Annotated in this window: 102 protein-coding genes, 3 pseudogenes and 1 riboswitch (2 of these 106 only partly in view); of the genes and pseudogenes, 53 read left to right on the top strand and 52 right to left on the bottom strand. The window is 63.5% G+C overall.

Annotated elements, in window-relative coordinates:
• From RGQ15_RS20660 to RGQ15_RS20690, 7 genes are all read right to left on the bottom strand, one after another.
• Positions 1 to 740, bottom strand: partial view of an alpha/beta fold hydrolase gene (locus tag RGQ15_RS20660; RefSeq protein ID WP_311162748.1) — the 5' portion only. The gene continues 430 nt to the left of window position 1, outside the view; 740 of the gene's 1170 nt are visible here — the first part of the coding sequence; its start codon is at positions 738 to 740; its stop codon lies beyond the left edge, outside the window.
• 102 nt (positions 741 to 842) lie between these two features.
• On the bottom strand, positions 843 to 968 hold the full coding sequence (locus RGQ15_RS20665; protein WP_311162749.1) for a hypothetical protein: 126 nt from the start codon (positions 966 to 968) through the stop codon (positions 843 to 845).
• 108 nt (positions 969 to 1076) lie between these two features.
• Complete coding sequence (locus tag RGQ15_RS20670; RefSeq protein WP_311162750.1) at positions 1077 to 2504, bottom strand: SAF domain-containing protein; 1428 nt, start codon at positions 2502 to 2504, stop codon at positions 1077 to 1079.
• The gene (locus tag RGQ15_RS20675) at positions 2504 to 4018 is read right to left on the bottom strand and encodes a tripartite tricarboxylate transporter permease (protein ID WP_311162752.1); all 1515 of its coding nucleotides are present in this window, start codon (positions 4016 to 4018) and stop codon (positions 2504 to 2506) included. Before RGQ15_RS20675 ends, RGQ15_RS20670 begins: the two co-directional genes overlap by 1 nt.
• A 12-nt stretch (positions 4019 to 4030) precedes the next feature.
• Entirely contained in the window at positions 4031 to 4543 is a 513-nt protein-coding gene (locus RGQ15_RS20680; RefSeq protein WP_311162753.1) for a tripartite tricarboxylate transporter TctB family protein, read from the bottom strand.
• 71 nt (positions 4544 to 4614) lie between these two features.
• Positions 4615 to 5607: a Bug family tripartite tricarboxylate transporter substrate binding protein gene (locus tag RGQ15_RS20685; RefSeq protein WP_311162754.1), complete on the bottom strand. Its 993-nt coding sequence runs from the start codon at positions 5605 to 5607 to the stop codon at positions 4615 to 4617.
• Between the two features lie 70 nt (positions 5608 to 5677).
• On the bottom strand, positions 5678 to 6721 hold the full coding sequence (locus RGQ15_RS20690) for a 4-hydroxythreonine-4-phosphate dehydrogenase PdxA (protein WP_311162756.1): 1044 nt from the start codon (positions 6719 to 6721) through the stop codon (positions 5678 to 5680).
• 105 nt (positions 6722 to 6826) lie between these two features.
• Between RGQ15_RS20690 and RGQ15_RS20695 the strand changes: the two genes are divergently transcribed.
• Positions 6827 to 7501, top strand: coding sequence for a GntR family transcriptional regulator (locus RGQ15_RS20695; protein WP_311162757.1), 675 nt, complete (start codon positions 6827 to 6829; stop codon positions 7499 to 7501).
• Positions 7502 to 7550: 49 nt separating this feature from the next.
• Positions 7551 to 7919 (top strand): potassium channel family protein, encoded by a 369-nt coding sequence (locus RGQ15_RS20700; RefSeq protein ID WP_311162759.1) that lies wholly within the window; start codon positions 7551 to 7553, stop codon positions 7917 to 7919.
• Positions 7920 to 7930: 11 nt separating this feature from the next.
• On the opposite strand, the gene RGQ15_RS20705 is transcribed toward RGQ15_RS20700, so the two are convergent.
• Positions 7931 to 9118, bottom strand: a complete 1188-nt coding sequence (locus tag RGQ15_RS20705) for a replication initiation protein (protein WP_311162760.1) — start codon at positions 9116 to 9118, stop codon at positions 7931 to 7933.
• A 519-nt stretch (positions 9119 to 9637) separates the two neighbouring features.
• Between RGQ15_RS20705 and RGQ15_RS20710 the strand changes: the two genes are divergently transcribed.
• Both RGQ15_RS20710 and RGQ15_RS20715 read left to right on the top strand, forming a co-directional pair.
• The gene (locus RGQ15_RS20710) at positions 9638 to 11035 is read left to right on the top strand and encodes an AAA family ATPase (protein WP_311162761.1); all 1398 of its coding nucleotides are present in this window, start codon (positions 9638 to 9640) and stop codon (positions 11033 to 11035) included.
• Positions 11028 to 12134: a ParB N-terminal domain-containing protein gene (locus RGQ15_RS20715; RefSeq protein ID WP_311162762.1), complete on the top strand. Its 1107-nt coding sequence runs from the start codon at positions 11028 to 11030 to the stop codon at positions 12132 to 12134. The genes RGQ15_RS20710 and RGQ15_RS20715 overlap by 8 nt, the downstream gene beginning before the upstream one ends.
• Before the next feature lie 528 nt (positions 12135 to 12662).
• Here the strand turns inward: RGQ15_RS20715 and RGQ15_RS20720 are convergent.
• The 3 genes from RGQ15_RS20720 to RGQ15_RS20730 all read right to left on the bottom strand — a co-directional run bounded on the left by RGQ15_RS20720 (position 12663) and on the right by RGQ15_RS20730 (position 14292).
• Positions 12663 to 12923 carry a hypothetical protein gene (locus tag RGQ15_RS20720; protein WP_311162763.1) on the bottom strand — a complete coding sequence of 87 codons (261 nt, stop codon included), beginning with the start codon at positions 12921 to 12923 and terminating at the stop codon, positions 12663 to 12665.
• 143 nt (positions 12924 to 13066) lie between these two features.
• Complete coding sequence (locus RGQ15_RS20725) at positions 13067 to 13738, bottom strand: hypothetical protein (RefSeq protein ID WP_311162764.1); 672 nt, start codon at positions 13736 to 13738, stop codon at positions 13067 to 13069.
• Positions 13735 to 14292, bottom strand: a complete 558-nt coding sequence (locus RGQ15_RS20730) for a GTPase Era family protein (protein WP_311162765.1) — start codon at positions 14290 to 14292, stop codon at positions 13735 to 13737. The genes RGQ15_RS20725 and RGQ15_RS20730 overlap by 4 nt, the downstream gene beginning before the upstream one ends.
• 566 nt (positions 14293 to 14858) lie before the next feature.
• Here RGQ15_RS20730 and RGQ15_RS20735 point away from each other — a divergent pair.
• The 4 genes from RGQ15_RS20735 (at position 14859) to arsJ (ending at position 18319) form a co-directional block, all read left to right on the top strand.
• Entirely contained in the window at positions 14859 to 15011 is a 153-nt protein-coding gene (locus RGQ15_RS20735; RefSeq protein WP_311162766.1) for a hypothetical protein, read from the top strand.
• 217 nt (positions 15012 to 15228) lie between these two features.
• Positions 15229 to 16062 (top strand): arsenate reductase/protein-tyrosine-phosphatase family protein, encoded by an 834-nt coding sequence (locus RGQ15_RS20740; RefSeq protein ID WP_311162767.1) that lies wholly within the window; start codon positions 15229 to 15231, stop codon positions 16060 to 16062.
• Positions 16059 to 17057: an ArsJ-associated glyceraldehyde-3-phosphate dehydrogenase gene (locus tag RGQ15_RS20745; protein WP_311162768.1), complete on the top strand. Its 999-nt coding sequence runs from the start codon at positions 16059 to 16061 to the stop codon at positions 17055 to 17057. Before RGQ15_RS20740 ends, RGQ15_RS20745 begins: the two co-directional genes overlap by 4 nt.
• On the top strand, positions 17054 to 18319 hold the full coding sequence (gene arsJ / locus RGQ15_RS20750) for an organoarsenical effux MFS transporter ArsJ (RefSeq protein WP_311162769.1): 1266 nt from the start codon (positions 17054 to 17056) through the stop codon (positions 18317 to 18319). Before RGQ15_RS20745 ends, arsJ begins: the two co-directional genes overlap by 4 nt.
• 43 nt (positions 18320 to 18362) lie before the next feature.
• On the opposite strand, the gene RGQ15_RS20755 is transcribed toward arsJ, so the two are convergent.
• The 3 genes from RGQ15_RS20755 to RGQ15_RS20765 form a co-directional block, all read right to left on the bottom strand.
• Entirely contained in the window at positions 18363 to 18866 is a 504-nt protein-coding gene (locus RGQ15_RS20755) for a cell wall hydrolase (RefSeq protein WP_311162770.1), read from the bottom strand.
• Between the two features lie 185 nt (positions 18867 to 19051).
• The gene (locus RGQ15_RS20760) at positions 19052 to 19483 is read right to left on the bottom strand and encodes a glyoxalase superfamily protein (protein ID WP_311162771.1); all 432 of its coding nucleotides are present in this window, start codon (positions 19481 to 19483) and stop codon (positions 19052 to 19054) included.
• Between the two features lie 309 nt (positions 19484 to 19792).
• Positions 19793 to 20785 carry a L,D-transpeptidase gene (locus RGQ15_RS20765; RefSeq protein WP_311162772.1) on the bottom strand — a complete coding sequence of 331 codons (993 nt, stop codon included), beginning with the start codon at positions 20783 to 20785 and terminating at the stop codon, positions 19793 to 19795.
• Between the two features lie 586 nt (positions 20786 to 21371).
• Between RGQ15_RS20765 and RGQ15_RS20770 the strand changes: the two genes are divergently transcribed.
• Positions 21372 to 22037 (top strand): Crp/Fnr family transcriptional regulator, encoded by a 666-nt coding sequence (locus RGQ15_RS20770; protein WP_311162773.1) that lies wholly within the window; start codon positions 21372 to 21374, stop codon positions 22035 to 22037.
• On the opposite strand, the gene RGQ15_RS20775 is transcribed toward RGQ15_RS20770, so the two are convergent.
• Both RGQ15_RS20775 and RGQ15_RS20780 read right to left on the bottom strand, forming a co-directional pair.
• The gene (locus RGQ15_RS20775) at positions 21991 to 22950 is read right to left on the bottom strand and encodes a DMT family transporter (protein ID WP_311162774.1); all 960 of its coding nucleotides are present in this window, start codon (positions 22948 to 22950) and stop codon (positions 21991 to 21993) included. The genes RGQ15_RS20770 and RGQ15_RS20775 overlap by 47 nt on opposite strands.
• A gap of 73 nt (positions 22951 to 23023) precedes the next feature.
• Positions 23024 to 23848, bottom strand: a complete 825-nt coding sequence (locus tag RGQ15_RS20780; protein ID WP_311162775.1) for an AraC family transcriptional regulator — start codon at positions 23846 to 23848, stop codon at positions 23024 to 23026.
• 270 nt (positions 23849 to 24118) lie between these two features.
• Between RGQ15_RS20780 and RGQ15_RS20785 the strand changes: the two genes are divergently transcribed.
• Complete coding sequence (locus RGQ15_RS20785; protein WP_311162776.1) at positions 24119 to 25222, top strand: alpha/beta hydrolase; 1104 nt, start codon at positions 24119 to 24121, stop codon at positions 25220 to 25222.
• Between the two features lie 48 nt (positions 25223 to 25270).
• Here RGQ15_RS20785 and RGQ15_RS20790 read toward each other — a convergent pair whose 3' ends face one another.
• The 7 genes from RGQ15_RS20790 to RGQ15_RS20820 all read right to left on the bottom strand — a co-directional run bounded on the left by RGQ15_RS20790 (position 25271) and on the right by RGQ15_RS20820 (position 32181).
• Positions 25271 to 26176 carry a DUF2950 family protein gene (locus tag RGQ15_RS20790; protein WP_311162777.1) on the bottom strand — a complete coding sequence of 302 codons (906 nt, stop codon included), beginning with the start codon at positions 26174 to 26176 and terminating at the stop codon, positions 25271 to 25273.
• Positions 26173 to 27729, bottom strand: coding sequence for a DUF3300 domain-containing protein (locus tag RGQ15_RS20795; RefSeq protein ID WP_311162778.1), 1557 nt, complete (start codon positions 27727 to 27729; stop codon positions 26173 to 26175). The genes RGQ15_RS20790 and RGQ15_RS20795 overlap by 4 nt, the downstream gene beginning before the upstream one ends.
• A gap of 180 nt (positions 27730 to 27909) precedes the next feature.
• Positions 27910 to 28695, bottom strand: a complete 786-nt coding sequence (fabI, locus tag RGQ15_RS20800; RefSeq protein ID WP_311162779.1) for an enoyl-ACP reductase FabI — start codon at positions 28693 to 28695, stop codon at positions 27910 to 27912.
• Positions 28692 to 29897, bottom strand: a complete 1206-nt coding sequence (locus RGQ15_RS20805; RefSeq protein WP_311162780.1) for an acetate/propionate family kinase — start codon at positions 29895 to 29897, stop codon at positions 28692 to 28694. The genes fabI and RGQ15_RS20805 overlap by 4 nt, the downstream gene beginning before the upstream one ends.
• A complete protein-coding gene (locus RGQ15_RS20810; RefSeq protein WP_311162781.1) occupies positions 29894 to 30850 on the bottom strand; it encodes a phosphate acetyltransferase in 957 nt (318 codons plus the stop codon). Before RGQ15_RS20810 ends, RGQ15_RS20805 begins: the two co-directional genes overlap by 4 nt.
• 24 nt (positions 30851 to 30874) lie before the next feature.
• Positions 30875 to 31528: a 3-oxoacid CoA-transferase subunit B gene (locus RGQ15_RS20815; RefSeq protein ID WP_311162782.1), complete on the bottom strand. Its 654-nt coding sequence runs from the start codon at positions 31526 to 31528 to the stop codon at positions 30875 to 30877.
• Complete coding sequence (locus RGQ15_RS20820) at positions 31528 to 32181, bottom strand: CoA transferase subunit A (RefSeq protein ID WP_311162783.1); 654 nt, start codon at positions 32179 to 32181, stop codon at positions 31528 to 31530. Before RGQ15_RS20820 ends, RGQ15_RS20815 begins: the two co-directional genes overlap by 1 nt.
• Positions 32182 to 32613: 432 nt before the next feature.
• Here RGQ15_RS20820 and RGQ15_RS20825 point away from each other — a divergent pair, with 432 nt between their 5' ends.
• The gene (locus RGQ15_RS20825) at positions 32614 to 33606 is read left to right on the top strand and encodes an SH3 domain-containing protein (protein ID WP_311162784.1); all 993 of its coding nucleotides are present in this window, start codon (positions 32614 to 32616) and stop codon (positions 33604 to 33606) included.
• A 60-nt stretch (positions 33607 to 33666) separates the two neighbouring features.
• A complete protein-coding gene (locus RGQ15_RS20830; RefSeq protein ID WP_311162785.1) occupies positions 33667 to 35739 on the top strand; it encodes a M13 family metallopeptidase in 2073 nt (690 codons plus the stop codon).
• A 27-nt stretch (positions 35740 to 35766) separates the two neighbouring features.
• Here RGQ15_RS20830 and RGQ15_RS20835 read toward each other — a convergent pair whose 3' ends face one another.
• From RGQ15_RS20835 to RGQ15_RS20870, 8 genes are all read right to left on the bottom strand, one after another.
• Positions 35767 to 36606, bottom strand: a complete 840-nt coding sequence (locus tag RGQ15_RS20835) for a metal ABC transporter permease (protein WP_311162786.1) — start codon at positions 36604 to 36606, stop codon at positions 35767 to 35769.
• Positions 36603 to 37469, bottom strand: a complete 867-nt coding sequence (locus RGQ15_RS20840) for a metal ABC transporter permease (RefSeq protein WP_311162787.1) — start codon at positions 37467 to 37469, stop codon at positions 36603 to 36605. Before RGQ15_RS20840 ends, RGQ15_RS20835 begins: the two co-directional genes overlap by 4 nt.
• Positions 37466 to 38386 carry a manganese/iron ABC transporter ATP-binding protein gene (locus RGQ15_RS20845; RefSeq protein ID WP_409201366.1) on the bottom strand — a complete coding sequence of 307 codons (921 nt, stop codon included), beginning with the start codon at positions 38384 to 38386 and terminating at the stop codon, positions 37466 to 37468. The genes RGQ15_RS20840 and RGQ15_RS20845 overlap by 4 nt, the downstream gene beginning before the upstream one ends.
• A gap of 96 nt (positions 38387 to 38482) precedes the next feature.
• Positions 38483 to 39373, bottom strand: a complete 891-nt coding sequence (locus RGQ15_RS20850) for a metal ABC transporter substrate-binding protein (RefSeq protein WP_409201367.1) — start codon at positions 39371 to 39373, stop codon at positions 38483 to 38485.
• A gap of 225 nt (positions 39374 to 39598) precedes the next feature.
• Positions 39599 to 40024 (bottom strand): pseudoazurin, encoded by a 426-nt coding sequence (locus RGQ15_RS20855; protein ID WP_311162789.1) that lies wholly within the window; start codon positions 40022 to 40024, stop codon positions 39599 to 39601.
• Positions 40021 to 40794 (bottom strand): ABC transporter ATP-binding protein, encoded by a 774-nt coding sequence (locus RGQ15_RS20860; protein ID WP_311162790.1) that lies wholly within the window; start codon positions 40792 to 40794, stop codon positions 40021 to 40023. The genes RGQ15_RS20855 and RGQ15_RS20860 overlap by 4 nt, the downstream gene beginning before the upstream one ends.
• The gene (locus RGQ15_RS20865) at positions 40791 to 41831 is read right to left on the bottom strand and encodes a FecCD family ABC transporter permease (RefSeq protein WP_311162791.1); all 1041 of its coding nucleotides are present in this window, start codon (positions 41829 to 41831) and stop codon (positions 40791 to 40793) included. Before RGQ15_RS20865 ends, RGQ15_RS20860 begins: the two co-directional genes overlap by 4 nt.
• Positions 41828 to 42838, bottom strand: coding sequence for an ABC transporter substrate-binding protein (locus RGQ15_RS20870; protein ID WP_311162792.1), 1011 nt, complete (start codon positions 42836 to 42838; stop codon positions 41828 to 41830). The genes RGQ15_RS20865 and RGQ15_RS20870 overlap by 4 nt, the downstream gene beginning before the upstream one ends.
• Positions 42839 to 42989: 151 nt before the next feature.
• Positions 42990 to 43191: riboswitch (cobalamin riboswitch) on the bottom strand.
• Positions 43192 to 43282: 91 nt separating this feature from the next.
• Here RGQ15_RS20870 and RGQ15_RS20875 point away from each other — a divergent pair.
• From RGQ15_RS20875 to RGQ15_RS20885, 3 genes are all read left to right on the top strand, one after another.
• On the top strand, positions 43283 to 43726 hold the full coding sequence (locus RGQ15_RS20875) for a hypothetical protein (RefSeq protein ID WP_311162794.1): 444 nt from the start codon (positions 43283 to 43285) through the stop codon (positions 43724 to 43726).
• A 79-nt stretch (positions 43727 to 43805) separates the two neighbouring features.
• A complete protein-coding gene (locus tag RGQ15_RS20880) occupies positions 43806 to 44330 on the top strand; it encodes a copper chaperone PCu(A)C (RefSeq protein WP_311162796.1) in 525 nt (174 codons plus the stop codon).
• Between the two features lie 88 nt (positions 44331 to 44418).
• Positions 44419 to 45789 carry a PepSY-associated TM helix domain-containing protein gene (locus RGQ15_RS20885; RefSeq protein ID WP_311162798.1) on the top strand — a complete coding sequence of 457 codons (1371 nt, stop codon included), beginning with the start codon at positions 44419 to 44421 and terminating at the stop codon, positions 45787 to 45789.
• A gap of 65 nt (positions 45790 to 45854) precedes the next feature.
• Here RGQ15_RS20885 and RGQ15_RS20890 read toward each other — a convergent pair whose 3' ends face one another.
• Genes RGQ15_RS20890 through dsbD form a run of 3 tightly spaced genes read right to left on the bottom strand, consistent with a single transcriptional unit; the run spans position 45855 to position 49179 of the window.
• Positions 45855 to 46475 (bottom strand): DsbA family protein, encoded by a 621-nt coding sequence (locus RGQ15_RS20890; RefSeq protein ID WP_311162799.1) that lies wholly within the window; start codon positions 46473 to 46475, stop codon positions 45855 to 45857.
• Positions 46472 to 47428, bottom strand: coding sequence for a L,D-transpeptidase (locus RGQ15_RS20895; protein WP_311162801.1), 957 nt, complete (start codon positions 47426 to 47428; stop codon positions 46472 to 46474). The genes RGQ15_RS20890 and RGQ15_RS20895 overlap by 4 nt, the downstream gene beginning before the upstream one ends.
• Positions 47428 to 49179, bottom strand: coding sequence for a protein-disulfide reductase DsbD (dsbD, locus tag RGQ15_RS20900; RefSeq protein ID WP_311162802.1), 1752 nt, complete (start codon positions 49177 to 49179; stop codon positions 47428 to 47430). The genes RGQ15_RS20895 and dsbD overlap by 1 nt, the downstream gene beginning before the upstream one ends.
• A 112-nt stretch (positions 49180 to 49291) precedes the next feature.
• On the opposite strand from dsbD, the gene RGQ15_RS20905 reads away from it, so the two are divergent.
• From RGQ15_RS20905 to RGQ15_RS20920, 4 genes are all read left to right on the top strand, one after another.
• A complete protein-coding gene (locus RGQ15_RS20905; protein WP_311162803.1) occupies positions 49292 to 49954 on the top strand; it encodes a response regulator in 663 nt (220 codons plus the stop codon).
• The gene (locus RGQ15_RS20910; RefSeq protein ID WP_311162804.1) at positions 49951 to 51309 is read left to right on the top strand and encodes an ATP-binding protein; all 1359 of its coding nucleotides are present in this window, start codon (positions 49951 to 49953) and stop codon (positions 51307 to 51309) included. Before RGQ15_RS20905 ends, RGQ15_RS20910 begins: the two co-directional genes overlap by 4 nt.
• Before the next feature lie 269 nt (positions 51310 to 51578).
• Positions 51579 to 52163 carry a hypothetical protein gene (locus tag RGQ15_RS20915; protein ID WP_311162805.1) on the top strand — a complete coding sequence of 195 codons (585 nt, stop codon included), beginning with the start codon at positions 51579 to 51581 and terminating at the stop codon, positions 52161 to 52163.
• Positions 52164 to 52171: 8 nt separating this feature from the next.
• Entirely contained in the window at positions 52172 to 53266 is a 1095-nt protein-coding gene (locus RGQ15_RS20920) for a cache domain-containing protein (protein WP_311162806.1), read from the top strand.
• On the opposite strand, the gene RGQ15_RS20925 is transcribed toward RGQ15_RS20920, so the two are convergent.
• The 4 genes from RGQ15_RS20925 to RGQ15_RS20940 form a co-directional block, all read right to left on the bottom strand.
• A complete protein-coding gene (locus RGQ15_RS20925) occupies positions 53259 to 55226 on the bottom strand; it encodes a glycosyltransferase family 2 protein (RefSeq protein WP_311162807.1) in 1968 nt (655 codons plus the stop codon). The two genes, RGQ15_RS20920 and RGQ15_RS20925, sit on opposite strands and share 8 nt — an antisense overlap.
• 16 nt (positions 55227 to 55242) lie before the next feature.
• Entirely contained in the window at positions 55243 to 56412 is a 1170-nt protein-coding gene (locus RGQ15_RS20930) for an HlyD family secretion protein (RefSeq protein ID WP_311162809.1), read from the bottom strand.
• Positions 56413 to 56514: 102 nt separating this feature from the next.
• On the bottom strand, positions 56515 to 57624 hold the full coding sequence (locus RGQ15_RS20935; RefSeq protein ID WP_311162810.1) for a glycosyl hydrolase family 8: 1110 nt from the start codon (positions 57622 to 57624) through the stop codon (positions 56515 to 56517).
• A gap of 210 nt (positions 57625 to 57834) precedes the next feature.
• A complete protein-coding gene (locus RGQ15_RS20940) occupies positions 57835 to 58899 on the bottom strand; it encodes a LacI family DNA-binding transcriptional regulator (protein WP_311162811.1) in 1065 nt (354 codons plus the stop codon).
• Between the two features lie 184 nt (positions 58900 to 59083).
• Between RGQ15_RS20940 and RGQ15_RS20945 the strand changes: the two genes are divergently transcribed.
• From RGQ15_RS20945 to RGQ15_RS20980, 8 genes are all read left to right on the top strand, one after another.
• Positions 59084 to 60400 (top strand): ABC transporter substrate-binding protein, encoded by a 1317-nt coding sequence (locus tag RGQ15_RS20945; RefSeq protein ID WP_311162812.1) that lies wholly within the window; start codon positions 59084 to 59086, stop codon positions 60398 to 60400.
• 106 nt (positions 60401 to 60506) lie between these two features.
• Complete coding sequence (locus tag RGQ15_RS20950) at positions 60507 to 61454, top strand: carbohydrate ABC transporter permease (protein WP_311162813.1); 948 nt, start codon at positions 60507 to 60509, stop codon at positions 61452 to 61454.
• Positions 61451 to 62386: a carbohydrate ABC transporter permease gene (locus RGQ15_RS20955; RefSeq protein ID WP_311162815.1), complete on the top strand. Its 936-nt coding sequence runs from the start codon at positions 61451 to 61453 to the stop codon at positions 62384 to 62386. Before RGQ15_RS20950 ends, RGQ15_RS20955 begins: the two co-directional genes overlap by 4 nt.
• On the top strand, positions 62383 to 62571 hold the full coding sequence (locus RGQ15_RS20960; protein ID WP_311162817.1) for a hypothetical protein: 189 nt from the start codon (positions 62383 to 62385) through the stop codon (positions 62569 to 62571). The genes RGQ15_RS20955 and RGQ15_RS20960 overlap by 4 nt, the downstream gene beginning before the upstream one ends.
• A gap of 3 nt (positions 62572 to 62574) precedes the next feature.
• On the top strand, positions 62575 to 63672 hold the full coding sequence (locus tag RGQ15_RS20965; protein WP_311162819.1) for an ABC transporter ATP-binding protein: 1098 nt from the start codon (positions 62575 to 62577) through the stop codon (positions 63670 to 63672).
• Positions 63665 to 64660 carry an ABC transporter ATP-binding protein gene (locus RGQ15_RS20970; protein WP_311162821.1) on the top strand — a complete coding sequence of 332 codons (996 nt, stop codon included), beginning with the start codon at positions 63665 to 63667 and terminating at the stop codon, positions 64658 to 64660. The genes RGQ15_RS20965 and RGQ15_RS20970 overlap by 8 nt, the downstream gene beginning before the upstream one ends.
• 9 nt (positions 64661 to 64669) lie before the next feature.
• Positions 64670 to 66295, top strand: coding sequence for a dihydroxyacetone kinase subunit DhaK (locus RGQ15_RS20975; protein WP_311162823.1), 1626 nt, complete (start codon positions 64670 to 64672; stop codon positions 66293 to 66295).
• Between the two features lie 123 nt (positions 66296 to 66418).
• The gene (locus tag RGQ15_RS20980) at positions 66419 to 67867 is read left to right on the top strand and encodes an alkaline phosphatase D family protein (protein WP_311162824.1); all 1449 of its coding nucleotides are present in this window, start codon (positions 66419 to 66421) and stop codon (positions 67865 to 67867) included.
• A gap of 42 nt (positions 67868 to 67909) precedes the next feature.
• Here the strand turns inward: RGQ15_RS20980 and RGQ15_RS20985 are convergent, their stop codons facing one another.
• Positions 67910 to 68569, bottom strand: a complete 660-nt coding sequence (locus RGQ15_RS20985; RefSeq protein WP_311162825.1) for a GntR family transcriptional regulator — start codon at positions 68567 to 68569, stop codon at positions 67910 to 67912.
• Positions 68570 to 68659: 90 nt separating this feature from the next.
• Here RGQ15_RS20985 and RGQ15_RS20990 point away from each other — a divergent pair, with 90 nt between their 5' ends.
• The 8 genes from RGQ15_RS20990 to RGQ15_RS21025 all read left to right on the top strand — a co-directional run bounded on the left by RGQ15_RS20990 (position 68660) and on the right by RGQ15_RS21025 (position 77663).
• Positions 68660 to 69991 (top strand): glutamine synthetase family protein, encoded by a 1332-nt coding sequence (locus RGQ15_RS20990; protein WP_311162826.1) that lies wholly within the window; start codon positions 68660 to 68662, stop codon positions 69989 to 69991.
• A 5-nt stretch (positions 69992 to 69996) separates the two neighbouring features.
• A complete protein-coding gene (locus RGQ15_RS20995) occupies positions 69997 to 71286 on the top strand; it encodes an NAD(P)/FAD-dependent oxidoreductase (protein ID WP_311162827.1) in 1290 nt (429 codons plus the stop codon).
• A 105-nt stretch (positions 71287 to 71391) separates the two neighbouring features.
• Positions 71392 to 72942, top strand: coding sequence for an ABC transporter substrate-binding protein (locus RGQ15_RS21000; protein ID WP_311162828.1), 1551 nt, complete (start codon positions 71392 to 71394; stop codon positions 72940 to 72942).
• A gap of 4 nt (positions 72943 to 72946) precedes the next feature.
• Positions 72947 to 73894 carry an ABC transporter permease gene (locus RGQ15_RS21005; RefSeq protein WP_311162830.1) on the top strand — a complete coding sequence of 316 codons (948 nt, stop codon included), beginning with the start codon at positions 72947 to 72949 and terminating at the stop codon, positions 73892 to 73894.
• The gene (locus tag RGQ15_RS21010; protein ID WP_311162831.1) at positions 73891 to 74730 is read left to right on the top strand and encodes an ABC transporter permease; all 840 of its coding nucleotides are present in this window, start codon (positions 73891 to 73893) and stop codon (positions 74728 to 74730) included. Before RGQ15_RS21005 ends, RGQ15_RS21010 begins: the two co-directional genes overlap by 4 nt.
• Complete coding sequence (locus RGQ15_RS21015; protein ID WP_311162832.1) at positions 74730 to 76340, top strand: ABC transporter ATP-binding protein; 1611 nt, start codon at positions 74730 to 74732, stop codon at positions 76338 to 76340. The genes RGQ15_RS21010 and RGQ15_RS21015 overlap by 1 nt, the downstream gene beginning before the upstream one ends.
• Before the next feature lie 14 nt (positions 76341 to 76354).
• A complete protein-coding gene (locus RGQ15_RS21020) occupies positions 76355 to 77299 on the top strand; it encodes a 2-hydroxyacid dehydrogenase (protein WP_311162833.1) in 945 nt (314 codons plus the stop codon).
• A 10-nt stretch (positions 77300 to 77309) separates the two neighbouring features.
• Complete coding sequence (locus RGQ15_RS21025; protein WP_311162834.1) at positions 77310 to 77663, top strand: cupin domain-containing protein; 354 nt, start codon at positions 77310 to 77312, stop codon at positions 77661 to 77663.
• Positions 77664 to 77714: 51 nt separating this feature from the next.
• Here RGQ15_RS21025 and RGQ15_RS21030 read toward each other — a convergent pair whose 3' ends face one another.
• Positions 77715 to 78827 (bottom strand): YihY/virulence factor BrkB family protein, encoded by a 1113-nt coding sequence (locus RGQ15_RS21030; protein ID WP_311162835.1) that lies wholly within the window; start codon positions 78825 to 78827, stop codon positions 77715 to 77717.
• 257 nt (positions 78828 to 79084) lie between these two features.
• Here RGQ15_RS21030 and RGQ15_RS21035 point away from each other — a divergent pair, with 257 nt between their 5' ends.
• The 3 genes from RGQ15_RS21035 to RGQ15_RS21045 are packed head-to-tail and all read left to right on the top strand — an operon-like array spanning position 79085 to position 83149.
• Entirely contained in the window at positions 79085 to 79231 is a 147-nt protein-coding gene (locus RGQ15_RS21035) for a hypothetical protein (protein WP_311162836.1), read from the top strand.
• 13 nt (positions 79232 to 79244) lie between these two features.
• On the top strand, positions 79245 to 81773 hold the full coding sequence (locus RGQ15_RS21040; protein WP_311162837.1) for a DUF3141 domain-containing protein: 2529 nt from the start codon (positions 79245 to 79247) through the stop codon (positions 81771 to 81773).
• Positions 81764 to 83149, top strand: coding sequence for a bifunctional enoyl-CoA hydratase/phosphate acetyltransferase (locus RGQ15_RS21045; protein WP_311162838.1), 1386 nt, complete (start codon positions 81764 to 81766; stop codon positions 83147 to 83149). Before RGQ15_RS21040 ends, RGQ15_RS21045 begins: the two co-directional genes overlap by 10 nt.
• Positions 83150 to 83260: 111 nt before the next feature.
• Here RGQ15_RS21045 and RGQ15_RS21050 read toward each other — a convergent pair whose 3' ends face one another.
• From RGQ15_RS21050 to RGQ15_RS21075, 6 genes are all read right to left on the bottom strand, one after another.
• A complete protein-coding gene (locus tag RGQ15_RS21050; RefSeq protein ID WP_311162839.1) occupies positions 83261 to 83707 on the bottom strand; it encodes a phosphatase domain-containing protein in 447 nt (148 codons plus the stop codon).
• Complete coding sequence (locus RGQ15_RS21055) at positions 83704 to 84264, bottom strand: histidine phosphatase family protein (RefSeq protein ID WP_311162840.1); 561 nt, start codon at positions 84262 to 84264, stop codon at positions 83704 to 83706. The genes RGQ15_RS21050 and RGQ15_RS21055 overlap by 4 nt, the downstream gene beginning before the upstream one ends.
• Positions 84261 to 85277 carry an MBL fold metallo-hydrolase gene (locus RGQ15_RS21060; RefSeq protein WP_409201368.1) on the bottom strand — a complete coding sequence of 339 codons (1017 nt, stop codon included), beginning with the start codon at positions 85275 to 85277 and terminating at the stop codon, positions 84261 to 84263. Before RGQ15_RS21060 ends, RGQ15_RS21055 begins: the two co-directional genes overlap by 4 nt.
• A 103-nt stretch (positions 85278 to 85380) precedes the next feature.
• On the bottom strand, positions 85381 to 86457 hold the full coding sequence (locus RGQ15_RS21065) for an ABC transporter ATP-binding protein (protein ID WP_311162841.1): 1077 nt from the start codon (positions 86455 to 86457) through the stop codon (positions 85381 to 85383).
• A complete protein-coding gene (locus RGQ15_RS21070; RefSeq protein WP_311162842.1) occupies positions 86445 to 88151 on the bottom strand; it encodes an ABC transporter permease in 1707 nt (568 codons plus the stop codon). The genes RGQ15_RS21065 and RGQ15_RS21070 overlap by 13 nt, the downstream gene beginning before the upstream one ends.
• Positions 88148 to 89119: an ABC transporter substrate-binding protein gene (locus RGQ15_RS21075; RefSeq protein WP_311162844.1), complete on the bottom strand. Its 972-nt coding sequence runs from the start codon at positions 89117 to 89119 to the stop codon at positions 88148 to 88150. Before RGQ15_RS21075 ends, RGQ15_RS21070 begins: the two co-directional genes overlap by 4 nt.
• A 171-nt stretch (positions 89120 to 89290) precedes the next feature.
• On the opposite strand from RGQ15_RS21075, the pseudogene RGQ15_RS21080 reads away from it, so the two are divergent.
• A pseudogene (locus RGQ15_RS21080) lies at positions 89291 to 89926 on the top strand (DeoR/GlpR family DNA-binding transcription regulator); the annotation flags it as partial.
• 484 nt (positions 89927 to 90410) lie between these two features.
• Positions 90411 to 91790, top strand: a complete 1380-nt coding sequence (brnQ, locus tag RGQ15_RS21085) for a branched-chain amino acid transport system II carrier protein (protein ID WP_311162846.1) — start codon at positions 90411 to 90413, stop codon at positions 91788 to 91790.
• Positions 91791 to 91860: 70 nt separating this feature from the next.
• On the opposite strand, the gene RGQ15_RS21090 is transcribed toward brnQ, so the two are convergent.
• On the bottom strand, positions 91861 to 92343 hold the full coding sequence (locus tag RGQ15_RS21090) for a CYTH domain-containing protein (RefSeq protein WP_311162847.1): 483 nt from the start codon (positions 92341 to 92343) through the stop codon (positions 91861 to 91863).
• 572 nt (positions 92344 to 92915) lie between these two features.
• Here RGQ15_RS21090 and galE point away from each other — a divergent pair.
• From galE to RGQ15_RS21105, 3 genes are read left to right on the top strand one after another with little or no spacing between them, the layout of a single operon-like run.
• Positions 92916 to 93926: a UDP-glucose 4-epimerase GalE gene (gene galE, locus RGQ15_RS21095; RefSeq protein WP_311162990.1), complete on the top strand. Its 1011-nt coding sequence runs from the start codon at positions 92916 to 92918 to the stop codon at positions 93924 to 93926.
• The gene (locus RGQ15_RS21100; protein WP_311162848.1) at positions 93923 to 95044 is read left to right on the top strand and encodes a glycosyltransferase; all 1122 of its coding nucleotides are present in this window, start codon (positions 93923 to 93925) and stop codon (positions 95042 to 95044) included. The genes galE and RGQ15_RS21100 overlap by 4 nt, the downstream gene beginning before the upstream one ends.
• Positions 95041 to 96798, top strand: a complete 1758-nt coding sequence (locus tag RGQ15_RS21105) for an ABC transporter ATP-binding protein (protein ID WP_311162850.1) — start codon at positions 95041 to 95043, stop codon at positions 96796 to 96798. The genes RGQ15_RS21100 and RGQ15_RS21105 overlap by 4 nt, the downstream gene beginning before the upstream one ends.
• On the opposite strand, the gene RGQ15_RS21110 is transcribed toward RGQ15_RS21105, so the two are convergent.
• A complete protein-coding gene (locus RGQ15_RS21110) occupies positions 96777 to 97892 on the bottom strand; it encodes a glycosyltransferase family 2 protein (RefSeq protein ID WP_311162852.1) in 1116 nt (371 codons plus the stop codon). The two genes, RGQ15_RS21105 and RGQ15_RS21110, sit on opposite strands and share 22 nt — an antisense overlap.
• Positions 97889 to 98266, bottom strand: a complete 378-nt coding sequence (locus RGQ15_RS21115) for a hypothetical protein (protein ID WP_311162854.1) — start codon at positions 98264 to 98266, stop codon at positions 97889 to 97891. The genes RGQ15_RS21110 and RGQ15_RS21115 overlap by 4 nt, the downstream gene beginning before the upstream one ends.
• A 37-nt stretch (positions 98267 to 98303) precedes the next feature.
• On the opposite strand from RGQ15_RS21115, the gene RGQ15_RS21120 reads away from it, so the two are divergent.
• Genes RGQ15_RS21120 through RGQ15_RS21130 form a run of 3 tightly spaced genes read left to right on the top strand, consistent with a single transcriptional unit; the run spans position 98304 to position 101530 of the window.
• Entirely contained in the window at positions 98304 to 98951 is a 648-nt protein-coding gene (locus tag RGQ15_RS21120; RefSeq protein ID WP_311162855.1) for a class I SAM-dependent methyltransferase, read from the top strand.
• A complete protein-coding gene (locus tag RGQ15_RS21125) occupies positions 98948 to 99994 on the top strand; it encodes a polysaccharide deacetylase family protein (RefSeq protein WP_311162856.1) in 1047 nt (348 codons plus the stop codon). Before RGQ15_RS21120 ends, RGQ15_RS21125 begins: the two co-directional genes overlap by 4 nt.
• Before the next feature lie 42 nt (positions 99995 to 100036).
• Complete coding sequence (locus tag RGQ15_RS21130; protein WP_311162858.1) at positions 100037 to 101530, top strand: hypothetical protein; 1494 nt, start codon at positions 100037 to 100039, stop codon at positions 101528 to 101530.
• On the opposite strand, the gene RGQ15_RS21135 is transcribed toward RGQ15_RS21130, so the two are convergent.
• From RGQ15_RS21135 to RGQ15_RS21145, 3 genes are all read right to left on the bottom strand, one after another.
• Positions 101427 to 103001, bottom strand: coding sequence for an NAD(P)/FAD-dependent oxidoreductase (locus RGQ15_RS21135; protein ID WP_311162859.1), 1575 nt, complete (start codon positions 102999 to 103001; stop codon positions 101427 to 101429). The genes RGQ15_RS21130 and RGQ15_RS21135 overlap by 104 nt on opposite strands.
• On the bottom strand, positions 102998 to 104188 hold the full coding sequence (locus RGQ15_RS21140) for a glycosyltransferase family 2 protein (protein ID WP_311162860.1): 1191 nt from the start codon (positions 104186 to 104188) through the stop codon (positions 102998 to 103000). Before RGQ15_RS21140 ends, RGQ15_RS21135 begins: the two co-directional genes overlap by 4 nt.
• A 623-nt stretch (positions 104189 to 104811) precedes the next feature.
• The gene (locus RGQ15_RS21145) at positions 104812 to 106530 is read right to left on the bottom strand and encodes a glycosyltransferase family 61 protein (protein ID WP_311162861.1); all 1719 of its coding nucleotides are present in this window, start codon (positions 106528 to 106530) and stop codon (positions 104812 to 104814) included.
• 422 nt (positions 106531 to 106952) lie between these two features.
• Between RGQ15_RS21145 and RGQ15_RS21150 the strand changes: the two are divergent.
• The 7 genes and pseudogenes from RGQ15_RS21150 to cydX form a co-directional block, all read left to right on the top strand.
• Positions 106953 to 107958 (top strand): annotated as a pseudogene (locus RGQ15_RS21150) (IS30 family transposase).
• Positions 107959 to 108275: 317 nt separating this feature from the next.
• Positions 108276 to 108392 (top strand): annotated as a pseudogene (locus RGQ15_RS22460) (IS30 family transposase); the annotation flags it as partial.
• Positions 108393 to 108977: 585 nt separating this feature from the next.
• The gene (locus RGQ15_RS21160) at positions 108978 to 110648 is read left to right on the top strand and encodes an ABC transporter ATP-binding protein/permease (RefSeq protein WP_311162863.1); all 1671 of its coding nucleotides are present in this window, start codon (positions 108978 to 108980) and stop codon (positions 110646 to 110648) included.
• A complete protein-coding gene (locus RGQ15_RS21165; RefSeq protein WP_311162864.1) occupies positions 110645 to 112252 on the top strand; it encodes an amino acid ABC transporter ATP-binding/permease protein in 1608 nt (535 codons plus the stop codon). The genes RGQ15_RS21160 and RGQ15_RS21165 overlap by 4 nt, the downstream gene beginning before the upstream one ends.
• Positions 112253 to 112364: 112 nt before the next feature.
• Positions 112365 to 113978 (top strand): cytochrome ubiquinol oxidase subunit I, encoded by a 1614-nt coding sequence (locus RGQ15_RS21170; protein WP_311162865.1) that lies wholly within the window; start codon positions 112365 to 112367, stop codon positions 113976 to 113978.
• A 5-nt stretch (positions 113979 to 113983) separates the two neighbouring features.
• Positions 113984 to 115147 (top strand): cytochrome d ubiquinol oxidase subunit II, encoded by a 1164-nt coding sequence (gene cydB, locus RGQ15_RS21175; RefSeq protein WP_311162866.1) that lies wholly within the window; start codon positions 113984 to 113986, stop codon positions 115145 to 115147.
• Between the two features lie 59 nt (positions 115148 to 115206).
• Positions 115207 to 115343, top strand: the 5' portion of a protein-coding gene (gene cydX, locus RGQ15_RS21180; protein ID WP_311162867.1) for a cytochrome bd-I oxidase subunit CydX. Its footprint extends 13 nt past the window's final position; 137 of the gene's 150 nt are visible here — the first part of the coding sequence; its start codon is at positions 115207 to 115209; the stop codon falls past the right edge of the window.

Consider the following 115343-nt stretch of genomic DNA (forward strand, 5'->3'; position numbering starts at 1 on the left):
AGCGATTCCCACCCCGCCAGCATGAAGGGGCCGGGCATCAGCCCGCCGCCCAGCATCACCATCTGCTCATAGGTCGCAAAGGGGATGGAATTGGCAAGCCTGCTGATCGCGCCGTTCCCGGCGCCGGCATCGACCGGCGAGCCGGCCAGCACCATCGAGACGACCTTTCCCGGATTCCGCGCGGCGATCATGGCCGACATCCACCCGCCCTGGCAAAGCCCCACCAGATGCACCTTGCCACCCAGCTCGTCGATCGCCGCATCAATTTCAAGCAGATAGCTCTCGATCGTGAAATCGCGCATCTCGCGCCGAGCCGGCTTCCAATCCGTGACCATGATCGCGGGAATTCCGGCCGAAAGCAGCGCCGCGACGATGCTCTGGCCCTGCGCGAAATCCGCGATCGTCGCACTATGCCCGGCATGGGGTGCAACGATCAGGACAGGCAGCACGCCGCGCGCGGGCTGGCCGAAAACCCGCAATCTCATGCCTTCCTGATCCAGCAGCACGCGGTTCGGGGTGAACCACGGATAATCCTCTGCCCGCTTGCCCGTAAAGCACAGGACCGGCCATGCCTGCGTCACGGGCCAGGGCCAGGGCCAGAAGACCGGCCAGCCATCCTCTCCCTCTCCGTCGGAATGAAAATATCCGCCCAACTCGGCCGTCTCCCCCGGTCGCATCGGGTCCAGAATAACACGGAGCAGGCGAAACCCGTCCGGCAAGAGGCCTCGCGGACGGGCCAAACGCGAATTCCCAGGAACAATTGCCCATTATCGCATCGCAGAACTTATCCCCTTGCGACGGGCGGATCAGCCATGAAGAAGCCGATGAGTTGATCGCCTGCCTCAAGCGCAACGATCGAGCGCGTCAAGCGACTGGCGCACGGCCTCGTCCGGCCGGACCTGGTGCAATGTCAGCGCCGCCATCCCCGCTTCGATCTCCCGAGGCAGGCCCTTGCGGCAGTTCGGCATGTGGGGCGATTCCCAGCCCGCCCTGCCCTGGCAGGCCCCGCGCCGGTGAAATCATCGGCGAAGATACCAATCCGCTTCGCATCGTTGTTCTTGCGACATGCCGTCCGTTCAGGCCGAAACGGTCTCTGTCCCGGACCGGACCGGCCCATCCTCGGCCATCCAGCGATCCTGCAGACGGCGCAGCGCCATAAGCGACGACCCCTCGTCCAGCGCGACATCGCTGCAAAGGATCGGCCGGCCTGCCGCGACATTGCGCGTCAGGGGCCGCCCGGCGGCAAGGTAATAGGGGATCGGCACATCGTCCCCCAGCGCCGCCGCCGGGGTCATCCGCCCCGATACACCCTCGATGCTGTGATGATGCCCCTTGGCGTGCAGCACGGTCCCGGCGGCAAGATCGCGATCGGCATGGGCGGTCAGGTCGATCACCTGGCGTGGCGCGACGCCGCCTGATGAACAGCCCAGCAACGCGGCCTCGAACACGGTCGTCGCGGCTTCCAGCCCCAGAAGATGGCGCGGCAGGCCCAGCATCGCCGTCCGGCCATTGCGCGCGACGACATGGCCCTTGTCCCGCAGCATCGCCCAGCTTTCGTCATCTTCGCAGCGGACGGTGACGAAGACGCCCCCCGCAAAGCTCGGCTCGCCCGGCAGGCGCAGGCAGTGGAACACGTCAAGCTGCCCCCTGCCCTGCAAGAGCCCGCCATCGCCTTCGCCACAGATCAGGTCGGCGATCTCGGTGATCCGGGCGATCGGGGCATGGAGATCGGACCGGTCCGGCGCAAGCCCCAGCGCATTGGCGACCAGCGTCATTTCGCACAGGTCGGGCACGGCGCGTTGCGGCAGTTCGGCTGCGATGCGGGCGCGGGCCGCCGCGACCTCGGGCCAGGGCCGACCATCCGCCGAAAGCCAGTCGGCGAAGCCCACTGCCGGGATCACCCGGCCGTTGCTCGCGATGGTGCCTTGGGCGGGGTCGAAGACGAAATCGTATTCGCTGGATTTTCCCGCGCCGATCACCGTCAGCCCGACCACTTCAGCCCAGGTCGCAAGGCCGATCAGCAGGCTCGGCTGGTCGCCGTCGACCGGCGTGACCACGCGGCCGCGCTCTGCCGCCATCCGGGCCAGGACGGGGCCGACGACGCTGTCGGTTTCCTTCGTGACCATGACCACGTGGCGCGCAGCCTCGACGGCCATCCGGGCATGGCGCGCGCCTGCCTCGGGATTGCCGGTCGCCTCCAGCAGCACCTCGAAGGGCAGGTCGATGACCAGCGCCAGATCGGCGACGGCGACGGCCTTTCCCGCGCGCCAGGCGGCCAGTGCCGCGCCCCGGTCGGCACATTGCGCGATCCGGTCCGGTTCGATCCCGACCGAGACAAGGGCCCGGGCCGCCACTGCCGCGTCGCGATCCACCGCGATGCGGCAGGACAGCCCCCGGACATGGCGCGCCTGCGCCAGGAAACTGCGCCCGAACCCGCCCGTCCCGACGATCGCGCATTCGACCAGACGGTCTTCGCGGCCCGCGAAATATCTCAGGTAATTCATCAGGCTTCCTGTTTGGCAAGGCCGCGGCGGAGCAGGCGCGCGGCGAAATGCAGCAGTTTCGGCACGATCAGCAGGGCCAGGGCAATGCCCATGATGCTGCTGCTCAGCGCATTCGCGAAGAAGATCGAAAGCGAGCCGTCCGACAGCACCATCGACTGGTAAAAGGCATTCTCGGCCTTGTGGCCCAGCACCATCGCCAGCACGAGCGGCGCCAGCGGATATTCCAGCCGCGAGAAGACATAGCCGACCAGCCCGAAGACCAGCACCAGCCACAGATCGAAGGTCGCGCTGGACACGGTATAGGCCCCGACGAAGCAGATCGCGACGATCATCGGACCGATGATCGAAAACGGCACGCGCAGCAGCGCCGCGAACATCGGCACGGTCAGCAGCACGAGTATCACGCCGACGATGTTCGACACATACATGCTGGCGATCAGGCCCCAGACGAAATCGGGCTTGGTCGCGAACAGCATCGGCCCGGGCGTCAGGCCCCAGATCATCAGCCCGCCCATCATCACCGCGGCCGTGGCCGATGACGGCACGCCAAGCGCCAGCATCGGCAGCATGGCGCAGGTGCCCGCGCTGTGGTCTGCGGTCTCGGGCGCGACGATGCCCTCGGGACGACCCGACCCGAAGGCCGCGCCCTTGCGCGATGCCTGGCGCGCGATGCCGTAGCTCATGAACGAGGCAGCGGTCGGGCCACCGGGCGTGATGCCCATCCAGATCCCGATCAGGCCCGAACGCAGCGTGGTCGCCCAGTAACGCGGCAGTTCGGCGATGGTGCACAGCATGTCGCGCAGGTCGATGCGCGAAGATACGCCGCGGAACCGCAACCCTTCCTGCACCGTGGACAGAAGCTCGCCGATCCCGAACAGGCCGATCACCACCACAAGGAAGCTGATCCCGCCCAGAAGATCCGAATAGCCGAAGGTCAGGCGAACCTCGCCGGTCACGTTGTCCATGCCGACCGAAGCCAGCAGCAGCCCCGTCGCCAGCGAAACGATCGTCTTGACCGGCGCGGCGCTGCCCATCCCGACAAAGGCCGAGAAGGCCAGGAAATAGACCGCGAAATATTCCGGCGCGCCGAAGCGCAGCGCAAAGCGCGAGGCCCAGCCCGCCAGCAGCGTGATGACGATGACCCCGATCAGCGCGCCGATGCCCGCCGACATGAAGGCCAGCGTCAATGCCCGCGTCGATTGCCCTGACCGCGCCATCGGATAGCCGTCGAAGGTGGTCGCGACCGAGCTTGGCTCGCCGGGGATGTTGAAAAGGATCGAGGTGGTCGAGCCGCCGAACAGCGCCCCCCAATACATCGAGGACAGAAGGATGATGGCCGAAGTCGGGTCCAGCGTGAAGGTCAGCGGGATCAGCAGGGACACACCATTCGGTGCGCCAAGCCCGGGCAGCACGCCCACGATCAGCCCAAGCAGGACCCCCGCGACCATCAGCATCAGGTGCAGCGGCGTGATGGCGATGCCGAAGCCATGCATCAGAAGATCAAGATTTTCCATGGCGCCTGTTCCTCAGTAGATGCCCAGAAGCGGTTCGATCGGGCCCTTCAACAGGGGCACGAGGAAGGCGACCTCGAAAATCAGGTAGAGCGCGACCGAAAAGCCCAGCCCGATGGCCAGCGACAGCGGCAGGCGATAGCCCCCCGAACGCCATGCGGTCCAGGTGATGTAGGCGGCCGATCCGACATAGATCCCCATGGCCAGTGTCAGCACGACAAAGGCGAGCATGACCCCGATGAACCGGCCAAGCCGTCCCAGCCGCTCCCTGTCAAGGAAAGGCTCCTCGATATCCCCGCCGCGCAGCACCCGGACCTGTTCGGAGCGATGCGCGAGCACGGCCGAAACCAGGTTCCAAAGGCTCGCCCCGATCAGGATCAACCCGACCCAGAAGGGGAAATAGCCCGATTGTGGGCCGGATTCGGTCCAGCCATGGCCCAGTTCACTTGCGCCGATGATGGCCGCCGCCCCCAATGCGGCCGTGGCGACGGCCGTCGCCACTTCGGCGTGAAATCGTCTGACGGTCATCGCATCCCCCCTGTCGCCGTCGCTTTGCGCAAGGGCCCGCGACCTTCCGGTCGCGGGCCCCTTCCTGCGGATCACTCGGTGGACCAGCCCTGAGCCTTGAACACTTCGACGGTCTTTTCCTCGCTGCTGGCGATGAAGTCCTTCAACTCGTCGCCGGTCAGCAGCTTGCCGCTTTGCGAGGTCTTGGTCAGGTATTCCTGCCATTCGCTCGACTCGAACACCGCCTTCAGCGCGTCTTCGTAGAAGGCGACGGCCTCGGGCGGCGCATCGGCCGGCAGCCAGACCGTGCGCGGCATCTGGTAGCTTTCGATATCAAGCCCCTGTTCCTTGCAGGTGGGGATGTCGTGCCAGCCCATATTGTCATGGATCGGCTCGCTCTTGGCCATGCGCTCGGGGGCGAAGACGCAAAGCGGACGCACAGCGCCAGCCTGCCATTGGCCGATATTCTCGTTGGGGTTGTTGACGTTCGCCGCGACATGGCCGCCGGCCAATTGCACGCCGACCTCGCCGCCGCCATTGAAGGGCACATATTTGAAATCGGCCCCGGTCTGCTGTTCGATAAGCGCGACCAGCGTCTCGTCCGTATCCTTGGACTGGCTGCCACCAAAGGGGATCTTGCCCGGCTCGGCCTTGGCCGCCTCGATCAGGTCGGTCACGGTCTTGTAGGGCGCATCCGCCTTGACCCAGACCAGGAACTCGTCCATCGCCAGCGCCGCGACCGGCTGCAGATCCTCGACCGAATAGGCGAGCTTGGCGACATGCGGCAGAAGATAGACGTTGTTCGTCCCGAAGATCACCTTGTTCGGATCGGCCTTGTTCTGCTTGCCGTAAAGAAAGGCCTCGGCCCCCGAGCCGCCGCCCTTGTTCAGCACGACGATGGGCTGGTCGATCAGATCGTTTCGGGTGATGACCGACTGGATCGTCCGCGCGAAATTGTCGGTGCCGCCACCCGCCCCCGAGGCGACCACGAATTCAAGGGGCCGTTCCGGGCTCCAATCCGCCCAGGCCGGGACGGACAGCAGCATGAGCGACGCGACACCCGCGCCGATTGCCTTCTTCGTCATCTGTTTTCCTCCACTGTTTCGGCCACGCCTCCACGCGGCCGCTTTCTCCGGGCCTCCTCGCCCGGAAATCCTAGCTCCCCACCAGGGCGGTCGCCCAATCCGGGGCAAGCGTGACGGCGCCGTTGCGCCGGGGGTTCAACCTGGCCAGATCGACGCCCAGCCGGGCGGCGGCGCGCGTCGCGCCCAGATCCGCCCTGCCCTGCCCGGCAATGTCATAGGCCGTGCCATGGGCCGGGGTCACGATCGGAAAGTCGTAGCCCGCGATCAGCGTCACGCCGCGATCGAAGCCCAGAAGCTTGATCGCGATCTGGCCCTGGTCGTGATACATCGTCAGCACCGCGTCGAACTCTCCGCGGATCGCGCGGACGAAGACCGTGTCGGACGGGATCGGGCCCTTGACGTCGAACCCTTCGGCCGCGCCCTGCGCGACGGCGGGGGCAATGATATCCTCGTCCTCGTCCCCGAAATTGCGGCCGTCCCCGGCATGGGGGTTCAGCGCCGCCACCCCGATCCGGGCGCCGGGCTTGCCGGCCGCCGCCATCACCTCGGCGGTCAGCCGGATGCTCGACAGGATGCGCTCGACGCTCAGCCGGTCGGCAACGGCGCGCAGCGGCACATGCGAGGTGACGCGGGCGTTCCAGACCTCTTCCAGCACGTTGAACTCGCGCCCGCTGCGCTCGGCTTCCAGCACGGCGTCGATAAAGCCGATCTCATCGACATATTCGGGCCGGGCGAGCCGCATCGAGTGCTTGTTGAAGGGTGTGAACATCACCGCATCGACCAGGCCCGCCTTGCCCAGCCGCAGCGCGGCCGCGAAATTCTGCAGCGAGGCCCTGCCCGCCGCCGGGTTCGACTGCCCAAGCGTGATCTCGTCACGGGCGCAATTGGCCAGATCGACCAGCACATGCCGTGCCCCCTCGACCCGGCCGATCTCGTCCTGCGAGATGACCTTCAGATCCAGCTCGACACCCCCGTGTTCCATGCCCATGCGCAGCACGTTCTCGGCGCCGATCGCGATCACCTCGTGATCGACGAGATCAGGATGGGCCATCAGCTTCGCGGCCAGTTCAGGCCCCACGCCACCTGCATCTCCCAGCGCCAGTGCAATCCGCATCTTCGAATCTCCCCCTCGTCCCATACTGAATTTTGTATACAGTATTTGGTATCGCGTCTACTTGGATTTTGCGCTAAAGATGAATGGCCGCTTGGAGACACGGAAATGGATCTATCGAATGAAACGGTGGGCGCGCTGCGCGTCGACAAGGCCACGCTGCACGATCAGGTGGTTGCACGGATTCGCGACCTGATCGTCGAAGGGGCCCTGACGCCCGGCTCGCGGATCGACGAAGCGGCTCTGATCGAACAGCTGGGCGTCTCGCGCACCCCCTTCCGCGAGGCGCTGCGCACATTGGCGGCCGAGGGCCTGGTCGAGATCCGCCCGACCCGTGGCAGCCTCGTGCGCAAGCTCACCCCGGACGAGGTCTTCTCGATGCTCGAGGTTCTGGCCCGGCTGGAACAGCTCGCCGCCGAACTGGCCTGCAAGCGCGCGACCGACGCGCAGATCGACCGGATGATGGCGATCCATGCGCAGATGCTCGACTATTACGAAAAGCGCGAGCGGATGCCCTATTTCAAGCTCAACCAGGAATTCCACCGCGGCATCGTCAGCCTTTCGGACAATCCGGTGCTGGTCGAAATCCACGGCAATCTGCATGCGCGGCTGAAGCGGATTCGCTTCGTCGGCAACCGGGGCCCCGATTTCTGGGCCGACGCGGTCTCCGAGCACGAGGAAATGGCCGATGCGCTCCGCGCGCGGGACGGGGCCAGGCTGGGTGAAATCGCGGCGCGGCACCTTCTGAACACCTGGACCAGGGTCAAGGACGCCGTCACCTGACACCTCGCGCGGCTTGCGTGGCACGCAGCCCGCGGGCAGGATGTGCGGCATGCGGATATTGCTTTCCTACCTGCTGCTCTTCCGGGCGATCATCCAGGCCTGCCGGACCCCACGGGTTCAGGCGCTCGGCCTGATCTGCATGCTGATTGCCCTGCTTCAGGCGCTCGTCTTCAGCCTGATCGAGGGATGGGGCCTCGTGGACGCCTTCTACTTCGCTGTCGTCAGCATGGCGACCGTCGGTTACGGCGATCTTGCGCCGGAAACCCGCCTTGGCAAGCTCCTCGCCATCGGCTTCCTGATGATCGGCATCGGGGTTTTCGTGCTGACCGTCTCGTCGATCGCGCAGGTCATCCTGAAACATCTCGAAGAGGGCGAGGCGCGGAACGACCTGATCCGCCGCCGTTCCGGCCGAAAATGACCCGCGCGCGCTCAGCCCTCGTCCAGCCCGGCAAGCAGGCCGGGCGACATTTCCTCCCAGAAGACGGCGATGCGGGCACTGGCCAGGGGCGACATCCAGCCATGCTTCTCGAAATCCTCGCGCAGCCGCGGGTCTGACAGCTGCGCCAGGAACAGCCGCTTGTCGGCATCGCGCTGCGTCGGCGTGCGCGCCTTGACGACCTCGAGGATGCGTCGCAACCGCTCGGCCCTGCCATTGGGCAGAATCGCTGGCGGGGCCGTCTCCTCGGGCGCGCCGAAATTCCCCTCCAGCGCCGCCGTCAGGTATCCGACCTTGCTTTTGACATTGGCCCGCGTCTCGACATAGTCGAGCTTCTCCTGCACCTGCTCCTCGCCATGGGCCGAAAGCCATTGGCGCGCCAGCCGGTCGCTCACCCCCAGTTCGCGCAGGCGGGCATAGACCGCGCCATGCCGCGCGCCCTCGCCATCATCCATGTCGAGAATGGCAAGCTGCGGGTTTTCCTTGATGCGGAACCGGATATCCGTGACCCCCCTGCCCTGCTTGCGGGTTTCGGGCGTGACGATGATATTGCTCGTGCGGTTCACCTCGTCGACCGCGGGCTTGATGACCTTGGCGTTGAGATGCTTGAAGCTTTCGTAATAGGCCGAGCCCTCGACCCCCATCAGCCGGCGGAACAGGTCGAGCGGCCACCACCCGGTCGATCCGGTGCGGATGAAGCGATAGCAATTCTCGTAAAGCGCCAGCGCATGCCCCGAGGTGAAGCGGCGCTGGATGTTCAGATTGATCAGCGCAAAGACCTTGGGGTCATGCAGCTTTTCCGCCAAGGCCGGGGAATAGGCATATTCGCAGATCCCGCCCTTGAGCTTGGCATAGCTCAGAAGGCTCGACACGCCCCATTCCTGCTGGCCCTTCTCATCGAGCATGTCCCATTCGGCGACCGTCTCGGCCAGGCCGCGCAGGGATTGCTTCAGCGTCTCCATGTCATTGCTGTTATAGCCGATCATCAGGCACAGGGTGCGCGCGTCGATCTGGTGGCGCGAGCGGCTGATCAGCGTGTCATAGGCATTCAGCAGCAGCACGTTCGACAGCTTGCGCTGCAAAAGCGTGAGCTTGCCCGAGACGTGAATCGCCGCGACATGCTTCTTGACCGCACCGCGGCGCAGCGCGCCCGATAGCTGTTCGCGTGGGATATCATCCATCGCACTGCCCTTTTTTATCGTTGGTCCCGATTATGACGCATAGGGTACCTGGCGACAACGGGTTTCCGGGTGCCGATCCCAGCGCCAAAAGGGCCCCGTAAACGGGTTCCTTTGAAGCCTGTGGATAAGAAAGGTACCCGCTTACGGGATGGCAGGATCGCTTTCCGAACCGGTTTTCGGGGAAAATCCGCATTTTCCGCCCCATCCCGCAGCCGGAAACCCCATTTCCCGAGAATCGGTGCCCTCGCCCCCGGATTCAGGCACCCTTCCCCCCGTAACCGGGTGCCGTTGAGCCTGTAAACGGGTCCCGTCCTTCGATCAAGGACTTGATTTAAATAGAATAATCAGGCGCAAAGATTCTAAAGAATCAGAAACAGAATCAAACTTTCGGTTGCCATTTTATTCATGTTTTAGGGGGATTTCGCTGCGAAACCTCAGACGGAGTTTCACTTGTGGAAGTTCATGTGCAATAGTTTCGGGAAAACACACATCCAAGCAGTACATCGCAAAGGGAACGAGATGTCGTCAGGCAAGGACCCCCTCCCCCCATATTTCAACATCGATCCGGCAAGGGCGGCGCAAAGGCTATCAGAGCCTATCGACACGGCCCGATTCGCGAAAGCGGCCGCCTTCGCGGCACGGGGCCGGCAGGACCTGGCCGAGCGTGGCTATGCCCCGGACGGGCGCAAGCGCCTGCGCAGGTTCTCGACCTGGGAAATCTGCCGCTTCCTGATCCCGGTTGCCCCGGCCCATTTCAGGCGGGTGCTTCTCAAGAACCCCGACCTGCCCCAGGGTCAGGGCGAAGGGAATTCGAAATGGTTCAGCCTCGAAGACGTGCTGCGCTTGCGTGATCACTTCGCGGCCGAGGGCGCGGCGGGGCGCGAATATCGCCCCTGGCGTCCCGAAGGCCTGCCGGCCAAGATCCTTGCGGTCGCCAATTTCAAGGGCGGGGTCGGCAAGACCTCGACGGCCGCCCATCTTGCGATGTCGGCGGCGCTGGATGGCTACCGTGTGCTGGTGATCGACCTAGACAGCCAGGGCAGCATGACCTCGATCATGGGCGGGCATGTGCCCGACGAATGGTCGACCGCCTTCCCCCTCATGGCCAAGGATTACGCCGTAGCCCTGCAGGACGAAAACCGCGTGCGCGAGGCGGCGGGCCAGCCTGCCCTGCCCTTCGACGAGACCTTGACCGAAGCGCTGAAGATCTCGGCTCAGGACCTCATCCAGAAGACCCATTGGCCGAATATCGACCTGCTCGGCGCCCAGCTGAATCTCTACTGGGCCGAATTCCAGGTGCCGGTCTGGCGGATGGGATTGCGCAGCTGGCCGCTTTGGGACGCGCTCGGCAATGCGCTCGTGAATGACGGGATCGTCGACAATTACGACATCATCATCCTCGATACCCCGCCTGCGCTGGGGTACCTCACGATCAACGCGCTGGCCGCCGCCGATATTCTGCTGGTGCCGCTCGGGGCCTCTTTCCTGGAGTTCGATTCGACTGGGCGCTTCTTCGACATGCTCTATTCGACCTTCGCCAGCGTCGAGGAAGGCGAGAACGCCGCGCGTCGTCGCGACGGCCTGCCCGAGATGCGCTTCGAATGGGACGCGGTGCGGGCGATCGTGACGCGGTTCGATGCGGCGCAGCAGACCGATCTTGCGAATGTGATCCAGGCCTATTTCGGCGATTTCATGACGACCTATCGCCAGGAACTGACCGCAATGGTGGGACAGGCCGGCGAACAGGTGAACGGCATCTACGAGGCCGATTACCGCGAGTTCAACCGCGAGACCTATGTCCGCGGCCGTGAGACCTTCGACCGGACATGGGCCGAGGTAAAGGAGCTGATCCTCGGGACCTGGTGGCGGGATCAGGAAATGGAACGAGCCGAGCTGAAGGAGCAGGCGAATGGCTAAGCGCAGGAGGCTTGAAACACCGTCCACCGCGGATCTCGACCGGATCGAGGCCCAGTTTCGCAGCGAAACCATCGAGCGTCCCGCCCTCGCGCGCGGCGTGGCTCCCATCGCCCAGATCGCGGCGGACAGCGCGGCTCTTTCCTCGACCGAAAGCACCGAAAGCCGCGCATCGCGTGCGCGATCCGAAGCCGAGGCCGCGCGGCTACACGACGCCGAGGCCAGGGGGCTGCTGATCTCGGAGATCCCGATCGGGCTGATCGACGAGGCGGCGATGATCCGCGACCGCATGATCCTTGACGAGGAAGAGATGCTGGAGCTGAGGCTTTCGATTGCGGCGCATGGCCTGCGGCTGCCGATCGAGGTCTATGAGACGGCCGATCACAGCGCCCAGGGCCCGCGCTACGGGCTGATTTCCGGCTATCGTCGGCTGACGGCCGTCCGTGCGCTGCATGATCTGAGCCAGTCCGAAAGGCATGCAACCATCCGCGCCCTCATTCGACCCAGGACCGAAGCCGATGAGGCCTTTGTCGCCATGGTCGAGGAAAACGAGGTGCGCGAGGAGCTGAGCCATTTCGAACGTGGCCGGATTGCCGTCATCGCCGCCACGCAGGGGGCCTTTGCGAATACCGAGGATGCCGTCAACAAGCTTTTCGCCACCGGGTCCAAGGCGAAGCGCTCGAAGGTGCGTTCCTTTGCCCTGATCTTCGAGGAACTGGGCGATATGCTGCGATTTCCGGAAGCCCTGACCGAAAGGCGGGGGTTGCGGATTGCGGCGGCCCTTCGTGCCGGCTCTGAGGCAAGGCTGCGCCAGGCGCTTTCGTCGCGCCTTCCGGGGGACGCGGAAGAGGAATGGGCGATCATCGAACCCGTTCTGGAAGCCGCCGAAGAGACGCCGCGCGAGCCGCGCCGGGGCGGGCGTCCGCGCAGTGCTGCGCCGCGCTCGAGCTGGAGCGATGATCTGACCCGGACTAACAGCGGCATCACGATCCGGCAGGGCAGGGAAGGCAAGGCCTATGTCCTGCGCCTGGAAGGAGAGCTTCTTAATGACGAGTTGATCGATAGCCTGGTGGCCGAGATCCGGGCGCTGCTCGGGCGCTGACCAGTTTCGCGGCGAAACCAAGCTGCGAAACCGGGACCCCCTTCCTGAAGGGGAGGGCCGAGACCATCCTTGCTCAAGGCTGGTTCTTTGGAAGGCGAGAGACGGGGCAGGGCGGTCCGTGAAATGATGCCCGGATGGCAAGGCGCGGGCAGAGCCGAGCGCGCCTGGCGGCCGATGAGTTCGGGACCTTTTTCCGCCTCGGGTTCCGGGGCCGAGGGCACGGAGGCTTCGCCCGCATGCTCGCTGGAGCCGGGCCCTGAATCAGAAGAAAGACCGGCCGAAGGCCGGGGCAGGACCTGGCGGGCGAGCCGCGGGAGAGCAGATCTGGGCAGGATGCAGGGGTACCCCGGAGCTTCAGGGCGAATCGGTGATGGGTTCCGGAGGAAAAGGAAAAGGCGAGAGTCGGGACCTCCAGAAAACCGCAATAAGTGATTTTTATGCGGATTGAATGTTGGTTCTTTCAAGGGGTCGGTGATGTCCGGAGAGTGGTGATCTTGCTAACTGGGGCAGATTTCCGGGCAATGAGGCTCAGGCGGTCGTGCCTTCGACCATCTTGGGGAGTGGCTGTAGCGGTTCATAGGTCCCGTTGATGCCGAGGCGATCCCCCAAGTAGGAGAAGAAGGAGATGCCGAGCTTTTGGCAGGTCTTCATCAACCCGAGCATGATGTCGCTTGCTAAGCGGCCACCGGCGCTCATCGTGCCGCCCGCGATCCGGCGCTTGGTGACACAGGCGCGCAGGTCGTTTTCGGAGGCATTGGTGTGGAGCGGGATCTCGGGGCGCTCGAGCAACCTTCAGCAATTCGCTTTTTCGCCTGTGCAGGCGGGCCAGCAACTGACCCAACTCGTTCTAACGGCTGCGTTGCCCGAAGATGTCGTCGAAAGGTTGAACGAGGACGGTCCATCCACCGCGGACGGATATTGCCTCCAAAGCTTCAGATCGCGGTCGAGGCACAGATCTCGTCCCGTATCGCCTCCAGCTTGCGCGTCTGCTCAGGTGTTTTCGGCATCAGCTTCTGCAGCAGCCGCTCGGCATGCACCCAACACAGGGCATGATTGGGAATTCGGAACTGACCGGCATCGTCGGACACGACCACCGTGTTGCCCATCAGCCCGTGATCGCGAACGGCACCCCAGATCGCGGCCTCGCTGACCTCGCGCACCAGGCTGGGGTCGAAAACATCCTGGCGCAGCCTCACCAGGTGATCATACCACGCCATCTGCGAACAGAATGAGGTCTCGGGGTGGCCAGCAAGCCGGGCGATGACGTCCGGCGCAACCTTGCGCTGGCGCATATAGTCGAGTGCCGCATCGTTGACGATGTAATCTTCGTGGCCTGCCCGCAAAAGCGACAGGAAGTTCAGCCGTGACTTCGAGCGGCCCGTGCGGAACACGCTGAACCGCTCGCCGCCGATCTGCGTGGTGATCCCGTCGCGATGGGCATGGCTGGCGCTGATGTAGGGCGCCGGGGCCAGGCCTGTTCGAAGGATGGCCTGATCCTCCGCCACGAAACTCTCGAGACCCGTGGTCAGGATGCTTGCCAACTGGCGGTTGGAGATCTCCTTCCCGATCCCGTTCAGGATCGAGGTCAGCCGATCCGTTGTCACCTGGCGCCTTCGGCATGCAGCGCGAGGCAGAACCGGCGCAGGCTGGCGCCAGAACCGCCCAGCAACCCGGCTGGCAAGGGCGCGATGATCGTGTTGCCCTTTGGTGTCAGCCAGCATTCGCGCCGATAGCGGATAAGCTCGGCCGAAATTGCCAGATCACGAACCAGGATGGTTTCGTATCCCTTGAAGCGCGAAACCGAGGGCGCAGCTACTGACAGAACCTCCTCGTGGGTGACGCGGTCCTTGTCGCGCTTCGGACCGCGGCGCCGCCGTTGACCTCCGGGCTTGCGCACCTCCTGTTCCGTGATCTTGTCCATGCCAGAGGGTTTGAACGGCGGTCGCGGCGGCAGGTTCTTCAGCCGCGCGATCTCGCCGCGCAGATCGTGGTTCTCGGCCTGCAGACTAATGCGGACAATTTCTGACTTTTCGAGCTCGTCCCGCAACTCGGCCAGCTGAGCCTCGAGGACGCCAAGCCGCTGCGACAGATCAACGACGAGCCGAAGCAAGTCATCGGCGCTCGGCGCCTCAAGGGCATCATCCGACGGCTGGCTCATACGATTTTGAATCAGACTGTTGTCAGCAGCGAAATACCTTCGCCCGGAAATTTGCTCCAGTTACTCAATTTCCATCAAATCGGGAAAATTCGACTGACTTCGCGCTTTGGCCCTGCGAACAGCACCGCGTTTGGCGGATGCGTTCACGCTTCGATAACATCCGTCGTGCGAAATCTGCAGCGGGGCAGAAGCCCGTTCCGCAGGCCCTGCCTTGCATCTGGCTGTGCCAGGCAGGATCTGCGCCTTGATCCCCGAAGGCCGCGTCGATCGGGCGATCCGGTTCGGACAGGTATTTTGGCCATGCGGCGGTAAGCTTGGACCAATGGCGCATCGATGGCTTGTTCGATCAGATCATCGTCCAACTTGCGATGGCCATGGACCCTGCCGCTTGCGGCACCCGGGCCTTTTGCAACGGCGCGGTCGGGCGCCTGTCTTCCGGGCCCTCTTGTTCACCAGCCCCAGCTGGGCTCCGCTCGTCTGCCCGACCTGCAACCCAATCTCATGGCCGCGCGACGACGGTGGGGCAGGCGCGGGGGCCGGCGCCGTAACCCGGATGAAGATGGACGATGCCCGATAGAAAGATTGCCGAAAGCGGGCAATCGCCCCCGGCAAACGGCCCCCCGGGCAGCGACGGTCAGGTTCCGGTCTTGGCGACCGGTGAGGTTGTGGAAGTATCGGCCAGAGAGCCCTGCAAGACCGTCGTCGAATTCCTGCCGTGATCCGTCTGCATGGGCGGATCAGATGAATGCAAGGGAAGCGCGAAAGCCCCCGGCGGCGCGGGGTGAAAAGGCAGACGGCCCGGTTCCGATCGAACCCAAGCCGAACGGGCAAGGCGGGCGGGGGCAGGGGGGACCGCCGGCGGGTCGGGACGGTGACGCAGAACTGTCATGGAAACTTCACTTGGTTTTCGGCCTGTATTTCATTAATCCATGAATTATGGAAAAAGAGATACCCGATCAACTTGCCACGCTGGGCCATCCGCAACGGCTTGCCGTCTTTCGCCTGCTCATGCGCCGCTATCCCGATCGCGTCCCGGCGGGCGAGCTTGCGGCTTCGCTTGGCGTGAAGGCCAGCACCATGTCGACCTATCTTGCCGCGCTTCAACGCGTGGGACTGGTCGCGCAGGAAAGGGCAGGGACCTCGCTTCTCTATTCCATCCAGATGGCCGAGGTGCAGCAGATGTTCGGATATCTGTTCACCGATTGCTGCCGTGGCCGACCGGCACTTTGCCTTCCTTCCAGCACGGGAACCGCTGACATGACCGATCGCAAGTATAACGTCCTTTTCATCTGCACCGGCAATTCGGCGCGTTCGATCTTTGCCGAATCCATCCTGCGCAAGGTCGCGGGGGACCGGTTCAACGCCTTTTCCGCGGGCACGCGGCCCTATTCGGAACTGAACCCCTTTGCCCTGCAGGTCCTTCAGGACAAGGGGCATGACATTTCGAAGCTGCGCGCCAAGAACGTGTCGGAATTCACCGGGCCTGACGCGCCGCATCTGGATTTCGTCTTCACCGTCTGCAACCACGCCGCGAACGAGGAATGCCCGGCCTGGGAAGGTCAGCCGATCAGCGGCCATTGGGGCATGCCCGACCCGGTCAAGGCCGAGGGGACCAAGGCCGAGATGAGCCTAGCCTTCCAGCAGGCCTATGGCGCGCTCAAGAACCGCATCGAGGCATTTTCCGCGCTGCCCGTCGGAAGCCTTGACCGCATCGCCCTGCAATCCGCCGTCGACGAGATCGCGACTCATTTCCCCGAGGAAACCGCATGACCACCTATGCGCTGAATGGCCTTGGCCGGATCGGCAAGCTTGCGCTGAAGCCGCTTCTGGAGAGCAGAGCCGAGATTGCCTGGATCAACGATGCCGTGGGCGATCCCGAGATGCATGCGCATCTGCTGGAATTCGACACCGTGCATGGCCGCTGGGATGCGGAATTCGGCCATGACGCGTCAGGCATCAGCATCGCCGGAACCCGGCTGCCCTTCATTGGCACCAGCGACCTTGCGGCGCTGCCGCTGGAGGGTGTCGATGTGGTCATCGACTGCACGGGTGTCTTCAAGTCCGAGGCGAAGCTTGCGCCCTATTTCGCGGCCGGGGTGAAGAAGGTCGTGGTCTCGGCCCCGGTCAAGGACGGGCCGACCGCGAACATCGTCTATGGCGTCAACCAGGACAGCTATGACGCGGAACGCGACCGGATCATCACGGCGGCGTCCTGCACGACGAACTGCCTCGCCCCGGTGGTGAAGGTGATCCACGAGAGCCTGGGGATCAGGCACGGATCGATCACCACGATCCATGATGTCACGAATACCCAGACCATCGTCGACCGCCCCGCCAAGGACCTGCGCCGGGCGCGCTCGGCGCTGAATTCGCTGATCCCGACCACCACGGGTTCGGCCACCGCGATCACGCTGATCTATCCCGAGCTCAAGGGTCGCCTGAACGGTCATGCCGTGCGGGTGCCGCTGCTGAATGCCTCGCTGACCGATTGCGTCTTCGAGGTCGCGCGCGAAACCACGGCGGAAGAGGTGAACGCGCTTTTCAAGGCCGCCGCCGAAGGCCCGCTGCTGGGCATCCTTGGCTACGAGGAGCGGCCGCTGGTTTCGGCCGATTATACCAACGACCCGCGCTCTTCGATCGTCGATGCCCCATCGACCATGGTGGTGAACGGGACGCAGGTGAAGGTCTATGCCTGGTATGACAACGAATTCGGCTATGCCCATCGGCTGGTCGATGTCGCGCTGATGGTCGGGGCTTCGCTGTGAGCACGCGTCCCGAGGGCCTGTCGGCCTATGCCGCCGTCACTGCCGCCTATTGGGCCTTCATGCTGACCGATGGCGCGCTGCGGATGCTGGTGCTGCTGCATTTCCACCGGCTGGGCTTTTCGCCGGTGCAGCTGGCCTACCTGTTCATCCTCTACGAGATCGCGGGGATGGTGACGAACCTTGCCGCGGGCTGGATCGCCGCGCGCTTCGGGCTGACCTCGACGCTTTATGCGGGGCTGGGGCTGCAGGTCGCGGCCCTGCTGGCGCTGACCCAGCTTGACCCGGGCTGGGCGGTTGGCGCTTCGGTCGCCTTCGTGATGTGCGTGCAGGGGGCAAGCGGCGTGGCCAAGGACCTGGCCAAGATGTCGTCGAAATCGGCCGTCAAGCTTCTGGCCCCGGCCGAGGGCGGGGGACTGTTCCGCTGGGTCGCCGTGCTGACCGGGTCGAAGAATGCGGTGAAGGGCCTGGGCTTCCTTCTGGGCGCGGCATTGCTGGCGGTGCTGGGCTTTACCTGGTCGGTGCTGGTCATGGCCCTGGTCTTGTCCGTGATCCTGGTCGCGGTGGCGCTGTTCATGCCCGCCGGCCTGCCAAGGGGACGCAAGGGCGCGAAGTTTTCCGAGGTCTTTTCGAAATCGGCCAATGTGAACTGGCTTTCGGCGGCGCGGGTCTTCCTGTTCGGGGCGCGCGATGTCTGGTTCGTGGTGGGCATCCCGATCTATTTCTATGCCGTTCTGTCGGACGGGACCGAGGCGGGCAACCGCGCGGCCTTCTTCATGATCGGCAGCTTCATGGCGGTCTGGGTGATCCTTTACGGCATCGTCCAGGCCAATGCCCCGAAGATCCTTCGGGCGGCGAGCCGCCCCGAGGCAGAACTGATCCGGGCCGCGCGGGGCTGGGCGGGCGCGCTGTTCGTGGTTCCCGCCGCGCTGACGGTGGCGACGCTGCTGTCGCCCGGCCCGCAGCCCTGGCTGACCGCAACGCTGGTCGCGGGGCTTTTGGTCTTTGGCGCGATCTTCGCGGTGAACTCGTCGCTGCATTCCTATCTGATCCTCGCCTTCACGAAGACCGAGCGGGTCACGATGGATGTGGGCTTCTATTACATGGCCAATGCGGCGGGGCGGTTGATCGGCACGCTGCTGTCGGGCCTGACCTATCAGGTCGGAGGGTTGCCCCTGGTCCTGGGGACGGCCGCAATCATGGTTGCGCTGTCGGCGCTGATCTCGGGCCGGCTGAGCGACGAGGCGGTCGGCACGGCGGCCTGAGGCCATCGCGGCGGCGCTGGCGGGGCGGGGCGCGCCCGCGCGCCTACCGGCCGGTCAGGTTTTCGATCGGTCGCGGCGGAACGGGCTGGGTGACGAGGTAATTCTTGCGCCGTTCGTAAAAGGCGTTGCCGCCAGCCACGAGAACGTAATGCATGTTGTCATAGCCGAAGCGGTGGCTCGCGGCATGGAAGAACATCGCATCACCGATCATCGGGTGGCGTTCGCCGCGCAGGACGGCCCGCGCCGAGTCCCGGACGAGGGGCATGGATTTCTTGTCCATCTTGCGTCGCATGATCCCGGGGGCGAACTGTCCCTTTTGCGCCACGACCGCGCAGACCGAATTCGGATAGCGGCTGGATTCGACGCGGTTCATCACCACGCTGCCGACCGCGATCATGCCGTCCCGGCTGGATCGGTTGGATTCGAAATACATGGCGCGCTCCATGCATTCGAGTGCCGAGTGGCGGCCCGGCATGCCGCAACCCGCCATGACCAGGACAGCCGAGAGGCCGGCCGCGATCCGCAGCTTCGATATCGTCGATTTCATGTCCTGCCCCTGCCCGCGCCGTTCCGGCCTTGGTGGTTATGGGCATCAGGTTAGCAAGCGGCGGGGCTTCGCTTCAACCGTGCATTGCGGGCCGGGCCATTCGACCAAGCGCCGAGGCGCCCGGTTCAGCGGGGGGATGCGGGGCGCGGCGGATTTCGGCCTGCCGCGCCTTCGCTGTTCGCGTTTCAGGATGGCGCCTTCTCGACGGTGAGATGGGGCTTTCCGTCCGAAGTCTTGCGCTGCGAACGGCCGGTTTCGTCGATCGTGCCCCGGATCTGGTGGCGCAGGTTCGAGAAGCTCTCGAACCGGACTGTGTCGACGGGCCGATCCAGCCGGATCTCGACCTGGCGGTGTCCGGTCGGGCCGGAAAGCGCAATGATGCGCCCGCTATAGTCCTGCCCGAGATAGCAACCCCTGACCCGGTCGCCCAAGCTGAGTTCGGGCGGGGCGTTGCGCTGGCCAAGCCGGGCGTGAAGGGTGTTCCAGTCCCGCGCGCCATGCTGGCGGGCAACAAGCTCAAGCGCCTGGGCATGGCTGATCGGCCTGCCTTGGGCCTGTAGTGCCGCGCGCAGGGCCCTGGCCTGCGCCTTGGCGCCTTCGACGGAAAGCTGGCTCATCTTGGGCCCCCCTGCACGAGCCTTGCGGCCGATGGGCGAAATGGGGCGGACCACCTGCCGAAAGCGGCCGGGAATGGTGTTTTCAGGTCGTCAAAAGCGTGCCGTTCGGACATCGATCACTCCTCTGGCGAGGCATTTCATGAGGGATGGGAGCCTGCATTGCCCACCTGCGAAATGCTTCGAGGGTGAGATGTCGTCAAATTCCGGGCTTCACCGTGACCATGGTCCGCAGGCGGCAGGTGCCCGGCACCTTGGCCGATTTCATAGGCGCAAGGGAGCCCGGGGTCAATCCGGCCCGGACGGGGCCGATCAGGAGGTGAGGATGACGAAATCGCCGCCCGAATCCGGGGCGGGCCGGTTCGGCAGATCGCTGAGCACGAGCGTGAGGCCCGGATGCAGCGACGAATGCAATTGCGCGCGGAAAGCGTCGGGGATGCGCAGGCGTTCGAGAACCGAAACCTCGGGCGCAGCGGGCCGGGTCGGGTCGGGGTGATGGGTCACGCCGACCCAGCCCACGCCATTCCCTGTCGTCTCGAGCATCAGGACATGTTCACCCAGCGGGCCTTCCCCGACGAGGCTGAAATCCGAACTGGCAGTTTCCCGGCCATTGCGGAACAGGCGGACCCGCCGGTCCGCCGTCGAGGCCAGCACGGTGGCCACGGGATGGGCCTCGGCCTCGCGCCAGTCGGAAGGGCGCTGCTTGCCGGTGAGGCCAGAGATCACCTTTTCGAGCATGCTTTCCGAACCGTCGCTCAGCAACCGGCCGGGATGGGTCAGGTGCCAGGAATCCGAATGGCTGCCCGCAATGATGACCGGCGTTCCGACATGGGTCACGCCGTAGAGCTTTTTCGAGAATGCCATCGGCAGCCGGACGCAGCCATGCGAGGCGGGATAGCCAGGCAGGTTTCCCGCATGCAGTGCAATGCCGTCCCAGGTCAGCCGGTTCATGTTCGGCATCGGCGCGTCGTTATAGGTCGATGACCTGTGATCCCTGTCCTTTTGCAGGATCGTGAAGACCCCGGTCGGGGTTTCATGGCCCTTCTTGCCGGTCGAACAGGTGGATACCCCGATCCGGATGCCGTTGCGATAGACATGGACGCGCTGCTCGGGCAGGGACACGATCACGGCCACGCCTCCCTGGGGAGCGTTTTCGGGGTGCCAGGTGAATTCCCCCGGCTTCAGGTTGTCGGCGTCGATGACCACCTGTCCGACGGCTGCGCCCGCCACGATCCCGAGCCCCGCGCCCAGACCCGTCGCCATGCCGGCCAGCATCTTCCGCCGATTGATCGAAATCCGTTCCATGCTCTGCCCCCGTTCGTTTCCGGTGCCGGTCTGGGCCGCTTCCGGACATTGAATTTCCCGTTTCCCCACGCGCGCCGGCGGCGGCGCGGGGCTAAGGCCCCCGACGGGTTGTCAAACCCCATCGGGTCTTCGTCACCGCCAGAGCCTAGCAGCAGAGTTTCAACCCGCCTAGCGACAAGGGCCGCAGGACGCGTGCTGGGGCCTGAACGGGGGGCCTGAAGGGGCCGAATGTGACAGACCGGTCGCCCCGGCATGGCGGGTCAGGTCGATGCCACGGGCAGGGACCTGCCTTTTGGGACAGGTTCGGCGAATTCCGCCGCCGAACGTCAGCTAGCCGACACTTCCTTCCCGTCCTCTTGGCTAGAAGGGGGGCATGTTTCCGGATGCGAAAGGATCGGCCGGAAACAGTAACGAGTGGCCGATTTTTACTTGTCCTTTCGTAGAGCGGGGCGGCTTGTATCGCCCCGCTCTCCATTGCAATCTTTGCCTTCGATCGCTTCGTTCCCCAAGATTCGAGCCGCTTGTGCAAAATCTCCGTCTTCGTGCCGACCCGTTGCCGCTTGCCTTGATGGGGGATGCCTGAGCGATGGATGACCAACCCGGCGGCGCGCATCTGCTGAGCATGGAATTGTTGCAGGGATTGACCGAGGCGCAGAAGCGCGCCTTTCTGTCAGACTGCCATAGCCGCACCTATTCCGAGCCGCGGGACATCCTTCTGCAGGGCCAGCCGACCGATCTTTTCTACCTGGTCGAACGTGGTCAGGTGGAAGTTGTCTACCTGGACGGGTCGGGCAATTCGATCATCGTCCATATCGCGGGGCCGGGCGAGATCCTGGGCGAGATCGAGGCGCTTTCAGGCAAGACCTGCGCCGCGTCCTGCCGGGCCTTGCCGAATGCGCGGCTGCTGGCTTGCAACGTCTCGATCCTGCAAAACCATGTTCCGGCCCAGCAACTGGTCGTCAACCTGGCCGGGCTGCTGCATGACCGGCTGGTCCGGGACAATCGGGTGCGATCGGTCGACAACTTCCTGACGGCGGATCAGCGCATCGATCATTATGTCCACCAGTTCACCAGCGAGGGGCAGCCGGAACTGTTCATCAGCCAGGTCTATCTGGCTTCGCTGGCGGGCTGCACGCGGCAGACGGTGAACCGGCGGCTGCGCTGGCTGCAGGACTGCGGCATCGTCGCGATCAGCCGCGGCAGGATCAGGGTGCTTCGGCGCGATGCGCTGGGGGCTGCGAGCCCCGACTGAGCGTCGTCTGGGCAGGGCCGCGCGGCACTTGCCGTTCCGCGAGGAGGCCAAGGAAGGTGCCGCCAAGGATCAGCCCCGTCCCTGCGATGGTCGCGGGGCTGGCCGTTTCGGCGAGCAGGGCCCGCGCCAGGAGGACGCCGAAAAGCGGCTCGGTTCCCATCAGGAACGACACGCGCGTGGGGCTGGTATGACGGATCGCGGCATTCTGGACGTAGAACGCGGCGATCGTGCAGAAAAGCGACAGGAAGCCCACCGCCGCCCAGAACGGCAAACCGGCCCCGACGATCAATTCCCCGCCACCGCTCTCGCCACTATAGCCGGTCAGGACGAGCGCGAGGGTCAGCGTCCCAACCGTTCCCGCCTGCACCGCCGTCAGGGCGGCGGAGCCAATTGCGCGATCGGCCATCAGGCGCTTCGTCGCGACCACCATGACGGCGCGCAGGCCCGCAGCGACCAGGATCAGGAAATCACCCATCCCGAGGCGGTCGAGCCCGCCTGCGACAAGGCCCACGCCCGCAATCGCGATCCCGGCGCCCAGCAAGATGCCCGCGGGCGGCAAGCGTCGCCGCAGCCCGAATTCAATGAGCGGTGTGAGCAGCGTGCAGAGCGAGATGATCAGTGCGGCATTGGTCGCCGAAGTCATCGCCACGCCCCAGGTTTCGGCCAGGAAGATCGCGCAGAGGATCGCGCCAAGGACGGCGCCGGCTGCCAGGTCGCGCGGCGCGGCCGCAAGGATCTCGCGTCGGGCGATCGCCGACATGGCAAGCGCCGTCACGACAAAGCGGTAGAAGATCAGGACAAGGACCGGCGCATGTGCCAGCGCGCCCTTGGCGATCGGGTAGCTTGCCCCCCAGACCACCGCCACGCCAAGCACGGCCAGATCCGCCCAAAGAACCCTGCCACGTTCCGTCATTCCCGTTCTCCTGCTGCGTCGGGAACAGGGTTAGGGCGGGCCCGGCCTTGCGGGATAGAACGAAATTGCGGCTTCAGCCGCGCGCGTAGATGGCGGGCGACACGCCCATGATGGCCGCGAAGTGGCGCCCCATATGGCTTTGATCGGCAAAGCCCGTCGCCGCGGCGACATGCGCGACCCGCGCGCCCTGGCGCAGCATGCACTTGGCCCGCTCGATCCGGCGCAGGATATGCCAGGCATGGGGTGGCATGCCGGTGAGGCGGTGAAAGGCTGCGATGGTTTGCCGCCTGCCCAGACCCGCCACCGCGCAGAGATCTGCGAGCGACACGTTCTCGTCGTGGCAGGCATCGAGATAGTCGAGCGCTTGGGCGATCCGCGCGCGGGGCGCCGGCCGGTCATCGGGCAGGGCGAGGGCACCGAGTTCGCCCAGCATCATGCCCAGAAGCGCGTCGAGCGCGGTGTCGCGCAGCAGGGCAGGGCCATCGCCATGCACCTGCGCATGCAGTGCCGCGAACCTGCGCCCGAGCTCGGGCCGGGCATGGAATGCCGCGCCGAAATCAAGGGTGCCGCAACCTGGCTTTCCGGTGATATCCGCAATCAACTCGCGCATCTCCGGCTCGGCGATATAGATCATGCGCTGGTGCCAGCCATCCTCCGATCCGGCCCCGCCATGATGCACGTCGCCCGGACGCATGGTGACCAGGGACCCGGCCGGGACGCGATGCGCCTCGCCGCGGCACCAGACCTCGTGGATGCCGGCGTCGATCACCCCGAAAAGATATTCGTCATGGGCATGGGGCTTGAAGCGCTGGCGCATGTAGCGAGCCGAAAGCGTTTCCACGCCCGGCAGAGCCGGGTGCCTGCGAAACGTGACATGCCTGCCTTCGTCGTTCTTCATCCCGTCCGATCCGTGTTCCGATCGGACGGGATGATGGCCCGAGGGCCGGGTCTTGTCCATCGCGCCCGGCTGGAGCGGCCCTTTGCCCGAACTTGCCCCTTGCGGTCCTGCCGACCCTTGGGCCGGGCAGGTTGTTGCACAATCCCGCCGCAGCCCGGACAGTTGCTTTCTGCCCGCAAACGCCCGGCTTGCGGGAAAGGGGTGCGATGCGCATGCTTCGCCCGACCGATTTGGATGGCCGAGGCCCAGATGCACAGGACATGCCGTACATTGCCTTCCCTTCTTCAGTTCGCCCTGCTCGCCTGCGCGTTGATGCTTGCCGCCTGCAGCCGTCCGCCCGAGATCGTGGGCGTCGTAGGCCCACGGGCCGGTTCTGTTTCGCCAGCGGGGATCAGCCGCCACAAGATGTTCATCACGACGACGCGGCAGGCAACCGAGGTGGTCGGGGCGTTCTATTCGGCCGAACGTTCGCCGGAACTGGGGCTTGCCTCGGTGGTGGCGACCGTGCCGCCGACGCATCAGCTCGGCAACCTGGAGCGTCCGCAGAACCTGCCGCCCGATCCGGCAACCGAATTCACCATTGTCGAACCGGTCATCTATCGCACGGATGAGGCCTTTCGCCGCGAGATCAACCGCGAATTGGCCAAGCGCCCGGCGGGGCAGCGCAAGCTTCTGCTTTTCGTCCATGGCTACAACAACACGACAAGCGACGCGATCCTGCGGCTTTCCCAGTTCATCGAGGATACGGACTATCAGGGGGTGCCGGTGCTTCTGACCTGGGCTTCTGCTGCCAGTCCGGTCCGTTATGTCTACGATCTGAACAGCGTGCTGATCGCGCGCGACAAGCTGCAGGAAGCAGCCACGCTGCTGAGCAGAACGAATGCGGAAAGCGTCGACATCTTCGCGCATTCGATGGGCACCCTGCTGACGATGGAGGGACTGGTCGATGCGCAGAAGCGGGGAATGCTCGGCCGCCGCAGCGCGATCAAGACCATCGTCCTGGCATCCCCGGATATAGATATCGACCTGTTCCGCACCCAGATCGCGCAATTGCCGCCGCAGATCCGGGGCAGGCTCTTTCTGCTGGTGTCGCGCGATGACCGGGCGCTGCTTGCCTCGCGCCGGATCGCAGGCAATATCCCGCGCGTCGGGGCGGCCAATGCCGAGGAGCTGGCCGGGTTCGGGGTCACGGTGATCGACCTGTCGCAGATCGACGATTCGACGTCGGGCAGCCATTCGAAGTTCGCAGGTTCGCCCGAGGTCGTGCAATTGATCGGGCGCGGCCTCAACCGGCCGGGCGGCTTCCCGCCGCAAACGGGGTTCGGGCTGGACCAGTTGCTGGGCGATGTGCCGATCCTGATCTCGGGCAACTGATCCCGAAGGCCGAGGGCCGCCCGGCCCGGGCGGCCGCAGCCGGGGCGGCTAGTCGACCGGGACCCATTCTTCGGTCGGGTCGAAAAGCTCGATCCCCGCGGCCTTTTCCAGCGTGTCCTCGCCCAGATCCGCCTGATAGACGGTGCCTTCCTCGCCGACCATGAAGCTCATGATGCCGCTGTCGCCATATTCGGCGGGATAGGCCACGAGAGCGTGGCCCGCGATCATGTTGCCGCCGATCATGTAGCTGTAGGCGCCACCCGGAGCCGCGGGCCCCTGACCCTGCAGGATGCGGAAATAGTAGCCTTCATAGGGTTCGGGCGGGCGATCCTCGCCGGCGTCGCTGAAGCCGGTGAAATTGGCCCGCGCAAGGCTTTCGTCAAAGGGCGCGGGCGGCGTTTCGGGATCATCGAGCCAGTAGAGCCCGTCATGCTGACCCGGAGACGACAGGATCGAGGCCGCGAATTCCATCACGCCATCGCCGTCCTGGTCGGTGCTGCGATACCTGGCCTGGACCTCGGGCGCGCGCCGCATGATCTCGATGACCTCAAGCTCATGCCGCCCGATGCGGCGCGCGAGCACCTCTTCACGCGCGTCCTCGGCATCGAAGCTCCAGCCCTGATCGGTCTTGGCAAGCTGGGCGGGGAAGGGCCACATCTCGCGGCCGGCGAGCAGGGTCAGGCGGTTTTCGCCGGCTTCGACGAGGCGGTGGATGACGTGCATGTCGTCAAGCAACTTGCCCCAGAGCTCGCGGTCCTCATCCGCATTTCCGGTCGAGACCAGGTCTTCGGTTTCCGGGCCGAATATCGCCATCACGGCGGCCTTGTCCTTGGCCTCGAGCGCCGAGACCAGCGCCGCGACCGCGGCGTCGGGCGTGTCGAAATATTGCGGCTCGGCCCGGGCGGGCAGGGCGGCGGCAAGCATCAAGGCCAAGGCAGGCATGAGCGGTTTCATCTTCTTCCTCCCCGACCGCCATGGCGGCCGCCTTTCGCACCGAGGCTGGCGCGGCCACGATGGCTTGCCGCCGACGGGCGCGGACCCGATTGGCGCTGGAACGCGCTGTTCGAGCGTTTTGGCGCCGTCGCGCGCTTGGGCAACTTATGCGCCGCGGGGCGCGAGACATGCGGCTTGGCGGCGGCGCGCTGCGCTGCGGGCCTGACTGCGGGTTTGGCCCGGTTCTGGCCCGGCTTGGCCTGACGGACCGGCTGCTTGCGGTTGGCGGCGGCCTGGCCGAGCTTTTTCTTGGTCGCCTGAAGGTTCGCAGGCTTGGCGCCGGATGCCTTGCGCGCCTCGATCTTCTTCTTGGCGGCCGCGCGGTTGGCGGGATCGGCAAGGGGGCGGTTGTTCGGACGGTTGGCGGTGCGCTCGGAGATGTTGCGGCGAACCTGGTCACGGTCGATCGGGGGGCGGTTGTTCGCGCCGATGCTGACCCGGTTGCCGATGCGGTCGCGATCTATGTTGATGTTGTCGCGGTCGATGTTGATGTCGCCCCGCTCGAAGTTGCGATCGCCGCGGTTGATCGTGATGTCGCCGCGGTTCCAGTCGATATGATCATCATCGTGCCAGCCATGCCAATCGTCGTCATCGTCGAAGATTTCGTCAAGAATGACCGCCCTGCCCAGAAGGATGCCGCCCGTGACCAGGAGGTCGTTCCAATGGGTGCCGTCGTCATAGCCGTAATTGTAGCCATAGTGATAGTTGGGCGCCCCGGCGACCGGGGTCTTGTAGACCACCTGGCTGTCATAGGTCGGGACATAGACCACGCCGGGCTCGGCCGGGGCGATGCGGATCTTGTTCTCGACCGTCTCGACTTTCTGGGCGGGCGTGTCGACGAGATAGCCGTTCTTCTGTGCCTCGCCCCGCAGCCGCTGGATCGAGGCGAGCACATCGTCGGTCTGACCCACCACGGCTTCGCCCGCCTGTTCGGTCCAGTCGATATTGTCGCTCATCCGCGTGACGAGATCGGGGAAGGCCGCAGCCAGTTCACGCACGCTGTCATCCCAGGGTTCGGCCGCCGCCTTGTCGGAACGCTCCTTGTCGGTATCCCCGGATGTGTCCTCGACGAAATGGCTGGCCTTCACCACGTCAAGCGGGAAGGTCGTGGCGACAAGGACCGGCGTCAGCAGTTCATCGGGGAAAAGCGCGACCGGCCCGAAAAGCGTATCGAGTTCATCAGTCGTAAGATCGCCCTCGGCCTCGATCGCGGCGCGCATCTCGGCCGAGCTGGCTGCCGGCAGGCCGGTGCAGGGGATGTTCAGCGTCATGCCGATCGCGAGATCGCGCGGATCGGCGCCCAGCGTGTCGCGGTTCGCCTCGACGATCAGCGGGTATTGATCGGCATCGCCATAGGCCCGGCGCGCGAGCCCGCTCAGCGTGTCGCCGCTGACGACCACATGGGGCGAGCCGCAGGGCAGCGCATCCTGCGCGAACACCGGTGCCGAGACTGCGGCCATGACGAGGCCGCCGGAAATGCAGCCGCCGAGGCCGCGCAAGCCCTGAGGAATCATGCGCAACCCCCCAATCATTCGTCGGGACATCTGGCCTCCTCCATGTTCCGCGCGGGCAAATGCCGGGAGCGCGGAAATTCATGCTAACCCCGGAGGGCAAGGTTGAGAAGATCATCCTTGCGATCTTTTCCCGGTGCGCCGCATGGCCCTGCCACACATGCCGTCAGCGGGGGCGGGCATTCAGTCGATGATATGATATCCGCCATCAATGAAAATCGTCTGGCCGGTGATCAGCCGGGCCGCGTCATGGGCAAGGAAGGCCACCGCCGCGCCAACATCGTCGATGCCGACAAGCTGCCGGGCCGGGGCCTTGCGTTCGGCCTTCGCCAGAAGCTCGTCGAATTCGGGAATGCCCGAGGCTGCCCGCGTCGCGAGCGGGCCGGGTGAAATCGCGTGGACCCGAATGCCCTTTGGCCCCAGTTCGGCGGCCATGTAACGCGCCGCACTTTCCAACGCCGCCTTGGCGACGCCCATGATGTTGTAATTTTCCACCACCCGCTGGGCGCCATAATAGCTCATGGTGAACATGGCCCCGCCGTTCTTCATCAGGGGTTCGGCAAGCTGGGCCATGCGCATGAAAGACCAGCACGAAACTTCCATCGTCTTGAGAAACCCGTCGAGCGGCGCATCGGTCACGCGCCCCGCCAATGTCTCGCGCGGAGCGAAGGCGATGGAATGGACGAGGTAGTCGATTTCACCCCATTGCCGGGTGATCTCGTCGAAGACAGCCTCGATCTGGCCCGGCACCATGACATCGAGCGGCATGAAGATCGGGGCCTCGATCTCGCGCGCGAGGGGTTCGACGAAGCGATGCGCCTTGTCGTTGAGATAGGTCACGGCAAGTTCGGCGCCAAGCGCACGGAAGGCGCGGGCGCAGCCCCAGGCGATCGACTGGTCATTCGCGATCCCGACGATCAGCCCCTTCTTTCCCTCGAGCAGCTTCGCCTTGACGGTCGGAAGGGTCATGTCGGGTTTCCTTGTTGCGGTTCCTGGATCAGGGCAAGGGTGTGGCGCGCGATCATCAGTTCCTCGTCCGTGGGGATGACATAAAGGGCGATGCGGCTTGCCGGGGTCGAAACCAGGGTGGCGCCGCGCGCGTTCGCGTCGGGATCGAGTTCGGCGCCGAGCCAGCCCAGCGTCGCGGCGATGCGGGCGCGGATCGGGGCCGAGTTCTCGCCGATGCCGGCGGTGAAGACGAAGGCATCGAGCCCGCCAAGCGCGGCGGCCAGCATCCCGGCGCTGAGCCCGCAGCGATAGGCGAAATAGTCGATTGCAAAGGCGGCGTCGGGCGCGTCGCTTGTCAGCAATTCGCGCATGTCGCTGGACACCCCCGAAAGCGCCTTGAGCCCCGAGCCGCGATAGAGCAGGTCGGTGACCTGATCGGCGCTCATCCCCCGTTGCGAGATGAGGTAGAGGACGACGCCCGGGTCAAGCTGGCCGGGCCTTGTTCCCATCGGCAGACCGTCGAGCGCGGTGAAGCCCATCGTGCTGTCGACGCTGCGCCCCGCCTTCAGCGCACACATCGAGGCCCCGCTGCCGAGATGGGCGGTGATGACGCGCCCCTGGGCGATATCGGGTGCGATCTCGGGCAGCCGGCTGGCGATATATTCATAGGAAAGCCCGTGAAAGCCGTAGCGCCGCACGCCTTCGTCATAATAGCTGCGCGGAATGGCATAGCTTTCCGTCACCTGCGTGTGATCGCGATGGAAGGCCGTATCGAAGCAGGCGACCTGCGGCACATCGGGGCTGATCTGCATGGCCAGGCGGATCGGGGCGAGGTTGTTGGGCTGATGCAGCGGTGCGAGCACCTCGTAATCCGCGAGATGATCCAGCACCGCTTCGTCGATCAGGACGGGTGCGCTGAAATCCGGCCCGCCATGTACCACGCGATGACCGATCGCACGCAGGTCCAGCCCCTCGAGCGTGCCGAGCCAGTGTCCGGTTTCGGTTATGGCGGCGGGCAGGTCGGGAATCTCGCCCGGCGCATAGGCGCGGTCGATGATGGTGGCCCCATCCGCAGCCGTGGCCCGCAAATGCGGGCGCAGGCCGATCCCATCCATCTGGCCGCGGATCTGGCGGATCAGGGTCGCGCCCGTTTCCCCGATGCCGAAGATCTGGAACTTCAGGCTGGATGAACCGGCATTGACGACGAGGATCGCACCGGTCATTGCGCCACCACCATCGACTGGCGCTTCCGTCGTGCCTCGGCGTCGATTGCGGCGACCGCGCAGGAGGCCAGCCGGGTGCGGACCGAATCCGCCCGCGACGTCAGCACAATGGGCACGCGCGCGCCCAGAACCACACCCGCCGCATCGGCATGGGCGAGAAAGCTCAGGTTCTTGGCCAGCATGTTGCCGGCTTCGAGATCGGGCACGACCAGCACCTGTGCCCGGCCGGCGACCGGCCCACCGATGTTTTTGATCCGCGCGGCCTCGGGGTCGATCGCATTGTCGAAGGCGAGCGGGCCTTCCAGCAATCCGCCTGTGATCTGGCCCCGCTCGGCCATCTTGCAAAGCGCCGCCGCCTCGATGGTCGAGGGAATTTTGCCGGTCACCGTCTCGACCGCCGAGAGGATGGCGACGCGCGGTTCCTCTATCCCCAAAGAATGCAGCAGGTCGATGGCATTCTGGACGATGTCGCGCTTGGTTTCGAGATCGGGAAAGATGTTGATCGCCGCATCGGTGATGAACAGCGTGTCCTGGTGGCCGGGCACGTCCATGACGAAGACATGGCTGATGCGGCGTCCGGTCCTGAGCCCCGTCGCCGAAGAGGTGATCTCGCGCATGAATTCGTCGGTGTGGAGGCTGCCTTTCATGAGCACCTCGCCCTTGCCCTGACAGATGAGCTTGACGGCTGTCGCCGCGGCGGCATGGCTATGGGGGACATCGACGATCTCGATCCCGGCAAGGTCGATGCCGCATTCGTCCGCGACCGCCCTGATCCGGGCCTCGGGGCCGACGAGCAAGGGGATGATGAGCCCTTCGCGCCCGGCCTCGATCGGACCGCGCAGCGAAGGTTCGTCGCAGGGATGGGCAACCACGGTGACGACATCATGGGTTTCGCGCGCCCGCGCGATCAGCATGTCGTATTTCGAGGGGGTATTCGCATTGGGCAGGGTCACGAAAATCTCCTCAGTGAGGTGGGTTCAATCCAGCCGCATCTCGGGCACATCGCCTGCGACGATCAGCCTGGCCGCGGTCGCGGCAAGGATCTGATCGACGCTGATGCCGGGGCCGCGCTCGTTCAGCACGAGACCCCTTTCGGTGGGTTCGATCACGGCCATTTCGGTCACGATCAGGTCGACGCGTCGTTCGGCGGTCAGGGGAAGGCTGCATTCGGGCAGGATCTTGGGCTCGCCCCTGGCGGTATGGAGCATGGCCACGACGACGCTGCGCGCCCCCGCGACGAGATCCATCGCCCCGCCCATGCCCGGAACCATCTTGCCCGGCACCATCCAGTTCGCGAGATGGCCCTTTTCGTCGACCTGCAGCCCGCCAAGCACGGTCATGTCCAGATGGCCGCCGCGAATCAGCCCGAAGCTCATGGCGCTGTCGATCGAGGCGGCGCCGGGAACTGCGGTGACGAAACCTCCGCCCGCATCGGTCAGGTTTTCGTCGGCCATTCCCTCGGGCGGCCGGGCGCCGAGCCCGATGACCCCGTTTTCGGCCTGGAAATAGACCCCGATCCCCTCGGGGACGTAATTCGCGACGAGACTCGGCAGCCCGATGCCGAGGTTGACCAATGTGCCGGGGCGGATTTCGCGGGCGACGCGTCGGGCGATGATCTCCTTGGCGTCCATCACGGTGTCCTCCCCAGGAGATGGTCGACGAGCACCCCCGGCGTCTTGACCGCATCGGGCGGGATCGTCCCGACCGGCACGATATGCTCGGCTTCGGCGATCACGGTGGTCGCGGCCAGCGCCATGATCGGGTTGAAGTTATGCGCCGTCAGCATATAGGCGAGATTTCCCGCGTAATCGGCGTGATGGCAGGAGAGCAGCGCGAAATCGCCCCTGATCGGGCGTTCCAGAAGGAAGCGCTTGCCGTCGACCTCGACCACCTGCTTGCCGTCTTCGACGGGGGTTCCGAGCCCTGTTGCGGTCAAGACCCCGCCAAGGCCGTAGCCCGCCGCGCGGATGCGTTCGACGAGAGTGCCCTGCGGGACCAGTTCGATCTCCATCTCGCCCGCGATCATCATGCGCTGTGCAAGCGGGTTCAGGCCGATATGTGACACCACCGCGCGGCGCACCTGGCCCGAGGCCACCAGCCGCCCGATGCCCTTTTCCGGCGTGGCGAGATCGTTGCAGACAATGGTGAGATCGCCCGGGCCGCGTGCGCGGATCGCCTCGATGAGCCGGTGCGGAGAGCCGACGCCCATGAAGCCCCCGACCAGCAGGACCGAGCCCGGTTCGATCATCTCGGCGGCGGCCTCCGGCCGGATCGCCGTCTTCACGCGGTCGTCCCTGCCGGGATCGCGCCGCGTGGGTGCAAGGCGCCAGCGGATCGTGCGGCCCGGGCCAACGCGTTCCGGGCGTGGGCATCCAAGGTCACAGACGCGGCGTCAGGATGGGGTTGCGATAGCATGTGTCGCTCCAGGACGGGGCAAGGTCGAAGCTGCATGTCGTCACCGACCAGCGCCCTGCGGGTCGGTCCTGGTCTGGAGGCAGACTAGATCGCTCGGGCGCGTCACATCCAGCCCCTTTGGTCGTTCCGAACCGGAAAAATCCCCTTGGGTGACGTAGATCTGCCGTCAATTGTGGCAAGGCGGTGGCTCTTTAACCTTCCCTTGACGCGACCGGGTTGGCTAGGGTGAGAATGAAAAGACCGGCCATGGGACCGTGCGGACCTGGGGCAGGGCGCCAATTTCCGTCGAGAGAACAGAAACATGCGACTTTTCCAACTGCCGGTCCTGATGCTGATGGCACTGGCGCCGACGGCCCTTGCGGCGCAACCGATCGACGAATCGCGGATCTCGTTTCCGGCGGGTGCTACGGGCACCACGTTAAAGGGCAGGATCGCGGGCGAACAGATCACCGATTACCTGCTGAATGCCCGGGCGGGGCAGAGCATGACGATCGACTTTGCCCCGTCCAATGCCTCTGGCTATTTCAACCTGATGATCGGCAATGATCCGGCCGCGATCCATGTCGGCTCGACATCCGGCAACCATTACAAGGGTGTCCTGCCGAAGGATGGGGATTACCGGATCAGGGTCTACCTGATGCGAAATGCCGCCCGGCGCGGGGAAGCGGCGGATTTCACCCTGAAGGTCGCGATCGGGGCCGCAGCCTCTGCAACCGAGGCCGCCCCCGCCCCCGATCCGGCAGGGGGCGATTTCGCTGACGGCTTGTCCGGCGGGCCGGACTGGTGGCAGGTGACGGGCGTCGCGGCCCACGATACGCTGAACGTGCGCGCGGGGCCCGGCACTTCGAACGGGGTGATCGGCAAGCTTGCGAATGGCGATCGGGTTCGCAATCGCGGATGCAGCATGAATGGCGAAACCCGGTGGTGCCATGTCGAGATGCCCGGCGATCAGCCGCTGTCGGGCTGGGTCGCAGGCCGCTATCTGGCCGAGGCGGGCGCACCCGCCGCTGCGCCCGGGCCCGAGGCGCATGGCAGCATTCCCTGTGCCCTCGCTTCCGGCCAGCCGATGGGCAGCTGTTCGTTTCGGGCGTCGCGCGGGACGGGCGGAACCGCGAGCATATGGATTGCCCTGCCGGGGGGTGGCGAACGCTATCTGGATTTTCGCGAAGGGCGGCTGGTTGGAAGCGATCCCGGCACAACCGTCAGCCACATGCGGGAAGCCGACCTCAACATGATCCTGGTGGATGGGCATGAGCGTTACGAGATCCCCGATGCCGTCCTTTACGGCGGCTGAGCCAGGATCGCTCTGCGCTGCAGATCGCCTCGTCGCGCGTTCGACAGCTTTGGAGGCTCCATGATCAGATCACGGCTGATCCTTTCGACCGTTCTTTGCACGCATCTTGCCGGAGAGACGCTGGCCGATCCCGCATCCTTGCCCCCTATCGGCCCTGACGAGCTGGCCTTTTCGGTTCGGAACATGGACCCGAGCGCCGATCCGGCAGAGGATTTCCTGCGATACAGCTCTGGTGGCTGGCTCGATCGGGTCGCGCGCCCTGCACAATTGCCGAGCTACGGGATCTTTTCGATCATGGTCGAGCGGCTGACAAGGCAGGTTGCCGGGGTGGCGGAAAAGGCGGGGCGCGAGGCTCAGGCGGCACCGAAAGGCTCGCCCACCCAGCTTGTGGGGGATTTCTACAACGCCTTCATGGATGTCGAGGCGATCGACGATGCGGGGATCGAGCCGATCCGGTCCATGCTTGACGAGGTCGCCGCAGCCGGATCGGTCGGGGATCTCGTGCGGATCGCCGCCGAACAGGCCGCGGCGGCCGGTCCGGCATTGCTGGCCATGATCGGGCCGGCGCCCGATCCGGCGGACAATTCGCGACATGCGATGTTCGTGGTCGGCCAGTCCTTCGGCCTCGACCGGAATTTTCTCGAGATTTTGCGCCTGAATGCCGATAGCCCGCCCAAGACGGCCTATCGCGCCTATATCCGGAACCTGCTTGTCGCGGCAGGCTATGACGCGCCGGAGGCCGAGCGGATCGCCGATGTGTCGCTGAAGATCGAGACCGCGCTTTATGCCCATTTTCTGACGCCAGCCGAAGCGAAGATCCCCGCGAACCGATACGGCACGCTTTCCTATGCCGAAGCCAAGGCGCAGGTGCCGGATTTCGATCTTGACCTCTATCTCGATACCATCGGTTTCTCGAGGCCCGAGACGCTTTACATGTACGAGCCCCGGGCCCTGGCCGGGCTTGCCGAACTTTTGCGGACGGTGCCGCTGGAGGATCTCAAGGATTACTATTCGTTCCGCCTGATCCATGAGTTCGCCCCGTTCCTGACGAGCGCGCTGCGCGAGCCCGGGCTTGACCTGCAGGAGGCGCTTGTGGGCGCGCGGAACGACCGGCCCAGGGCCGAACGGCTTTATCAGCTCTTCATCGAGAAGCTGGGGCATCCGGTCAGCCAGCTTTATGTCGAGCAATACTATTCGGACGCGACCAAGGCCGAGGTGCTCGACATGATCGAGCGGACCAAGGCGGTCTTCCGGCGCCGCATCACCGAAAGCGAATGGCTGACCGCGCCGACGATGCAGGAGGCGCTGCACAAGATCGACAACTTCTATCACAAGGTCGGCTACCCGGATGAATGGATCGACTTCGGCAGCGTCGACATCGTGCCCGACGACCCGGTCGCGAACATCATCGCCCTTGGGCGTTTCGACATGTCGCGTGAGCTTGAGAAGCTGCGTCATCCGCCGAAACACGACGAGTTCAACGACCGCTCGACGCTGCCCATCGCCATGAATGCGGCCTATTCGCCGATGATCAACGGCTTCGAGGTGACTGCCGCGATCACGCAGGCCCCGGTCTTCGCGGCAAGCGACGACGCGCCCCTCAAATTCTGCCGGATCGGTGCCGTGATCGGTCACGAGATGACGCATGGGTTCGACTTCTCGGGCCGGCATTTCGACGCGGTCGGGAATTTGCGGAACTGGTGGACGCCCGAAGACAACGCGGCCTTCCTAGTCGAGGCACAGAAGCTGATCGACCAGGCCGAGGCCTTCGAGGTGCTGCCGGGCCTTCACATGAACGGCCTGCTGAGCGTCGGCGAGAACGTGGCCGATGTGGGGGGCATCACCCTGGGCCACGAGGCGCTGATGGTCTATCTGGAGGAACATCCCGAAGAGAATGTCGAGATCGACGGGCTGACACCGGAGCAGCGCTGCTTCATCGGCTGGTCCCAGTTCTGGACCATGAAGGCGACGGACCCGTATCTTCGGGCCATCGTGGCGAATGATGGGCATGCCCCCGATTTCTACCGCTCGGTCGCCGCGCTCCAGCATGTCGATGCGTTTTACGATGCCTTCGACATCCGCGCGGGCGATCCGATGTGGTTGCCGCCCGAAAAACGCGCTCGGGCCTGGTGACGCCCTTGGCCCGGGCAAGCGCGGTTGTCAGGCAGCTGTTGTGCCCGTAGCCCGGCGCTGCTGCAGGATACGCCGCGTGAACGCGACGAGGAACACGGCGGTCAGGATCAGGATGATCGTCGGCGCCGGTGCGCTGTCGAGAAAGAAGCTGGCATAGACCCCGGCCAGCATCGAACCCATGCAGATCACGACCGACAGCCCCAGCATCCTGCCGAAGCTGCGGGTCAGCAGAAAGGCGATGGCGCCGGGCGCAATGAGCAATCCGACGGCCAGGATCAGCCCGGTTGAGGTCATCGTGGCGACAATGGTCAACGAAAGCACCGTCAGCAGCCCGTAATGCAGCATTGCCACCGGCAGGCCCGACGCGCGCGCCTGCGCGGGATCGAAGGCATGCAGCATGAGATCCTTCCATTTCAGCAGCAGAACGGCCGAAACCGGAATCGCGATCCAGAGCGCCGTCTTCAGATCATTCGCGCCGACCCCAAGCATGTTGCCGAACAGGATATGGTCCAGATGCACGTCGGAGGTGATCGACGTGTAGATGACGATGCCAAGGCCGAACATGCCCGAAAAGACCACGCCCATCACCGTGTCCTGCTTTACCCGGCTGTTTTCGGACAGGTATCCGGTTGCAAGCGCGGTGACCATTCCGGCTGCGAAGGCGCCGATGATGAGGGGAAAGCCCGCGATATAGGCGATCACGACGCCGGGCAGCACGGCATGGCTGACCGCATCGCCCATCAGGGCCCAGCCCTTGAGCACAAGAAAGCAGGACAGAAGCGCGGTCGGCACCGAGACGATGGCGACGATCAGGAAGGCCTTCTGCATGAACGGAAACTGGAAAGGCATCAGAAGCTGTTCGATCATGGCGCCACCTCCTCGGCGGCAAGGGCTGCGCGTGCCTTGGCACGGGCAGCCAGCAGCCCGTGTTTCGGCGCCCAGATGAAGGTCGCAAGGAAGATCAGCGTTTGCAGAACGACGATGATCCCGCCTGTGGCACCGTCGAGGAAATAGGACAGGTAGGCACCAAGAAAGCTGGTCACGGTGCCGATCGCCACCGACAGCGCGATGAGCCGGGGAAAGCGGTCACAGAGCAGATAGGCCGTGGCCCCCGGCGTCACCACCATGGCGATGACAAGAAAGGCGCCGACGGTCTGCATCGCCGCGACCACGCAGGCCGAGAGCAGGACAAAGAACATCGCCTTCAAGAAAGACGGCCGCAGACCGATCGAGCGGGCATGGCTTTCGTCGAAGAACACGACCATCAGATCCTTCCACTTCGCCAGAAGGATCGCGAGCGTCACGAAGCCGATAAGGGCAAGTTGCAGCGTATCCTCGGGCGTGATCGCAAGGATATTGCCCATCGTGATCGTCTGGACCGAGACGGCCATCGGATTGATCGAGACCATGAAAAGTCCGAGCCCGAAGAACGATGTGAAGATCAGCCCGATCACGACATCGACCTTGAGCCCCGAGCGGTCCGACAGGAACAGCATGGCCGCAGCGGCGAGTCCCCCGGACAGGAAGGCGCCAAGCGCGAAGGGCAGGCCCAGCATGTAGGCCCCGGCCACGCCCGGCACGACCGAATGGGACAGCGCGTCGCCGATCAGCGACCAGCCCTTGAGCATCAGGTAGCTGGAAAGAAACGCGCAGACCCCGCCGACCAGGGCCGAGACCCACATGGCATTCGTCATGTAGCCATATGTGAACGGCTCGAGAAGGATGTTCACTTGTCTTTCTCCCCGCCTTCGGTCTTGTCCCCGGCCAATGTCTGCGTCCGGTCCCCGTAATGGACGAGGGGCCGTTCATCGTCGGAGAAGATCGTGACCTGGCGCGCATCCGGATCGTCGTGCAGAGCCTTGCCACCAAGCGTGAAGTGACGCAGGACGCCGCCGAAGGCTGCTTCGAGGTTCTGGCGGGTGAAGGTGGTTTCGGTCGGACCGTAGCCGAGCACGGTTCCCTTGATCAGAACCACGCGGTCGCAGAATTCGGGAACCGAGCCCAGGTTATGGGTCGAGACCAGCATGACGCGGCCTTCCTGCCGCAATTCGCGCAAGAGCGCGATGATCTGTTCTTCCGTCTGCACGTCGACGCCGGTGAAGGGCTCGTCAAGCAGGATGACCTTGCCGTCCTGCGCCAATGCGCGGGCCAGGAAGACGCGCTTCTTCTGCCCGCCGGACAGTTCGCCGATCTGGCGGTGGCGAAATTCCTGCATGTTGACGCGCCGCAGGGCCACATCGACGGCGTCCCGATCTGCCTGGGACGGACGGCGCAGGAAACCCATATGGCCGTAGCGCCCCATCATCACCACGTCCTCGACCAGAACGGGGAAGGACCAGTCCACCTCTTCGGCCTGCGGCACATAGGCCACGAGGTTCTTTTTCACCGCCTCCTTTACGGTCATGCCGAGAAGCCGGATTTCGCCCTTGGCAACGGGAACGAATCCCATGATCGCCTTGAAAAGAGTGGATTTCCCGGCGCCGTTCACGCCCACCAGCGCAGTCACCGTGCCGCGCGGGATCTCGAAACTGGCATTTTTCAGGGCGGTATGGCCGTTGCGATAGGTCGCCGTCACGTCGCGCGCGATGATCCCGCCCGATTCCGACCGGCTTTCGCTTGTTCGCATTGCACCGTCTTCAACGCGCATCATCTTTGCTTTCTGCCGGAACGGGACGGCGGCCCTGTCGGATAGGAACCTGCTGCGCATGGCTGCGCGGCGGCTAGTCTAGCGGATATCTCGTCCTCAGTTAATGTGGGCGGTCAATCCCTTTGCGACCGTTTCCGAAGTCACCCGCAACAGATCGAGATAAGTCGGAACCGGACCGTCGGGTTCGGAAAGGCTGTCGACGTAAAGCACTCCACCATATTCCGCGCCGGTTTCGCGCGCGACCTGCTTGGCCGGGGCCGTGTTGACCGTGCTTTCGCAAAAGACCACGGGAATTTCGTTTTCCCGGACACCGTCGATCACGCCGCGCACCTGTTGCGGGGTGCCCATCTGGTCAGAGTTCATCGGCCAGAGGTAAAGCTCCTTCAGGCCAAGGTCGCGGGCAAGATAGGAAAAGGCGCCCTCGCAGGTCACAAGCCAGCGCTGAGCCTCGGGGACCTCGCCGATTTCTGCCCTTAGAGGTTCCAGAACCGCGCGAAGCTGATCCTTGTAGGCGGCTGCGTTGCTGGCATAGGTTTCGGCATTTTCGGGATCGTGTTCGGCGAATGATCCGGCGATATTGTCGATATAGATCAAGGCATTCTCAAGGCCCATCCAGGCATGCGGATTGGGCTTGCCCTCATAGGCGCCCGCGGCGATCGGGATCGGCCGGATGCCATCGGTCAGCGTGGCCGAGGGGATATCCCCCAGATTGGCGAGGAATTTCTCGAACCAGAGTTCGAGGTTCATGCCGTTCCAAAGGATCAGGTCGGCATCCTGCGCCCTGACGATATCCTGCGGCGTGGGTTCATAGCCATGGATTTCGGCCCCAGGCTTGGTGATCGAGACGACTTCTGCCTTGTCGCCCGCGACATGGCTCGCCATTTCCGCAAGGACGGTAAAGGTGGTCACGACCTTCATCTTGTCATCCGCCAGGGCCGAGCCCGTCATCAGCGCGGTTGCTGCCAGTGCGCCAAGCAACTGGGCCATCGTCGAAGGCATGGAATTTCCTTTCCGGTTCAGGGCGGGCACGGGCGCGGGCCGCGAGGTCGCCAGATGCAAGCCAGTTGCAGATAGGAATATCGAACTCCAAGCAGTTTGCAAGTGAAAATCATTCTCATCTGATTTGCGGAATGCCACGGTCCGAATGTCGACGCGATGAGGGTCGCGTCGATCCGTGTTCAAGCCATTCGGCAATCGGCGAAGATCGTTCCGTCAGTCCCGGGGACGGCGGCTTTCATCCACGATCCCGGCAAAACGGTCGGCGGCGCGTTTGGGCAGGTCATCGGGAAACGAGATCTCTGCCTGCTCTCCCACCTCGATCAGCATGACCATGCCCATCGCGAAATGCGGCGAACATTTGATGCCGTAGATGCCGGGCCGATCAAGGGTGACCTCGAAACTCTCGTTGATCTTCGATCTGAAGGGCTCGGCCCCGGCGGGGATCATGCCTTCGATCGTTGCGGCATTATGGCTGGGCTGGGTCGGATGGAAGCGCACCGTGTCGCCGGGCGAGATATGCAGATAGGCAGGCTCATAGACCATCGGGCCTGTTTCGCCTCGATTGAGCATATGCACGTCATGGGTCTCGGCAAGGGCGGGGCTGGCCAGCAGCATCAGCGTCAGAAGCGGGGATTTCATGGATCTGTCTCCAGGCAATGGAAGCGCAGGACCTGCATGTTGTCCCGCGGGTCGGTGAGCGTGGTCGCGCCGACGCGAAAGATCGCGCGCAGCAGTTCGGGCGTCAGGATCTGAGGCGGCGGGCCGCAGGCGACCAGGCGCCCCTGAGCCATCACCCCCAGCCGGTCGCATCCCATCGCCTGGTTGAGATCATGAAGGGCGATCACCACGGTCAGCGGCAGTTCGGCCACCAGTCGCAGCAGCGCAAGCTGGTGATGGATGTCCAGATGGTTCGTGGGTTCGTCGAGCAGCAGGACCTGCGGTCGCTGCGCAAGCGCGCGCGCGATCTGCAGCCTTTGCCTTTCGCCGCCGGACAGGGTGGACCAGCATCGTTCTGCCATGTGCTCCATCCCGACGGCGCGCAGGGCCTGCGCAACGATGGCGGCGTCCCTTTCCCCGAAAGGTGCAAGCGCCGAAAGCCAGGGCGTGCGTCCCAGTTCGACGACCTGCCGCGCGCTGAGTGTCTCTGACGTCTCGGCCTGCTGTTCGACCATGGCGAGGCGGCGGGCGACTTCGCGCCGTGACAGGCCCCGCTGTGGCTGGCCGTCAAGCGTGACGCGGCCCTCGGCACGACGCTCGATCCCCGCCAGCAATCGCAGAAGCGTCGACTTGCCCGATCCGTTCGGACCGATCAGGCCGAAGGTCTCGCCCGGGGCGATATCCAGATCGACCCCGTCAACGATGGCGCGGCCTTGCGCGTGAAAGGACAGGTGGGTGGCCGTGATCCTCATGTCCGGCCCCGGATCAGGATGACGGCGAAGGCGGGCGCCCCCACCAGCGCCGTGACCACCCCGATGGGGACGACCTGTCCGGGGATCAGCACGCGCGAAGCCACGTCCGCCGCGATCATGAACATGGCCCCCGCCAGCGCCGAGGCAGGCACCAGCGCGCCGTGGCGCGCGCCGACCAGAAAGCGCATCGCATGGGGAACGACCAGCCCGACGAAGCCGATCGCGCCGACAAGGCTGACCATGACCGCGGTCATCAAGGTGACCGCGCCCAGCAGGACGACCATCACCCGGCGCACCGAAATGCCCAGGGCGGCGGCGGCACTGGCCCCGAAGCTGAAGGCATCCATGGCGCGAACATGGAGAATGCAGGCCAGAAAACCCACGAGCGCGATCGGGACGGCAAGGGTTACATCCGGCCAGCGCACCCCCGAAAGATTGCCGAGCAGCCAGAACATGATCCCACGGGCCTGTTCGGCATTGGCCGATTTCGCGATGAAGAAGCTGGTCAGCGCGTTGAACAGCTGTGACCCCGCGATCCCCGCGAGGACAAGCTGCGCCGACCCGCCGCCCGCCGCGCGGGCGAGGGCGGCGACGATGGCGAAGGCCAGCGCCGCACCCGCGAAGGCACCGGCCGAGATGCCGATGGCCCCCGCGCCGACCCCCATGATCGTGACCGCGACCGCGCCGGTCGAAGCCCCCGCCGAGACGCCCAGCAGATAGGGATCGGCCAGCGCATTGCGCACCAGCGATTGCAGGACCAGCCCCGACAGCGCGAGCCCCGCACCGCATGCGGCGGCAACCAGCGTGCGCGGCATGCGATAGTTCCAGATGATGCCGGCGTCGATCGGATCGACGGCCAGCGCCGCACCCCACAGCTTGTGGGCCAGAACCTGACCCACCTGCGACAGCGGCAGCGGCGTCTCTCCGAGGGTCACCCCGGCCAGAACCGCGAGGAAAAGCACGGCCAATCCTGTGCCAAGGCGGAAAACGGGTCGGCGTGGCAATCTCGCCGTGCCGGGAATGGCCGCCTCGCTCATTTCAGGTCGAGCTTCGGCAGCGCCTCGGCCAGGGTCTCGAGCGCGTCGATATTGCGGATCGAGGGGTCCATGGCATGCGCGTCCAGAACGATGAGGCGATCATGCTTCACCGCGTCCATCTGGCTGGTCACCGGATCGGATTTCAGGAAGGCGATCTTTTTTTCATGATCGTCGGCCTCGAAGCGGCGCCGGTCCATCCTTGCCAGGACGATGACCGAAGGATTGGCGCGGGCAATGGTTTCCCAGCTCACGACCGGCCATTCCTCGTCGCTTTCGATGATGTTCCTGATCCCCAGGGCCTGCATCATGTAGCCGGGCGGTCCCTTGCGACCCGCGACATAGGGGTCGATGTCCATCTCGGCTGACGAGAACCAGAAGACCGCCGAGCCATCCTTGAGATCGAGTGCCTTGGCCTTTTCGATCGCCTTCGCTTCGCGCGATCGCAGTTCGTTCACCAGCGCGGTGCCCTTGTCAGCCACGTCGAAGATGCGGCCCAGTTCAATGACGCCCTGATAGATGCTGTCCATCGAATACATCGACGATCGCGTGCCGTCCGAGCCCTTGGTATTGTCCTTGCCGGTGCAATCCGAGGGCAGGGTGTAGACGGGAATGCCCAGGTCGGCGAACTGCTCGCGCGTGGCGACGATGCCTTGGGGCCCTACATGCCATTCGTATTGCACGGTGACGATCCCCGGGCGCAAGGCCGCAACGCTTTCGAAGCTCGGGTCATTGTCGGCCAGGCGCTCGATCCCGGCATTCTCCATCTGGAACTGCGGAAGGACTTCGGTGAACCAGACCGAGGTGCCAGCGACCTTATCGGCCAGACCCAGAGAATAGAGTATCTCGGTCGCTGCCTGACCCACGGTTACGGCGCTTTCCGGCGCCTTGGCGAAAGACAGATCGACGCCGCAGTTCGAAAGCGTCACGGGCCATGCGGTCTGTGCGCCGACCGGAAGGGTGAGGGCGCTTGCAAGCAGCAGCCCTGCGGGCAGGGTCCTGGTCAACATCTTCGTTCTCCGATCTGAAAACGACCGGAGGGCAGGGGAGACGGCCACGGGCAGGCCGCGTCCCGCAAGGCCACGCAGCAACGGAAGAACGCCCCGACGGATCGGCAGGGTTTCGACATTCGGCACCTCCCCGGACGCCCCGCCCGGATCGCGTTGGTTACATCCGTCGGCAGGTCTCCTGACTGGCGAGTCATCGCGGGATGCGGCCTTCCCATGGCCCGCGGGGCCACAGTGGCTGTATCGCATCCTGCTCGTCGCCTACAGTTGCGGGGGCAGTTCCGGTTCGGGGCAAGGATGGGCCCCGGCGGATTCCCTTTCAATTCCTTTCGGAAACCGACGGGGTCGTCATATGCGCCGCCTGGATGTGATGCAACAGGCGTGATGCGCCCGGCCACGGCGCACTTGCGCGAAAGCCACGCCTTTGGCAGAAGATGGGCGAGGATCATGATAGGGCCCGGCTTGGCGATCAAGGTATCAGGACATGCACCTGCCCTTCCGGCATTCCGCCGGGCGGTCGGGTTCCTGTTGGTGGTGCCCTTTCTCATGCTGTCGCTGATTGCGCAGGGCACCATGGTCACGAGCGGGCCGACCCCGCAAAGCTTCATGATGGTGCTGTGCGGCGCGCATGAGCCGGTCGCGATGGTGATCGACGACCAGGGCAACGTCATTCCGGCCGCCGAACAGGATCAGGACGGCGGCCCGGTTCCGAAGAAGTCGAAATCGCCCTGCGACTGGTCGTCGCATGCTCAGCCCTTGCTGGTCGGTGTCGGGACGATGCCGGTCGAACGTGCCGACGCGGGGTCGCTCGATCTCGCGCCCCTTCCCGAGCAGCGCTTGCTGCGCGCGGAGATCCTGACCCCATCGGCCCGGGGGCCGCCGACTGCCTGATATGGCCCGGAAATCGGGCCAGTTGCAGCCGAACGACCGATCCGTCGGTCACGACCTGTTACAGATCAGGAACAGACACATGATGAAGACTTCTTTTGCCGCCTTCCTTGCCGCGCTGATCTGCGCCGCGCCCGTCACGGCACTTGCCGACCATACCCATGGCGCCGCCGAAGCGCAGGTGCTGGGCGATCTGGCGATTTCGGACGGCTTCACCCGCGCCATGCTGCCCAATGCGCCGGTCGCCGGTGGTTTCCTGTCCATCGCCAACAACGGCACCCAGGACGATCGTCTGATTTCGGCAAGTTCGGACCGCGCGGGCGAGGTGCAGATCCACGAAATGGCCATGCAGGGCCACGTGATGAAGATGCGCGAATTGCCCGACGGGCTGGCGATCCCCGCCGGTCAGACGGTGGAGCTGAAGCCGGGCGGCTATCACCTGATGTTCCTGCAGGTGAAAACGCCCTTTGCCGAGGACGAGAGCGTCCCGGTCACTCTGGTCTTCGAGAAGGCCGGGTCGACCGAGATCGAACTGCCCGTCGGCCCCGCCGACGCGAAGGCCGCTGCGCATGGCCATGGCGGCCATGACGATCATTCCGGTCACTGACCTGCCCTGAGATCCATTCGGCCCGATGACGGGCCGCCCCCCTTGTTTCGCGGGACCGTTTGCGGCCCGCCTGCTTGCGAGCACCGATATGTCACTTCAGGATACGGCCATTGGCCGTCCCGCACGCGCCGCGACCGGCGCGAGCGATCTTTACCGCGCCGTGTGGCGCTGGCATTTCTATGCCGGGCTGCTTGTACTGCCCTTTCTCATCTCGCTCTCGATCACGGGCGCGCTCTACATCTATCGTGATGAAATCGACGCCTGGTATCATGCCGATCTGAAGCGTGTCGCCGTCCAGCAGGCCGATCGCATCGCGCCGACCGCCATGGTCGCATCTGCGCTGCAGGTCGTGCCGGGGTCAGCCTTGAAATACACCGCACCCGCGCATCCCGACAGTTCGGCCGAGATCACCGTCAAGACAGCCGATGGCAAGTCGGCGGTCTATGTCGATCCCTATAGCGGCCTTGTCCTTGGCGCGCTGTCCGATCGCAGCACGCTGATGTGGACGATCCGCTATCTGCACAGTCTCAAGTATTTCGGCACCTATGCGCGCTATGCCATCGAGATCGCAGCGGGGTGGTCCATCCTGCTGGTCGGAACCGGCATCTACCTGTGGTGGCCGCGCGGGCAAAAGGGCGGCGTCCTATCGGTCCGGGGCAGGCCGCAACGTCGCGTGTTCTGGCGCGACCTGCACGCGGTGACGGGGCTGTTCGTCGGCGGCTTCATCGTCTTTCTTGCCATCACCGGCATGCCATGGTCGGGCGTCTGGGGTGCCAAGGTGAATCAATGGGCCAATGGCAACAATTTCGGCTATCCCGACGGGGTGCGGGTCAACGTTCCGATGTCGGACCAGAAGCTGGACGACATCGCCAAGACCTCGTGGACGCTTGAACAGGCGCGCCTGCCTGAAACGCCCAATGTGCAGGATGGCGCGGCGCCGATCTCGCTGGATCAGGCGGTGATGAAGTTCGACGCCCTTGGTCTGCACCCCGGCTATTCGGTCGCCCTTCCGGGCAGGCCCCAAGGCGTCTTCACCGGTTCGGTCTATCCCGATGACCTGAGCCAGCAGCGTGTCATCCATCTTGACCAGTATTCGGGAGAGCCGCTTCTGGACATGGGCTACGGCGATTACGGACCAATGGGCAAGGCGCTGGAATGGGGCATCAATACGCATATGGGGCAGACCTTCGGCGCGGCGAACCAGCTTATCCTTGTGATGGCCTGCATCGCGACCGTGCTGCTTTGCGTCTCGGCCGCGGTCATGTGGTGGAAAAGGCGCCCATCGGGTTCGCTCGGGGTGCCACCGATGCCGTCGGACAAGCGCGTGTTGCGCGGACTGGTCGCGATTCTCGCCCTTGGCGGCATCCTTTTTCCGCTGGTCGGAGCGTCGCTGATCGTAATGCTCGCGCTTGACGCGATCTTCATGCGGTCGCGTCGCTTCGGCGGGGCCGCGGGCTAGATCGCCGCCAACATGGGGCGGCCCGGATCGGGGCCGCCTTTCTCGCGCGCGGACGGATCGGCGGATCATCCCCTTCGCGCGGTATCTATCGCGGATTTCAGGACGCTCATGCGCGTGACGCCGGGAAACAGATCGCGACCCACGACGTAGGAGGGCGCGCCCATCAGCCCCAGCATTTCGGCGATGCCCATATTGCGGCCGACCAGAGCGGTCCACTTGGCATAACCCTTGTCGAAGCTCTCAAGCGCCGCTTCGGGGGAGATGCCCGCCTTGGCGACGGCCTTGTCGATATCGGCATCGGTCAGCCTGCGGCCCTTCATTGCCATCATGGCTTCCACGACCTGAGGGTATTTCCCGCCCGCCACTGACCCCAGCGCGATCATCGTCGCGCGTTCTGAAACCGGTCCGAATACGGGCCAGTCCTTCAGGACCAGGCGGATGCCACCATCCTTGTGCACGAGATCCATCGTTTCGGGATGGGCCTTGCGGCAGAAGGGGCATTGATAATCGAAAAACTCGATCAGCGTGACATCGCCATCCGGGTTGCCAAGCACGGGCTGGTCGGGATCGTGCGTGAGTTCGCGCGGAGACGGACCCGCGATCTGCGATTGCGCGAAGGCGGGCGAAATCATGACGCAGGTCGCGCCAAGCCCCATTGCCAGCGTGTCGCGGCGTGTCGGTTTCATGTGGTTTCTCCTTGCGGGAAATCATCTGCGCGGCTGAGCCAGTCGGTCCCGGTATCGCCGGGCATCGGGGGCGGAGCGATCCGGGATGGGGGCGGGGGCAACAACGTGCCCGGTGGCACCGTGCCCATTCCCGCCTGTTCAAGTTCCAGCACCACGACTCGCGCCCCTGAACGCACGCGTTCTTCAAGGTGGATGGCATCCTGATTGAACATCCGGATGCAGCCAGCCGATGTCGCCTTGCCGATCGAGGAAGGGTCCATGGTGCCGTGGATGCGGTAGAACGTATCCTTGTTGCCCTTGTGCAGATACATGGCGCGCGCGCCCAACGGGTTTCCCGGCCCGCCCGGAAGGCCGTCGCGTAGCGCGGCATAGGTCTCGGGCTGGTCCTTGATCATGTTCTCGGTCGGCCGCCAGCTTGGCCAGTTTCGGGCATAGGGGATATGCGCCTCACCGGCGAAGGCCCGGCCTTCGTCTCCGACCGAGACACCGTAGCGCATCGCCCGGTTGTCAGGCAGCACGTAATAGAGAAAGCGCAGCCAGGGGTCGATGATGATGGTACCCGGCTTTTCGTCGGTCCAGTAATCCACCTCTTGGCGGATATTGCGCTGGGTCAGGTATTTGGGGTCGATCGCATCGATCCGGAATCCGTTATCCTCGGTTGCGGCATACATCGACAGAACCTCGGGTGCGACCGGCGGCACGACCGGGGGCTGTTCCGGTCCGGGTTTTTCGGCACAGGCGCCGAGGGCGAGTGGCAGGGCCAGGATCAGCGCAAGACGGCGCAGCGGAAGTCGCATCAGTTCGGTCCTTTCAGGGATTGCATGCCTGCGCGCAGATCGGCGCGCGAGATTTCGCCAAGGGGTGGCGGTCACGACCATCAAGTTAAGCAGCCCGGCCAGCACCGCCATGCGATCGGCGGACCAGACGAAGGGGCCAAGCGACGGTCCCTGCATCAGCCGTTCCCCGCCGCACGGGCAGAGCGCCGCAATTCACCCGCCGAAATCGTGCCGATGAGACGGCTTCCCGCGACCTCGCGCCGTTCACGGTCAAGGAAGATCATGGTCGGTGGTCCGGCCACGCCCAGTTCGGCCATCAGTGCGATCAGGTCCGGGTTCGGCTCACTGACATCGACCTTGACCCGCGCGAGATCCGAAAGGGCTGCCATGATGTCCGGGTCGGGGAGAAGATCGCGTTCGATGCCGCGACAGGTGATGCACCAATCTGCGGTGACATAGATGATCGCGGGCCGATCGGCCGGGCTTGCGAGCGCCTGGCGCAATGCACCTGCTGACCCGACATCGGCGAAGTCCTGGCCTGTCTCGGCCGGGGCGCGCGCGGCACTCGCAAGGCTTGCAAGCGGTTTCAGCGGATCGCTTCCACCCGATGCGGCGCCGAAGGCCTGCAGGAGACCTGCGACAAGGGCGCTCACGGCAAGGGTGCGGGCGATCGGGGCGATCTCGCGCCCGAACGCGCCAAGATGAATGCCCGTTCCGATCAGAAGAATGGCCCAAAGCGCCAGCGTTGCCTGCCCCGGCAGGATGCGACCGGCGAGCCAGATGGCCATGACCAGAAAGACCAGTGCAAAAATGCCCCGGACATGATGCATCCACTGCCCGGCCCTGGGCAGAAGGGCCGCGCCGAACGTAGCCGCGAGAACCAGCGGAATCCCTTGCCCGAGCCCCAGCGCGAAAAGTGCCGCGGCACCTAGCGCGACATCCCCGGTCTGGGCGATGTATAGAAGCGCACCCGCCAGCGGCGCGGTCACGCAGGGCCCGAGGATCAGAGCCGAGCAGAAGCCAAGGATCGCCGCCCCCAAAAGCGAACCACGGGGTCCTTGAAGCCGAGAGATCCGCGCCGAAACCGCGCCCGGCATCTTCAGATCGAAATGCCCCAGCGCCGACATGGCGAGAGCGCCGAAGAGCAAGGCCATGGCGCCGATCGCCCATGGCGATTGCAGGGCAATCTGAAGGTTCTGGCCGGACCAACCGACGATGGCGCCGATCAGGCCAAAGGCCGAGGCCATGGCCAGCGCGTAGACGCCCGAAAGCGCTGCGCCGCGCGCAGGTACAAGCGCTTCGCCCTGCCGCGCAAGCATGCCGATCAGGACGGGGAGCATGGGAAAGGCGCAAGGCGTGAATGCCAGGGCGATGCCGAAGCCCAGATAAGCCAGCAGCAGCCATGCCGTGCCTTTGGCCGCCAGACCATCCAGCCCGGGGGTCGTTTCGAACACCAGTCCGACTGCGGTGCCGGGGACTTCGGCAGGCATCCGCGTGGACATCTGCGGCGTCGGCAGATCAATCACTGCGCTTGTCGGCTGGTAGCAGATGCCGTTGTCCTGACAGCCCTGATAGGTGACCTCGACCCGGCCCGCAGCATCCGGCACGGTAATCTGCGCCTTGTCATGATAGACCTCGACCAAGCCGAAGCTGGGGTCGTCCTTGATCGCGCCCGGAGCGGTCACGACCCGAAGCTTCTTGCCCGCAGCATCCGTCACTTCGAAGCTGTCCCGGTAAAGGTAATAGCCGGGCGCGATCTTCCATCCGATATGCGCGCCTGCGCTATCGGCGGGCTCGAGCCGCATCTGGAAAGCCTCATGCGGGTCAAGCGGTCGCGCCGCTTTCCCCGAAATCGAAAATTCCTGCGCGACGAGCGGCATCGCGACCAGAATCCACGCAAAGATGATCGTCAGGAACCTTGCTCTCATGCCGCTCGCAGCCTTTCTGTCATACGACGCAGCAATCACGGACGCGGCTTAAGTCAGCCTTAAGGCGGCGCTGACAGAAAATGACACCGGAACACGAAACGGAGAGCGCGAATTGAGGGTCCTGATCATCGAGGATGACGCGATATTGCGCGACGGGCTGACGGTCGGCCTGCGCCTTGCAGGGTTTTCGCCCGAAGCCGTATGTGACTGCGCCGATGCGCGTCAGGCGCTGGCGATGGGTGGCTTTCGGGCGGCGGTGCTGGATCTCATGTTGCCCGATGGATCGGGCCTGGATCTGCTGCGCGAATTGCGCGGTCAGGGCGGGACGCTGCCGGTTCTTGTCCTGACCGCGCGCGATCGAACACCGGACCGGGTTCAGGGGCTAGACGCGGGCGCCGACGATTATCTGGGCAAGCCGTTCGAACTGGATGAACTGGCCGCGCGATTGCGTGCCTTGATCCGCCGCGCGCAGGGCAGGGCCGAGGCCGAGATGGCATGGAACGGGCTGCGATTGGACCCGGCCCAGATGCGCGGCCGGCGCGACGGGCGCGAGATCACGTTCTCTCCGCGCGAATTCGCGATCCTCCAGGCGCTGATGGAGCGGCCGGGCGCTATCCTTGGGAAGGTGCAGCTGGAAGAACGCATCTATGGCTGGCAGGAAAGGGTCGAAAGCAACACGATCGAGGTCCATGTCCATAACCTGCGGGCCAAGCTTGGCGCCGGCGTGATCGAAACCGTTCGCGGTGCGGGCTACCGTCTGGCGGATGCGGGATGAGCTCGATCCGCAAGCGGCTCTTTGTCATTCTTCTGATCGCCACCGGGGCAGTCTGGCTTTCGGGGGTGACGTGGCTGCAATATTCGGCACGGGCCGAGGTGGGGCGGGTGCTTGACCGGCGGCTGGAAGAGGCCGCGAAGATGGTCGTCTCGCTGCTGGCGGGCGGCAATATCGACCCGGAAGTGCTTTCGCAAGCCGCCGCGCGCGCGCCCGCCCCGGTCATGCCCATGATGGGGTCACACAGCTATCTGCGGCAATTGGCATGCCAGATCTGGGGATTGGACGGCGAATTGATCAGCGACTCGGCAGGGGCGCCGCGCCAGCCACTTGTCGGCGAAACCGAAGGATTCGCGGAAAGCGCGGCAGGCGGCGAGAAGTGGCGCGTGTACAGCCTGGTCGACCAGCGTCTTGGCATCAGGGTCATGGTGGGAGACGCGGTCGCTGTCCGCGAAAGGCTCGTCAACCGGGTGACGTTCGGCTTGCTCATCCCGGCTCTGCTGGCGCTGCCGATCCTTGCCGGGCTGATCTGGTGGGCTGTCGGGCGCGGGCTTCAGCCATTGGACCGATTGGCGAACGAGCTGGGCGCCCGTGCTGCCGATGACCTTTCGCCGCTGCCGCATCGCCCGGTGCCACGCGAGTTGCGGCCGATGACACATGCGCTGGATGACCTGTTCCACCGCGTCGAGACGATGCGCAACCGGGAACGGAATTTTACCGCCTACGCCGCGCATGAACTGAAGACGCCCTTGGCGGGGCTCAAGACCCAGGCTCAGATCGCGGGCTCGGCACCGGATGAGCCGACGCGCCGCCATGCGCTTGGCCTGATCGTCGAGGGGGTGAACCGGACCGACCGGATGGTGCGGCAACTTCTGGACATGACGGCGGTCGAAAGCGCGGGGCAGGGCCGGGTCTGCGTGCCTGCGCAGCAGGTCCTTGCCGAGGTCGTTCGTGATCTGCGCCCGGTGGCGGAGGGCCGGGACGTGGCGCTGCGCGTCGATGCGCCCGGATGCCCGTGGCAGACGCCCCATGGCGCGTTGCTGGCCTCAGCCATGCGTAACGTCATCGAGAATGCGTTGAACGCTGCCCCGACAGGTTCGGTTGTCGACATAGAGCTGGGATGCGACCAGCAGGGGGCGACCTTTCGCGTCCTGGACCAAGGACCCGGCATTCAGGAAATGGATCGTGCGTATGTCACCCAGCGCTTTTATCGGGGCGCGGGGAGTTCCGGATCGGGTAGCGGGCTGGGTCTTGCCATCGTGGCCGAGGCCGCTCGGCGCATGTCGGGGCGATTGCGCCTGATGCCCCGTCCGGGCGGGGGCGAGATCGTCGAGATCACTTGGCCGCAATCCGCCTGAGCCGTTCGGGGAAAGCGCTAATTGTCGCTTTGGACGTCGCAGCCCCGATCGCGCTTGCCGGGTGCTCAGGCGATGTCCCCGAATGGTGCAACCTGCGCCAGAATGAAGCGGCCAAAGGCGGCATGCTTGCTTTGTGTCACGGTATCGACGACGCATCACAACCGAAGATGCCAAAACCATGAGTTGCAGGTTGCGCTGGCTGCTCAATCATTCAGTATTGCCGCAGCGGCAATTTCGCCCTCTGTCTGCTTTTCAGGTTCAGCTTTTTCATGCTCCAGCATTTGCGTCTGCTCGCCCCGGCCATCACCGTCCTTGCCTTCCAACCGGCCGGGCCAGCCGTGGCGGACGGTTTCTTCCTGCAGTCCGATATCGGCAGCGACACGCGCGGAGGCGTGGTCGCCCTGCAGCGCGGCCCGCTGACCTTCGGAGCCAACTCGACCGATTACGAGGGGGGCAAGGAGCTTTACGCCAGCGTCACCTACGCCCTGCAGCTGGGCAATGTCGGCGTTCTCAAGTTCGGTCCCACGATGGGCAAGACCTGGCAGGACGAGGGGGATGACGATGTGCGGACCGGTGGGAAGGTTTCGATAGAACGCTACACGCCGCTGGAATTCGGCTCGGTCTATGGGTTGGTCGACCTGAACAGCGTCAACAATTCCTGGTTCGTGCTTGGACAGCTGAACAGCAATGCACTGAATGCGGGTATCGACCTGTCGCGCGGCGGCAGCGACAATTATACGGAAACGACTCTTGCCTTCCGGAAGGGCTTCAGGGACAGCCCCTTCAGCCTGCGCGCCGGCTACAAATTCGATTCCGACGAGGCGTTTCTCGGCTTTTCAATCAATACGTTCTGAGGTGAACCATGCCCGCCCAATCCCGAGATTACACCAGGCTCACCCTCACGCGCTCAGTCTATGCCTTCGTGCTGATCACCCTCGCGGCCATTTTTGTGCTTCTTGCCGCGATCCTCGCCGATCGCTCTGGCCGGATGATCGACGAGGCGCTCGATCGCGCGGTGAACGTGCGGACGCATGCGGCGGCCAAGATCCTGGCACGCAGCCTTGAACGCGATTGGCGCAGTCTGGGCTTCCTTGCCGAGCAGGCCACGAACCTCAAGCAGGATACCCTGCGTGGCGTGCTGGATGGCATGCAGGGCGAGGGAGACCGGATTTCCTGGATCGGCTATACCGATATCAACGGCCGCGTCATCGAGGCGACGGACGGGATGCTGATCGGGCAGGACGTGTCGGCGCGTCCTTGGTTTCGGGGTGGCTTGAACGGCGGATTTGCGGGTGACATGCACGAGGCGCTGCTTCTTGCGAAGCTGCTTGGCAGCGAGACCGACGAGCCGCTGCGCTTCATCGACCTGTCGCGTCCGGTCCTTGACGTAAGAGGGCAGGTGATCGGCGTGGTGGGGATGCACATCAACGCAAACTGGCTGGAAGGCTCCCTCAGGGAAACCGCGCGCAACCTCGAACTCGACCTGTTCCTGCTCTCGGCAGACGGCTCGGTGGTGGCGACGACAACAGGTGAGACGCCCCGGACCAGCGATCTGGAGATCCTTCGGGTCGCCCAGACCGGTTCCGAAGGCGCGATGCGTGAAACCTGGCCGGATGGACAGGACTATTTCAGCACGCTGGTGCCGCAGATCAGCTTCAAGGAATTGCCCAGCTTCGGCTGGCGGATGCTTGGACGGATCGAGACGAAGAGCTTTGCCTCGGACGCGGCCTTGCTGCGCCAGGGCGGGCTGCTGAGTGTCCTTGCCATTCTTGCCATCCTGTTCGGCGCCACTGCGATCTATGTCCGGATCTTCGCCGCGCCGCTTGCCATGCTTGCGGGTTCGGCCGAGCGCATCGCCGGAGGGTCGGACGAATACCCCCCGAGCTCGACCGTGACGCGCGAGGCGGCCCAGATTTCGTCCGCGCTGGCGCGCCTCCAGCAGGACCGGCCTATCTAGTCCCGGTCCGGAAGGACAGCCTGCGCGCAATGTCCGAAATCAGTGCGGATGTCTGGGCGCGCGCCACCCCCGGCGCGTCGCCATCGGCATAGAAGCGCAGGAAGAGGGCTTCGCGCTGCTGATCGTCCGGCAGGAGGTGCAGTCTTGTGCCGTCCGGGGTCTGGGCGATGACATAGGCCTCGACATCGCCGACATCCTTGATCCGCAAAAGCCCACGCGTCCCGATCGGATAGATCCGGCCGCGCAGCCTGACGGTATCAAGCGTAAGGGATGCGATCCACTGCCGGCGCAACTCGTCCCCCGTCGCGAAGATCGCGCGTTCGGGCTGGTCGGCGATGTGGCGTTCGCGCCGCGGCAGCTCGACACATGCGAGGCAGGTCATCGCCAGGACGACGACATTGTAGATCGTCCAGAACAGGATGACCCATTTCCCGTCGCCCGCATCGTTGAAGGCGAAGCGATCCGACAGGATACCGAGCCAAAGCCCGAAGGTGGTCAAGCCAAGCAGAATTGCGAACGGGGCCATCATGCGCCACTGGATGACAATCCTTGTCCGGTCTCCCCCCTTGGCCGTGACCGAGAAGGGGTGCCCGTTCGGCCGGAACATGCCGGTATAGGCCGCACGCGTGATGGGGATTGCCCCGATAAGCTGGCTCACGTCGTTCAGGATCGGGACGACCATGCCACGGCTGAGAAGGTTGAGCACGACCAGGGTCCACAGGTAATAGGCCCCGAAGATGCTGATCACGTCGGTCAGGCTGGCATCCACGACGATGACGTTGAAATACCAGTAAAGCAGCGGGTAGACGACGGCCGCGACCCTGAACGGAAAACTGGTCATCCAGAAAAAGACGGAATCCACGACGCTCCAGCGATCACGCAGGCGCAGGTTGTTCGTCGCCATCGGCCCCAGCGACGAGCGAGCAATCTGCATCAGGCCAAGACACCAGCGTGCCCGTTGCGTCACATATTCCTTGAGACCTTCCGGCGCGAGCCCTTCCGAGAGCGGCTCGGCCAGATAGGCCGTCGTCCAGCCCTTGTCTTGCAGGGCCAGCGTGAGCATGAAATCCTCGGTCACGCTTTCGGTCGGCAGCCCACCGATATCGCGCAGGGCCGTCCAGCGGCAGATCGACGAGGTGCCGCAGCAGAATGCGATGCCCCAGCCGTCGCGGCTGGGCTGCATGTGGTCGAAGAAGAAGCGCTGCTCGTCGGGGTATGAGCGGGACAATCCCAAATTGTGCTGGATGGGGTCTGCGTTGAAGAAATGCTGCGGGGTCTGGACCAGCCCGACCTTCGGGTCGTGGAAAAGCGCGAGGGTGCGCGAAATGAACCCGCGATGCGGCACGAAATCGGCATCGAGAACCGCGACGAAGTCCGGCGGGACCGGGTCCTCGGCAAGGCGGTCAAGGGCATGGTTGATGTTGCCGGCCTTCGAGCCCTTGTTGTCGGGGCGTCGCATGTAGCGCACGCCCTGCGATGCGCAATAGTCGCGCAGCCAGTCACGGCGGCTGTCATCAAGGACCATGACTTCCTTGTTCGCGTGGCGTAGCGACTTTGCCCCGACAATGGTTCGTTCGAGGACATCGAGTTCCTCGTTATAGGTTGCGATGAGGATCGCGACCCGAGGCTCGTCTTCGCCCCACCAGCCCAGGTTCTCGCTGGCTTCGTCGCTGCGCAGCCTGATGCGCGACATGATGACGAATGCGCTGAGCGAACCCGCCAGAGCAAGCATCTCGATCAGGAAAAGCGACCAGCTTGCGAACATGTCCACGGTCAGCCCGGGCGGTGCCAGGGTCTGGCTTCCGCGCCACCAGGCGTAGCGCAGCGCCAGAAAGATCGTCGCTGCGAAGAGCAGCGAACGATGCAGGTTGCTGGTGGGACGAACGAAGATGGGCAGCAACAGCGCGACCCCGCCCAGCAGCAAGAGAGGGACCAGGGACGAGCCCAGCTCGCTCAACATCGGAAACGTTGCCATCTCAGGAAAAGATGCTGCGCAGCCAGTCGAGCGGGCGCCGGTCGAAGAAGACGCGCCCGGTCTGTCCGATCATGCAGCCGCCTTCGGACGCGCCCAGTTCCGGCACCAGAAGGGTGACGTCGTAGCGTTCCAGATGTCTCTGGCTGGGGGCGATGGCGAGGTTGCGATAGACCGTGGCGGCGCCGCTGCCGGCAAGCCGGCTGATGGTGCCGTCATAGAGCTTCGACTGGCCATCAAGCCGGAACTTGGCCGGACCGCCAAGCCTGAGGCTGTTATAGACCCGCTCGGACACTGAAAGCGTCACCATCACCGAACCGCAATCCACCATCCGCAGGAGCGGGTCGCCCCGTTGGACATTGACCCCGTCCGCCTCGAGCACTTCCCAGAACTGCCCCGAGATTGGTGCAAGGATCTCTCCTCCGCTCAGGCCACTGACACGGACCTGCTCGCGCGCGATCCGATCCGTGAGCGCGGTGAGGCGGGCTTTCGCCTCATCCAGGCGGGTCGTCAGCGTGTCTATTTCGCTCCCAAGCTCGATGGCGCGCTGCTCGGATACCGGTGCGTCATTGTACCCGTCACCAAGGAAAACGCCTGCCTCGGCAGAGCGCAGGGCGATATCCAGCAGCGCTACCCGCTCACGCGCATGGTCGATCGCCAGCGCATGGGTCAGCGGTTCGGCCGGAAGCCGACCGGAAACCTCGCCGGCCGCGTCGATCAGGCGCTGGCCGTCTTCATCAAGCGCGTCGCCCCGCTCAAGCAGCTCAAGCCGGTTGCGCGCATGGTCGAGACGCTCGCGCAATTCGTCCAGCCGTTCCCGGCGAAAGGTTTCGCTGCGCTTTTCAAGGGATGCCTTCTGAACCTTCGCCTTGTCGATCTGGGCAGTCATCTGCGCGATCTCGGCCGTCGAGTAGCTCGATTCCATGTAAAGGTCGTCCAGTCTCACGGAATCCACCAGCGGGTCGATGATGCTCGCCAGGATGTCCCCCTTGGCGACCTTTGCCCCAAGCGGACGGTTGGGCATCGAGAGATCCCCTGCGACATCGGCGCGGACGGTCACGATGCGAGCATTGACCACGGCATCGGCGCTGGCGCCGGACATCTGCTCGCCCACGATGATCCAAAGCGCCAGGATGATCGCAAGGAAACCGATCAACAGTCTCGAAAACTTCATGAAGAATACCCGGCGCGTTAATGGATTGATTGCTATTCGTGCTTGACGTTAACGAATGCTGAGGGAGCTTTGCCATAGGTTGTGGCAAGAATTCTTTTCAGCCTATGGCTTCTGTTGCGCATCGGGCGCGGCGCATCCGCTTTCGCGCATCGCGATCTGGGCAAGCAGGCAAAGCGTTGCCGGATAATAGGGCGCAGAGCCGCCGCCCGTGCTTCGCTTTCTCGCATCGGATGGCGTGCACGATGCGAGATCGGCTATGAGGCGAAAACCCGCTTCGTCGCTCATCGCTTCAACCTGGCCATCAGGTCCGATGACCACCGCGACGTGGTCGGGGATGGGGGCGGTCAGCATCATCTTTTGGGCCAGCATCACGGCTGGGTGCGAGACCTGCCCCGACCACACCAGGTAAAGCGGGATGCGCAACGCGTCATAGCCCCAGCGGAAGTCGTGCTCTTGCGGTGCCTCGAAGCCATTCGCGGTGACGTCGATCCAATCCGCCAGAAATCCCGTGGCAGCCATTTCGGCCAGGACGGTTTCGGAGTGGTCGGCGCATCGGACCAGCACCGGTTCGTCCGCAGCCTCGCCAAGCTCGCGTAGCGCGCGCGGGATGAAATACGACGGGTTGACCAGCACCCGGTCGCTTTGGCGGCGTGCCTCGGCCCCGGGGACCAGAAGCCGTTCGGCGGGCGCACGCGGGTCCGGCGCAAGGCAGATCGAGGCAATATCTTGCGCGATCGCCCGAAAGGTCGTCTCATAGCCGCCCCATCCGGAATCGCGGGTGGCCCGCAGCAAGGCCCAGGCGCGAATGAGGTCTCCATCCGTGGCATTGCGCCAGTCCAGCGCCGTCCCATCCTGAGGGTCGGGCATCCATTTCCATGCCAGCAGACGATCCTGGCGGATGGCGAGATGTGAGCTGGTCCATTGCTCGATCAACCGGAAAGCGGACTCATCGCCGAATGCCTGGGCAAGTAGCAAGCCATAGGCCTGGCCCTCGGAATGACTGATGCCCCCCTGCTGGGGATCGACGACCCGCCCCTCCGGCATGAGAAAACTGCGCGTCCAATCCTGCCATGAATACCCGATCTCCTGCGATCCGCCATGTGCGGTGCCGATGCCGTGCGGGGAACAGCAGCTCATCGCCATCCCGGCAAGCACCGATCTGCGATGAAGGCGCAGCGGAGCGCAGGCATTCTTGCGGGCGAAGTCGGGCATCGGCTTTGGTTCCTGGATGCTGTCCGCGGCCTGCAGGCGGCCGGGAATGCCAGTGACGCTGACAAAGCTCCCCGGCGGCGTCAATTGACGCAGTTGTCATCCGGGCAAGGTTTCGCCGCCGACTGCGCCTGAGAAGGGCGAACTGCCAGGTTCACCCCCAACGAAGCCGCATGCCAGCTGCGGTCTGCGATGCCCCCTTTCCCGCGCACGTTAAGGACGTGCTGTCGCCGGGGCGTCGGCAGGCAGATGTGGGCGGAGATTGTCAGGCAGCAGGATTTCGATGCGGATTTCTTCCTGCGAGGCAATGGGCTGGCGTCCGTCGCATCTCGCGCGCATGACCCGGATCGCGCTGCGGGCAAGGTGACCGGGGTTCTGGGCAATCACCGCGGCCAGTTTTCCTTCAAGCAAGAGCCGTTCGGTAAAGCCCGTCCGCTCATGGGCGATGATCACCTGCCCGGTGGAATCGCTGGTGGCGTCGATCGCCTCAAGCGGAAGTCGCGCCTCTGAGGCCAGGACATAGACGCCAACGATGTCGGGATGGTTGGCATAGGCGTTGCGCAGGATCGTCCGGGTCCGCTCTGCATCGCCATGGGTTTCCAGCGAGGGCAGCGCGGCCAGTTCGGGGAAATTGCCCGTGATGACCTGATCGAAACCCTGCCGACGCTCGACGCTGTCACGCGCGTTCATCGTATCGGCGATGACAAGGATCTGGCCTGGCCGGCCCGAACAGAAACGCCCCATCAACCGGCCAGCAGTGGCCCCGGCGGCGCGATTGTCGATCCCGACGCTGTCGCCCCCGGCCTCGCCCGACTGACCGGAAAGAAAGCGCACGACCTGCACGCCGCGCCCGCGCAGCCGGGCCATCGCGTCGCGAACCTGGGGCGATTCAGGCGCCAGCACCGCCACACCGTCCAGATCGTCGGCGGAAAGTTCGGCAAGCGTCTTGGCGATCTGGTGCGGGTCGCTGCCGATGGCACGTCGCATCTCGACCTGGATCCCTTCCGAGGCAAAGGCGGTCGCGGCCTCGGCGATATGGCTTTCAAGGGTGGTCAGGAACGCGTCACCGGTAATGGGCAAGAGGAATGCAAGGCGATAGATCCGGCGCCGCGCCAGATTGGCTGCCGAGAGGTTGCGCACGAAGCCGATCCGTTCGATCGCTTCGTTCACGGCAGCCACGGTTTCCTCCCGCACCCCGCTGCGGCCATTCAGGACGCGATCTACGGTCGCGAGGCTTACGCCTGCAGCCCGTGCCAGATCCTTGGTCGTTGGACGCATCAACTTCTGGAAGACTCCCCTCATTCACCGGGCTTGAACCGTTATTCGGCTTTTGAACCGGGCATTGCAATGGGCATGAGGCACGCACCTCATAATTTTGTTGCTATGAGGTTCGCACCTCATTTACAAATATTATACCAGAGAGTCGCGGCGGGGAGGTCGCGCATTGGGGGGAGGACAATCGATGAAGAGACAGCTGATACTCTCGGCTGCAGCCGCGGCGCTGGTCTTCGGCGCAGGTGCGGCGCAGGCCGACGACCTGACCCTGTGCTGGGCGGCTTGGGACCCCGCCAATGCGCTGGTCGAGCTTTCAAAGGATTTCGAGGCCGAATCCGGACACAAGATGAGCTTCGAATTCGTTCCCTGGACCAGCTTTGCCGATCGGATGCTGAACGAGCTGAATTCCGGCGGGCAATTGTGCGACCTGATGATCGGCGACAGCCAATGGATTGGCGGCGCGGCCGAAAACGGGCAATATCAGAAGCTCAACGATTTCTTCGACGCCGAAGGAATCAGCATGGATGACTTCATCCCTGCAACGGTGACCGGTTATTCCGAATGGCCGAAAGGCACGCCGAACTACTGGGCTCTGCCGGCCTTCGGCGATGTCGTGGGCTGGACTTATCGCAAGGATTGGTTCGCACGACCTGAGCTTCAGGCCGAGTTCAAGGAAAAATACGGACGTGAGCTGGCCGTGCCTGCGAGTCTCGAGGAATTGAAACAGGTCGCAGAATTCTTCCAGGGCCGCGAGATCGACGGCAAGACGGTCTACGGCGCCGCGATCTATACCGAGCGCGGCTCGGAAGGTATTACCATGGGCGTGACCAACGTTCTCTACAATTACGGGTTCGAATACCAGAACCCGGAAAAGCCCTATGACCTGCAAGGCTTCGTCAATTCTGCAGATGCGGCGATGGGGCTCGAATTCTACAAGGCGCTTTATGATTGCTGCGTCCCGCCGGGTTCGTCGGACTGGTACATGTCCGAAAATATCGACGCCTACAAATCGGGGCAGGTCGCGCTTCAGATGAATTTTGCCTTCATCTGGCCCGGCGTCCATGCCGATCCGAATGTCGGCGGCGACAAGTCGGGATATTTCCCGAACCCCGCGGGTCCCAAGGGCCATTTCGCCCAATTGGGCGGGCAGGGGATATCTGTGGTGTCGAACACCGACAGCCCCGAAGCGGCGCTGCAATACATCAAGTGGTTTGCCCAGCCCGAGGTTCAGAAAAAGTGGTGGGCGATGGGAGGCTATTCGGCGCTCAAATCCGTGGTCGAGGATCCTGGCTTCGCCACCAGCCAGCCCTATGCACAAACCTTTCTCGACAGCATGGCGATCGTGAAGGATTTCTGGGCCGAGCCCGCCTATGCCTCGCTGCTCCTGGCGATGCAGCAGCGCGTCCACAACTATGTCGTGGCCGGAAATGGCACCGCGCAAGAGGCTCTGGACGGGCTTGTCGAGGACTGGACCGAGGTCTTCGAGGATGAAGGGAAACTTTGATTCCGCCCAATGCCCCCGGGGAACTGGTCCCGGGGGCGCGGCGCAGGAAGGCGCCGGGCCGGTTTACGGCGCAGGAGCGGGCGACACGCTCGCGAAAGGATCGCCGATGCAAAGAAGTTCGTTCGAGCGGGTGGCCGAAGCAACGCCGGCACCTGTGGCGCGGCGGCTGCGCGGGCTGTCGGACCGCGCGATCGCATGGATCTTCGTGGCACCGACGATCTTCCTGCTGCTGGCGGTGAACATCTTCCCGCTGATCTGGACGATACGTCTCAGCTTCACCAACATGCGGGTGAATCGCCCCAACGCGCCGGTCGAGTTCATTGGCTTGCGCAACTACCAGCGCATCCTGACCGATGGCGATATCTGGCAGACGATGCAGGCGACGGCCCATTTCCTGTTCTGGACCCTGGCGCTGCAGATCCTGATCGGCTTTGCGCTGGCCTGGCTCATCAACCGCAAGTTTCGTGGCAATGATCTGTGGACCACGATCATCGTCCTGCCGATGATGCTTTCGCCGGCGGTGGTTGGAAATTTCTGGACGTTTCTCTATCAACCGCAGATCGGGCTTTTCAATTATGTCGTGGGTTTCCTGACCGGGGCCGACCCCTCGAGCTTCTCGATGATCGCCGATGTCTCCCTGGCGCCCTGGGCCATCATCATTGTCGACACCTGGATGTGGACGCCCTTTGTCATGCTGATCTGTCTGGCGGGCCTGCGCTCGATCCCGGCCTCGATCTACGAGGCTGCGGAATGCGACCGGGCCAGCAAGTGGCGGCAGTTCTGGACCATCACCATCCCGATGGTGCTGCCCTTCCTGATGCTGGCCGTGCTGTTCCGGGGCATCGAGAACTTCAAGATGTTCGACCTCGTGGTTCAGCTGACCGGCGGAGGCCCCGGAAATACGACCGAACTTACGTCCATCAATCTCAAGCGCGAAGCCTTCGAAAAATGGCGCACGGGCTATTCCTCGGCCTATGCGATCATCCTGTTCGTGACGGTCTTCGGCCTTGCCTCGATCTATGTGAAGGCGCTGAACAGGGTGAAGAACAGATGAGCTATTCGATCACCGAAGCTTCGCGCGTGCAGAAATGGGTCGCTGGTGTCCTGGTCGTGGGCTATGCGCTGATCACGCTGATGCCGCTGGTCTGGATCATCGCCACCGGGTTCAAGTCGCCCTCGGACGCGATCGCCTACCCACCCAAGGTGTTCTTTCCGCCGACACTCGAAGGCTATGTCAACCTGTTCACCACCCGGACCCGCCAGACGGCCGAATTCCTGGCCGCGAACCCGCCGCAGACCTGGTACGAAGAGATCGTCGCGAAATACGGCATGGTCATTGCAGGGCCGTCGCGCTTTGGCGAAAGGTTCCTCAACTCGGTCATCATCGGATTCGGATCGACCTTCCTGTCGGTCTTTCTCGGCACGCTCGCGGCCTATGCCTTCAGTCGCTTCAAGGTGCCGCTGAAGGATGACCTGCTGTTCTTCATCCTGTCCACGCGGATGATGCCGCCCATCGCGGTGGCGATCCCGATCTTCCTGATGTTTCGCCAACTGGGCCTTTCGGACACCCACCTTGGCATGATCCTGCTTTATACGGCCGTGAACCTGTCGCTGGCTGTCTGGCTGCTCAAGGGTTTCATCGACGAGATCCCCCGCGAATACGAGGAAGCGGCCCTGATCGACGGCTACACCCGGTTTCAGGCGTTCCGGAAGGTCGTGCTGCCTCAAGCCGCCACGGGGATCGCTTCGACAGCGATCTTCTGCCTGATCTTCGCATGGAACGAATATGCCTTCGCCGTGCTGCTGACGAGCGGAAGGGCTCAGACCGCGCCTCCGTTCATTCCCACGATCATCGGCGTCGGCGGGCAGGACTGGCCGGCGGTCGCAGCCGGGGCGACGCTGTTCCTGCTGCCCGTCATGGTCTTCACCATCCTTCTGCGCAAGCACCTGCTGCGCGGGATCACATTCGGAGCGGTCCGCAAATGAAGCCCTTTCTTTACGGTCTTGCCCGTTTTCGCCGCGCGCCATGGGAAATGCTGGCATCCTGCCTGATCGCGCTAGGGGTCGTCATGCTGATGCAACCCTGGTTCATGTGGGCATTCAGCTGGTCCTTCATGGTCACGTTGATCGGCACGGTGATGTTCATCGTCACCAGCCATTTCCCGGAATAGCTCATGGCCCAGATACGCATCGACAACCTGCGCAAGGATTTCGGCAAGTTCACGGCGGTGCAGTCATCCACCTTCACCGTCGAGGATGGCGAGTTCTTCATGCTGCTCGGACCCTCGGGCTGCGGCAAGACGACGACATTGCGGATGATGGCGGGGCTTGAGCTGCCGACGATGGGCACGGTCCATATCGATGGCGAGGAGGTGTCGCAGAAACCCGCCAGCCAGCGCGACATCGCCTTCGTCTTCCAGATGTTCGCGCTTTATCCACATATGAATGTGGGGCGGAACATTGCCTACCCATTGCTGTCGCAAGGCATGCCCAGGGCAGAGGCAAAGGCGCGCGTCATGGACGTGGCGAAAGTTCTCGGGATCGAGGCGATCCTTGACCGGCCTGTCGGGGGGCTGTCGGGGGGGGACCGGCAGCGCGTGGCCCTTGGCCGGGCTATCGTCCGCCGGCCCAAGGCGTTCCTGATGGATGAACCCCTTGGCGCGCTGGATGCCGAGTTCCGCGAGCATATGGCCGAAGAACTGCGCGCGCTGCATGACAGGATGCGGGCCACGACGGTCTATGTCACCCATGATCAGCTTGAGGCGATGCAGATGGGCGACAAGATCGTCGTGATGAACCATGGCGTCGTCGAGCAGTTCGGAATTCCGCAGGACATTTACGACTGGCCCGCCACGATGTTCGTGGCCGATTTCATTGGCTCGCCTTCGATGAATTTCCTGCCCTTCGAGGGCGTGGTCGAGAAAGGTGCGGATCATGTCCGGCTGGGGGATTGCAATCTCTCCGTGCCTGTCCAGCGCGAAGGCGCGCAGGGGGCGCTTGTTCTTGGGGTACGCCCCGAACATGTCCACCTTGACGCGGACGCGCCCTACCGAGCGCAGGTGCAGGCCACCGAATATCTGGGCACGACGCAGATCGTCTCGCTGAAGGCACCGCATGGCGCGATCAAGGCCCGTCTGCCTGCGGCGATGCCCATCCGGGCGGGTGAAATGGCGGGCCTGCGCTTCGATCCGCGAACCATCACCCTTTTCCGCGCCGAGACGGGCAGAGCCTTGCGCTCGGCCGCGAACGAAAGGGTGATGGCACATGGCTGATGTCGAACTGCAAGGGATCGGCAAGCGCTTCGGGGCGCTCAGGGCGCTCGATGATGTGTCGATGACCGTTCCCGATGGGGCTTTCGTCGTGCTGTTGGGTCCGACCGGCGCGGGCAAGACGACCTTGCTGCGGATCGTGTCCGGGCTTGACCCTGCGGATCAGGGGCGTGTGGTGATCGGCGGGCATGATGTCAGCACGGCCACGCCCGCGCAGCGCAACGTGGCGATGGTGTTCCAGCAATATTCGCTTTACCCGCATCTCACCGTTCGCGAAAATCTTGAATTCCCGCTGAAATCGCCCCTGCTGCGCACGCCCGTCGAGCAGATCGGCCGGAAGGTGGGCGAGGTGGCCGAGGTTCTGCAGATCAGCCACAAGCTCGATAACAAGGCCACTGATTTGTCCGGAGGAGAAATGCAGCGCGTGTCCATCGGGCGGGCGCTCGTCAGGCGCCCGGCCGTCTATCTGATGGATGAACCCCTGTCGTCGCTGGATGCCAAGCTGCGCTCGGACCTGCGGATCGAACTGAAGCGCATCCAGCAAGAGATGGGCGCGACGTTTCTCTATGTGACCCATGACCAGATCGAGGCCATGACCATGGCCACCCATGTCGGCGTTCTGGACCAGGGAAGGCTGGTGCAGTTCGGCCCACCGCGCCAGATCTATGAAGATCCGGTCAGCATCCATGCCGCCAGCCGGCTTGGCCTGCCGCGGATCAATATCCTGCCAGCGGGTCTGTTCGGCCCCGCCCCTGCGGGGGCCAGACATATCGGGCTGCGCCCGGAGCAGATCCGGCAGGGCGAAGGCGGAGAAAGCCTGGTCAAGCGGGTCGAGCATCTGGGCGATCAGACGCGGCTGCACCTGACATTCCGCGACCACGACCTTGTGACGGTGACGGACACCCATACCAAACTGAGGCCCGGAGACATGGTGCGTATCCGCCCCGAGAAGCCGCTTTTCTTCGACGCCGCCGGCGACCGTATCCATTAGGAGAGGAACATGACCCAGTTCATCAACCGCAGGGAAGATATCGTGGCCGAGGCGATCGACGGGCTTGTCGCGGGCTCGGGCGGGGATCTTGCGCGGTTGGACGGCTATCCGCATATCCGCGTCGTCCTGCGCGCCCACCGCGATCCCGCGAAGGTGGCGCTGGTCTCGGGCGGCGGTGCCGGGCACGAGCCGGCGCATGCGGGTTTCGTGGGTAAGGGGATGCTGACAGCCGCAATCTGCGGGGATGTCTTTGCCTCGCCTTCGGTCGATGCGGTCCTGGCGGGCATCCTTGCCGTGACCGGTCCGGCGGGCTGCCTGCTGATCGTCAAGAACTATACCGGCGACCGGCTGAATTTCGGCCTTGCGGCCGAGCGCGCGCGGGCTTTTGGCCTGAAAGTGTCGATGGTCGTCGTGAATGATGACGTGGCCCTGCCCGATACGCCGCAGGCAAGGGGGGTGGCAGGCACGCTATTCGTTCACAAGATCGCTGGCGCCTTGGCCGAGCAGGGCGCCGACCTTGCCGCCGTCACTGCCGCGGCCGAGCGGGTGATCCGCGCCACGCGCTCGATCGGCATGTCGCTTGATACCTGCACCGTGCCCGGGGCGCCCAAGGAAGACAGGATTCCGCGGGGCAAGGCCGAATTGGGGCTTGGCATCCATGGTGAGGCGGGGGTCGAGCAGGTGGGCTATTCTGATGCCCGAGGTGCCATGGAAATGGTGGCGGAGAAGCTTGCCGCAGTCATGTCGGATGGCGCCCACGTGGCGCTTTTGAACAATCTCGGCGGGGCGTCCGTGCTGGAAATGCAGGTTCTGTCCCATGAACTGGGTAAATCCCTTATCGGTGCGCAGATCGGGCATCTCATCGGTCCCGCCGCAATGATGACCTCGCTGGACATGCGCGGCTTTTCGGTTTCGGTGCTGGAGGCGGATGAGGACGACATGGCTGCCCTGTTGGTGCCGGTCGCGCCCAGTGCCTGGCCGGGCATGCGCGCGCATCTGCCGGTGGTCCCGCTGGACCTGCCCGACGGGCTCAGGCCCATCAAGCCGCTGCCTTCGGCCCATCCCGAGACGCGCGCCTTCCTCAAGCGCTGCTGCGAGATCCTGATCTCGGCCGAGGCCGACCTGAACCTGCTCGACGCAAGGGCGGGGGATGGCGATACCGGCTCGACGCTGGCAGGAGCGGCCCGCGCGCTGACCCAGGCGATGGACGCGCTGCCCTTGGCCGATCATACCCAATTGTTCCGCGCCATCGGTCTGGAGCTGAGCCAGACGATGGGCGGATCTTCGGGCGTGTTGCTTGCGATCTTTTTCGCCGCCGCAGGTGATGCCGCTTCGGCCGGGGCCTCGATGCCCGAGGCGCTGAAGGCGGGGCTGGCGCGAATGCAGCAGATCGGTGGCGCCGGGCCGGGCGACCGGACCATGATCGACGCGCTGCTTCCTGCTCTCAACGCGCTGGCCGATGACGGGCTGCCCGCCGCTGCTGCCGCGGCGCGTGCCGGCGCGGATGCGACGGCGGAAATGACATGTGCAAAGGCCGGGCGCGCGGCCTATCTCAATGCGGATCAGCTGCGCGGCCAGATCGACCCCGGCGCGGAAGCCGTGGCGCGTCTGTTCGAACAGCTGGCGCAAGGCTAGCAGGCCCGGGATCATCATCCGATCTCACAAGGCCGTGGGGGCGGTTCGCGCCGAGTTGCGATTGTCGGCTGCGGATGAGAAGCATTCCGCTGGAATTGCGAAAGGCGCCGGCGAAGGGTTCCGGTGGAGATCGCCCCCGCGGACAAGGAAAAGATGAGCGAAAGCGCCAAGATGATAGGGCCGATCCTGTTTCTGGATCATGTCGATGCCGAGCTTGTCCACCTTGCCGCCTTGTTCATCGCTCCAAAAGGGGTAACCGTTCCCGCGGTCGAGGTGAACGGGGTGCGGGTCCAACCTGGCCAGCTTGCCGAATATCAGGCGACGGAAGTGCATCGCGCCCGCTTTTCGCTGCGGCACGGTCCGGCCGAATATGCCTGGAATGGTCAGAGCTACCCGCTGAGCGTCGATCTGCGGGGCGATATCCGGCTGGCCTTCGTGTCGTGCAATGGCGAGGAGGTCGGCGACCTTGATCGCGCGGGCTCGGAACGCAATGTCATGTGGTCCCGGCTATGCGCCGATCACGAAAAATCTCCATTCGCGCTGCTGATGCACGGGGGCGATCAGGTCTATGCCGATGAGGTGACCCGTGGCCACCCGCTGAGCGAGCATTGGCCCGAGCGCATTTCCGAAGACCCTTCAGGGCTGGAGGATCTGCGGCGGCATCTGCGCGAGAAGCTGTTGCAGCGCTACGCCGCGCTTTACGCATCCCCGGAATTTGCCTGGATCGCGGCACGCGTGCCCTCGCTCATGCAATGGGACGATCACGATATCTGCGATGGGTGGGGGTCCTTGCCCGAGCGGGCGACACAATCCGGAATTGGCCAAACGATCTTCGGCGCCGCGCGCGAGGGGTTTCTGATCTTTCAGGCGGCCGCGGTCGAAGGCGATCTGCCGCCGCGTTTCGCCGATCCCAAGGCTGGGCATCTGGGGTGGGCGATCCGGGCGCCGGAACTTCGCCTTGTTGCGCCCGACCTGCGGTCTGAACGGACCCGCAAGGACATCATGGGACAACCGGGCTGGGACTTCGTGCAGGGGCAATCCCCGCTTGGCCCCGCCGAGCGCTGCCTTCTGATGTCCAGCGTTCCGTTGCTTGGTCCAAGGCTGTCATTGCTCGAATCGATGATGCTGGCCGTTCCACGCATGCAGCGATACGAGGACGATCTGCGCGATCAGTGGCAAAGCCGCAGCCACCGCGAGGAATGGCGCAGGATGCTGAGTCTCATGGTCGATCTGGCCCGTTCGGGGCAGAACATTGTTGTGCTGTCCGGCGAGATCCATCTTGCGACCCGCGCCGAAATGCCGCTTGGCGAAGGTGCGGTCTTGCACCAACTGGTCGCGTCCGGGATTGCCCATCGGCCCCCGCCGAAAGCTTGGGCGCGGTTTCTTGGCGCATTGGCATGGCTTGGCGATGATCCGCTGCCCGGCAGGCATATCCGTGTCGAACGCATCCCGGGTCAGGCCGGTCGGTATGTGGCCGAGCGGAATTACCTGGTTCTCGACCGACGGGCGGGCGAGTGGCGGGCATTCTGGCAGTTCGAGATCAGCGGCGGGTCGCCGGCCCTGACGCTGTGATCCCTGCGCCCTTGCCTTTCGGCGGGGCCCCTCGTCTCGCGGTCAGACATCCGCCGTCCGGATGAATTCCATGCCCTGCGTGATGTCTGCCCGGATCGCCTGAACGAAGCCTTCGCAATCCTGGCGCGCCAGCGCATCTGTTGCGTGCCGGTGATAGTCGTCGGCCAAGGCGCTGGCATCGTATTGACCGCTGATCAACCGCATCGACGGCCCGTATTGCAGCCAGAGGATTTCGATGAGCCTCAGCAATGTCGGCGCGCCGCTGCGGCGGTAGATCAGGAAGTGAAAATCGTAATTGCTCTTCATGTAGAGCTTGAGATCGCCTTCCCGGATCGCTGCGTTCACATTGCCGTCCAGCCGGACGAGCTCTTTCAGATCGGCCTGGGTCAGGTGGTCGAAGGCGCGTGCTGCCGCTTCCGGTTCAAGCTGGATTCTCGCGAAGAGCACGTCGCGATGATTGGCCATGCTGAGCTTGGGCACCTCGATCGTTCGGCTGTCGGCAAAGCGCAGCCCGCCTTCGGCCACCAGGCGCCTGATCGCATCCCGGACCGGGATGACGCTCAGGTCATGCTGCGTGGCGATGGCGCGGATCGAAACCCGTTCTCCGGGCATGAACTCGCCTTCGCACAGTTTGCGACTCAGCGCGTGGTGCAACTGATCCGCTGCGGTGTCGGGAACATAATTGTCCACTTCGATGCCCACATTTGCCTCCTTATATGTTGACGTGTGTTATATCACATACTACGGTCATATAACACGTGACGAAACCTTCCGCGACCCCCGGAGATTCAATTGTCTCATCCCCCCTCCGCCCATGACGCGGCCTACCTTCTTGCTGCGCATTGTGACTTGAACGGAGTGTTCCGTGGCAAGCGTCTTCCCTTGTCGGCCGCCGAAAAGCTGGCATCGGGTGGCATTCGCATGCCGATGTCCTCGATCGGGGTGGATATCTGGGGCACGGATGTCATCGGCAATTCGCTGACCTTCGACCAGGGTGATCTGGACGGGATCGTCGAACCGACCGGGCGGGGGCCTCTGCCGCTGGCCTTCGGCGCGACGCCCGCGATGTTCACGCCGATGTGGATGCGCAAGGAGGATGGCGAGCCCTTTTTCGGGGACCCGCGCCGCACCCTTGCCGCCGTGATCGGGCAATTCGAGGAAATGGGACTGAGGCCCGTCGTCGCGACCGAGGTCGAGTTCTATCTGGTCGATCCCGCCGCCCCCGCCGCGCGCCCGCTGAGCGTGCCGGATGTCGGCCATGCCGATTGCAGCGACACGATCTATTCGATGTCCGAACTGGCCGGCGTCGATGCTTTCCTGAACGAAGTTTACGCGGTTGCCGAAGATTGCGGCGTCGCGGTCGATGGTGCGACTTCGGAAAGCGGGCCGGGGCAGTTCGAATTCAACCTGATGCATGGGCCCGACGCGCTGAAGGTCGCGGATGACACTGTCCTGTTCAAGCAGATCGTGCGCAGCGCTGCGCGCCGTCATGGCTTTGCCGCCAGCTTCATGGCCAAGCCCTATGCCGAGCATTCCGGCAGCGGGCTGCATGTCCATTTCAGCCTGCTCGACGGCGAAGGCCGGAACATCTTCGACGATGGCACGCGCGAAGGGACGGCGGCGATGCGCCATGCGGTCGGCGGAGTTCTGGCGGCAATGCATGACTGCACCCTGATCTTTGCCCCGCACCAGAATTCGTACCGTCGGTTGCGTCCGGGGACGCTTGCTCCGACGGTGGCCGCCTGGGGCTATGAGAACCGCACGGCCGCCTTGCGCATTCCCGGCGGCCCGCCCGTCGCACGCCGGATCGAGCATCGCGTCTCGGGTGCGGATGCCAACCCCTATCTGGTCATCGCAGCCATCCTGGCCGCAGCTCTGGACGGGATCGAGGCAGGGCAGGAGCCCCCTGCGCCTGCCGACGGAAATGTCCACGATTCCGATGCGCCGCAAATTCCCGCCGACTGGCGCAGCGCGCTGTCCGTATTCGAGACGAGCCCGAAGGTCGCGCGGCTGTTCCACCCGGAGTTCATCGCCATGTTCGCCGCCTGCAAGCGGCAGGAGCTGGACGTGTTCGAGCGCGAGATCACCGCGCTTGAATATCACAGCTACCTGCACACGGTCTGACACTCATGGCCGAGGCACATACCACATCCTATTACGCCGCTACGGCAAACCAATACGCCCCATTCCCCCGGCTGGCGGGCGAGATCGACGCCGATGTCGTCGTGATCGGCGGCGGCTTCACCGGGGTCAACAGCGCCCTGGAACTGGCCGATCGCGGTTTCCGCGTCGTCCTCCTTGAAGCCAACCGCATCGGTTGGGGCGCCACTGGCCGCAATGGCGGGCAGATCACCGGCTCGCTTTCGGGCGACAAGGCCATGGCGCGCGAGTTTCGCCGCTCGCTCGGTGCAGAGGCCGAGGATTTCGTCTGGAACCTGCGCTGGCGCGGGCACGAGATCATCCGCAAGCGCGTCAGCCGTTTCGGCATCGATTGCGATCTGAAGCCCGGCCATATCCAGACCGCCTGCGCGCCCGCTCATCTGCCCGAATTGCGCGACATGCACCTGGAGGCGGTGCGGCGCGGCATGGGAGATGAGGTCGAATTTGTCGAGCAGGACCGGATCGGCGAAATCGTCGCCTCTCCCATCTATCTGGGCGGGCTGCTGAACCGGCGCAACATGCACGTGCATTCGCTGAACCTTTGCCTTGGCGAGGCGCAGGCAGCGGCCGGGCTGGGGGTCCGCCTGTTCGAGGACAGCCGTGTCCTGCGCATCGAGGAGGTCCCACGACCCGTCGTCATCACGGCGCAGGGCCGCGTCACGGCCGACAAGGTGCTGCTTGCCGGAAATGCCTATCACAGGCTCGGCAAGGGGCAGATGCGGGGCGCGCTGTTTCCCGCGGCGCTCGGGATCGTCGCGACCGAACCGCTGTCCGAAGATGTCGCGCGGCAGATCAATCCGCAGGATCTCGCGGTCTATGACAATCGCTTCGTCCTGGATTACCATCGCCTGACCGCCGACAGGCGGCTGATATTCGGCGGCGGCACAAATTATTCGGGCCGTCCCAGCCGCGACATTGCGGCCGAGTTGCGGCCCTCGATCGAGCGGACCTTTCCCCAGCTCAGGGGCATCGGGATCGAGTTCGGCTGGTCGGGCCTCGCCGGGATCATCGTCAATCGCATTCCGCATCTTGGTCGCGTCGGGCCGAACATCTTCTACGCCGAGGGCTATTCGGGCCACGGCATCGCAACCACCCATATCGTCGCCGAGATCATGGCCGAGGCCATCTCGGGCACCATGCGGGAATTCGATGTCTTTGCGGGCGTGCGCCATATGCGCCTGCCGCTTGGGACATGGGCCGGCCAGCAGGCCATCGCCCTTGGCATGTTCTACTACCGGCTAAAGGAGCGGTTCCGATAGCCATTCGTCCAGCATAGCGAGAAGCGCGAAACGCGCCGCAACCCCCAACGCAGAGGTTACACGATGAATAAAGGAAAGGTCACAGCCATGCCCGGAAGCGGCGCGATGTCCCGGCGGGGTTTCATGTCGACAAGCGCTGCGCTGGGTCTGGCGCTTGGCGCGGGCGGCACGCTTTTGCCCGGTCTTGCCCGGGCGCAATCCGAAACACCGGTCAAAGGCGGAAAGCTGCGCGCAGGAATTCTTGGCGCGACGTCGAATACCAACGACCCGGCCCTGCGCACCGATGAATTCGGCGTCATGGCCGCCTATACGACATTCAACCATCTGGTCGAGCTGAAGGCCGACAAGACGATCGAGCCCGAGCTGGCCGAAAGCTGGGAAGCCAAGCCCGGTGCGACCGAATGGGTCTTCAACCTGCGCAAGGGCGTCGAATTCCACAATGGCAAGACGCTCGATGCCAATGACGTGATCTATTCGATCAACCGCCACAGGGGCGAGGCCTCGCAATCCGGCGCCAAAAGCCTGATGGCCGCGATCACCGACATCAAGGCGCTGGACAGCCACCAGATCCTCGTGACACTGGACAGCCCGAATGCGGATCTGCCCTTCAACTTCTCGGGCGACCATCTGGCGATTTCTCCTGCCGATTACGAAGACTGGATGAAGCCCGTGGGGACCGGTGGCTATGTCCAGACCTCGTTCGAGCCGGGTGTCCGCGCCACTTGGACCCGCAACCCGAACTACTGGAAAGAGGGTCGCGCCCATGTCGACGAGGTCGAGTTCCTCATCCTGAACGATCCGCAGGCACGCCTGGCCGCCCTGCAATCGGGGCAGATCGACGCGCTTGGCCTTGTCGACCCGGCTGCGGTCGAGCTGCTGCGCGGCATTCCGGGGGTGCAGGTCGTCAACAGCGCCGGTGGCCAGTTCTGGAGCTATGCGCTGAACTGCCGCAAGGGCCCCTTCACCGATCCGAACCTGCGCATGGCGATGAAATACGGCATCGACCGGCAGAAGATCCTCGACCTGGTGCTGCGCGGCAATGGCGCGCTGGGGAATGACCAGCCGCTGGCCAAGACCGATCCGTTCTTCAACCCGGAACTGGCCCAGCGTCCCTATGACCCCGACCAGGCGCTGCATTATCTCAAGAAGGCCGGGATGGAGAGTTTCGCGATCAAGCTTGATACCTCTGACGCGACCTTCGCGAACTCGGCCAATGTCGGGCAGATCTACGCTCAGGGCGCAAAGAAGGGCGGCATCGATCTCGAGGTCGTTCGCCAGCCCGCGGATGGCTACTGGGATCAGGTCTGGCTGAACGTCGATCACCCGATGACCACCGGCGTATGGATGGGCCGGCCGACCGCTGACATGATCATGTCGATGGTCTATGCCTCGAAGGCGCCGTGGAACGAGGCGTTCTGGGGCAATGCACGTTTCGACGAGCTGCTGACGTCTGCGCGGGGCGAGCTGGACCAGGCCAAGCGCAAGGCGATGTATTGGGAAATGCAGGCGCTGATCCATGAGGATGGCGGCCATGTCGTTCCGGTCTTTGCCGATTTCATCGACGCCTATGGTCCACGCGTCCGCGGGCTCGAGGCCAGCCCTTCCTGGTACCTGATGGGGGCACGCTTCACCGAGCGGGTCTGGCTGGACGGCTGAGGGCATGACGACCTACCTGTTGAAACGTCTGCTTGCCGGGGTGCTGCTGGTCTTGGGGGCCAGCGCCATCCTGTTCTTCGCGGGCGAGCTTTTGCCGGGTGATTTCGCGAGCCGGATGCTTGGCTCGCAAGCCACCCCCGAGGCGGTCGAGGCGCTGCGGCAGTCGCGCGGCCTCGACCAGCCGGCCCTGACCCGCTATCTCGCGTGGCTCGGCGGGTTGTTCCAGGGGGATCTGGGAACCTCGCTGACGAACGGGCGCGAGATCGGGCCGCTGATTGCGACGCGGCTTTCGAATACCCTGACCCTTGCCGGTCTTGCCGCGCTTGTCGCGGTGCCCTTCGCGGTGGGTCTGGGCACGCTTGCGGCGATGTATCGCAACACCTGGTTCGACAGGCTGGTGCTGATGCTGTCGATGGTGACGGTCGCGACGCCGGAGTTCTTCTTCGCCTATCTCGCCATCGCCTTCTTCGCTGTGCAGCTGCACCTTCTGCCCTCGATCTCGATCGTGACCTCCGAGATGAGCCTGGCCGAGAAACTGCCCCTGCTGATCCTGCCGGTCATGACATTGGTCGTGACGACCTCGGCCCATATGATCCGCCTCACGCGAGCCAGCCTGATCGCGGTGATGGACAGCGAATATGCCGGGACGGCAATGCTGAAGGGCCTGCCGCAATGGAAGATCGTGCTGCGCCACCTGCTTCCCAACGCGATGAGTCCGATTGCCGCTGTCGTCGTGCTGAACCTCGCCGACCTCATCGTGGGGCTGATCATCGTCGAGGCGATCTTCGCCTATCCCGGCATGGGCCAGCTGATGGTCGATTCCGTGGCCAAGCAGGATGTCACCGTGGTGCAGGCCTGCGGGCTGATCTTTGCCGTGACCTATATCGTCCTGAACATGATCGCCGACTTGCTGGCGATCCTGCTTAACCCGAGGCTGAGGTATCGGTCATGATGCTTTCCGACGCCCGCCCCCCGCGTCTTCGGCGACTGCGTTTGGGATGGCTGCCCGTCACCCTGGCTGCCGCATTCTGCGGGCTGTGCCTGATCGCCGCGCTTTTCGCGCCCTGGATCGCGCCCTTTGATCAGGCCGAAATGGTCGGCATGCCATGGCAGCCGCCAGATGCAACCAACTGGCTGGGCACAGATCAGCTGGGGCGCGACATGCTTTCGCGCATCATCCATGGCGCAAGGACCTCGATCGGGCTGTCGCTTGCGATTGTTTCGCTTGCTTTTGCGATTGGCGTGTCGCTGGGGCTCTTTGCCGTCGCATTGGGCGGATGGGTGGACCAGCTAGTCAGCCGCACCGTCGATCTGTTCATGTCGCTGCCGCCGCTTGTGCTGGCCTTGCTTGCGATAAGCATCACTGGCACCTCGCTGATCACCCTGACCGTCGTGGCGGCGCTTCTTGCCGCGCTGCGCGTGTTCCGGCTGACGCGATCGCTTGGGCTCGACATAGCCTCGCGCGATTTCGTCGATGTGGCACGTCTGCGCGGGGACAGCACCTGGTCCATCATGCGGCGCGAGATCCTGCCCAATGCGGCCGTGCCCCTGATCGCGGAATTCGGTCTGCGCTTCGTCTTCGCCTTCCTTTTCGTGGCCTCGCTGTCCTTTCTGGGACTGGGCGTCCAGCCGCCGACGGCGGATTGGGGCGGGATGGTGCGCGAAAACGTCGGGGCGTTCAATTACGGACATATGTCGCCTCTGATCCCGGCAGGCTTCATCGCGCTTCTGGCGATTTCGGTGAACCTGATCGGAGATTGGTTCGTCGAGAAATGGGGACGGATGTGATGCCAAACGACCTGCTACGCGTTCGCGGTCTCTGTATCGATGCCCCGGGGGCCGATGGAGCGATCCGGATCGCCCATGATATCGACCTCGACCTGCAGCGCGGCGAGGTGCTTGCGCTGATCGGGGAATCCGGCGCCGGCAAGTCCACGATCGGCATTGCCGCATTGGGCGCGGGTCGCGGCGGGGCCTATTTCGCGGCCGGCAGCGTGCTGCTCGACGGCGAGGACGTCATGGCCGGGGGTGCCGCGCGGCTGCGCGCGATCCGGGGCCGCCGCGTGGCCTATGTCGCCCAATCCGCCGCCTCGGCCTTCAATCCGGCGCATCGTCTGATCGATCAGGTGACCGAAACCGTGATCAGCCGCGGGCTGATGGATCGGGCCGCTGCCCGCGCCCGAGCCATCGAACTGTTTCGCAAGCTGGGCCTGCCCTCGCCCGAAACATTCGGAAACAAGTTTCCCCATCAGGCTTCCGGCGGGCAATTGCAGCGCGCGATGACCGCAATGGCGATCTGCGCGGGCCCCGAACTGATCGTCTTCGACGAGCCGACCACCGCGCTGGATGTGACGACGCAGATCGAGGTGCTGCTGTCCATCCGGCAGGCCATCCGGGATGAAGGCATGGCCGCGATCTATATCTCGCATGACCTTGCCCTGGTCGCGCAGATCGCGGATCGCATCATGGTCCTGCGTCAGGGCAAGATCGTCGAAACCGGTCCGACTCGCGCCATCATCGAAGCGCCGCAACAGGATTACACGCGCCGCCTGATCGCAGTTGCAAGCGCCGATCTTGGTCATCGCGAGCCTTGCCCGGCCATGCTCGAGATCAGCCATGTCAGCGCAAGCTACGGCCGCGTGCCTGTGCTGCACAATATCAGCCTGAGCGTGGCGAAAGGGCGGACGCTGGCGCTGGTCGGTGAATCCGGTTCGGGCAAGTCCACGCTTGGAAAAGTGGTCGCGGGCCTGTTGCAACCCGACGCGGGCAACGTGACGCTGGCAGATCGGGTCCTGTCGCCCGGATTGAGAAAACGCTCACGGCAGGACCTGCGCGACATCCAGATGGTCCACCAGAACCCGGATCTGGCGTTGAACCCGCGCCAAACTGTCGGCGCCTCGATCGCGCAGGCGGTCGCCAAGTTCCAGGGTCTGGCGAAACGCGATTGCGCGCAGGAAGTGGCGAGGCTGCTTGAACAGGTCAATCTTGACCCTGCCCTTGCCTCGCGGCTGCCGCATGCGCTTTCGGGCGGGCAGAAGCAACGGATCTGCATTGCCCGTGCCCTGGCCGCGAAGCCGCGCCTGATCATCTGCGACGAAGTCACCAGCGCGCTTGATCCGTTGGTCGCCGAAGGCGTGCAGAGCCTGTTGCGCAAGCTGCAGGATGAAGCGGGCGTGTCCTATCTGTTCATCACCCATGATTTTGCCGCAGTTCGGGCCATGGCGGATGAGGTCGCCGTGATGCGTGACGGCTTGGTGATCGCTCATGGCCCGACAGAATGGGTGCTGAATGCCCCGCAGGATGCATACACGGAAAAATTGATCAGCTCGGTTCCGGAACTTCGGGTGGGCTGGTTGGACGAGATCGTTTCGGCGCGCGCCGAACAAAGACCTGCATGAACGGAGATAATGACGTGACGAACGCATCAAAGGCCCTGCTGATCGCGGCAACCGGCGAAGACCCCGAGCCCTATCGTCAGGATCTGGCCCGCCGCCTGCCCGGCCTTGCGATCCATGCCGAGGGCGAGGATTACGACCCCGCGACGATCGCCTATGCCCTTTGCTGGAAGCCGACCCCTGGCCTGCTTGCGAGCTTGCCGGGGCTCGAGGCGATCTTTTCCATGGGGGCGGGGATCGACCATATCCTGGCCGATCCGGAACTGCCCGCGGCGCCGCCGATCGTGCGCCTGATGCATGACCGGACCCGCGACCAGATCCGCGACTATGTCGTTCACGCGGTTCTGCACTACTACCGTCAGATGGATGTCGCTGCCCGCCAGCAGGCAGAGAAGTCATGGAAGTTCCTTCAGATCCGCGACAAACCGAAGCTCAAGGTCGGTATCCTGGGGCTGGGCGAAATGGGCAGCACAGCCGCCCAGGGGCTGAATGCGCTTGGCTTCACGGTGCTTGGCTGGTCGAGAAGCCCGAAGTCGATCGAGGGCGTGACCAGTTACCATGGCGCGGACGGCCTGGCCGAGATGCTGCCCGAAGTCAGCTATCTCGTGTCGCTCTTGCCTGCGACTGCCGAAACGGTCGGGGTCCTGAATGCGGGCCTGTTCAACGCCCTGCCGCGCGGGGCCGTGGTCATCAATCTGGGCAGGGGTGACCATCTAGTCGCCGAGGACCTGCTGACGGCGCTTGATTCCGGGCAGATCGGTGCCGCGACGCTGGATGTGTTCGCCCCCGAGCCGATGCCCGAGGACAGCCCCTTCTGGAGCCATCCGGCCGTGCGCGTCACCCCCCATATCGGCAGCGACGGAAACGGGCCGATCATTGCGGATGCCGTCGGCCTGAACATCGAACGCATGTCGCGCGGTCTCGCGCCCGAACCGATCGGCGATCGCAGCCGTGGATATTGAGGAGATTTCCATGACCAATCTCATTCGCATCGACCATCACCCGGCGACCGACCCCGAGCTGGGCTCGCCCCGCCCCGAACGCGTCATCGAGGGGGCGCCGAATTCGCAGTCCTGGGACATGGAGGCAACGCCAGACGGCAAGGTCACCTGCGGTGTCTGGGAAGTCGCACCGGGGGCATGGAATGTCGTCAAGGACGCATGGGAGCTGATGACCATCATCTCGGGGCGTTCGGAACTGACCGAGGACGGTGGCGAGACGATCGAACTTGTCCCCGGCGTCAGCGTGGTCATGCGCGCGGGTTTCCGCGGCGTCTGGCGTGTGATCGAACCGACCCGCAAGGTCTGGACGATCTACGAGGCGTGATATGCCCCGGGCGGCCTCTTGATTGGCCGACCGGGGAAAGACGGCCACCGCTCAGACGCCGCCAGCGTCGCGCTTGCGCTTGCGCAGGACCTCCCACAGGAGCACACCTGTGAGCAGAAGCAACGGCGACACTCTCGCCGGTTGCGGTTGCGATGAAGATTGCGCGTCAGGCATGGCACCAGGTACGCCTGCCTCTGCGAAAGCCGGGGGAGGCGTATCCGCCTTGGTCGCGCCACGGCTGCCCATGGGCAAGGGCGAACCGGTCGTGGTGTCCCGTGCGGTCTGCAGCTCGGTTTCGGCATTCAGCTCGGCCCCGGCAAGAACGACGAATGCCGAAAGCCACAGCCAGGTCAGCAGGATGATGACGCCGCCAAGGGCCCCATAAGATTCGGTATAGGTTCCGAAATTCTGCACATAGACCGAAAAACCGACCGTTCCGCCGATCCATACCAGGGTGGCCACAACCGCACCCGGACTGATCCAACCCCAGCGTGCGGGCTCACGCGAAGGACCGAAGCGATAGATCAGAGCAAGTCCGAGCATCGAGGAAAGCCCAAGCACGATCCAGCTGATCGCCGGCACCGCCCATTCGAACTGCGAGGCGAGCGGCAGGAGGTGGACGATAGAAGGCAGCACGATGGCCAGGGCGAGCGTGGCGAGAAACCCGAGAAGGATCGCGAGCGTAAGCGCCAGAGCGGTCAGATAGAGGCGGAATATGCCCCTTTTTTCTTCCTCGTCATAGGCAATGTTCAGCCCTTCGATGAGAGTGAGAACCCCCTTCATCGCGCCATAGATCGCAAGGGCCAGCCCCGAGACGGCGACCAGCCCGCTTCCCGTCCCACTACCCCCCGTGACCGCGACAACCTGATTTTCGATGATCGACGCGGCGTCCGGCGGAAGGCTTGCCGACAGTCGGGCAAGCTCGCCTGCGAGATCGGACGGGTCGAGAAAGAAGCCGGAGAGCCCAATCAGGGCAGCGATTGCCGGAAAAAGGGCAATCAGCCCGTAAAAGGCAACGCCAGCCGATACCACCGAGACATGGTCCTTCGCAATTTCGCGCCGGACCCTGAGCAGGATCTGCTTCCAGCCCGGTGGCGGGATGTCCCTTGGCGATCCGGCGCGAAGTCCGGCGGGGCTTGGACCTGACCTTGCTCTGCCTGCCATTTGGTCTCCTGACGGTTTGCCTGATCGCACAAGTCCAACCGTGCACAAGGTATCTGGGTTCCGGAAAGCGCGTCGCGTCTTCGAGCCGGGCGACGGGCGCGGCTGATTATGACGGGTTGTCCGCTCTGCTCGATTTGTCCCTCGATCTGCCTGCCGTTTCATCCTCAGGCTGTTTGTCTGGCGGCCCGCATTGTTTTCGGGCCGTCACGGGACGGTTGTCTGACTAGCCTAGAGAGAACCGAGTCGAGGGATTCGCCATGCTGATTTTGCGCGAAAAGAAGGCCCTGTTGATCGGCCCGGCAGATCGCGCCCGCAAGCTGCCGGGTGCCGACATGCCCGACCATGCGCAGCATTCGCTCGGCGATGCGCTTGGCTTCCACGACGGATCATCCAGCCTTGCCTGAGGAGTCTCGCGACATGGCAAATATATTCGAAATCGTCGAAACCGATCACGCGTCCATGCTCGACTATCTTCAGCGCGATGCCGTTGCCAGCCTGCAGGACGGTCTTGTGCGGCTGCGGTCCGAAATCGCGGCGCAGAGCGAAACGGCCGAGGTGATGTCGACCGCCGCCTCTCGCCATGCCCAGCGGATCGTCGAAACCCATTCGCAGCGCGGTCAGCGTCTGATCGACGCGGCCCAGGCCCTTGTCGAGGGGCTGACCAGATTTCATGCGGAACACAGGCTGCTTGACGCCATGCAGGAATACGGACGCGACGCGGCCGAACGCGCCATTCTGACGGCCGACACGCTGCGCAAGCGCGGAGACATCTTTCTGGACCATGAGGCGGCGGGTTGCCCACCGGTGCTCGTCTACGACTACGAAGTCGTGATGGAGGGGCGCGACCTTCCCTATCCGTGCAATTACACGCTTCTGAAGATCCTGCCCCCTGAGGGCGTCACCATCGATGACGAAAACCGGCCCTATATCATCATTGATCCCAGGGCGGGGCATGGTCCGGGCATCGGCGGGTTCAAGACCGACAGCCAGGTCGGCGTCGCGCTGCAAGCGGGTCATCCGGTCTATTTCGTGTCCTTCCGTTCCCGTCCGGAGCCGGATCAGTATCTGGCCTATGTCACCCGCGCCGAGGCGGCATTCGTACGCGAAGTGATGCGGCTTCATCCGGCGGCGCAAAAACCCGTCATCACGGGGAACTGCCAGGGGGGATGGGCAGCGTTGCTGGTTGCGGCAGCCAATCCGGATCTGACTGGGCCGCTGGTCATCAATGGCGCGCCGGTATCGCCCTGGTCGGGCAAGGTCGGGCAGGACCCGATGCGCTATAATGGCGGGGTTCTGGGCGGGACCTGGGTTGCCATGTTCCTGTCCGATCTTGGCGGCGGACTTTTCGATGGCGCGAATCTCGTGCAGAATTTCGAGACGCTGAACCCCGGCCGCACGCTGTTTCGCAAATATACCGACCTGTTTCGCGACATCGACAACGGCGACCTGACCTTTCTGGAGTTCGAGAAATGGTGGGGCGGGTTCTTCATGCTGACCGAGCCAGAGATCCACTGGATCGTCGAGCAGCTTTTCGTCGGCAACCGGCTCGCGAAGAACGAGGCACGGCTGGAGCCCGGCAGGCCCGTGGATCTCAAGGCGATCCGCGCGCCGATCATCGTCTTTGCCAGCCATGGCGACAATATCACGCCTCCGCAGCAAGCGCTCAACTGGATTGCGGAAACCTATGCGGATGCGCAGGAAATCCGCATTCGCGGCCAGCGCATCGTCTACATGGTGCATGAACAGGTGGGCCATCTGGGAATTTTCGTGTCCTCGAAGGTGGCGCGACGGGAACATGCCGAAATGGCCTCGACGCTGCAAACCATCGAGGCGCTGGCCCCTGGGCTCTATGAAATGCAGATCGAGGATATCGAGGAGAAAGGCGGCAAGACCGTCTTTACCGTCAGCTTCGCCGAACGCAGGATGGAGGATATCATCGCGCTTGATGACGGTTGGGCCGATGAAAGGCCTTTCGCGGCAGTGGCCCGCAGTTCGGAGGTGCAGGCCCAGCTTTACGACGCGCTTGCCCGGCCATTCGTCAAGGCCGCCGTTTCCGGAACGAGCGCCGAGCTGTCCCGTGCCATGCACCCCAAGAGGATGGAACGCGCGGTCGTCTCGTCCCGCAACCCGCTGATGCAGCAGGTCGAGGCCGCCGCCGAGAAGGTCAGGAGTGATCGTCACAAGGCCGCGCCGGAAAATCCCTTTCTCGCGGCCGAGGCCCTTTGGGTCGACGGGGTCGAACAGATGATCGACCTTTGGCGCGATACGCGCGACATGATGCAGGAACTGACCTTTTTCGGTATCTGGGGAACACCATGGGCGCGGGCTTTCGGCAGGACGCATGAGGCACGCCGGACGCTCAAGAACACCGATGAGCTGAGAGCTTTGCCCGAGGTCGCTGCCGCGCTTGGCAACATCGGCCGAGGCGGATTTGCCGAAGGGGTCATCCGGATGCTCGTGCTTCTGGCCGAAAACCGCAAGGGCGTCCGCCGCGATCGACTGGAGCGCTCGGCAAGGGTATTGACGCGGGACGAGCCCTTCCGCTCGCTGGGGGCCGAAGATCGCGCCAGGATCATTCATGAACAGACGCTGATCGCAACCTACGAAACCGACCTTGCGATCGCGACCCTGCCGGACTTGCTGACCGGCAGGGACCAACGGGCAATGGCGTTAAAGGTTGTGCGCTATGTCCTGGGATCGACCGCCGAAATGTCTTCCGAGACGGCGCAACTGTTGCAGCGCTTCCATGGGGTCCTGGATCAGCCCCATGTCGCGGGCGAGGTGAGCGAGGACCCGCTTGATGCGGGAAGCGCGCCCACGGCAGGCCTGGCGGCGAATGACGAGACGGCAGGCGCCTTGCATGTCGTTCTGAACGAACCCGACGCGCCGCCCCTCGTGGCGGCGGGCGCGACCGGGCACATGAGCGAGGGTTCAACATGCACCTGACCAACCGAACCCTGTCCGAGATCATGCCGAATGACACTGCCGAATTGCGCCGGCTGGTCACGCCAGACGATCTTTATGTCTTTGCGGCAGCATCGGGGAATTACAACCCGATCTCGCTGCCCGAAATCGACGTGGACGGAGATGGCAAGGCCGAGAACGTCGCGCCGGGGATGTTCATCGCCTCGATGATCTCGGCCGTGCTCGGGACCTTGCTGCCGGGGCCCGGAACGCTTTATCGCAGCCAGACGCTGAATTTCCACGACCGCGCCCATGCCGGAGACGAGCTTTTATGCGAGGTGCGGGTCATCGAGAAGCATGGCGACGGCACGGTCAGTATCGAGACGCGAGTCACTCGCCCCGTCGATGGGGCGCTGATCGTTTCGGGCATGGCGCAGGTCACCGCTCCGCAGCGCAAGTTCGATCGCGACGATATCGAGGTTCCGGGGCTGCTGGTCCAGCGTCACCGGCATTTCGAATCCTTGGTGGAGCGCGCGCGCCGGCTGCCGCCTTTGCCCGTCGCCGTTGTCTGCGCCGATGATCCCAAATCGCTGGGCGGCGCCTTGCTGGCCGCGCGTGAAGGGTTGATCCGCCCGCTGCTGGTCGGAAATGAGCAGGCGACCCGGGACGTGGCGGCGCAGATGGGATCCGATCTGACCGGATGCGAACTGATTGATGTGTCGGGCGATCAGATGGCGGCGGCGCAGGCCTGCAAGCTCGTGCATGAAGGGCGGGCCGCCGCAGTGATGAAGGGCCATCTGCATACCGATGACCTGTTGAAGCCGATGCTTGACAAGGCGGGAGGGCTGCGCGTCGGGCGAAGGTTCACCCATGTTTTCGTCATGGACGTTCCGGGTCGGCCCGAACCTGTCATGGTCACCGATGCGGCGATCAATATCGCGCCGGATCTGGCCACCAAGGTCGACATCACGCAAAACGCCATCGATCTTGCCCGGTCGCTGGGGATGGAGCCGAGGGTCGGGGTGCTTTCCGCGGTCGAGACCGTCAATCCGGCCATCCAGTCCTCGATCGACGCGGCGCTCCTGTCGAAGATGGCCGACCGCGGTCAGATCACGGGCGGTCTGGTCGAGGGGCCATTGGCCATGGACAATGCCGTCGACCTGGGCGCCGCGCGCACCAAGGGGCTGAAGGGCGGGGTCGCCGGGCAGGCGAACATCCTGGTCGTGCCGGGCATCGATTCAGGGAACATGCTTGCCAAGCAGCTTTCCTTCGTCAGCCATGCCGAAGGCGCGGGCCTGGTCCTGGGCGCGAGCGTTCCCGTCATTCTCAATTCGCGGTCAGACAGCCCCATGTCGCGCCTTGCCTCATGCGCAGTTGCCGTGCTCCACCACGTCTTCAAGGGCGGACGGGCCGGGTAAGCCGAGGGGCAAGACGTCGCCCCGCACCGAAAGGGGCGCTCCCTTCGGGCAGGTCTGCGCATTCGCAAGACCAAAGTGAATCGCCTTGGGCAGATCCGGCAACTTGCCGTTTCAGAATTCGCCCGGGGCACATTGCAGGCAGGTCAGACCCGCTTCGCGCCAGAATGCCACCACCGACGATCGGTCATCGACCACGAGCCATGGCTGGAACCCGTCCGAGCGGATGCGCTCGAGGGCGCTTGCCTTGACGGCGGGATCGGGCAGGGCATCTTCGTCATCCCGGCGCAGATAAATCGCGTCGAAGGGGATGTTTTCCTGCCGCAGCCATGCCGCCGTCTGGTTTTCCCAGCCTTCTGGTCGCCCCGAGCAGATCACGATCTGCTCGCCCTGCGCCTTGAGGTGGCGCAGCAGGCGCACGATCGGTTCAATCGCCGGGGTGCTTGCCATTTCGCGATGAAACTCGTCCCAGAACTTTTCGACACCGTGGACCAGATGTCCGAGCCGTTCCGCGTCGAAATGGGCAAGTGTCCCATCCACATCGAAAATCACACAATTCATGCTTGTTCCCTTGCGGCGAAGAATGGCCGTTCCACCCAGCCCTGAGCGGTTGGCTGAAAGATGATCGGCGTCGTGTTCGGGGCTGACGGGCCGTCGAACGGGGTTCCGATAAGCGCGCGGGTCGCGCGTATCACGCCGGAATGAGACACGATGACAGGCAAGGACTTACCCGCCATCTGAATGCAATGGCCAAGAGCGATCGCGACCCGATCGAGCATCGCCGACCAGCTTTCGCCCTGATCGGGCGTGGCGGTGCGTGGCGGAAGCTCGGCAAGCGGCCGACCGTCATGAACGCCCCAATCCCGCTCGCGCAATTCCTCGATGATCCGGGGAGGAATCGCGGGAAAGCCCAGTTCAGCCGTCACGCGCGCCCGTCCCTGCGGGCTAGCGAAAACTGCGATATCGTCGGGCCAGTCGAGGGTAGCGAGCCGTGCGGCGTCGGAGCGGCCCTGTTCTGTCAAGACCGTTTCGAGACGACCCGAGATGATCCCGTCCCGGTTGGCTTCGGTCTGGCCGTGGCGGATCAGGCAAAAGGGCGATCTGGGCAGGAGGGTCACAGGAACATCCTTTCACCGAGGACCAGCTTTTTCCCGAGTTCGCCTTCCAGCAGGTAATCCTCGGGCGTGGGGCAGAAAAGGGGGGAGAAGCGCTTCGCCGACAGACGGTCCAGCATCGCCCGCTGATCGCGCAGCGGCGGGTGGACATTCCAGCGCAGGAAACGTCCGCCCTCGGCCGCGATGGCACGGGCATGGGCCGTCATATGGCCGGTGAAAAGAACGATGCCATCCTGCCCCAGCCTGCCGCTGTCGCGCCAGTTCGGAACGATCGTCCCGGCCATGCCCGAATCCGCGTTGGGAGATTCGCAGATCAGGTAGCGCGCCGAAGGATCGAACTTCCGGTCGAGCAGGGGTGCTATTGCCACGGCCCGCTCATTCGTGCTGCCCGAGGACAAGGCTTCGCGCAGCGCATGCCGGCAGCAATCATCAAGGCTGAGCGAGCCGCGTGACATCAGGTGAAGTGCAAGTTCCCCTGCGCGGCCAGATGATGGAACGGGAAACAGGACTTGCGTGCCCGGATCAAGAGCGCCAAGCGCCTGGTCAAGCTGGGCCTTCCGTTCGGACTGGGGAATGTTGTCAAGATGATACGAGGCGTCGATCAGCGCTGTCTGGGCGGCTGGCGGCGGGTCGAATGCGAACCATTCGGATTCCTCGGACCAATCGCCGGAATAGAAAAGCCCGCCCTCGCCCAGGGCAAAATGCATCCAGATGCCACCCAGGGCGTGCCCGTTGCGCCCTGTCGTCACCGCGATTCCATCTATCTGGATCGTGCCTTGTTCAGGAAGCGGCCTCAGATTTGCACCTGGGGGCAGGCATTTCGCGGTCAGCGCAGTCGCATGGATCGGCAGGCCTGCCCGGATCGCGTAAGCGGCACCGCCGATATGATCGACATGATCATGGGTGATGAAGACGGCATGGGCTCCGTCCAGCCATTCCGACCGGAATGGTGATGTCGCCTCGGGGCCGCAACCCACATCCAGTATCCACAGGCTCTGACCGGTCCAAAGGCGAATGCAGGCCGGACCCTTTTCGCCAAGGCCAGAGGCGACCTCGACCCAAGGCGGATCACCCAGCACAGGTCCGCGCGACATTGCAGCTTGCCCCGGGCTCGGATGATCACGCATCGACCAGCTCATGCGCGAATCTCGGCATCAGGCTTTCATCCCGGAATGCCCAGGGCCGATGGATCGTCACGCCAAGCTCTTCGCCGATCCGGGCGCGCTGCGGGCTATGAATGACGAGGCTTTCACCTGCGGTTTCCAGCACCAGACGGAAGCGACCGCCCTGATAACTGCAGGCACTGACGCGGGCCCGCAGGGGGCTGTCACCATTCAGGACGACCTGCTCGGGGCGGATACAGATATGGGTCGGGTTTCTGTCCAATCCATGGGCAACGATCCGCTGACCCATTGCCTCGACCGCGATCCCCGACGGGGTCAGCGACCCCGCAATGCGCACCGGAACCACGCTGCCATCGCCGACAAATCCGGCGACGAAACAGTCTTGTGGCCGATCGTAAAGCTGTTCGGGCGGGGCGAACTGGCGGATCTTGCCGTCCTGCATAACCGCCACGCGATCCGCCAGCGCCAGCGCCTCGGTCTGGTCATGTGTGACGTAGAGCATGGTCGCGCCGGTGCGGCGGTGGAAAGCCGCGAATGCCTCTTGCATGGCGCCGCGCAGTGCCAGGTCGAGATTGGCGAGCGGCTCGTCCAGAAGCACGGCCCGGGGTTCGGCCACCAGGCATCTGGCCAGCGCAACCCGTTGGCGCTGCCCGCCCGAAAGCTGTGCCGGTGCCCGTTCGGCGAGGGCGGAAAGTCCGGTCAGCCGCAATGCCTCATCGACCCGGCGGCGACGTTCGGGGGCGGAAACCCCGCGCGTCTCCAATGGATAGGCAACATTGCGCGCCACCGTCATATGTGGCCACAGCGCATAGGATTGGAACACGATGCCGATATTGCGTTCCTCGGGCGGCACGAACCGGCCCGGTCCGGCAAGGGCCCGATCGCCCAGCGACAGGGTGCCACGGTCGGGTTTCTCGAACCCTGCGGTCAGCCGCAGCAGGGTCGTCTTGCCGCAGCCGGATGGCCCGAGCAGCGCCACGAATTCACCCGAGCCGATCTCGGCCGAGATCCCGTCCAGGGCAGGGTGGCCATCAAACAGCTTGGAGACACCTTCGAAGATCAACCTTGCCACGGCACGGTTCCTTTTGGCAGTCGGGAGGACGCGAACTGAACGACGCCCATCAGGAGAATGACGAGGGCGACGATCGAGCCGGCAAGGGCCGAGGCCATCACTGTCTCGCCGCTGTCCTCGAGGTTGAAGATGACGACGCCCAGTGTCTCGGTCCCGGCAGCCCAAAGGAGCGCCGAAACCGTGAGCTCGTTCACGGCGGTCAGGAAGACGAGAATAGCGCCTGCGGCGGCCGCCGGCGCGGCCAGCGGCAGGACGATCGTGTGCAGACGCCGGCCGATACGCGCCCCCGCGCTGGCCGCGGCCTCCTCCATCGCCGGGTCGAGCTGGCTGACCGAGGCCTGCACGGGGCGCAGCATGACCACGAGAAAACGCGAAAGATAGGCCAGCAGGATGATGGCAAGCGTTCCGTAAAGCGTGATCTGGGTAAATGGAATGCGCATGAAGCTGAGAATGCAGGCAATGGCCAGGACAACGCCCGGCAAGGCATATGGCAGGTCAACCAGCGTATCGACCGCGCGCGTGGCCCAGTTGGGCCGCCGGCTTATCAGCCAGGCGAGCGGCAGGGCGACGACCATGAGGATCAGCGCCGCGCTCGTGGCCAGAAAAAGCGAGTTCAGGTAGGCCCGCCGCGTCACCGGCTGACGGAACAAGACCTCGTGCCACGCCTTGACGGTCAAGGTATCGAAGGAAAGCGGCACGCCATAGGCCGGGATCAGCGATGTCGCGACCAGAGCCATCAGGGGCAGGACGAGGATCAGGGCGATGAATCCCCAAAGCAGGGTCTCGACGAATGGCCGGGACGCGCCCAAGGAAAGCGAAAGGGGTTGACCCGAAAGTCCGACCAGGCCGAAGGCGCGGCGGCGCAGCATCAGGCGTGCGGCGAGGACCCCCAGGATTGCGACCGATCCGATGACAAGGGCCAGGATCGCCACTTCCGAAAGGACGGATGGGCCCATCGCGGCAAGGCGCTGATAGATCAGCGTGGGCAGGGTGGAATAGCGGGCCGGAATGCCAAGCATGGCCGGGATGCCGAAATTGCCAAGCGCCGTGACGAAGGTCATGGCCGCACCCGCAGCAAGGCTGGGCAGGCTCAGCGGAAGGACGATCTGCGCCCAGACCCGCCAGCCCCGCGCGGCCGAGATGCGGGCCGCCTCGACCAGATCGGCGGGGATCATGCGCAGGCCGGCGCGCAGGGTCAGGAAGATGATCGAAGCATGCTGGATGCCCAGCAGCAGCGCGATCCCGCCTGCCGAATGCAGCGGTTGCGGGCTGCCAAGCGGTGGCGCGAGGCCGAGCGTGCGCAGCAGCACCGACGAGGGGCCGGTCACCTGCATCCATGCCAGGGCCGTAATCTGGGGCGGGATCATCATCGGGATCATCAGGCAGAAGACCAGCGCGGATTTTGCCCGGATGTCCGTCAGGGCGACGACGAAGGCGAAGGCTGATCCGATCAGGATCGAGATCAGGGTGCCGGCCCCGGCGGTGACCAGCGAATGCCAAAGGGCGATGCGCGTGCTTTCCCGGCCAAGCACCTCGGTCGCATGGGCAAGGGTCGCGCCATCTCCCAGTCCGAACCCCTCGGCCAGAAGGCGCAGGATGGGTCCGAGCGAGATCAGCGCGACCGGAACCAGCAAGAGCGGGATCAGCCGGTCCGAGGACCGGCTGATCGGGTTTCTGTCGCCGGAGACGATCATTTGACGCCGAAGACCTCGGCGAATTTCGACTTGTTGGCATCGGTATCGGCAAGCGCCTTGGCCGCATCGAACCTGATCAACTTCAGTTCGTCACGTGCCGGAAATCCCTCGGGGCTTGCGACGCCGGTGCGCGCCGGGATGTAGCCCATTTCAGAAACCAGGTTCTGCCCGTCCTCGCTCAGCACGAAGTCGACGAACTTCTGGGCATCAGCCGGATTCGCCGCATCCTTCATGATGGCGACCGGCTCGGTGACCCAGGTCACGCCCTCTTCCGGGAAGACGAAATCGACGGGGGAACCCTCGGCCTTGGCCCGCAGCGCCATGTAGTCGACCAGAACGCCATAGGGCTTTTCGCCCGCAGCGACAGCGTTGAACACGCCACCATTGCCGCCATCGGCGCGCGCTTCATTGGCGGCGAGGCCTTCGTAATAGGCCCAGCCCAGTTCGGCATCGTCGGTCAGCGCCGCCAGGTGGATCAGGGCCGCGCCCGAGTAAAGCGGTGAGGGCATCGCGACAAGCCCCTTGTATTCAGGCTTTGCCAGGTCGGCCCAAGACGTCGGAATGTCATCGGCGGCCGTGTTGTAGACGATACCCGTCGTGATCAGCTTGGTCGAATAGTAATGCCCATCCTTGCTGTAGAGCGCGGGGTCATAGGCCTGTGCCTCGGGCGAGGAATAGGCGGCAAGCTTGCCTTCCTGTGCCAACCCTTCAAGCGTGACCGTGTCGGCGATCAGCAGCACGTCGGGCGCCGGGGCACCAGCCTCCATCTCGGCCGCCAGGCGCGCCATCAGCTGGGTGGTCCCGTCACGTACCCAATCGACCGTCACGTCCGGATTGGCCGCCTGAAAGGCATCGACCGTCTTCTGGGCATCGGCATTGGGCTGCGAGGTGTAGAGCTTCAGCGTTCCGGCGGTCGCGGCAAAAGGCAGGACCAGTGCGAGCGGCAGGGCAAGGGCAAGGCGGGACATCGCGTTCTCCTGGGAAGCGGTTTCGTTCGAAAGACTTCGACTTTCGGTGTGGTCGCAATTATCCTTGGGACGTGACAGCAAAATGACGGAAACGCCTATTTTCGCGAATAATAGCTGTTGCTGAAACGGGTCGCTAAAAGTTACCGTTCGAAAAACATCTTTCGAACGAAAATGCGCCAATCAGAGATTTCCCGCCGTCGCGATCTGATCGTGAACCTTCTGTCGTCCTACGGAGAGTTGTCGGCCGGCTCCTTGGCGGACATGCTGAAAGTGACGGTGCAGACGGTTCGTGCCGATCTCCGCGCCCTAGATGAAGGCGGGCTCGTCCGACGGCGCCACGGGGTCGCGAACCTTGCCACGCCGACCGAAAACCTGAGCTATCAGCCCCGGCTCGCGGTGTCCCGCGCCGAAAAGGACCGGATCGGCGCAGCGGTTGCCGAGCTCATCCCCGCCGGAGCAAGCGTGGCAATGGGGACCGGTACGACAGTCGAGGCATGCGCCCGAGCACTCGCCCGCCACGAGGGGTTGACCGTGTTCACCAACAATATCCACGCCGTGCTTGCCTTGCGCGCGGCGCCAGGGATCAGCCTGTCCCTGGCGGGCGGGGTCGTCCGGCTGCGCGATCTGGATTTCGTCGGCGCGGAAAGCACCGAGTTCTTTTCACGCATCAAGCCGGATCATGCGATCTACAGCCTGGGTGGCGTGGCCGAAAACGGCCAGTTGCTTGACTTCAACATGGACGAGATTCGGGCTCGACGGGCGATTCACGATTGCGCGCGCAACCGGATCATCGTCATCGATCACACCAAGATCGGAAGGCTGGCGCATTACTCGCAGGGCTTGCTGTGGGATGCCGAGACGATCGTCTGCAGCGGCGCATTGCCCGAGCTGACAGCCGAGCGGCTGCGCGCCGAGGGCCGAAGCCTGATCTGCGTCTGACGGGCTCGGCGCCGTTCTGGTAGCGGGAGGCGTCGGGCCGACCGGCCGCCGCCGCAACGGTCGTAAGCGGAATTTCCGTGGGGTCACATCGCAGGATTTGCCGAAATGGGGTTCAATTCTGCGAATGATGGCCCTATCTGCGCCACGACCGCCGCATTTTGTCTGTTGCAGGCCTGGGCTGGTGATTTGCCCCATATAGACCGACCCGCAGCAGGATCAGCGCGACGGATCGCTGCATATCGCGGCAAGCCACGGGAAAGATCGATCTGCGCACCTGTCGTGCCATGCCGCCTCTGCGCGGGATGATGATCCCTTTCGAAATTGAACCTGACGCGGAAGAGCGGATCGGAACATGGTAACCTCATCTGTGACCCAGCGACGGGTCTTTCGGGATTCACTGATCGTCGGCTTCGCGATGTTCGCGGTCTTTTTCGGCGCGGGGAACCTGATCTTTCCGCCTCAGATCGGAATTCTGGCCGGGTCGGGCTGGTTTGAGGCGCTGCAGGGCCTGCTCGTGACCGGCATGCTGCTGCCTGTCCTGACGGTCGTGGCCCTGGGGCTAGGCGGCGGAACGGTCGAGCGCCTGACCACGCCGATCGCGCCCTGGTTCGGTTCGGCCCTTCTGGTCGTCACATTGATTGTGCTTGCCTGGATGATCGCTGTCCCCAGAACGGCCAGCGTCGCCTATGAGACAGGTTTCCGCACCCTTGCCCCCGCACTGGACGGCGGGGTCTGGATGTGGGTGTTCATTCCGCTTTTCTTCGTCATCTCGACCAGCTTTGCGCTGGACCGCTCGCGCGTCATCGACAGGATCGGGCGGTTCCTTACTCCGCTTCTGCTTGCTTTGCTGGGCATCATCGTCATCTGGTCCATCGTCGCGCCTCTGGGAGTGCCTGCCGACACCGGCGAGTTGGCGCCGTTCCGCCTGGGTCTCATAACCGGTTACCAGACGGGGGATGTATTCGGCGGACTCATGTTCGGGGTCATCTTCATCGAAGCCATTCGCGAACGTGGCTATACAGAAGGGACAGGCTACCGCTCGGTCCTGATAGGGTCCGGAATCGTGACCTTCATGGGGCTGCTTTTTGTCTATGGGGGGCTGGAATATCTGGGCGCGACAGGCAGCGGCCTGTTCGGCGCCGATGTGGCGCAATCCGAACTTCTGACCCATCTGGTCGGGGCCTTGGCCGGGACCTTTGGCGCAAATGCCCTGGCGGTTGCCGTCCTGCTGGCCTGCCTTACGACCGCGGTGGGGATTACCGCCGTCCTTGGGGAATATATCGTGAAATGGTCCGGCTCGCGGATCAGCTACCGGACAGCGGTTCTGACCGTTTCGCTAACCTGCATGCTGCAGGCTTTCGGCGGCGTGGACTACATTGTCGCGCTGGCCGAACCGATCTTTCAGCTGCTCTATCCGGTCGGGATCAGCATCGTGCTTCTTGGGTTGCTGTCGCGCCTGTTCTCGAATGATGGAGTCTGGAAAGGCGCTACGCTGGCTGCAATGCTCATGGGGGGTGTCGATTTCGCCTTCGCGCTCTCGGCCAGGCTTGGTCTGGCACTGCCCGACAGTCTGAAGGAAGCCTATGGCATGATCCCGCTATCCTCGCTTGGCTTTGCCTGGCTGCTGCCCACCGTCGCCGGAGGGCTGCTTGGCGGGCTGATCTGGCGTTTCGCAGGCATGGGTGATCGCCGTGCAAGCGCGGCTGATGCCGTGACGGAAAGGGCGGGATAGCCATCCGCGTCATTGCCCCCCTGAAGATTCCATTCATTTGCATCGCGCGGGGCGGCGGTCGTCAGCTGTTCTAGCCCGTCCTGGTGAAGACCCCGTTGCGACGGGCCGCGGCCAGGTTCACCTTGCGATATTCCTGAAGACCAGTGACTTCGCGCCCCACCCAGGAAGGGATCGGGAAGTCGTGGTCCACTTCGGGAAGTTCGATCTCGGCTATGATGATCCCCGCGAGCAGGCCGCGATAGACGTCGACCGTCCAGACCATGTCACCCGCTTTAACGTGGTGACGGGTTTTTTCGACCAGCTCGTCGCCGCAGAGCTTGTCGAGCATTTCCTGCGCATCGGACATGGGAATAGGATATTCGAACTCGTCTCGGACGATACCGTCGCGCGCGCCCTTGACGGTAAGTAGCGCGCGATCATCCTGGATTCTCACGCGAAGCTTGCGGCCGTCATTCGCAAGGATCAGACCGTCGCGAAGTTCCTGACTGTACAGGACCATGTCTTTCCAGCCGTCCGTGGCGACAAGGAATTTGCGCTCGATTTCTCGGGCCATGAGCTACTCCGGCAGGGTGGGGTCGTCATTCTTCGGATAAGCGAGCCGGGACGGATATTAAACTCGCGAAATTGCCTTGCATAGCAGCCATGTGTTCGCACGGAACAGGGAATGGCGAAAGCCTGCTTTCCGGGCGGCTCTGGATGGCGCAGGGGGCGCTATTGCGGATCATGTCGTAGAGGGGCTTTGTCCGCCGCGCCACAGAAAAGCCAACTCCGACCCGAAGAGGACGCGCTGATTGCGGTCATGCTGCAGAAGAACCGGCGATTTGCTTTCAAATTGTGCTGTACTTTGCCCGACATTGAGACAGTTTCGATGGCAATCAATCGCTTGTGGATATGCACGGGTGGAACCACCACCGCATGGGGTATGCCGTCGAATTGGGACATGCACCGTATCAGCGCAGAATGCCATCGATCCGCTTCGCTGACCGCAGATCAAGCTATCGCGTCAGTCTTGGAAATTCGAACAGCAAAGCGATCACGATGGCCTGTTCATATGTCCGCAATAACGGCATGCTTGGACTAAGCCGAGTTTACACAGAAATGGCACACCTTCTTCTGGGCGAAGAAATGATTGCAGGACAAGCAAGCAGACGCGCATTCATTTCCGGCGTCGCAGGTTACATCGGAAGCCATGCTGCCTTGTGTTTCTTGGACGCAGGTTGGCAAGTGATCGGCATAGACGACTTGTCGACCGGGCATGTCGGGTGCGTTCCGATGGGTGTCGTCTTTCATCAGTCTGGAGTGAGCGACCCCGAAACGGCGGCGCTTCTCGCGCAGAGCCCACCCGATGTGGTGCTGCATTTTGCCGCCAAGACCAGCATAGACGAATCGATTGCCGCGCCGGGCAGCTATTACGAAACCAATACCGGGCAGGCGGCGCGGTTCTTCGAGGCGGCTGCGCGCGCGGGGGTTGCGAACATCGTCCATTCCTCGACGGCGGCGGTCTATGGCGAGGCCGGTGACCAGCCGGTAGATGAAGGTTTCCGGCTGCGACCGGCATCCCCCTATGGCCGCTCGAAACTGGCCGCCGAATGGGCACTTTCCGATACCTGTCGCGCGACCGGCATGCGGCATGTCATCCTGCGCTATTTCAATGTCGCTGGTGCCGATCCGCTTTGCCGCTCGGGGCCGCGAGGCGGCGCGCAGCACCTGATCAAGGTCGTGGCCGAAGCGGCAGTCGGGCTGCGCGATAGGGTCCGGATCAACGGCACCGATTACGCGACCCCCGATGGCACCGCGATCCGGGACTATGTCCATGTATCGGATCTTGTCCGCGCGCATCTTTCGGCGGCCGAATACTTGCTGGCCGGAGGGGGCAGCGTGACGCTGAATTGTGGCTGCGGACGGGGCTATTCCGTGCGCGAGGTGATCGATGCCACTCTGGCTCTGGATCTGCATCGCTTCGCGGTCACGGATGCCGCACGGCGACCCGGCGACGTCGCCCGGATCGTCGCAAACTCCTCGCGCATGATGGACTTGCTGAACTGGACGCCGAGCCACGACCGGCTCGAGACGATTCTTGAGACCTCGGTCGCCTGGGAACAGGCGATGTTGAACCGGGCTCGAGCAGCGTCTTGAAATCTTCCGGGCCCCTGGTCTCGGTGGTGGTGCCGGCATTCAATGCCGAGGCGACGCTTGCGAGGACACTCGCCAGCGTCCTGCGCCAGAGCCATCAAACGCTCGAGTTGCTGGTGGTCGATGACGGCTCGACAGATCGCACGGCGCAGATCGCCGCCGATCTGGCGCAGGCTGATCCACGGCTGCGCGTCATCCGCAAGGAGAACGGCGGAGTGGCAAGCGCCCGGAATGCGGCGCTTGCAGAAGCGCGGGGGAACTATATCGCCTGGCTCGATGCCGACGACCTGTGGCATCCTGACAAGCTTGCCCGTCAGCTTGCCTGCCTTGCTGCTTCAGGCGAGCTGCCTGCCTTCGTCTATTCCGGCTATCGGATGATCGATGCAGATGACGTCATCATACCTGCACATCGGCCCCTGAGCGACCTGAGTGGTGACACGCTTTGCCTGCAAATGGCCACAAATTTTTTCAGCAATGTCAGCAGTGTTCTAACCAGAACGTCGTTTGTTCGCGCTTTGGGGGGGCACGACATCCGGTTGCGGGGATGGGGGGTCGAGGGGGCCGAGGACCTGCTGATGCAATTGCGGTTGATGCGCTTCGGTCCTGCGCTATGTTGCCGAGAAGCGCTGGTGGGCTACCGGATGCATCAGGCGAACATGTCACGAGCATACAGTCGTGCTGCGGCCTCGAATCTGAGGGTGCTCCGGATGGTCGCGCGGGAATACCCTGCCGTGCCGGCCTGGGTGCGTGACCTTGCCTGCGCCCGCGTCGTGGGATTCGTTCCGCTGATCGCCCTTGCCGGCAGCCCGATCGCGGCGCTGCGGCTGTTTCTTGAGCTGATGCAGGGACAGCCCGCGGCGACCGCGGCGATGGGGCTGCGTGTGCTCATGCACGGTTTGCGTCACGGCCGCGGGGCAGGCGGCGCGGTCGACCCCGCCCTTGGCCAGGATTTTGCCAGTGCCGACCCGAGAACCGCAATCTGGGCCGCTCCGATCCTTCTTTCGCCAAGCCATGAACGGCGTCTGCGCGACGCTGACCAGCAAGTTGGGCGCGCCCTGCGCCGCCATGTCCTCTCCGATGTGAGTGTGCCAAAAGGGATCGAGAGGAGACGGCACCCGTGACCTCGACCATTCCTCCCGAGCCCGTCGATAAGGGGTCAACGCTTCGGGCGACATACGAACTGTCGAAAGTCTTCGGTCGTCAACGCTGGTTGGTCGTTCTTGTGATCATGCTGGGGACAGCCGTCGCGCTCGCCGAAACGCTAAGCGTCGGACTTGCCGTCATGCTGCTTTTTGCGATCCTGGATCAGGGCGGGCAAATCCTGGCGGCGGGCGGGGTCCTCGCCCTCCTTTACACCCGCCTTGTCGCAATTGTCGGGACAAGCCCGCCACTGATCGGTGCCGCCTTCTTTGGCCTGATCCTGTGCCAGGCAGCGCTGAGCTATGCCAATGAGGCGCTGCTGGGCGTCACGCTGAACCGGCTTGCCGAGCGGATGCGCGACGTCCTGCACGCACGTCTTGTGACGACACCCTATCGGGTCATCCAGAAGCGCGACCCGGCAGCACTCATGCACAGCCTTGGTACCGAGACCTGGAATGTCAGCGATGCCTACCTCAGCGTCGCACGGATGGCGGTCGATCTATGCGCAATGACGGTGTTTGCCGCAGGCATGGTGATGCTGTCCTGGAAGGTCGCTGTGATCGCGGTCGCGGGCGGAATCGTGTCGCTTGGCCTGCTGCGTCGGGTCATGCGCCCTGCCGAGCGGCTGAGCAAAGCCACGCTTAGCGCGCATCACAGCATGGCCCATCGGATGCTCGTCAGCCTGACCGGGATGCGGACTTTGCGTGTCTTCGCGCGGGAGGAGGATCTGCTGCACCGCTTTGGCGAGGCTTCGCGCAACTTGCGCGCGGCGGCGGCACGAATGGAACTGCTTCGCGCGCTTTCGGGCCCACTCAGCCAGGTTCTGGGGGCGGGTATTCTGATCCTCGTCGCCCTCAGCGCCACTTGGATGAATGTTGACCCGGCTCTGGTGATCGCCGAAGCATTGCTGCTGCTGCGGTTGCAGCCTTATCTTACGGATTTCCTGGCAAACCGTGTCGCGCTGCAGGCCTCATCTGCCGCGATCCGCGAGATGAATGCCGCGCTCGGCACATTTACCACCATGCCCGAAACAGGCAGCGCTGACTGGCCAGATCGTGGACCGGGCGGAGAAATCCGTTTCGAAAACGTGACGTTCAGCCATACTGAGACGGGCTTGGCGGAATTGCGCGATCTGAATTTCTCAATTCCCCTCGATGGCTGCACGCTCATCGATGGGCCAAGCGGATCGGGAAAGACCACCGTGCTCAACCTTCTGCTGCGCCTCTATCAACCCGATGCCGGCCGAATAACGGTGAAGGGCGTCGACCTTCTTTCATTGTCGAGGGAGCTCTGGCTGCGTCGGATGAGTGTGGCGGGGCAGGATGTGGAACTGATCGAAGGAACAGTGGGCGAAAATATTCGATTTGGCCGACCCGACGCCCCTTCCGAACGGATGAGCGAGATCTGCGAAGCAGTCGAGATCCTTGACGTCATCGAGGCACTGCCCCAAGGCTTCGACACGCCGATCGGCGCCGCCGGTTCGAGCCTTTCTGGCGGGCAGCGGCAACGGCTTGGACTTGCGCGCGCGCTGATCCGTGACCCCGAGATCCTGATCCTGGATGAGTCGATGAGCGCGCTGGAGCCAGAACGCGAGGATCGGATTCATCGCCGGATTCGCGACCTGATGGCCGGGCGAACGCTCATTCTGGTCAGCCATCGGCCCGAAGTGCGGAAATGGGCAGATCGGATCGTCACCCTGCGCGGCACGGAAAATCACCCCTTCGCCGTAGCCTGACCACTGTCTGGCAGTCGGCTGCGGCGCTCCATGACCGCCGGGTTCTCGGTGTAGAGCACATTGAATTCCTGCAGCCCGAACAGCCGACGCAGCCGTTGATAGTTGCGGGGCCTGAATGCCCAGATCACGAATTGCCGAGTTTCGGCGTTCCATTGGTCAACGATGGCATTGGCCGTGTTCTGTCGCGCCCAGGTGCCCGGCTCTTCGAAACGGGTCTGCTCGCCGCGAAGTGCTTGCCAGATCCGGGGATCGTCGACCCCCATCTTTTGGAAATAGCGGTCGAGCCAATCCAGGAAGATGGGGCGGGCCGCCGCGTCGCCGCCGCTTGCAGAGGCCAGGGCGCAGGCTGATGCCTCATGCTGCCGGTAGAAGTCCAGGACTTCGTCGATCGCGATCACCGGGAAGGACAGGAAGATCTTGAAGTAGAAGGCCTGGTCTTCGTAAAGCGTCCGAAAGGAATCCTCGAAACCGCCGATCTGCAGAAGCGGGGCGCGGCGGATCAGCAGGCTGCATATTCCCGGCACGCCGGCCCCATGGCTTTCAAGATATTGGATGACGAGTTCTGGCGGTTGCAGGACCATGCCCGGGGGAACGCCCAGATCATTTCGCAGGTCCATCGATCGCCAGGGCCGGAACCGGGATTGGTTCTTGCGGTTCCAGCTTGACCAGTAAAGGGTAGGGGACATGGACATCGCCACTTCGGGATGCGTCTCCATCACCGCCACATGTCGTTCAAGGCGCTCGGGCAGCCAGATGTCATCGGCGTCAAGCAGCGCGATGTATTCCCCGCGGGCGAGCGCGATCCCGGCATTGCGCGATGCGCTCATGCCGCGGTTCTCGTGCCCCGGATGATCGGTGTAGCGGATCCTGTGCGGCTCGCGGGCGGCGTAGTCCCTGGCGATCTGCGTGGCGCTGTCATCGCTTCCGTCATCGACCAGGATCAACTCCCAGTTTTCATAGCTTTGCGCCCTGACGCTTTCGATTGCCTGGACAATGTGGGTTTCACCATTGAGGAAGATGATGACGCAGGAAACGAGAGGGCCATTGCAGGCTCGCGCGACCGGCCTAATGGCGGGGTGGATCGATTCCGTCATGGGATTTGAATCGTCATCAGCCGAACCCTGAGCGCCCTTGGGCCAATACCCTGCAGGCTATCCAGCACGGTTTTGCCGCGCAATCTCTGATCCGCGAAGATTGGAAAACTGGAAATTCCGATTGCACGAAAACTGAGACGCGCACAAAAATGGATAATTCCTTCGAGCCGGGACATTCCATCGATCCCGACTTGCCGCTTGCCTTGATGTAAACTTCGATTGGGCGACACCTTATTCGGGGCTGGATTGTTGCGAGACAAGATCACTGACGCTGGTCCAAACCAAAGCTTCTCGGCGAAATTGATCGCCTGGGCCGAAAAGACGGCGATGCGACTGCCCGAACCGATCGTCTTCAGGCTGCGGGCGGTGCGCAATGGCCGTCCCTGGGTCACCCGCCCGGGAAAGGTGCGCATGGGGCAGTTGCGCCGCCTTGAGCCGTTCAGCCGGATGTATGGCTGGGATCGCGGCACGCCGGTCGATCGCTATTACATCGAGGCCTTTCTCAAGGAACATTCCGGGCGGATTGCCGGCCGGGTGCTGGAAATTTCGGAAAATACCTATACCTACCGTTTCGGTGGCACGGCGGTGACCAGCAGCGATGTGCTGCATTACGACAACCCCTCGCCACCTGCGACCATCACCGGCGATCTGACCGACGCGCCACATATCCCGTCCGACAGCTTCGACTGTGTCATCATCACGCAGACGCTGATGCTCATCTATGATGTGCCGGCGGCACTCCGCACCATCCACCGGATTCTCAAGCCGGGGGGAACGGTTCTTGTAACCCAGGCAGGGCTGAGCCAGATTGCCGATCCGGAATGGCGCCATACCTGGTATTGGGGCTTCACGCAGGCTTCGTCCCAGCGACTGTTCCAGGATGCCTTTCCCGGTGGCTGGGTTGAGGCGCGTGCCTATGGCAACATGCTTTCAACCATCGCCTTTCTGGCAGGGCTGGGGTTCGAAGAGCTCGACAAGCGTGAACTCGATCATGTCGATCCGGACTACCAGATGCTGATCGGAGTGATCGCGACGAAGGCCGGCGGCCCCCCGGCGTGACGCATTCCCTTCGCGCTTATCTGCGGATCTTGAAATGGAGGCTCGCATTTCGCAGGCTCTTCGCATCGAAACGCGGTGGGCTTATCCTGCTCTATCACCGCGTCCATGATTGCGGGGCCGATCCGTGGAGGATGGCCGTGCGCCCCGAGAGTTTCGACCGGCAGATGGCGGTGCTAGGCCGCCTCGGGCTTGCATCGAACGTCAGCGAGCTTGCAGAGCATCTCGCACAGGATACGCCGGGCGCGCCGCGCATCGCGGTCAGTTTCGATGACGGTTATGTCGACAACAAGGATGCCGCGCTGCCGATCCTTGAACGCTACGGGGTGCCTGCGACCTTCTACATCACCAGCGGCGCAATCGGTCACGCGGACGCATTCTGGTGGGATCGGCTGCACCGGATCTTTCTTGAAGAACCTCGGCTGCCCCGCGACCTTGCGCTGACGTTTGCAGATGGGCGGACCTTTCAGTGGTGCCTGGGTGCCGAGGCCGCGGCGGGGCCGGACCTGCTTGCAGCCTGCAAGGCATGGTCTGCCGATCTCAATGCGCCTTCTGGTCCACGGCAGCGGCTGATGCGCACGCTTTGGGAAATGCTGGAACCGCTCGAAGCTGCCGAGCGTCAGCCGATCCTGCAGGAACTTGACCGCTGGTCTGGAACTGCGCCACCGGCCGATGAGCGACCGATGACCAAGGCGGAACTGCGCGAATTCGCGCGATCGCCACTGGTCGAGATCGGGGGACATACCCGCAATCACGTTGACCTGGGCAGAGTTGCGCCCGAGGTCGCGACCCGCGAAATTGCCGAAGACCGCCAGGCACTGCGGGATCTGACCGGGCAGGATCTGCGCAGTTTCGCGCTGCCCTTCGGCAGGATGGGCCGGGATACACGCGACTTGATCCTAAAGGCGGGCTACAGCTCGGCGACGACCAGCAGGTCCGGCCGCTGTGAGCCGGGGAGTGATCTCATGCAATTGCCTCGGCTTCAGGTCGAAGAGATGCCGATCTGGATGTTCGAGTCGCTTATAAGTGCCGTTGCAGGGCGTTGAGTCGGGCGCGATGCCGCGGACATGCTGAACGGAGGATCGAGGATGAAACATGGCGCGGCAGGGTTTTCGACAGGTCCGGTCCTGGCCGAGTGCCGGTTGCGCATGGTTTATATCATCATCGGCGCAATGCTCTTGTGCTGGCCGCCCATCGCGACCGGGGATGTCTTCATCTTCTCGGATACGAAAAGCTTTCTAAAGGGGGGTGAGGTCATCCCCCGAATGATCCTGGACAGGCTGGACGCGCTTTCCTTTGTTCACAAACATGATGTCCCCGCAGTCCAGGGCGACGGCCCCTTTGAACTTGCCGAGGATGCAGAGGATGGCGCGCCGAAATTCGTGCGCTCCTTTATCTATTCGCTCGTTGCGTATGGATCGGTGACGATTGGCGGACCGATCGCGCTGTCGTTTTTGCAGGCGGTGCTCGTCATGACGATGGTGCTGCAGGTCGTTGACCGCGAAGTCCTGGCGCGCCCCGCCTTCATGCTGGTGGGGGGCGTCGTTCTGGCGCTTACCAGCTCTGTCGCGATCTATACGTCGCTGCTTCTGCCGGACATCCTTGCGGCGTTGATCGTTCTGCATGCGATTGTTGTTGCGGTGCATTTCGATCGGATGGGGCGATGGTCGAGGATCATCAGCACGGCGCTTGCCTGCTTCGCGGTCGCGTCTCACTACGGAAACCCGCCGCTTGCAATGGCCCTTTACGGGGCGACAGCAATCTATCTGTGCATCCGGCGGCGACTGGCTTGGGTCAGGGTTCTGGCACTGGTGCTGCCGGTGCTTTTCTCGCCGGTCGCGAACCTTGCCGCAAGCAATGCAGCGCTTGAGACGACAAGCGTTTCGCCGCTGCGCCTGCCGATCCTGTTGGCCCGCTCGATCGGAGATGGACCGGGGCTGTGGTATCTGCAAGAGGTCTGTCCCGAGGCCGATCTGGCCTTCTGCCGGCTGTTTGGCGGCCATATTCCCGAGAACATGTATGACATGCTTTGGGGGGACGAGGGGATCCGGAGCCTGACAGAGCAGGAGATGCAGGAAATCCGGGACGAGGAGTTCAAGATTCTCTTCCTCGTCTTTCGCGCCTATCCGATCGCCCAGTTCGAAGCCATCTTCGGAAACGCCATTCGGCAAATCTTCATGGTGGGTACTACCGATCTTGAAGTGGCCGACCATCTGGATGCAGGCTTCGATTCGGTCGAGGCGGGAAACGAGGCGGGTGTGCAGCTCCTGCGGTTCTACGATCGGTTCTTGCCGTTCACCACCCTGTTTTCGCTTCTGTTGCTTGCCTCGCTTGTTGTGCTGCGCCGCAAGAGAGAAGGGGCCGACCGAGACTTCGCCGAGACGCTTGCCCTGCTTGTGGCCGGCCTGGTGATGAACGCCCTGATTTTCGGAGGGCTTTCTGCACCCGTTGATCGCTACCAGACACGGATCGTCTGGCTTATCGAACTGTTCGCGCTGTTGGAACTTGCCCGTCTTTTCCTTTGGCCCAGCCAGGAGCCGGAAAGGATTGAGACCCGAGGGCCGACCCCGGATCAGGCCTGAGCGGGGCGGCCGCGGGGCCATCCGGCTCAGCCGCTGCCGGCTTGGCCACCTCGAACTCTTCGTGATACGATCGCTCCACGTTCACGTTCCAAAGGTCGTGATTGGCACCGCGGATGTTCTCGACCGCATACATCGCCGAAAGCATCGAGTGGTCCTGGTTGTTGTAACGATGAAGGCCATTGCGCCCGACGGTCTGGAAGTTCTCGAGCTGCGAAAGCCACGGTCGGATCACGGATAGGGCCTTTTGGTACTCGTTGTCGTAAACGGGATATGCCTTTGGCTGGCGGATCACCGCCCCCTTGATCACCGTATTCGCCTTTGCCAGGCCAAGCTGTTCCAGTTCGGACGCAGCTAGTGCGCGCAGTTCGTCGTCCGGCATGGCCCAGAGCCCGTCACCCTTCTGGCAGAAATACTCCATGCCGATCGAACTGGTGTGCTGGTCTGGAACCATGTCGCGTGACCAGGCGCGGAAGTTCTGGATGCGGCCCACTTTCACATCCGTATGCACATAGATCCAGTTATCCGGGAACGGATCGGGATGATCGAGGATGAGCGTCACGATAAGGAAGTCGCGGTAGCGCAGTTTCTCGGCGGCTGCGCAGACCTCGGGTGGCGGCGGCGGATCAATTCTCCTGATCAACGTGCGCAGATCGAGCGAACTGATGACATGAGATGCCGCAGCCCAGGTGATCGGCGCATCGGGCCCGGCATGTCTCGGGCGGGTGCCGATTTCAGTGATGCGCATGCCATCGCGCCGCAACTTGACCACCTCGGTGCCAAGCTGCAATTCACCTCCCGCTTTGGTGACCTGCTGAGCGGTTTCCTCCCACATCTGGCCGGGGCCGAGCCGCGGATAGTCGAATTCCTCGATCAGTGAGCGGCTCTTGTTGCGCCCGCCGAACGAGGTCGTGATTGCCCGCCACAGCGACAGGTTCTGGATACGCTGTGCCGCCCAATCGGCGCGAATTTCCTGTGGCTGTGTTCCCCACACCTTCAGCGTGTAGCTGTGGAAGAAGTGCATGTAGAGCCTGCCGCCAAACCGGTTGATGACCCATTGCGTAAAGGTGTCTTCGCGGGGCGATGGCCGGACCCGCCATTTCAACAGGCTCAGCAATATCCGGATCGTTTCGTAGGGCCCGATGTTGCGCAGAGCATTCAGCGGCTTGAGAGGGTAGTCGAAGAATTTCCCGCGATAGTGGATGCGGCTCTGGCGCTGCACCCGGATCATTTCCTTGCCAAGGACCTCGCGCCACATCGCTTCGATTTCGGGTATCTTGGTGAAGAACCGGTGCCCGCCGATGTCGAAGCGATATCCGTCGAGGCATTCTGTTCGTGACAGCCCGCCCACGATGTGCTGGGCCTCGAATATCACTGGCCGATAGCGTCCGTCTTGCTTCTGCAGGCAATAAGCTGCAGTCAATCCGGCCGGACCTGCGCCAAGAATCGCAACCGTGTGATGATCTTGCGTCACGATCGCATCCTTTCTGACTGCGAGATTGCACCAGCATCTTGCCCCGAATGCTCATCCTGTCTCATCCGAACAGCCTTGAAGCGGTCGCCTCGATGCAGCAGACGAAGATCGACGAGACACCAAAGATAGGCACCGCTCGCGTAGAGGTAGTAGAATTGATGGTAGAGCATCCCCCCTATTGCGACAGGCAGGCCGCCATGGCGTAGCAGGAACAGCCCAAGCCTGACGTTGAAGAGGAGAGAGGCACCAATCGCTGCAAACGCAAGATAGGCTGGCACCTGCGCGAACACGGCCCCAAGCAGCAAAAGCAGCGACAGCACCGCGAAACCGGCGCGAAAGCGCTCTGCCGAACCCACGTTCAATTCGCCTGCGGGGCCTTCTTCGGCAATGAGCAGGCGTGCCCAGGGGATGGCGCGGTCAAAGATGTCGAGGCGCAGCGACATCGCCATCCGCCAAGCCTTGAGGTGCTTGCCAGTCAGTTGCGGCTCGATCTCGATCCGGTGCCCTGCCTGCGAGATCCTGTAGCCAAGTTCGATATCCTCGATCATTGCGCGCGGGTATCGCAGGGCATCGAAGCCGCCAAGTTCCTGCAGCACTGAGCGGCGGACGACGCCGCAGCCGCTCCAGAAGCTATGCACCTCGCGAGGCGCCCGCAGGTGATAGTAGCGGTGCATCAGGTTCTTGTAGCGGGAAAACCAATGCGGATCGGCCGGATCATCGTCATAGCAGCCAAAGATCGCGCCAAGCGTGGGCTCGGCAAAGGCGCGCCGGATCAGGTCTGGCCCGCCTTCGTTGATCACGACGTCGCTGTCGACGAACCAGACCAGGTCGCCGCTGACCCAAGGCAGCGCATGGTTACGGGCCGCAGCAGGACCAGAGTTTCGTTCGAGCCGCAAGACATTGGCACCGAGACTGCCAGCAACCAGGGCCGTCATGTCGGAAGAGCCGTCATCGACGACAAAGACTTCAAGCACTTCTCCCGACGCAACCAGCGCCATCAGGGGGGACAAAGAATGAGGTAGCATGGTGGCAGCCTGATAGGCCGGCATGACAACGCTGATCGTGAGAGGGTGTCGGAGTTCTTCGGCAACAGCGCATCGTGGATCGCATTCGTCGGTCGTAACGGATGCGATCTCGGGATCGTTGGCGGAGCGGCCATGGTCCCCGGTACCGATCAAATCGCTCATGGCTCGCCTCATTTCGAAATGGCAACCGGCATCCCGCTCGGCCTGGGATCGCCCGATCGGGATCGCATCCACGGGTCGTGGATTCAACCATTAGATAAGTGATTCCCAAATGCACCCTGACTATAAGGGCATGATTTCTGGTTGTTCCGGAAGGCCGATTTGCGCGGATCGATTGATCGGCCATGGGCAAGAAAGATTTCTTATAGAAGTTTCAGCAGGTTGATCATGTCTGCTACGAAGTTCACTCCCTTGGGCGCCCAAAAAAGTTGAAAGGCGCTTCGGCCCGGTTTCAACCGTATCTTGTATTCTGCGTCCGGGAATTCTTCCCTGCGCGAGGCACTCACTGCCTGAAGATTGCTCAGACCTGGCTTGACGCCTCTGACGGTCGCGGAACTGATGCGGCCGGTGCCATGGCGAGAAACGTGAAATACAATCTGGAAAGGTCCGGCATCTCGGTCCGGCGGGTGGTGAAGAACGCTCGCGCGAGACGAAAGTACCCCGAAATGAGGCTTCGGGCATTAACCCCTTTCACGCTTCCACGAAACTCCAGGTTCCCTCAGAACTTCGCGTCAGAGCGCCGCCAACTTCAGGTGAAAACCGCCCGACGAGTTCCGCTGCCCCGGTTAATTCCGCAGTATGCTGATCTTTGCGTCCTTCTCGGCGATCTGACCATCGGGAATGTCCTCTGTCGGCCAACCCCGCTCCTTGAAGAGCTTGACATACTCAGCCTCACTGAACCGGCGTAGATGCTTCCGGGCCTCTTCAAAGCCCTCTCGGTCATTCAGCAAACTTGCAAGGTCGAGAATTCGCTTTTGCAACGGAACGCGCCGTGGCGCGAGAACCAATGCTCGTCTCAGCGGCGCCAGAGACTCATCTTTCATTTTCATGTCGTTCAGGCAGTTCGCAAGCCAAACATGGGTGTCCGGGATGTGATATATTTTATCGGCATCCTTCGACAGAAGATGATGAAGGGCCGAAAAATCGCGCGTTTCGTTTATCTCGGAACATTTCAAGCGTATGCTTTCCGATTGCTCCGGATCAAGCAGATGACCAATCCATGACGCAATAACCTTTGCTCTGAAATCATCTATAACCACGCCTCTATGTCCGTCTCTGGATATGTTCGGAACAATAGTGGCGTCGTCAAAGTCATGATCCAGGAAAACGTGGCAATAATGAACGCCAGAAGCAATGGCGAGCGGGTTGAAATCACCAAATCTCTTGCGGAGCGTCTGAAGATTGGAAAGCTCGATCACTCGGCAGCCGGGATCGGCGAAAAGCATGTTGGTCATGCCGGCTCCATGGATGCTGACAATCATTTCTGCCTCAGAGACAGTTTGCGCCTGTTCACGGATCGACAGGTCCTCGAAGCTGATGCACTCAAATCCCAGCCGCGAGAGCTTTGAGATAAGAATTTCCTCACCGACGACCCTTCTGACTCGGCTCGATTTCCTTGTCACATAGAGACGGCGTTTTTCGTTCGTCGATGGCGCAAGCGCTTGCCGCACGGTTTCACGCAGGTTCAGCAATGGCGCTTCGCAGCTGTTATTGGCTACGGTTCCAAAATTCTCCGGCGAAGCTCGGCGCGGCACTCTCGCTCCGACATCTTCGATTGGCGACATGACCTGCCGCCGCGTCTGAAAATAGAGATGCATCGTGTTGAAGGGAATGAGGGCTCTATCATAATCAGGGCGGTCATTTCCGATGCGAAATTCAATTCTATCGTAAATTGAGGGAAACCATGTCTTGCAGAGCTCATGGACGAAGGTGGATATTTTCGAGCCTACGCCACAAAAAACCACTTTCCCCTGAAGATCATATTGTTGATACAGGGTAAGGTTTGGCAATGCTTCTTTTACAAAGTGATAGTAATTGAAGAAGTTCTTCGCCTCGATCACAAGATCAAGATCTTTCCATTCACCCTGATACACTTCAGGGGCTTTCGTATTGCTGAAGGAAAGCTCTGTCAAATGATCTGATATCGCTTCGCTGAGTTCGCGGTTATTCTGGGAAATTCTGGTTCTCAAGCGCGCGCCCGGCGCGGAATTCAGCAGAAACTTCCCGCCGATCGTCATCGTGCCGCGAGAGAAGCTGACGGAATCAGCAACGGCCAGGACCGTAGGGAACGTGGCTGACTTGATCCATGTATCGTTCTTCCACATGGCCCGATAAGTGCTGATGCGATGCTCAATCTCGGGTGAAAGCGAAAGAAAATCAAGTTTGATAGGGGGGATTCGTCCAGTGTCCAAAGACTCGTCGCGAACAAGCCGCAGTCCGTGATCCAGACCCGGAATAAGGATATCTTCTGGGGCGATATTTAGATTGGAGCGATTCTTTGACATGCCATTTCACGAAATCGAAAATATTACAAATTCGAGCCCGGCCCAGCCGATTTTCTCGCGGCAGCGAACTCTTCAGCAACTCAACGCGATCATGCCCCTCGTCGGTCTGCGCGGTCCATTCGTAGTGCCGGAGTTGGGGATGTCAACCGGATGGGACGCAGCCGGTCATTATTGCTTCCCATGGCATGGCAGGTTCCCTGCGAGGTGAAGCTTGCCAGACAAGTTGTATCAACTGTGTGACCTTCCGATGCGTTTCGACAGGGTAGTCGCTAAGGCCGGCCGTTACTTATGCCGAACCTCCTACAGGCGCCCTCATATAAATAACATAATTTTCGTTATCCGCATTTGAGTTTGGAAGGGGGGGATTCACAAACGAAATGCAAAATCTGTATGTTTACAGCCCTTTGCACTGAGATTGATGAATGCCTCGCCACTATCCGCATTTGAGATTGGAAGAACGTCGTAACATTGCCAAATGGCGGGAAGCCAAAATGCCGGTGCCAGAGATCGCCGAGCGACTGGCCCGAGCGCCCTTGACGATCTCCCGGGAACTGAAGCGAAATATGTTCCTGGATAGCGAACTTCCGCAGTTTAGCGGCGACTTTGCCGTGAATGCGCAGAACATCTACGAACGGCGTCGCGCGCGGCGCCGAAAGCTCGTCATCGATCCTGAATTGAAGGTCGAAGACGCGCTCAAGTCCGGTTGGTCGCCCGAGCAGATCGCAGGACGCATGGGCTTGAAGGCCACGAGATCCGCGTCAGCCATGAAACGATCTATCGTTTTTCCTATTCCAAAACGGGCCTCGCGGGAGCCTTTTACCGGCACCTGCCCGAGCATCGCAGGCGTCGTAGGCCGCGCAGCTATCGCCGCTATCAGCGCAGCCACATTCAGGACAGCCAGAGCCTTTCCCACAGGCCCGCGACCGTTTCCGAGCGACAGGAATTCGGGCATTGATGGAATGCGATTTGATGATGTTTCGCCAGGAAAGCGGCAAGGTGCATGTCACCTCTCTGGTCGAAAGGGTCAGCCGTTACACGGTCGTCATGCGTAACGAAGACCGCCACTCCGAGCCGATCATGGAATCTCTGATATCAGGGCTGGCACCCCTGCCCGCCGAGGCGCGCCAATCGATTACGTTTGACCGTGGCACGTAGTTTTCCGCCTGGCGACGGCTGCAGGATGGGATCGGAGCCGAAAGCTGGTTCTGCGACCCGCAAGCGCCGTGGCAGAAAGGAACGGTCGAGAATACCAACCGAAGGCTTCGCAAACACCTGCCCCGCTCGATCGAACCAGCGGCCCTGACAAATCGATCACTGAGGTCGATTTGCCAGCGCCTCAATTCTACGCCCCGAAAATGCCTCGGCTACCGCACACCGGCTGAGGTTTTCGAGAGCAACTTGGTAGCCATAAGAAACAGATTGAAATAAAACGGGAAATGGAAGTTTGCGCTTCGCCGTGAGCCCACAAGAGCCCCGCAACATTGCCAAATGGCGCGAAGGCAAGATGCCGGTGCCGGAGATTGCCGAACGACTGGCCCGAGCGCCCTTGACGATCTCCCGGGAACTGAAGCGAAATATGTTCCTGGATAGCGAACTTCCGCAGTTTAGCGGCGACTTTGCCGCGAATGTGCAGAACATGTACGAACGCCGTCGCGCGCGGCACCGAAAGCTCGTCATCGATCCTGAATTGAAGGTCGAAGACGCGCTCAAGTCCGGTTGGCCGCCCGAGCAGATCGCGGGACGCATGCGGCTTGTTGATGACGTTCCGCAAGGAAAGCGGCAAGGTGAATGTCGCCTTTCTGGTCGAACGGGTCAGCCGCTACACGGTCGTCATGCGCAATGAAGACCGCCACTCCCCGCCGAGCGTGATCTGAAAGGCATGTCGGTTCTCGAAGAGGTCGGGGCCGGATGAGACGCAGCGCCTCGGCCGAGAACAAGACCATCTGGACCGGTCATGGCATATTCCGGGAACGACCACCGGGCCGAGCTCTGGCGTCACCTTCGCTCAGCCCGCAGGCGGCGCGGCTGAACTTCCGCGCAAGCATCCGCCTCCGAAATTTGCCACGGAACTCGGCATCCTGTTCCGACCCGAAGGGATCTGGGAAGCCGATTTAATCCTGTTCCGGCAGAAATACGGCCTGGCCAATGTCACCACGATGATCGGGCGGACCAGCCGGTTTCTCATCATACCGCAGCCAATGAAAAGCGCAGGAAATCGATCACGGCCCGGATCGCCCGGGTGCTGATGCCCCTGCCCCGGCACGCCATGCCGCTCGGTCCGCTTTGATCGCGTCTTCCGCCCAGCCAAGGGCCGAGATATGCGCAAAGGGTTCACGCTCCGCGACAAACCGGCGCATGCCAGCGGCTCCCAAAGGCAGGTTCCGAGTGCTAGCAATGACCAATAGGCGACCCTGTCGCCGTCGCACGCATCGCGCGGGGGGTGTTTCGTGGCGCTTAAAGCTGCCGTCTCGGGTCGTCGCGGGAAACCGCAACCGGGCGATCGGATTCTAGGCCCGGTCGCCGGCGAGTTGCGCAACGCTGCGTGGCTTTCCATCCTTGCAGGCGTCATCTGGCCCCTCCAGGCCGCCGCGATCGCTTGGGCCATTGCCGGATGGGCCGGTGGACAGCCGCCAATGGACCGCGCCGGAATCGCCGCGCTCGCTTTCGCCATGGGTGGGATTGCGAGGGCGCTTCTTGAAGATCGCGCCGGAGCGATACTCTTTCGTGCCGCGGAAGGCGTGATTTCGCGAGAGCGCGGGCAACTGATCCGGCGCGCGGCCCGTGCCCCGGATGGGATCGGTTCGGCCGAGGTCGCCGCGTTGATCGTCCAGAAATTGCCGCTGCTTGCCCCCTGGATCAGCCGTTACCAGCTCGCGTTGATGCGAACTGCCGTTTTGCCCTTGCTTCTTTTGCTTCTGAGCTTCTGGCACTCGTGGCTGGTGGGGTTGACGCTGCTGATTGCCGGGCCGCTGATCCCAGTCTTCATGGCTCTTGTCGGAATGGCTGCCGAGCAGGAATCCCGCCGACAACTGGCCGAGGTCGGAACGCTGAATGGCATGCTGATGGAGCGGCTCTCGGCGATGCTTGACATTCGCCTGCTGGGCGCTGGCGAACGCATGACCCAGGATTTCCGCCAGCGTGCCGATACGCTGCGGGTTCGCAGCATGGCCGTGCTGAAAATCGCATTCCTTTCTTCGACCGTGCTCGAGCTTTTTTCCGCCCTGGGTGTCGCGATGGTCGCGGTCTTCGTGGGTTTCACGCTGCTGGGAGAAATCGGCTTCGGGTCCTGGGGCACGCCACTGTCACTGGGCGAAGGGGTGTTTCTGTTGCTGATCGCGCCTGAATTTTTTCAGCCCATGCGCGATCTGGCCGCGGCCTGGCATGATCGAGCGACTGGTTTGGCCGTCATTGCCGAACTTGACGAACTCGACAGGGCCGAGCGGGTTGCCTTGCTGGGCCGTGGCGAACCCGGGCAGCCCTTGCCCGGCCCGATCTCGATCAGGGTAGAGGATGCCGTGGCCTTGCTGGGCAAACGCAAGCTTGCTTTGCCCGACATCATTCTTGGCCCAGCCGAGACCCTCGCGCTGACGGGCCCGAGTGGTATCGGCAAGACAACCGCGCTTGCGGCCATCGCGGGCCTCCTGCCTCTTGCAGCCGGAAGGATCGAGGTGAATGGGCGGGTGCTTGACGCCGAGACTGCGGATGATTGGCGTGCGCGCGTCGCCTTCGTCCCGCAAAAGGCGCATTTCTCCGACATGTGCTTGGGGGAATGGCTGGATCTGCGCCGGTCCGGTGCAGATCAATGGCCCGCATTGCGGCTGGTCGAGGCCGATCGGATCGTCACCCGCCTGCCGCGCGGACTTGGGACGCGGCTCGGCGAAACCGGTGGGGGCGTGTCCGGCGGCGAGGCACGCAGGCTGATGCTTGCCCGCGCGGTTCTTTCCGGTGGAGATCTGATTCTCGCGGATGAACCGACCGCCGATCTCGATGCAGAGACTGCCGACAGGATCACCCAGGCCCTGCTGCGTCTTGCGGCCGAGGGGCGCAGCATCATCGTTGCGACCCATGACCATCGCCTGGCTGCCGCGATGGGCCGAACGCTGGAGTTCCGGGGATGATTGCGCTGCTCCGCCTTGCCCGCGCGCTCCTGGCAAACGCTCCCTGGGCCATGGCGCGGGGGGCCGCGCTGTCGGTGCTGGTCCTGCTCATGGGCGCCGGACTGCTCGGCCTGTCGGGCTGGTTCATCACGGCGACGGGCCTTGCCGGTCTTGCGGGCATCGGTATCGCCTTCGATGTATTCCGCCCATCCGCGGGCGTCCGCTTCCTAGCACTCGGCCGAGCCGCAGCACGTTATGGCGAACGCGTCCTGACGCATGATGCCACCTTGCGGGCGCTCGCGGCATTGCGGGTGACGATCCTGCAGCGACACGCCCGGACCGATGCGCGCGCCCTGACCGGGTTGCGCGGCGAAACGGTGCTCACGCGCATCCTGTCGGATGTGGATGCGCTGGACGGGCTTGTCATTCGCCTGATCCTGCCAGCCTTGGCTGGGCTGCTGGCACATCTGGTCGTCTTCGCCCTGCTTTGCTGGCTTGTCGGCACGATCGTCGCGTTGAGCATCCTGGCCGGCTATCTTCCGGCGGCGGTAGCCATCCTGTGGGTGCTTGCACGACGGGGGCTGGCCCCCGCCGATGAGGCAGAGGTCGCGGGGCAGGCGCTACGCCGCGGTGTCATCGACATGATCCGCGACCGCGAGGCGCTGATCCTTGCAGGGCAATTGGGCGCGCAAGAGGAACGGTTGCTCGCGCTTGACCGGCGCGCGCGCGATGCCGCTGCTGCCTTGGACCGGGCCGAGCGACTGGCCGGTCTGATGCTCTCCGGTCTTGTCGCCTTGGTATCGGGGCTTGCGCTTCTTGCCGGAGGCTGGCTGCTCAGCCAGGAAGGCGCTGGCCCTGCCCTCGCGATCATCGGCTTTTTTGTCGCACTCGCGCTTGGCGAGACGATACTCCCCCTGCGGCGCGGTTTCGCCGAGTTGGGCAGGATGGTCGGCGCCGCAAGGCGCATTGCCCCCGAAAATCATGGGGTCGGTCCCGCGGAACCCCAAACGAACCGGGAATTCATGCCGTCAGTGCCGCTGCTTTCAGTCGCCCGACCCGAGCTTGACTTCGTGCTTTCTCCGGGGGAAGCACTTGCGCTGACCGGCCCGTCCGGCGCTGGCAAGACCACTTTGCTGATGCAGATCGCAGGGCTGATCGAGCCCAATGGCATATTGATAAGCGGGCGGAGCCCCGATGACTGGCCAGACGGCCAGTTGCGCGAGATCGTGGCGGCCCTGCCCCAGCGCAGCGCCCTGCTCGCTGGAACCATCCGCGACAATCTGGCGCTGGCAGGTGATCTGGATGACACCGAGTTATGGGCCGCGCTGAAAGCAGTGGATCTTGACGCCGATATCCGCGCGCGGGGCGGTCTCGGCGCAAGGCTCGGCGAGGCGGGGGCCGGGCTCTCGGGCGGGCAGGCACGTCGTCTGGCCTTGGCGCGCTGCCTGCTGCGAAAGCCCGCGATCTTGCTTCTGGACGAACCGACCGAGGGGCTGGACGCGATGACGGCAGATCGTGTCCTCAACGGTGTCCGCAAAGCCCTTCCCTCGGCCGCGATACTTGCTGCTTTGCATCGTGGCCACGATCATCCCATATTCGATCGCCGCGACATCCTGTCCCTTTAACTTTGTGCTAACATCCCCAACGATACTCTCGCGCCACAGCGGCTGAGGATTGGCCCTGCGGCAAGGGTTTCCATGCAAGCGCCTGGAAACACGGCAACCCAGGAGATCGATAATGGAGTTCGGCGTCGTCGAGCTGTCCCGCCTGCAATTCGCGATGACAGCGATGTATCACTTTCTCTTCGTGCCGCTGACGCTGGGTCTGTCGATCCTCGTGGCAATCATGGAAACCGTCTATGTGATGACCGGACGCCCGATCTGGCGGCAGATGACGAAATTCTGGGGCACGCTCTTTGGCATCAACTTCGCCATCGGTGTCGCGACCGGGATCACGATGGAGTTCCAGTTCGGCATGAACTGGAGCTATTACAGCCACTATGTCGGCGACATCTTCGGCGCCCCGCTGGCGATCGAGGGGCTGATGGCCTTCTTCCTCGAGGCGACCTTCGTCGGGCTGTTCTTCTTTGGCTGGGAAAAACTCTCCAAGGTGCAGCACCTTGTCGTCACATGGCTGGTGGCGATCGGCTCGAATTTTTCGGCACTGTGGATCCTGATCGCCAACGGCTGGATGCAGAACCCCGTAGGGGCGACCTTCAACCCGGACACGATGCGCATGGAAATGTCATCGTTCTTTGACGTTCTCTTCAACGAGGTCGCGCAGGCCAAGTTCGTCCACACCGTCAGCGCGGGCTATGTCACCGCCTCGGTCTTCGTCCTTGGCGTCTCGTCCTGGTATCTGCTGAAGGGGCGCCACATCAAGCTGGCCCGGCGTTCGATCACGGTCGCCGCCTCATTCGGTCTCGCCTCGGCGCTTTCGGTCGTCGTTCTGGGGGACGAATCCGGTTACTCCGCCAGCCACACGCAGCGGATGAAACTGGCGGCTATCGAGGCCATGTGGGACACGCATGAGGCCCCTGCCCCTTTCACCGCCTTCGGCTTTCCCGATCAGGAAGCACGCGAAACCCATTACGCCGTTCATATCCCCTGGGCGATGGGCTTGATCGGCACCCGCTCTCTGACCAAGGAAATCCCCGGCATCAACGATCTTGTCGACGAGGCTGAAATCCGGATCCGAAGCGGGATCGTCGCCTATGACGCGCTGATGACCATTCGAGAACAGCGCGATCAGACCCCGGCCGAAGTGCGCCGCACATTCGAGCAGAATTCGGGCAATCTCGGATTTGCCTTCCTGCTCTTGCGTTATCTCGACGATCCGCGGCAAGCCACGCCCGAGCAGATCGCCACGGCGGCCGAAGACACCATTCCCGGCGTTGCCCCGTTGTTCTGGGCCTTCCGCGTCATGGTGGGTCTTGGCTTCGCCTTCATCGCGGTAATGCTCTATTTCTTCTGGCGTTCGTCTTTCTGCGGTCGGACCTACCATCGCTTGGGCTTGCAACTGGCCGTGCTGATCATCCCTGCGCCGTGGATCGCGGCCGAGCTGGGTTGGTTCGTGGCCGAATACGGGCGCCAACCCTGGACCGTGGACGGCGTCCTGCCGACCGCGCTTTCGGTCAGTCATCTCAGCGTCCAGGACCTGCTGCTGACGCTGGCGGGTTTCGTGACCTTTTATACCGTGCTCTTCGTCGTCGAGATGGGCTTGATGCTGAAATACATCCGAAAAGGCCCATTCCAGGATGTCGAGGAAACAGAGGCTTGGGAGGTCCGGCATGAACAGCGCCTGCGCAGCAGCCCTGACGACGGCCAAAGGCCGCTCGCGCCGGCGGAGTAAGTGACATGATCCTGTATGAACTGATTTCCTACGAGGCGCTTCGGGTGATCTGGTGGCTTATTCTGGGCGTGCTGCTGATCGGCTTCGCGATGACGGACGGCTTCGACATGGGCGTGGGCGCGCTCCTGCCCTTTGTCGGCAGGACCGATGTCGAGCGACGCATCATCATCAACACGGTAGGCCCGGTCTGGGAAGGAAACCAAGTCTGGTTCATCCTCGGAGGTGGTGCAATCTTTGCGGCCTGGCCGCCACTTTACGCCGTGTCCTTTTCGGGCTTCTATCTCGCGATGTTCGCGGTGCTGGCCGCGCTGATCCTGCGTCCTGTCGCATTCAAGTACCGCTCGAAGCGCGACGAGAAACGCTGGCGCGAAGGCTGGGATTGGGCCCTGTTCGTGGGCGGCGCCGTGCCTGCGCTGATCTTTGGCGTGGCGGTCGGGAACGTCCTGCAAGGCGTGCCGTTCGAACTGACCCCTGATCTGTTTTCCCGTTACGAGGGCAGTTATTATGGAAAGTTCTTCGGGTTGCTTAACCCGTTCGCCCTGCTGGCCGGGATCGTTTCGCTGTCGATGCTGATGACCCATGGAGCGGCGTGGTTGTCGCTGAAGGCTGAAGGCATTGTGGCCAAGCGCGCCCGTGCGATGGGTGGGATCAGCGGCTTGGTCATGATTGCGGGATATCTTCTCGCCGGGCTCTGGCTTGCCTTCGGCATCGAGGGCTACCGTCTCGTGGGGGATGTGGTGAAAGATGGACCGTCCAATCCGCTTTGGTCCGAAGTCGAGCGCACGCCATCCTGGCTGGTCGCCTATGCCGAGCGCCCCTGGATCGCGCTGGCCCCCCTGCTGGGGCTGGTCGGAATGGTTCAGACTGTTCGCGGGCTGCGCGCGGGACGCGAATTGGCCACGCTTGGCTGGTCCAAGCTTGGCATTCTTGGCACGATCTCCAGCGTCGGACTGACGATGTTTCCGTTTATCCTGCCATCGTCGCTTGATCCGCGTTCGTCGCTGACGGTCTGGGACAGTTCCTCATCACATCAGACGCTGTTCATCATGCTGGTGGCGACCGTGATCTTCCTGCCGTTGATCCTTGCCTATACCGCCTGGGTCTACCGGGTGCTTTGGGGCAAGGTCACCGAAAAGGATGTCACCGACAGTTCCGATACCCTCTACTGAGCCCCGAAGGCCGCCCGCCATGCGGCGGGGGCCGGACTTACCGGAATGGAGAAACTGACATGTGGTATTTCGCCTGGCTCCTCGGACTTCCGCTTGCCGCCATCTTTGCGGTCACCAACGCCATGTGGCTTGAATTGCAGCGCGACCGGAAGCTGAGCGAGGATGGCCGAATCCCCCCGCCCGTGATCGGCGGCCA

This window comes from Paracoccus sp. MBLB3053, assembly GCF_031822435.1.
In the GTDB taxonomy this organism is placed as follows: domain Bacteria; phylum Pseudomonadota; class Alphaproteobacteria; order Rhodobacterales; family Rhodobacteraceae; genus Paracoccus; species Paracoccus aurantius.

Coding starts and splice junctions, on each gene's coding strand:
- RGQ15_RS20715 (WP_311162762.1), top strand. CDS start 11,028: ATGGCTAAGCGCAGGAGGCTTGAAACACCGTCCACCGCGGATCTCGAC.
- RGQ15_RS20915 (WP_311162805.1), top strand. CDS start 51,579: ATGCTCCAGCATTTGCGTCTGCTCGCCCCGGCCATCACCGTCCTTGCC.
- RGQ15_RS20760 (WP_311162771.1), bottom strand. CDS start 19,483: ATGAGCCAGCTTTCCGTCGAAGGCGCCAAGGCGCAGGCCAGGGCCCTG.
- RGQ15_RS21030 (WP_311162835.1), bottom strand. CDS start 78,827: ATGGCAGGCAGAGCAAGGTCAGGTCCAAGCCCCGCCGGACTTCGCGCC.
- RGQ15_RS20745 (WP_311162768.1), top strand. CDS start 16,059: ATGACCACCTATGCGCTGAATGGCCTTGGCCGGATCGGCAAGCTTGCG.
- RGQ15_RS21090 (WP_311162847.1), bottom strand. CDS start 92,343: ATGGCCCGAGAAATCGAGCGCAAATTCCTTGTCGCCACGGACGGCTGG.
- RGQ15_RS20705 (WP_311162760.1), bottom strand. CDS start 9,118: ATGGATGATATCCCACGCGAACAGCTATCGGGCGCGCTGCGCCGCGGT.
- RGQ15_RS20675 (WP_311162752.1), bottom strand. CDS start 4,018: ATGGAAAATCTTGATCTTCTGATGCATGGCTTCGGCATCGCCATCACG.
- RGQ15_RS20815 (WP_311162782.1), bottom strand. CDS start 31,528: ATGGACGCCAAGGAGATCATCGCCCGACGCGTCGCCCGCGAAATCCGC.
- RGQ15_RS20970 (WP_311162821.1), top strand. CDS start 63,665: ATGGCTGATGTCGAACTGCAAGGGATCGGCAAGCGCTTCGGGGCGCTC.
- RGQ15_RS21005 (WP_311162830.1), top strand. CDS start 72,947: ATGACGACCTACCTGTTGAAACGTCTGCTTGCCGGGGTGCTGCTGGTC.
- RGQ15_RS21045 (WP_311162838.1), top strand. CDS start 81,764: ATGCACCTGACCAACCGAACCCTGTCCGAGATCATGCCGAATGACACT.
- RGQ15_RS21075 (WP_311162844.1), bottom strand. CDS start 89,119: ATGTCCCGCCTTGCCCTTGCCCTGCCGCTCGCACTGGTCCTGCCTTTT.
- galE (WP_311162990.1), top strand. CDS start 92,916: ATGATTGCAGGACAAGCAAGCAGACGCGCATTCATTTCCGGCGTCGCA.
- RGQ15_RS20860 (WP_311162790.1), bottom strand. CDS start 40,794: ATGAGGATCACGGCCACCCACCTGTCCTTTCACGCGCAAGGCCGCGCC.
- RGQ15_RS21110 (WP_311162852.1), bottom strand. CDS start 97,892: ATGACGGAATCGATCCACCCCGCCATTAGGCCGGTCGCGCGAGCCTGC.
- RGQ15_RS20975 (WP_311162823.1), top strand. CDS start 64,670: ATGACCCAGTTCATCAACCGCAGGGAAGATATCGTGGCCGAGGCGATC.
- RGQ15_RS20665 (WP_311162749.1), bottom strand. CDS start 968: ATGCCGAACTGCCGCAAGGGCCTGCCTCGGGAGATCGAAGCGGGGATG.
- RGQ15_RS20855 (WP_311162789.1), bottom strand. CDS start 40,024: ATGAAATCCCCGCTTCTGACGCTGATGCTGCTGGCCAGCCCCGCCCTT.
- RGQ15_RS20770 (WP_311162773.1), top strand. CDS start 21,372: ATGGATGACCAACCCGGCGGCGCGCATCTGCTGAGCATGGAATTGTTG.
- RGQ15_RS21165 (WP_311162864.1), top strand. CDS start 110,645: ATGATTGCGCTGCTCCGCCTTGCCCGCGCGCTCCTGGCAAACGCTCCC.
- RGQ15_RS20995 (WP_311162827.1), top strand. CDS start 69,997: ATGGCCGAGGCACATACCACATCCTATTACGCCGCTACGGCAAACCAA.
- RGQ15_RS21035 (WP_311162836.1), top strand. CDS start 79,085: ATGCTGATTTTGCGCGAAAAGAAGGCCCTGTTGATCGGCCCGGCAGAT.
- RGQ15_RS20960 (WP_311162817.1), top strand. CDS start 62,383: ATGAAGCCCTTTCTTTACGGTCTTGCCCGTTTTCGCCGCGCGCCATGG.
- RGQ15_RS20700 (WP_311162759.1), top strand. CDS start 7,551: ATGCGGATATTGCTTTCCTACCTGCTGCTCTTCCGGGCGATCATCCAG.
- RGQ15_RS20850 (WP_409201367.1), bottom strand. CDS start 39,373: ATGGCCCAGTTGCTTGGCGCACTGGCAGCAACCGCGCTGATGACGGGC.
- RGQ15_RS20695 (WP_311162757.1), top strand. CDS start 6,827: ATGGATCTATCGAATGAAACGGTGGGCGCGCTGCGCGTCGACAAGGCC.
- RGQ15_RS21170 (WP_311162865.1), top strand. CDS start 112,365: ATGGAGTTCGGCGTCGTCGAGCTGTCCCGCCTGCAATTCGCGATGACA.
- RGQ15_RS20870 (WP_311162792.1), bottom strand. CDS start 42,838: ATGTTGACCAGGACCCTGCCCGCAGGGCTGCTGCTTGCAAGCGCCCTC.
- RGQ15_RS20955 (WP_311162815.1), top strand. CDS start 61,451: ATGAGCTATTCGATCACCGAAGCTTCGCGCGTGCAGAAATGGGTCGCT.
- RGQ15_RS20680 (WP_311162753.1), bottom strand. CDS start 4,543: ATGACCGTCAGACGATTTCACGCCGAAGTGGCGACGGCCGTCGCCACG.
- RGQ15_RS21130 (WP_311162858.1), top strand. CDS start 100,037: ATGAAACATGGCGCGGCAGGGTTTTCGACAGGTCCGGTCCTGGCCGAG.
- RGQ15_RS20740 (WP_311162767.1), top strand. CDS start 15,229: ATGGAAAAAGAGATACCCGATCAACTTGCCACGCTGGGCCATCCGCAA.
- RGQ15_RS20910 (WP_311162804.1), top strand. CDS start 49,951: ATGAGCTCGATCCGCAAGCGGCTCTTTGTCATTCTTCTGATCGCCACC.
- RGQ15_RS20670 (WP_311162750.1), bottom strand. CDS start 2,504: ATGAATTACCTGAGATATTTCGCGGGCCGCGAAGACCGTCTGGTCGAA.
- cydB (WP_311162866.1), top strand. CDS start 113,984: ATGATCCTGTATGAACTGATTTCCTACGAGGCGCTTCGGGTGATCTGG.
- RGQ15_RS20880 (WP_311162796.1), top strand. CDS start 43,806: ATGATGAAGACTTCTTTTGCCGCCTTCCTTGCCGCGCTGATCTGCGCC.
- RGQ15_RS20795 (WP_311162778.1), bottom strand. CDS start 27,729: ATGATTCCTCAGGGCTTGCGCGGCCTCGGCGGCTGCATTTCCGGCGGC.
- RGQ15_RS20790 (WP_311162777.1), bottom strand. CDS start 26,176: ATGAAACCGCTCATGCCTGCCTTGGCCTTGATGCTTGCCGCCGCCCTG.
- RGQ15_RS21040 (WP_311162837.1), top strand. CDS start 79,245: ATGGCAAATATATTCGAAATCGTCGAAACCGATCACGCGTCCATGCTC.
- RGQ15_RS20845 (WP_409201366.1), bottom strand. CDS start 38,386: ATGCGCGTTGAAGACGGTGCAATGCGAACAAGCGAAAGCCGGTCGGAA.
- RGQ15_RS20830 (WP_311162785.1), top strand. CDS start 33,667: ATGATCAGATCACGGCTGATCCTTTCGACCGTTCTTTGCACGCATCTT.
- RGQ15_RS20935 (WP_311162810.1), bottom strand. CDS start 57,624: ATGCCCGACTTCGCCCGCAAGAATGCCTGCGCTCCGCTGCGCCTTCAT.
- RGQ15_RS20950 (WP_311162813.1), top strand. CDS start 60,507: ATGCAAAGAAGTTCGTTCGAGCGGGTGGCCGAAGCAACGCCGGCACCT.
- RGQ15_RS20925 (WP_311162807.1), bottom strand. CDS start 55,226: ATGTTGAGCGAGCTGGGCTCGTCCCTGGTCCCTCTCTTGCTGCTGGGC.
- RGQ15_RS21070 (WP_311162842.1), bottom strand. CDS start 88,151: ATGATCGTCTCCGGCGACAGAAACCCGATCAGCCGGTCCTCGGACCGG.
- RGQ15_RS20735 (WP_311162766.1), top strand. CDS start 14,859: ATGCCCGATAGAAAGATTGCCGAAAGCGGGCAATCGCCCCCGGCAAAC.
- RGQ15_RS20825 (WP_311162784.1), top strand. CDS start 32,614: ATGCGACTTTTCCAACTGCCGGTCCTGATGCTGATGGCACTGGCGCCG.
- RGQ15_RS21010 (WP_311162831.1), top strand. CDS start 73,891: ATGATGCTTTCCGACGCCCGCCCCCCGCGTCTTCGGCGACTGCGTTTG.
- brnQ (WP_311162846.1), top strand. CDS start 90,411: ATGGTAACCTCATCTGTGACCCAGCGACGGGTCTTTCGGGATTCACTG.
- RGQ15_RS21015 (WP_311162832.1), top strand. CDS start 74,730: ATGCCAAACGACCTGCTACGCGTTCGCGGTCTCTGTATCGATGCCCCG.
- fabI (WP_311162779.1), bottom strand. CDS start 28,695: ATGACCCTTCCGACCGTCAAGGCGAAGCTGCTCGAGGGAAAGAAGGGG.
- RGQ15_RS21000 (WP_311162828.1), top strand. CDS start 71,392: ATGTCCCGGCGGGGTTTCATGTCGACAAGCGCTGCGCTGGGTCTGGCG.
- RGQ15_RS20835 (WP_311162786.1), bottom strand. CDS start 36,606: ATGATCGAACAGCTTCTGATGCCTTTCCAGTTTCCGTTCATGCAGAAG.
- RGQ15_RS20780 (WP_311162775.1), bottom strand. CDS start 23,848: ATGAAGAACGACGAAGGCAGGCATGTCACGTTTCGCAGGCACCCGGCT.
- RGQ15_RS20890 (WP_311162799.1), bottom strand. CDS start 46,475: ATGAAACCGACACGCCGCGACACGCTGGCAATGGGGCTTGGCGCGACC.
- RGQ15_RS20885 (WP_311162798.1), top strand. CDS start 44,419: ATGTCACTTCAGGATACGGCCATTGGCCGTCCCGCACGCGCCGCGACC.
- RGQ15_RS20710 (WP_311162761.1), top strand. CDS start 9,638: ATGTCGTCAGGCAAGGACCCCCTCCCCCCATATTTCAACATCGATCCG.
- RGQ15_RS20875 (WP_311162794.1), top strand. CDS start 43,283: ATGATAGGGCCCGGCTTGGCGATCAAGGTATCAGGACATGCACCTGCC.
- RGQ15_RS20945 (WP_311162812.1), top strand. CDS start 59,084: ATGAAGAGACAGCTGATACTCTCGGCTGCAGCCGCGGCGCTGGTCTTC.
- RGQ15_RS21120 (WP_311162855.1), top strand. CDS start 98,304: ATGGGGCAGTTGCGCCGCCTTGAGCCGTTCAGCCGGATGTATGGCTGG.
- RGQ15_RS20685 (WP_311162754.1), bottom strand. CDS start 5,607: ATGACGAAGAAGGCAATCGGCGCGGGTGTCGCGTCGCTCATGCTGCTG.
- RGQ15_RS20920 (WP_311162806.1), top strand. CDS start 52,172: ATGCCCGCCCAATCCCGAGATTACACCAGGCTCACCCTCACGCGCTCA.
- RGQ15_RS20775 (WP_311162774.1), bottom strand. CDS start 22,950: ATGACGGAACGTGGCAGGGTTCTTTGGGCGGATCTGGCCGTGCTTGGC.
- RGQ15_RS20895 (WP_311162801.1), bottom strand. CDS start 47,428: ATGCAGGGACCGTCGCTTGGCCCCTTCGTCTGGTCCGCCGATCGCATG.
- RGQ15_RS20805 (WP_311162780.1), bottom strand. CDS start 29,897: ATGACCGGTGCGATCCTCGTCGTCAATGCCGGTTCATCCAGCCTGAAG.
- RGQ15_RS20730 (WP_311162765.1), bottom strand. CDS start 14,292: ATGAGCCAGCCGTCGGATGATGCCCTTGAGGCGCCGAGCGCCGATGAC.
- RGQ15_RS21140 (WP_311162860.1), bottom strand. CDS start 104,188: ATGAGCGATTTGATCGGTACCGGGGACCATGGCCGCTCCGCCAACGAT.
- RGQ15_RS21145 (WP_311162861.1), bottom strand. CDS start 106,530: ATGTCAAAGAATCGCTCCAATCTAAATATCGCCCCAGAAGATATCCTT.
- RGQ15_RS20965 (WP_311162819.1), top strand. CDS start 62,575: ATGGCCCAGATACGCATCGACAACCTGCGCAAGGATTTCGGCAAGTTC.
- RGQ15_RS20765 (WP_311162772.1), bottom strand. CDS start 20,785: ATGGAACGGATTTCGATCAATCGGCGGAAGATGCTGGCCGGCATGGCG.
- dsbD (WP_311162802.1), bottom strand. CDS start 49,179: ATGAGAGCAAGGTTCCTGACGATCATCTTTGCGTGGATTCTGGTCGCG.
- RGQ15_RS21050 (WP_311162839.1), bottom strand. CDS start 83,707: ATGAATTGTGTGATTTTCGATGTGGATGGGACACTTGCCCATTTCGAC.
- RGQ15_RS20930 (WP_311162809.1), bottom strand. CDS start 56,412: ATGAAGTTTTCGAGACTGTTGATCGGTTTCCTTGCGATCATCCTGGCG.
- RGQ15_RS20865 (WP_311162791.1), bottom strand. CDS start 41,831: ATGAGCGAGGCGGCCATTCCCGGCACGGCGAGATTGCCACGCCGACCC.
- RGQ15_RS20755 (WP_311162770.1), bottom strand. CDS start 18,866: ATGAAATCGACGATATCGAAGCTGCGGATCGCGGCCGGCCTCTCGGCT.
- RGQ15_RS20940 (WP_311162811.1), bottom strand. CDS start 58,899: ATGCGTCCAACGACCAAGGATCTGGCACGGGCTGCAGGCGTAAGCCTC.
- RGQ15_RS20690 (WP_311162756.1), bottom strand. CDS start 6,721: ATGCGGATTGCACTGGCGCTGGGAGATGCAGGTGGCGTGGGGCCTGAA.
- RGQ15_RS21025 (WP_311162834.1), top strand. CDS start 77,310: ATGACCAATCTCATTCGCATCGACCATCACCCGGCGACCGACCCCGAG.